Here is a 95,440-nt window from a genome sequence, read left to right as displayed (position 1 = left end):
GTAAGAATCAGTTTTCATTCTAGACGGTGGCGACGAGAAACGTCGCCCGATTGTTTCCTCTGAAAATCTGTGGCATCCGCCGGAAGCTTTAACTTTATTCAGCCGAGGTGTGCCCCCACTGAATGAAGTGCCAATAGGCATTCATCTCACCACATACAGAAGTGGGAAGACTTCTGCTGAATGAAGTTAAATATAGTCACTATATACCCGTTCAAAGTTTTTATACATCATGTGTTCAGCAATTTCGACTGCCATATCCTTATCGATATATCCCTTTTCTATCCAGTTCGTAAGTACCCGTTCAAAGCATTCCTTGAATAGTAGTACCCCAAGCCAGTTCATTTCCGGTACAGTGAAAGCGTCTGATCCGTACATGACTTTATCGAATGGGGCCAATTCATACACTTGTGATATGATTCGTTCCACTCCATGCCCGACAAATGGATTCTGTAATGAAATATCTAGAAACACGTTTGGTAAAATACTAGTTATGAACGCCGCTTCCTCCATCCATGGATATCCTCCATGTACAAGATGTATTTTCGTTTCAGCATATTTTTCCTGCCGCAGTAAATCAATCAAAAACGATGGGCTTGCTTTTGGAAGTACAACTTCCCCGTCACCGAACCCCGTATGTATATGTAAAACCTTATTGAAATTCGTACATTCCTCCATTGCCACATGGAGGCAATAATCTCTCAACTCTTTCACTCTGGCACGGTCGTTTAGACGGAATTCCTCATACTGATCTTTTGCCATTTGTTCATTTTTATCTCCAATTTCCAAACCGCTCCGGTAGGCAATGATTGTTTTTAAACCTACGATATGTTTCTGTTTTAGAGCAGCCTTGAGATCTTCTTGATAGGCCTCGATAAAAGCGCCGAAAGTTTCATGGTTTTCCCTGAGCCTTACCATGACGGGCTCGATTCGATATACTTCCCATATGGGAACTCCCGTCAATTCTTGATAATCATCTTTTGATAGCGGCGGGGTGGGATACCCAAAGTCAACGACCATTCCTTCAAGTTTTACATTTTTGAATAAATTTTGTGTAAAGGCAGTAAAATCTTTTGCCTCTTCGTTTCTGTTGGAAACCACTTCCTCAAGTATAGGTCGACATCCAAAATACCTGGCAAGCCGCTGTATAGTTATTTGCATATACATGTTCATGCCCGGAAAAATTTTTGCGGATGAACCTTCTTCGGCTTTTTTAAACATATTCGGCAATACAGACAACGACAGTTTCCGCAAATACTCTTCGGGTGAATATGGTTCCTCATTCGCAATATAGGGGTGACAATGCACATCAACTGCTTTTATAGAAGTCAAATCAATTTTATTCATCATATTCCTCCATTTTGAGAACTAATTTTACTTTCTATCAACCGGCATATTGACGGACTTTATCCATGTTGACAGTTCCTCTTTCAACAGCTGCCATTGCCTATCAAGAATGGCAACAGTTATGTTTGATAATAAGGAAAGGTGTAATTTCAATAACATTGATAAGTACACCTGCATATTGTTAACTTTTTTCTTTTGTAACCAAGATTGAACCTCCAAACCTCCTCATTTGTCTGTTTGATAGTTAAATAATCCGCTTGTAGCCATAATAAATTCAATGAGCGAATGGTTTATCTCCACCAGTCAAATGATTTTTTCTTGATCGCTGCTTTTATTCTGATCAGCCTTATAGTAGATCTTATAGAAGATAAATAGCGCTATAACCCAAACTAGTCCTCTGACCAATATCATAGGTGTTCCCAGCAATGTTCCGTAGAAAACAATTCCAATACCGATAAGCCCCAAGATCGGGAATAGTGGAAATAAAGGCTGTTTCCAAGCAAGTTTCTCCACTTCGCTCTTGCATTTTTTTCGATAAAGGATTGCAGCAACTACAGCAAGCGCCCAAGACACAATCCAAGCAAATGTCAACTGCAGGGAAAACTCAACATAAATCAAATCAGGGTTAACACTGCCAATCAAAATAAAGACAACCGAACAAATCCAGATGAAAACAATACCGTAGACAGGTGTGCGGGTTTTCGGATGCAAATAACCAAAAAACTTCGGTAAATACCCTCTTCTAGCCTGTGAAAAGAAAATCCGAGATGCCGTGTAGAAAGTTCCCATTAAAATACAGGTTGCTGCAGCAATCCATGCAACTAAATTAATAATAAAAGCACCTGCATATCCAAAGACGATGTTGGCGGCTTCTGTAAAGGGCGAACTGTTTAATGTCACTTGATTCCATGGGATAATTCCTTGAAGGACAATTTGAGCAACTGTATAAATGATAAGAAACGTCACACTCGACCAGATTAAAGCTTTTGGCAAGTCCCTTGGGTTAACAACTTCCGACCCTGCGGTCACTATTGACACTGCTCCTAGATACGCATATGTACCAAGAGGGATCGCACTCAAGAATCCGGAAGTGCCATAAGGCATCCATTCTTTGAAATTATCCACATTAATATCTTTTATCCCGATTAAAGCGAACAATAGCATTCCTGCTGTCAATAGAAGCACAAGGTATAGTTGAGTTTTTGCAGCAATTGAAGTTCCATAGATGTTTAAAATTGCAAATATGCTTACAAAAATTATTGCAAATATGGTTGTCCATACTTTTCCAGTCAATTGAGGAAAGAACCAGGAGGTGATCTTCCCGAGGGCCATACTCACTCCACCGCCCGCAAGAACCCAGCCAGCTGCAAAAGAAAATCCGGATAAAAATCCCCACCACTTTCCTAAAAAGCGTTCAACCCATACAGACATTCCCCCGGCAAATGGCATCCCAATTGCTATTTCTGCTAATGCGATCATTAAAAAGAATTGAAACAGCCCAGCAATAAAATAAGCCAGGATGGCACTCGGTCCAGCCGTAGCAATTCCTTCTCCAATCAAAAGGAAAATCCCATCACCAATTACTGCACCGACACCCAATGCCCAAAGATGCCGGAACTTAAGATTCCTTATTGGTTCAATTTCCAATAATTGTACTTTTGCCATCTCCGCACTCCTCTCTTCTTGGAAACGCTCACAAATATACGATTCGCAGACAATCCCTTTCTAATATTTTTCCCCTCTCCTTTGAATTTTCAAATTTTATATATTGCAAAAATTATGCCAAATATTTTTCTCCTATATTTAGCGGTATTTATATGAATATCTGGACTTTTCGCCGAAAATTTTTTTTCGTAGAAAGATATTTTTCGAAAAATATTTGTCTTTTTCTTCTAATTATTTATAATTAAAAAATAAATAGTGTTATCCGTTATTATAGATGGGAGAGATACGTTGATATGGAACAAGTGGATCTCGAGAATGTGTGGAACGTTTGCTTTGAAAGCATATTGATTATCAATCACGAGGGTCAGATTAAAAAAGCAAACAGATCTGCCCTTCGCTTGTTTGAACTCAGCTCAAAAACCTTGGGAGAAACATCTGTTTTTGAATTAATTCCACTGGAGTATCAAAAGTTTTTGATGACAACTGATGAGATGACTGGAATATCACTGTCATTCGGAACCAAGGAGTTATTGATGAATGTTCTTCCTTTTAATGATCATTTCCTTTTGATCATTAAAGACATTACCCAGCAACAGCTTTTAAAGTATAAACTACAGCAGGCAACTGAACAAAAATTCCTGTATGATTCAATTCTTGATATGCTCGAAGAAGGAGTATGTGCTATTAATATGGAGGGAGAAATCCTTTTCTATAATAAAAAGATGGGAGAGATTGACCTTCGTGAACCAGACTCTGTGAAACAGAAACTGTTCCGGGAGACCTTTCCTGATATAGACGAACACTCCAGCATCCTATTAAAGACCTTAAGACTCTCGAAGTCATTAAACTATCGGGAAACCCATTTCACTAATAGCGGAAAAGCTGTTACCACACTCTCAAAATCAAAAACGCTAAGCATAGGCACAAAACAGGTCGGAGCTGTTGAAATCTTGAAAGATATTACGGAACAGAAACAATTGGAAGAGACTATCCGTAACTTTAAAAGTGATCCTGTCAGGGAAAATACACATACATCCAAAAACAAAAACAACAATACTCGATTTCAATTCAAAGACATCGTTTTTACAAGCAGAGTGATGCGCCAAACAGTAGATCAGGCCAGGAGAGCCGCCCGGACTTCATCATCCACCTTTATTATCGGGGATACCGGAACGGGCAAAGAGTTATTTGCTCAAAGCATACATAACGACAGCCCCAGAAAAAGCTTTCCTTTTATCGCCCAAAATTGCGCTGCACTCCCTGAGCATTTATTGGAGGGGTTGTTATTTGGTACTTCTGTAGGCAGTTTCACTGGAGCGATCGATAGAGAAGGGTTGATAGAGCAGGCTCATGGCGGCACTTTGCTTTTAGATGAAATTAATTCCATGGGAATTAGTCTGCAAGCCAAACTTTTGCGCTTTTTACAAGAGAAGACAATACAACGCCTTGGAGCAAAGAAATCCATTGACGTTGATGTCAGGGTGATTGCCACAATCAATGAAGACCCTTACGCAGCCATAGAAAATGGAAGATTGAGGGAAGATCTGTTCTATCGTTTAAGCGTGGTTAATATTATCATTCAACCTTTGAAAAAAAGAAAAGAGGACATCCCGGTATTAATTGACCATTTCCTTCAAAAACATAGTGAGAGATTACAGATCAGGGTAGATAAAGTGGAATCAGAGGTGATGGATATCTTTCTGAATTACGAATGGCCCGGAAATATAAGGGAATTGGAACATACAATTGAAGGTTGTATCAATATGCTGGATGGAGAAAGTACTATTGCTTATCACCACTTATCAGCAACCTTCCAAGCAAGAACCAATGAACATGCGCAAATAACCCCTGTAGGCCATAAAATTCCAAAACTTTCATTATCTGCAGGATTAAGTTTGGAGGAACAGAAAGATAAATTAGAACGTACTCTTATACAGCTCGCTTTAGAAGAGGAAAATGGAAATGTGACAAGAGCTGGCAAACTTTTAGGAATTTCCAGACAAAATCTAAATTATAAATTGAAAAAATATAGCCTAACGTAGATGTAAAATCAAATAGCCTTTTGGTATTTGTTAAAATAAAAAATCGCACCCGAAATCGGGTGCGCAAAATGAAGGTAGAGGTTATTAACAATTGAGTAAACAAATGACTTAGTTAAAATTATTCAACGAAGCGTCCACGTTGGCGCATCAATTCACGGTTCAAGTCAGGGTTTACTTCGAATGCTGCACGTCCATGCATCCAGAACAAGTTGTTAAGTACAACAAGGTCTCCAACTGGAAGTTTCAATTCAACAACGTTTTCGTCTGATTCAAGAGATGCAGAAAGTTCTTCCAAGTATTTTGCTTGTTCGATTGTTTCAGGGTATACGAACTGGTCGATAAAGCAAATGCATGGCTTGTCGTTAACGTTAAAGAATGTAGGACGATCTACTGTTTGAGTTACGTTTTTGCTTGGTGGAGCAATGTAAGTGAATTTATGTTTTCCAAGCGGGTTGTTAGCAAATTTGTCAAGATCTTTCCAGTCATCTAAGTGAATAAGTCTTGATTCACCGCCAACCGCATTTTCTTCAATCATTTTCATCATGAGTAACCAGTCAGTTGGCTCGTCAACGAAAGTTCCGTCTGTATGCAATGTGAATAGACGGTATGCTTGACGTAGGTAAGAGTCACTGTCGTCAGTATGTTTTACTGTGAAACGTGCATAATATTTTCCTGTCATCGCATCGAAGTTTGGCATACCAACTAAGTGTGTAACAGCAGTTGCGAAGATAACATATTCATCAGTATCCTCTGTCACGCCTTCCAAACCAATTGTGAATCCACCAGACTCACGGTCGTGAATGATGCCTCTTAAAATTTCACCAAAGTCTTCACCAACAATGTCTAGTAGAATAGAAGAGATAACCAAACGTTGGTAAGGTGTGTATTCAAGTGCTTGAACACCGATTCCTTTTTCTTCTACTTTAGCCAAGAATTTAGCAATTTCTTCTTTTCCGATTTGGATATGATACAAGCGATCAGTTTGTGGATGAGATTTTACTTCATAGCCTTTGCCTTTTTTAATAAATTTTAATTCTTTTGTAACGCCCATTAGAGATTCCTCCTGTTTAATGAAAAGTATAATTTTAGTCGTGGAGAAAAGAAAACATAAAAAGCCAGCTGTCGATACACCTATCCTGTTAGGAAAGGTCATATACAACAACTGGCTTATATCCACTTCACCGCTCTATGGTTGTAGAGTCACAGTGAATATTGCAGTCTGCAAAATTTTATTTTTTCCGTCTCCAAAAATCTATACTACTCACGGATTTTGAAAAGGCATTTTTCAAAAGGTGAATATGTTTTATTATTGCTTGATTTAAGAATACCACTCGATATAAAATATGTCAACAAAATTTCATATTTTTTTCTTTCCAATTTTCTGATTCACGAAACAACTTCAATATTTCTTCCAAATTTATTATACAGTGTCAGTTTTTTAATGAGAAATCGTTCGAGAATATATATCTGTTCTACGCGTACAAATTTTACAAGATAGATTCACTTATCTCATTGCAAAACCACATATAAAGTCAGATTATACTCAACTCACAAGTTTTTACAAATGTTTTTAAGATAGAAAAAAGGACCCTTGCAGCGCCCGTACGCCGAAAGGGTCCTTTTGGAATATTATTTTTCAGCTGCCGTAATTTGTTTGTAATGGAGATCAAGGTCCTTCATCGCAGCAATAAGTGCATTCGTGGCCTTTCCACGGTAGTACGTCTGGATGGCTTCCATCTGTTCATCAATTCCATCCTTTAAGCTTGTCCCACGTAAAAGACGTCCGATAAAATCACTGCCATGTTCTGTCGCAAGCGTAGCGGAGGCTTTCAAAATAACCCCGTACTTCACATCTACTTCAGCTGTAATCGTCAAAGTTTCATACACACTTTTTGCAGCCATTCCCTGTGGCAAGCGTGCATGACCGGCTATAAACATTGTCTTGGCATTGAACTCCATGGATTTAATCTCCTCTTTCAATCATTATAATGTTACAGCTGCTTCTTTCAGATGTGATTGTTCAGGGATACGTCTAACCACTTCTTTCCCTATTTCAATGGATGCAGTCGCAGCTGGTGATGGCGCGTTACATACATGGATCGTTCTATCTCCAATGATGATGTTGAAGTCATCGACCATGGAACCGTCGTCCTTGAGTGCTTGGGCACGGACACCGGCTGGTGCTGGAATTAAGTCATCCTCCTGGATTTCAGGAATTAAAGCTTGAAGGCTCTTTGTAAACTGAGCTTTACTGAAGGAGCGAACGTATTCTCCCACTGCTTCTTTTGCGAAGTTTCCAGCAAGTTTCCATAATCCCTTATATGCAAGACTTTCTGCTAAATCTTTTGCACTGAAATCAAGCTTTTTATAGCCTTCACGCTTAAATGCTAGTACCGCGTTTGGACCAGCATCAACTTCACCACTGATCATGCGTGTAAAGTGAACACCCAGGAATGGGAATTTCGGATTTGGAACAGGGTAAATCAAATGTTTTACAAGATGGCGTTTTTCTGGTTTCAATTTAAAGTATTCCCCGCGGAACGGTAGAATTTTCATATCTGTTTTATACCCTGCAGCCGCTGCTACTCTATCACTGTGAAGTCCTGCACAGTTGATAACAAGACCGGCTTTAACCGTTCCATTAGTAGTTTCAACGATAACCGAGTCAGAACCTTCATTGATTTTCTCAACTTTTGTGTTTAAAAGAATATCGCCGCCGCGTTCTTGAATGATTTCTGCGAATTTCTCACTTACTTGCTTATAATTGATGATTCCAGCCATTGGAACACGAATTGCTCCAAGACCAGCAACATGCGGTTCAATTTCGTTTAATTCTTCTTTACTGATTTTTGTAATATCAAGCTCGTTTTGCAAGCCTCTCTCATACAAGTTATCAAGAAGAGGAAGTTCTTCCTGTTTTGTTGCAACAATAACTTTACCGCAAATATCATGAGATATATCATATTTTTCCGCGAATTCTCTCATTGACTGACTGCCTTGTCTAGCAAAACGTGCTTTGAAACTTCCAGGCTTGTAGTAGATTCCAGAGTGAATAACTCCACTGTTATGTCCAGTTTGATGTTCAGCCACTGAACCTTCTTTTTCAATGATGACGACTTTAGCATTTGGGAATCTTTCGTAAATGGCCATCCCTGTTGATAAACCTACAATACCGCCACCTACAATTGCGAAATCATACATAATTTTATGCCTCCATTTTAAGCGTGTTTTTATTGACCTGCTTTAGCACCAGCGACCAGTAAACATTAAACGGACGCTTGCGCTTTTCTTATGCTTTCCATGCAATCTATTAAATTATTTTTTGTACGTAAAATATGATACTCCACTGCACCCCGGATCTCAGCCGGATCACCTCTTAAAGCAGCCTCATAGATGCGTCTGTGCTCCTGCTGTGTCTCCTGGTAATAATCAATCAAGAGATTTGGTGCTATGGGTGAAATACCAAGAGTTTCAACCATTTTACGAAGTCTTGGCCAAGGACAGCCTCTCATAAGAATTTGGTGAAATGCTGCATTCAGACGGATATACTCTCCATTTGTCTCATCTGTCAAATCTAGCGTTTCCATCTGAACCACAATGTCATGCAAATCCTGCTTGTCCTCATCTGTCAAATATGGAAGTGACTTTTCTACTGCGAGACCTTCCAGCATAGATCGAATATAGTATATTTCCTCTATATTCTCCTTTGTAATGGGGGTGACAACTGCTCCCTTGTGAGGGACGATTTCTACGAGCCCTTCCATTTGCAGTTGTGTAAGTGCTTCTCGAATCGGCATTCTACTGACTTCCAGCTTCTCTGCCCACTCTTCTTGAATCAACCGGTCACCCTTTTTCAAAGTACCGTCCAAAATGACTTCTCTCAGGCGTTTCGTGACATTTTTAACCACTGTCGACTTTTCTTGTGCCAATTTCTCCGGCAAAATATCCACCTCGATTCACTTTGGATACAATTTAGAGTTTATCACACAAAAATATGGCTTTCAAGGGATAAAAACAAAAAAATTGAATCCAATCTTTGGATGATTGGATTCAATCTGGAGATGTTTTGGACCTGAAAGTAAGAAAAAATGAGGGATTTACACAACGAACTGTATGATTACAGCTCAGAACAGCTATCGCTTATCTTTTAATAAAATTTTTTCTTTGCAATTCAGGCTTTTGGCGAATCACTTCATGAAAAGGATTCCCTGATTGGTGAGCGTTTGTAGCAAGTCACACAATTTATGGGAATGTTCAACAGTAAAAAATAAAACAGCTTGCAGAGAAAAAAACGTCACTTTCTCTACAAGCTGAAAATCGAATCTAATTTTTACTCTTTATTGTTGTATACCAATTTTTCTTTAGGGAAATTCTTCCTCATCCCTATCATAAGAAGGATTCCTATTATAGCCCATCCCGCAAATATAACCCATTCGTATGGCCAAACGAGTGCCGCAGGCATTCCAGGCAAGTAAAGGATAACAAAGAAAATACTCATAAGGATGGCAATCCATCCGATTATGCTGGATTTTCCAGCTCGGAAAGGACGAACCATGTTCGGTTCATTTTTACGTAATTGGACAAATGCTACAGCAGCCAATAGGTATGCAATAACGATAGCAAGCCCACCTGCATCAACAAGCCAAACAAGCATAGGACGTCCGAGTAATGGAGCTACAGTAGCTAAAGCACCAATGAATAGAACTGCATTTGTAGGTGTTCCGTGTTTCTGATCAACTTTACCAAACCATGCTGGAATCATCTTTTTATCAGCCATCGCATACAGAATTCGGCTTCCACCAATGATAAATGCGTTCCAGCTTGTAATGATTCCGGCAACTCCGCCAAGAATTAAGATAATACCGAATACGTCACTTCCAAACACTGTAGCCATAGCATCAGCAGTTGGTAATGTTGAAGCAGCTAAAGAGTCTTTATCCAATCCGAGACCAACTGCCAAAATAATTGCCACATACCAAATTACCGCTAAGATAACGGATAAAATGAGGATTCTACCGATTGCTTTCGCTGGTACTTTCATTTCTTCCGCCGTTTGTGGGATAACGTCAAATCCGACAAACATGAAAGGTGTCATGATTGCAACTACCATAATTCCACCAAGTCCGCCTTCGAATAGCGGCTGGGCGTTTGCTGCTTCCCCATTGAACACTCCACCAAAAATAAGTAATAAACCGATAAGTGCAATGATAATAGTTAGAACCATTTGCAAAAAGGCCGCAGATTTTACACCCATATAGTTAACAATTGTCACGAAAATAGAAGCACCAACACCAACTAGAACCCACGAAGCGTAAACTTCATAATCATTAATTGTATACATATATCCCACTTTATAGTTAGGGAAGATATATTCAATAACAGTTGGAAGAGCTACTGCTTCGAATGCTACAACTGAAATATATCCAAGCGCTAGCATCCAGGATGCTGTAAAAGCTGATTTGGGTCCGACACCCCTAAAAACATAAATCAAAGCTCCACCTGTCGTAGGCATTGCTGAAGCAAGCTCAGCATATGTCAAACCAACAAAAATGACGAGGATTCCACCTGCGACAAATGCGATCATTGCACCGACTGTCCCAGCTCCTAAAATCCACTCTCCTGACATTACAACCCAGCCCCACCCAATCATGGCGCCAAAGGCTAAAAACAGGACGTCCCAACGTGATAATACCTTTTTAACATCTTGTTCGTTTTGCATTTCTTTACTCCTTTGGTTTATTCTTCCTTCTTATAAAAAGCGCTTTCTTACAAAGCAGACTTGGTGCCAGCAAGTGCTTTGATTGTTGTTCAATATTGAAAAACGCTTACGTTTTTCTCTATAGCTCCGAAAGTCTTAATTTTTCTATTCCCAATATAGTACTGGATATAGACGTGTCATTCTGGGGTGGCGTCTATATGCCACCGACGTACAGGAACTACTCATGCAAGCGAAGCGACAGGTGCCGCGTCTTAAGCCTCCCAAACCCACAGTAGTGTGGGCGTTATTGAGACCAGTGTAACTAACAAGCTTTCCCTCCTAGTTAACTTGATCCATTCATCGCCGTGCTTTCTCCAGATTGCTAGAGATGCTATCAGACAGATGCTTGCGCTTTATTTTGAAGGTTCCTGCCGAAAGACTGTCACTTTCGGCAGGTTATTGTTTTCATTTGTTCGACTTTTGCGATTACTTTGCAAAAGGATTCCAACAAAGTCTGGTTAGATTTGACAGCCTTTCTTAAATAGTTTTTTTATTCAGTCATGAACTATCTAAATCCCTAATACCTACCCATCATTCAAGCGTTTTCCATCCGAATAGCAGAAGCTACAGTAAATATACTTGATTATATGACCTCTTTCGTTTGGTTCTTTTCTACTGCTGATAACGTTCGCTCTTTACGATAAAATAGAAAGTAGGAACCAATAACAAAAATGGTAATTAGTGAAGTAAGATAAAATTGTAAACGCATATCATCAATAAATGCTTGTGCAATAAAAATACCTATTAAAACTAAAATAGTCAAATAGGTTAAATAAGGAAATAACCACATTTTAACTTTCAGTTTCTCAGGGGTTTCTTTTTCAATTCTTCTTCGCAAACGTATATGTGAAATGGCAATAAATATATATACCAGCATACAGACGCCGCCCGCGCTATTTGCTAAGAAAACAAACATTTTATCGGGAGATATGAATTTAAACATAGCACAAATATAAGCAAAAGATGTGCTGGCCAATACCGCCCAGAATGGTACCCCTTTCTTATTTACCTGTAAAAAAATACGTGGTGCTTCTTTTTTTTGTGCAAGGGAATATAACATACGTGAGCTTGTATAAAGTCCTGAATTTAACACGGAAAGTAGTGAAATGAAAATAACAATATTCATAACTTGACCAGCTGCTGGAAGACCTGCCATATCAAATACACTTGCATATGGAGTTTTCAGTAAGTCCTGGGCATCCCATGGCAGTACAGTAACTAGTATAGTAACTGAGCCAATAAAGAAAATGAGAATGCGCAGAACAACACTATTTATCGCTCTAACAACGTTTTTTTCTGGATTATCTGATTCCCCTGCCGCGATAGCCGCGACCTCACTGCCTACTAAAGAAAATGTGATAAAGACTACACTAAGAAAAACAGGGCTAATACCTTGCGGGAAGAAACCTCCGTTTCCAGTAATATTGGAGAGTCCCGGTGCATCTACGCCTGGCATGACACCGAAAATCATCAATACTCCCACGCCCAGAAAAGCAACAATAGCTACTACTTTGATAAGGGCTAGCCAATATTCAAATTCTCCATATGCTTTTACTGAATAAATATTTGTTACTGTCATTAAGAGTGTCAATGATAAACTGCCTACCCATACAGGTATAGCAGGAACCCAATCATGTATATACGACCCCACGAGCGTCGCTTCAATCGCAACAATGATAACCCAATTAAACCAGTATAACCAGCCAATCGTATAACCAGCCCACGGTCCAATCGCTTGATGTGCATATGTGGAAAAAGAACCGCTGTCAGGATTCAACACAGCCATTTCTCCAAGCATACGCATTACTAAGACTACCACTAAACCACCAAGGACATATGATAGTATGGCAGCAGGCCCTGTGGATTGAATAATAGCGCCACTGCCTACAAATAAGCCAGCACCGATTACTCCACCAATAGAAATCATTGTTACATGCCTAGTTGTCAGTGATTTGCTGAGTTTCTGTTCTTGATGAGACAAACATTACACACCTTTCAACTATTATGCTCTTCTAGTTGTCTTTGAAAAAGCTATATTAAAAAGCAATCCAAAAGGACTTGCTTACGTTCTCTTTTGAAATCCTGCCGAGAGTGTCTCACTTTCGGCAGGTTATTGATTTCATTAAAATGATAAATTTCATAATCATTAAGCTACAATGCCGAGTTCCTATAGGCACTAGCACTTATATTATTACTTAGTATATGGATTTATAGTTACAGTTTTATTTGTTGTAAAGAACTCCACTGCAGATTGACCTTGCTCTTTTGGACCTTGTCCAGAAGATTTGATTCCACCAAATGGTGCTTGTGGTTCTGCACCACCAGTTTCACCATTGATCTGAACCATTCCAACTTCACTGTTTTCCATGAAGTGGAAGGCTTTTTCAAGGCTATCTGTGAATACAGCAGCACTTAATCCGTAGATTGTATCATTGGCTTTTTGAAGAGCCTCGTCGTAGTCAGCCACTTTCATTAGTGCTACAACTGGGCCAAAGATTTCTTCATTTACAATTGACATTTCGTGAGTGGCATTTCCAAAAATTGTCGGTTCGATGTAGTATCCTCCGTTGATATCTAAAGTGCTGCCTCCATATAGAAGTTCAGCTCCTTCATCTTTACCTTTTTGAACATAGCCAGTAACTGTGTCAAATTGTTTTTTGGAAGCAACAGGTCCCATTGTGATGCCATCTTGAAGACCATCTCCAATAGTGATTTTGTCTGCATATTCAATAACTTTCTCGACAAACTCATCATAAATGCTTGCTTCTACATAAGCACGGCTTGTTGCAGTACAGCGTTGGCCAGTTTGTTTCATAGCCCCATCCACAACGAGACGTGCAGCAAGATCAAGGTTAGCATCCTCAAGAACTACAGCAGGGTTTTTACCACCAAGTTCGAGTTGGAATTTCTTTCCAGTAGCAGTCGCTAATTTTGCGATATTTTGACCAACTGCATTTGATCCTGTGAAAGTAACTGCAGCAACGTCTTTATGCGTTGTAAGTACATCACCGATTACAGAACCTCTACCCAATACAAGGTTAAGAACTCCTGCAGGTAGTCCTGCATCTTCGAATACTTTCGCTACTTTTGTAGCTGTAATTCCTGTTTCTTGCCCTGGTTTCCAAACAACTGGATTTCCAAAAACAAGAGCAGGAGCCATTTTCCAAATTGGAATAGCTATTGGGAAATTCCAAGGTGTGATCGCCGCCACAACTCCAACTGGTACACGAACCGCTAGCAATGTAGTTCCGTTAGCCGCTGAAGGGAGAACTTCACCTTTTTTGCGCATTCCTTCTTGAGCATAGTATCTTAGGATAGATGCACCTCTAAGTGCCTCACCTTTTGTTTCTATGAAACGTTTACCCATTTCTTGTGTAGCCGTTTTTGCAATATCATCAGCGCGCTCTTCTAAAATATCAGCTGCTTTTCGGAGGATCTCGCCTCGATTGACTGAAGACATCGCTTTCCAACCTGCTGAGGCAGCTTTGGCAGCCTCAATCGCTTTTTCCACATCTCCTACAGTTGAAACCTCAGTAAAACCAATGCTTTCAGATGGATTGGCAGGATTGAAGTGTTCATGTTTTTCTCCAGAAGAAGCACTAACCCATTCTCCGTTAATAAAGTTCAAGTAATTTGTCACAATATTCACTCTCCCTAAATATTCATTCATTCTTTTGATTAAACTTTTATGACTCGTTCTAAGTTAGCTAATCCTTTGTCGATTTTTTTCGTCCGTCGTCAAAGGGGAAGGAAAGCGTAAGCCACTGGAACGAAGACCTAATCTTAATAATTGGGCCTTCTTGTACGCTATTGGGAGTAAGCACCTTTTCAAGCCATTTTTTCCCATACAAGTTCGATGGTACACATCAGCCTAAACCGCATTCAACAGCGTTTGTTTCACATTCGCCCTTTAATCTGTTAAAGCTTGATCCACGTACTACACAACAGATTTCCTCTTCATCTCAAGCAACAGTTCACTTGCTCACTTCAAACTGATGCAGACAGTGTCGATTACTGTAGTAAGACGCTGTAGTGATTCAAAAAGATTTAACTCTTTAATTAAGAACACCCGATTAGTAAAAGGCAGAGTCAAATACTGTGATTTCAGATTTGCTCATTTAATTGCGTTTTCATTTGCCTTTGCACCGTTGTTCACAAGTCATGACGATCCGAGAGATGATAAACGCTGTTTTGGATCCAATGTTTTTCAGAATAATTAACGCACTTCTAGTGACCCTTCGATGTTGAACCGCTTGCAGTGTTAATATCAAACATCTGTCACGTTATTCATCCATTAGCCGTGGCAACTTCAAGGCGCTTTCACAAAGCATTTGTCTACTCCCTACTGATAAACCTCCCCCTCTTTCGATAGAAAAATGCAAAGCACAAAGAAAAGCACAAGACAATTCCTGAACTTTTATTGTCCTTTATTGTTTACACTTTCCCAACCAATAGAAAAAGCCAGTTCTACTCTAAATGTCCTCTTGACGATGAAAGCTGTACAGTACGGTCATTTATTAAGTAAACTGGCTCTAAATCTACGTTATGCTTTGCTTCTTCAACAAAGTCCGGTTAGATTTGACAGTCTGTCTTAAATAGCATTATTCAGTCATGAATTATCTATGACGTTATAACTATAGCAACTATATAAAGTGACTGTCAATCTAATTATCTTCGAGAATTCGACATTTTTTCTTGTTAACCCGTTAAAATGTAATAGCCATCGCTACTTCATCGCATGCTGGAAATTTTGGACAATGGATACAATCTGTCCAAACCTTTTGCGGCATTTCTTCTTTTTGGATAATGTCAAACCCGCATTTCTTAAAAAACGCAACCTGATAGGTTAGGGAAATCAACTTGGAAATTCCCAATTTTTTTGTTTGCTCGACAATTTTTTCCACTAATATCTTTCCGATTCCACGCCCTTGGGCCTTCGCGTCAACAGCAAGAGACCGAATTTCCGCCATGTCCTGGCCAAGTACAGCAAGACAGGCAACACCGAGAACTTCCTCCCCTTCTTCCGCTACAAAAATAGACTGTATATTAATAATAAGAGATTCACGCGTTCTCGGAAGCAGCAGCTCCTCATCAGCATACTGGTTGACAAGCTCGTAGACCCTATCAATGTCCTTGAGAACCGCTTTGCGAACTTCGATCATTTCCATCACCTTTTGATTCAATATATATTGTTAATCTTACCGATTGAAGACGGAAAGTCAATATATTTTTAAATATTTATTCATTTTTTCTAATAAATATTCATTTTTCCCTTTCTTTTTATAAAGGTCGCTGTATAATATTCATTAACAAAAATTAATTATGATAGGAGAATTTTTAATGGAATATACATTGCTTCCGAAGGGCTTTTATTCTTGCGCAAAAAAACTTGGCATAAAAGACAACACACCTGATTTTACCGTCATTTACTCCGAAGCGCGTGCAGCTGCGGCCGCCATGTTCACAAAAAACCAGTTTTGCGGCGCGCCCGTAACAGTCGGAAAGGAACATATTAAAGATGGGTTTCTTCAAGCTTTTGTCATCAACAGCAAAAATGCAAATGTTGCAACTGGAAAACAGGGCATTGAGGATGTTCATACGATCATATCAGCGGTTGCTGACGAATTAAGCATCAGCTCGTCAGATATCCTCCCCTCCTCAACAGGTGTAATTGGAGTTCCTCTTCCGGTCAAAAAGATCACCGAAGGAATTCCAGGATTAAAAAGTGAGCTGAAGAAAGATGGCTTAAAAGATTCCGCTGAAGCTATTATGACGACAGATACTTTTGCCAAATATCGTTCAGAAACTATTGGCGGCGTCACTTTGTGTGCCATCGCCAAAGGGTCTGGGATGATTGAGCCGAACATGGCAACAATGCTCAGCTATATTATGACAGACGCACAAATTGAACCAGAAGCGCTGAAAGCCATATTAAATCGAGCAGTAAATGTTTCCTTTAACATGGTATCCATAGACGGAGATACAAGTACAAGTGATACAGTTGCTGCTATGGCAAACGGTCTTGCGGGCCCGGTCGACCTGCAAAAGTTTGAACAGGTTCTGACAGATATGCTCATCAGCCTTACAAAAGACCTGGCAAGAGATGGAGAAGGTGCGACAAAGCTCGTTGAGGTGCAGATCACCGGAGCTCAAAATGATGAAGAAGCCAAAGTGATGGCAAAATCAATCATCAACTCACCATTGGTTAAAACAGCCATTTTTGGAGCCGATCCTAACTGGGGGAGAATCATCTCTACTATCGGCAATGCTGAGTATTCTATTAATGTGGAAAAGGTATCCGTATCATTCGGTGATATTGCAGTATTCAGTGACGGTGAACCTACCGACTCAAACTTGGAGGAACTCGCAAATTATCTGAAAGGCGATGAAATCACCATTTCAATCTCACTTGGAAATGGTCAAGGTAAAGCGACTGGATGGGGATGCGATCTGTCTTATGATTATGTAAAAATTAACGGGGAATACACGACTTGATGTAACAAGAGACCAAATCAACATTACGTGTTACTATCTGATTATCACGGACATGCAGCATAGCGTTGCAGGTCCGTTTTTTCTTCTATTGATTGTAATCTATATATTACATTTGGTGGTAAGTGGGGGGGAGTAAAGTTAAACTTGCTGGTTTTCTTATGTACTCTGGCTACCTATTCATATATATACTATTTAAGAAAAAAGCAGTCTGCGGATCCAGATGAAGAGTAAAAAGAGCATCTTCAAATGCTCTTTTACCATTCCCCATTTATAATGAATATTCAGGATTCCTCGCCCACTTGTGTGGTCAGGATGCCACCTCTCCCTCAATCCGCCTCTCATAACGTCTCATTCTCTTTTCAGCCATAGCAAACAGCACTTCAAACACCCAAGAGATGATCCAGTATACAAGAGAAGCAACAAGATACATTTCCAAGAATCTATAACCATCGTTAGCAATAATTTTAGCTATCGCCATGATCTCGACCACTTTCACAGCAAAAGCCAACGAAGTTGCTTTGATTAGGCCGATAAAAGTGTTGCCGAGATTCGGAAGAGCCACGACAAAGGCTTGCGGTAATATAATCCTCCAAAGTCCTTGTGCCGTTGTCATTCCAACTGAATGCGCCGCTTCCATCTGTCCAGCGCTGATCGCATTGATAGAAGAACGGAAAATTTCTGCCTGATAGGCAGAAGTGTTTAAGGTATAGGCAATAAAAGCATAGATTAATGGAGATATATTGGAAGCATCGAAATTTGTTCCCATCTGTTCATTCAAAAAGTCCAGAAGAACAGGTACGCCGTAAAAAAATACGTACAACTGTACGAGCAATGGCGTGCCCCTTATAAAGGAAATATATACGATAAACAGTCGGTTCAATACCGGAAGCTTATAGACTCTGCAAAGGGCGATCAACAGGCCGAAAATCAAACCGAAAATCATAGCAACCACCGCAATGGCAAGGGTCGCAGGCACCCCTTTTAATACTTCCGGAATTTGTTCAACTGCAAATTCCAGATTGATAATAGACAAAAGCAATGTCTTGCCTCCCCTCTACTGCCTTGATAGGCTGACGCGGCCTTTTTTAAATATTTTTTCCAAGTAACTAATACTAGCTTCTATCAAAATACAAGTCCCCCAATAAACCAAGGAAATTACGACATAAACCTGGAACATCCCCATTCCGTGGTTATTTCCAAGAATGATCCTCACCTGTCCCATAATGTCGATAATGCCAATTGTAAAAGCCAGGGATGTATCTTTTAACAGTTCAATAATATTGTTGCCGAGATTCGGCAAGGACACAACAAATGCTTGTGGTAATATAATCCTGAACAAGGCCTGCGGATAACTCATTCCAACACTGTATGCGGCCTCCAGCTGGTCCCTGCCTACAGCAAGGTACGCTGACCGGAACACTTCAGATAAATACGCAGCGGTATGGAACGAAAACGCGATTACAAGGAATACAAGCCGATCCCATCCATTAATATCAATTCCCAAAGCTAAAAGCAGCTGCGGCAGCCCAAAATAAACAAGGAACAACTGAACGAGCAGTGGCGTACACCGAGTAAAGGACAAATAAAATGTTGCCACCTGATAGAGTACAGGCTGCTTTTGAATCCGAACGATGGCAACAAATACCCCAAGAATAATAGAAAAGAATAATGATAGCCCCAACATCAAAAGAGTTAACGGAAGCTTTTCAAGTACCTTGACAAATAAATCAACCCAGCCTGCAAGTCCGGAAGTCATACTCATTCACCACCTAATGAAAATCCGTATTGAGCTGCTGAGCAACCCAATACGGAAAGTCGGATTATTTCTCAAAGTTAAAGCCTTCTTCATTGATGTATTCAAGATCTTGGAAGAAGTCTACTCCAAACCATTTTTCAGCAAGCTTTGATAAGGTTCCATCTTCAATCAGTTCGGCAGTGGCCTTATCCATCTCTTTCGCAAGCTCTGTATTATCTTTATTGTAAACTGCCCAAATCGGCTCTTTGGAAACGACTCCTGCTATCTTCAAGTCAAGATCCAATTCCTTTTGAATTTCGTTAAAGGTTGTGACATTGATGAACATAGCATCAGCTTTCCCCTTGTCTACCATTTTCAAGTTCTCCGCATTTGATGGGGATTCCATGCTTTCTAAAGTTAATGGATTATCAGAATGCTGGTCATTATATGCATTTAAAATGGCACGTAAGCCACCACTTGGCGATACTGGCGGAAACTTTTTCCCTACCATGTCATCCAATGTTTTAATATCATCTCTGTCTGTTTTTGTTACCAAAGAAGTCAGAGAATACCCAAACTCACGCTCCGGATATAAAAACTTTTCTTGGCGTTCTGGATTTTTGAAGAACCAGTTGATGGCGAAATCATATTTCCCTGTATCTACACCAACGAGATTGGATTCTTCCTCTCCCCAAATATATTCGAACTTATAATCTGGAAGCTTTTTTTCTATTTCCTTCATATAATCTATATCATAACCAATCGGTTCATTCTTTTCGTCAGCATATAAAAATGGCGGATTGACTTCGTCACTAATCGCCACTTTGATCACTTTTTTTCCATCCGATTCTTTTGACGCACTTTGAGAGCAGCCAGAAATAAATAAGATAAGTCCAAACAATGCCACTGCTCCTACCCATAACTTCTTCATTCACACTTTCCCCCTAAATCATATAATCCGGTTCTTTAACCAGTCTTTTTAAAAATCTTTTTGTCCGTTCATGCTGCGGATGTATCAATACTTCTTCTGGTGGGCCTTGCTCAATAATATGTCCCCCATCCATAAACACGACGCGATTAGCCACTTCCCGCGCAAAATCAATTTCATGAGTGACGACGACCATGGTAATTCCTTCATTGGCAATCTGTTTCATAATAGTCAATACCTCGCCGACCATCTCAGGATCAAGGGCGGAAGTAGGTTCATCGAATAATATGACAGACGGATTCAATGCCAGCGCCCGGGCAATACCTACGCGCTGCTGCTGTCCACCTGAAAGCTGAGAAGGATACTCATTCAATTTTTCTCCCAAACCGACTTTTTCCAATAATGAGACACCAATCTCCTTTGCATCCTTTTTGGGAATTTTTTTAGCCACAACTAGACCTTCTGATACATTTTCCAGTACCGTTTTATTTTTAAAAAGGTTGTAATGCTGAAAAACCATCGCTGTCTTTCTTCTTAAGACCAGCACGTCACGTTTTGAAGGATGCTTCCCTTGAACCGTGAAGCCGTCAATTGTGATAGAGCCCTCATCAGGCCGCTCCAAATAATTGATACATCTGAGCAAAGTGGTCTTTCCTGACCCGCTTGGCCCCACAATGACTAAAACATCCCCCTTTTCTACGTCGAGATCAATTCCTTTTAACACATGGTTTTTTTGAAATTGTTTGTTAATATTTTTCAACTTAATCATATTGATCCCTGCTTTATATTTCTTAAATTTACCCAAAAGAGTATCATAACTATTCTTAGTTGTAAAGTGAGGATTAAGTCTTTTTTCCCACTGAATTGATAGGGCTTGACGCTTAAAATCAAGTTCGATAAGATTAAAACCAATCAAACTAATAGGTTTTGTTAATTTTAAGCATCTTATGCATATACAATATTAGAGGTGAAGAAATGAAAGACTTATTTATAAAGAGTGATATTCAAATGCAATGGCTGGAGCGTTTATATACAAAAGAGGCGGCATTTAAAAGCAGATCTGCCGAAACGGATGAGCAGGCTAAATTTCCGATGGAGAATATTCAAGAGCTTGTTGAGATGGGCTATACAAGTTTGACTTTAACAAAGGAATACGGCGGAGAAGGATTAAGAGCATATGACATGGTACTTTTACAAGAGACCATCGCAAGCTTTGACTCAGCTACGGGGCTTTCCATCGGCTGGCACCTCGGAACAGTCGGCGAGCTTTATGAGAAAAAACTCTGGAGTGAAGACCGATTGAATTTCTTTGCAAAGGAAGTGCTGGACGGAGCACTCGTCAACCGTGCTGTAAGTGAGGCACAGACAGGCAGCCCGACAAGAGGTGGACGTCCAGGAACAACAGCAGCTAAAGTCGATGGGCACTGGGTCATTAATGGAAGGAAAAATTTTACGACGATGTCACCTGCATTGACCTATTTCCTCACCTCCGCTTGGATTGAAGAAAAACAGGCGATTGGCTTCTTCTTGCTGCATAAAGATACGGAAGGCCTTTCTATTGAAGAAACTTGGGATGTCATCTCCATGCGAGGTACGGAAAGCCATGATTTGATTTTGGAAAATGTCAAAGTCGACAATTCCATGCTTGTAGAAATCAATGATGGCCCTCGTGGAAACAAAATCAACGGCTGGGTCATGCACATCCCTGCTTGTTATCTTGGAATTGCACAAGCCGCAAGGGATTATGCCATCCAGTTTGCCAATGAACATTCACCAAACAGTATAAAAGGAACCATAAGTGAATTGCCGAATGTTCAGCGTTTATTGGGTGAAATTGAGCTTGAGCTAATGAGAGCAAGACATTTCCTATATAATGTTGCCGAGGCATATGATGATGAGAAGAGACGGTCGTTAATTGCCAACGAACTCGGGGCGGTGAAGCATACAGTAACCAACTCAGCAATTTCGATCATTGATAAAGCGATGCGCGTAGCCGGTGCCAAAAGCCTACAACGTTCCAACCCGCTACAAAGATACTACCGTGATGCCAGGGCTGGTCTTCACAATCCGCCAATGGATGATATGACAATTCATAAATTGGCCCTCGCTGCCATAGAACAAGGAAAGAGGAAAGCAGAGAACTTCAAATAGATATATCTGAAAACCCGATAACACGGGTTTTTCATTTTTGAAGAAAACCTTGAAACGCAAAGAGAACAAGGGAAATGCCCCCTTGTTCTCTTTGTGTTTGGCCCCTTATTTTTTCTTTTCGTTTTTTGCCGCTTTGGAGCCTTTGCAGTTGCCGCATAGTTTACAACCTGATTTAGCGAGACACATGTTTCTTTTCCTCCTAAGAATCATTTGTCCGTTGAATCAGAAAACCGGCGTAAAAAAACAGTCGCCATCAGCCCATCAAAAAGAAGGGTGGATGTGCGACTGGTTTGTTCTGCGTTTGTCCCGCGGTTAAAGCCGCTGGATGACAGATTCGGCAGTCTTCTTATTTAACGATGTGATAAGGTTGCGCACTATTTTACCTGAACCGAAAAAAGGTAATTAATCCGGAAAGTAAATTTTGTACGTCTTGAATTTATATTACCTATATATTAAACGTATGTCAATATAAATTTGTAAACCGTTTTCTTTTGTTTAAAATTTAAATAATTCCATTGACTCTCCAGTTACTGGAGAGTTTAAACTGATGTCAAAAGATCGGAGGATGATAGTTATGCCAAACAAAAACTTTGATATTGTCCGTTTACACCATGCTGAAGTAACAGTTACTGATTTAGATCGCGCACGTCACTTTTATTGTGATGGGCTGGGTTTCATTGAAACTGAGTCTGATGACACCCATATTTATTTGAGGGCTTTGGAAGATGCAAACCACCATTGTCTCGTTTTGACGAAAGGCGAACAGGCCAGCTTAAAACATATTGCCTATCGTGTAAGCGCTGACAGTGACCTTGATGCACTAGATGAACTATTCACTGAACTTGGAGTAAATAAGCGTTGGGTGGCTGCCGGCGAGGAAAAAGGCCAGGGACGTGCACTACGAATTCAAGATCCAGGCGGTATTCCTGTTGAATTTTTCTACGAAATGGAAAAAGCCGACAGAATGCTGCAGAAATATCATTTGCAAGGAAATGTAAAAATCAAAAGAATCGACCATGCCAACTGTCTCATTACAAACATAGATGATTTATACGCTTGGTACAGCGATCATTTAGGTTTCAGAACCTCTGAGTACACTGTAAAAGTAGAGAGCGAGGAAGAAAATATTTGGGCTGCATGGATGCACAGAAAGCCAAGTGTTCATGACCTTGCGCTAATAAGCGAAACCGGACCTCGCTTTCATCATACTGGTTTTTGGATGGATGACGCGAAATCCATTTTGGATGCATGCGACCATCTTGCTTCACTGGGCTATTACGCTAATATCGAGCGCTCGCCTGGCAGGCATGGAACATCCAATGCTTTCTTCGTTTATTTGAGAGATCCTGATGGAAACCGCATGGAATTATACACTGGAGACTATTTTACAAACGATCCGGACTGGGAACCAATCAAATGGGATCTTGCTGACCCTCAACGCGCAACTTTCTGGGGTGCCATGCCGCCAAAAAGCTGGGTCGAGGAAGCTGTTCCTGTTGAAGATATCCATACAGGAGAACTTCTTCCAATCGTCCCATTTAGAAAAAAAGAAAAAGTTTAAGATCTTAAAGAATGCATCAGAATTTGATGCATTCTTTTCTTTTGAGTAAAAAATATAACGTTATCAAAAATTTTTCTTTTTCTTTGACGGCGTACAGGTAGTGCTAGTGCCAGCGAAGGTGCTCCAGCGTCACCTCCCCTCCAAGGATCAACCGCGTCCCTATAATGGAGGAAATCATCTTGTTTGCTCGTTCTGCCTAAGGCGCTTCCGCTTTTTTCATCGAAAGTGTTTGCCCGAAACAAACATTTGTTCTATAATATATTTAAAATATTCAGGAGTTGATAAGCATGCAACTATCAATTATAACTAACGTTAGAACAAATAATTTTAATGATAAGCATGTGATGGATAAAATAAAAAACATGTGGGAAAGCGCCTCAAGCAGCCTTACAAACTATGAAGGCAATGTATATGGTGTTTATTATGATTACGAAAGCAATTATAAAGGAGATTACTCTTTAGGCGTTGCAACTGAACAAGATGGAGAAACATCTATTGAGCTCCCTACAGAAAAGTATGAGATTTTTACAGTTGATTCGACTGATGATCAAGGGATTTTTAAGGCCTGGAGCAACATTTGGAATTTGGAAGAATCAGGAACACTGAATCGAGCTTATACAGTTGATTTTGAAAAGTACCTCTCTAATGGAGATATTGAGATACATATCGCAGTAAAATAACACTATCCTTCATATCCTAATTGAGGTGGTGAAAAATGAAGAATCAATTTTCAATTGGACAGATGTCAAAGCTCCACAATATACCGGTCAAAACACTAAGATATTACGATGAAATCGACTTGTTCAAGCCAATTGAAGTGAACCCTGAAAATGGCTATCGGTATTATTCCATCGAGCAATTTAAATTGCTCGATATCATCAATTATTTAAAAGTACTTGGCGTTCCACTGGCGGACATTAAAAAGCAGACATCCAACCGAGATATCGACGAGCTGATTGATACGCTTAAGGAACATAAAAGGATCACAGAGCAAAAAATACAAGAGCTGGAAATGGCAAAAAAGAAGTTAGAAGCACGGATTGACGAATTCAAATCAGCAAAATATATTGAAAACATTAATCTCCCTTTCATCAAAACGATACCTGAAAGAAAAATCATCCAGCTTCAGGAAACCATCTCTTCTTTCTATGAGCTTGAGCTTTCGTTACGCAAGTTAAAGCAGCAATATCACCATCTCGCATCCATCTTCATCGGAAAAGTGGGACTGACTATTTCAGAAAATAATTTCCAACGTGAAAGTTTTTTGGAATACAGCTCTATTTTTCTTATTTTAGAAGAAGTGGAAAGAAGTAAATTAATAGAAGAAATTGATTTTGGCGTCCTCCCTCAAGGAACATATGCCTGCATTTTCTTTCGCGGGGGACATAGTGATGCATCGGCCTACTTTCATATCCTGAACGATTTTATCAAAGAGAACCATTACAAGATTAAAGGCGACTTCATTATTCGTACAATCATTGATGAGTTCATTTCGAAGAATCGTGAGGAGTTTCTTGCTGAAATTCAGGTATTGATTGACTAATCAGATTCTCCTTGGCGTATTTGCGCCTGGATTGTATCGAGCTCAATACATTTCCTCTGAAAATCCGTGGCATCCGCCGGAGACGCTAACTTTATGCAGCCAGGGCTTGCATGACGCATTCCTCTTACCACTTACAGAAGTTAAAAGGAGAGGCTCCCGCAGTTAGCCTTCTCCTTTAGCTTTCATTTGTCAAATTGTATTTTTTTAAGCGCCTCATCAGTAAAGATTGAGAGACACCCAGCTCTTCCGCAGTTTTTCTCGTCGTTTTAAATTTGGCATACGCCTTGGAAATGATACTCTCTTCAACTGATTCCAATACCTCTGTCAATGAATCCCCTCTATTAAAGCTTGCAAGATCGAAAGTATTTACTTCCTGCTCCCTCATATGTGCAGGCAGATCCTTCACCTGAATTTCATACTCAGGCGCGATAATTACGAGCCGTTCCATTAAGTTTTCCAGCTCCCGTATATTTCCCGGCCAATCATAATCTTGAAAAATATCCATTACACCTGCCGAAAGACGGCAGCTCCGTTTATGTTTTTTATTATATTTCTCTAAATTGTATTGAACCAGACCAATAATATCCTCTTTCCTTTCCCTTAACGAAGGAATTCGGACTGGCAGTACATTCAATCTGTAAAATAAGTCAGAGCGGAACCTTCCCTTCTTTACTTCTTCCATTAAATCCAAGTTCGTCGCAGCGAGGATTCTTACATCAGATGTTTGGTACTCTGTCGAACCCACAGGAAGGAATTTTCTCTGTTGCAAAAACTGTAATAGCTTTGCTTGCAAATGAATTGGCAATTCGCCGATTTCATCGAGGAACAATGTCCCCCCATCCGCCATTTTGATGAGTCCTGCTTTTCCTCCTTTATTTGCTCCTGTAAAAGCTCCTTTTACATAACCGAATAATTCAGATTCAATCAAGGATTCTGGTATTGCTCCGCAGTTGATCTCAACAAACGGCTCATTTCCCCGCTCGCTTAACCCATGAATCTGCTGAGCGATAACGTTTTTGCCGACCCCAGTCTCACCGCTCAACAGGACAGTCGATTCTGCTGGAGCTATCTTATCAATCGTTTGCAGCAGAGAAAGATAAGACGGGCTTTGGCTGGTGAAATAATAAGATTCTGATTGTTTCTCATAATTGATCCTCATAATTTCCTGGCTATATCTTTTTAATAATAATTGAGTTTCTTCCAGTTCTGTCGTCGTATGAACAATTTCGGTAATATCCTTGGTCTGAGCGATGATGCAATCAATTTTCCCGTTTTCATCCCTGATGGGATATCCAGTGACAATAAACCTGAGATCATTCCCCTCTGAGGTTTGCACAGTGCTTACCAGTGCCTGCTTTTCTATCACTAATTTTGTGACTGATGGTTGAAACACTCCCATTTCTTCCAATAAGTAAACACTTTTTCCGATAAAAAAAGACTTGGGTTTGGTTAAAGTATTTGCACAAGCTGTATTTAACCATAATACCTGCCCCTCTCCATCTGAAATCAAAACTCCGTCAGAAAGGGCATTAAGAATTTTTTTAAAATACGGATGCTCCAAAATTTCTCTAACTTTTCCCAATCAAATCACCCTTTCGATTTATCTATAGTATTAGAATACACGATTTTTGAATCAATTTCGATTCAAAATTGTTTTTTTCTTTATTATTACAGTTATTCCGAATCACTTTTGACTCAAAACTTCATTAGTTGAGTCATTTTTGTCACTAATCCTCTTAAACTGTTCACCAAAAACAGACAAAAATAGCCTTTTGGGGCATAATTAGCAAAAAAACTTGGCACGTAAATTGCTATTATTGTATACAGCAAAGATGCAATAGCAAGAATGCTAACGCTAACATGTACTATCAAGAAAGGAGGGCTCAAAATGCTTGAAGAAACAATGACGATTAATATAAAGCGGCTCATGAACACGATAAATGAAAGCGCCGTTATCGGAAAGCTTGCTCGCGGTGGAATTTGTCGCCTTGCTCTTACTAACGAAGATAAAAAGATGAGAGATTTATTTAGGCAATGGCTATTAGATGCTGAGATGCAAGTACGCGTAGATGATTTCGGTAACATTTATGGCAGAAAAGAAGGTAAGAACCCTCAAGCAGCGCCGGTTCTTATAGGATCGCATCTCGATACTCAACCCGAAGGGGGACGGTATGACGGAATCCTTGGTGTTCTTGCCGGCCTCGAAGTGTTAACCACTTTAAATAATATGGACATTCAGACAGAGAGGCCTATCGAACTCATTAATTTTACAAATGAAGAAGGCTCCAGATTTGAACCGCCCATTTTAGGGGCTGGTGGACTCGCAGGGCATTTTGACCAAGAGTTTGTTTACAGTCGGAAGGACCAGGAAGGAAAGGCCTTCTTAAGTGAATTAAAACGAATTGGCTATCATGGACCAGAAAGAAATCGCATTCAAAACAGTCATTGTTATCTTGAGCTTCATATCGAACAGGGACCAGTCCTTGAACATAAACATCTAGATATCGGCGTTGTAACTGGCATACAAGGCATGGACTGGCTGGAAGTAAATCTAACCGGACAATCAGACCACGCGGGGCCAACACCGATGAACATGCGTAGAGACGCCCTTTATGCCGCTTCAAAAATCATACAAATCATTAGAGAAACAACCGTAAACCTAGACAAAGAAGCAACTGCAACAGTTGGCAGATTGGCTGTAAAGCCAAATTCGATCAACTGCGTGCCTGGGGAAGTTACCTTCTCTGTTGATATCCGACATTCAAATGATGCGATGAAAGAAAGATTGACGCAGTCATTGATAGAAAAAATCAGCGTTTCTGCAGCAGCTGAACAAGTAGCAGTCAAAGTAGATAAAATTTGGGAGAGTTCTGCAACACATTTTTCCGGTAGCTTAGTTGATCTCATAACTGAAAACGCTAAACAACTCGGATACAGCAGTCAAAAAATGATAAGCGGGGCTGGGCATGATGCCAAGTATATGAATCTAATTACTCCTACAGCCATGATATTTGTTCCAAGTGTTGCAGGAAAAAGCCACTGCCAAGAGGAATTCACTGAGGCGGAAGCCATTGAAAAAGGGGCAAACCTGCTTCTGAAGACAGTTTACCAATTAGCAAATAACAACGCTTCTTTTAAATAAGCAAGCGCTACATCAAGAGGAGGTCATAGTAAATGTTTGCTGATGTTATTTTCTATAACGCTGACATTTATACAATGGATGATGCCCACCCTACCGCAAGTAGAGTGGCCGTAAAAAATGGAAAGATTATTGCTTTTGATCAGGATACTGAACCTTTGAAAGGTCCTTCAACAAAAATGGTAGATATAGATAGAAAAACAGTATTGCCGGGTTTTATTGAAAGTCATGCTCACCCGATACATTACGCTGCAAATACACTTCAACTTGACTTGAGGACAGAAATTGCACCAGATATCGACAGTATTCTGAATGCTGTAAGGGAAAAAGCGAAGGTTACACCAAAAGGAGAATGGATTATCGGTATGGGCTGGGACGACAGCAAGCTCAAAGAAAAAAGATTTCCGACAATCAATGAGTTAAACGAGGCTGCACCAGACCACCCTGTCTTCTTAAAAAGAACATGTGTACACAACGCTGTAGCAAATAGTATGGCTTTTAAGGTGAGCGGTCTTCCCGAAATTCCTACAGACCCTGATGGCGGTCATTTTCATATTGACCCCAAAAGTGGTAAGCCTAGCGGTCTCATTCAGGAAAACGCTATGCATGAGTTCTCTGTTCCAGCTTTTTCTATCGAACAATTAAAGGGAGCGATGATGAAAGCACAGGAACAATTTTTCCGATGGGGAATTACCACAGCTCATGAAATGGCAGCAACTAAAAATGAGATGATCGTTTACCAGCAGCTTCAAAAGGAAGAAAAGTTCCAATTAAAAGCACGCCTTTGGCTATGGGCCATTGACTTGATGGGATGGACCGGTGTCCAAGAGGAAACTCTGAAACTTGGTATCGAAAGCCATCTCGGTAATGATCGTTTGAATATTCAAGGCTTAAAGTACATGCTCGACGGAAGTGTCGGCGGAAGAACTGCGGCACTTGCAAAACCTTATGAAGGTGATGGAGATAACGACGGGATTTTATACATGCAGCAAGATCATTTAAACGACCTTGTATCTGAATCTATTAAACATAATTTGCGAGTCTCCATTCACGGAATCGGCGAACGAGCAATCGAAATGGCTCTTCAGGCGATTTCAAATGCGGCCACTCCCGAAGAAATCAAAAATATGCGCAATAGAATTGAACATTGTACCTTGCCTACTGACGAACATTTAAGGAAAATAGCAGAATATGGAATCATCGCCGCATCATCCATAGGATTTATTTACTCTATTGGAGACAGTTATTTAGCGAACTTAGGACAAGAGCGGGCAGAAAAAGTATTCCCTCATGCTTCTTTTAAAAGTCATGGAATCATTGCCCCGGGAAATTCAGATTTACCGGTTTGTGATGGAAATCCATTGTTCGGTATTTATTCGGCTGTCGTCCGCAAAACAATGAGCGGCCAGCAGCTTGGAACAGCTGAAGCGATTTCTGTAGAGGATGCCATTAAAGCTTACACAATTGACGCTGCTTATTCGGGTTTTGATGAAGATATCATCGGTTCGCTATCCATTGGGAAATATGCGGATCTCATCGTACTGGACAATGACCCATTTAAAGTGGATCCAGAATTTATAAAAGACATTCAAGTAATCCAAACTATTGTCGAAGGAAATACCGTCTATAGCAGTACTTAAAAATATCGCCGCAACCAAGGAGGACTTATTATGTATAATTCACAGGAACAAATGATTTTAGGTGGACTTGTCATCATCTATTTCCTATTTCTATTTGGCGTTTCCCTTTATATCAATCAGCGAAGCATTAAAACCTATGATGATTATAATGTAGCTGGAAGATCCGTATCCATTTTCCCATTAATTCTGACATTCGTTGGTACAGCTGTCGGCGGGTCAACTTTGCTTGGATATATGGAAAATGGCTATAGCTTCGGTATGGGCCAGCATTGGCTGAACTTCGGAACACTTTTCGCTGGTATCATTTTAATGTTTTTCTTTGTTAAAAAGATCCGTCAATATGGTGAAAAATATGACATGGTGACCATTGCCGATTTTACTACATTGCGCTTTGGTGAAGGTGCTCGTTTTCCAACAGTCATTAGTATTTTAATCGCCTACAGCGCAATTACAGGAATGCAATTTGTTGCGATCGCAACGATTTTGAATTTGACCATTGGACTAAGTATCACAACAGGAATTATCATCAGCTGGATAATGCTGACACTGAAAACGTATTTTGGCGGAATGAAATCTGTCATTTGGCAGGACGCTTTCCACGGTACAATCCAAACCATTGGTATTTTCACATTGTTTGTTGTTGTCATTATTGCATCTGGTGGATGGGGAAATATTACTGAAAATGCCCTTGCAATGAATGAAGGAGCCAACCTAAGTATTTTCAGTATTTCTTCCACTCAAGTTTTCGTCTATTTATTAACCATTGGTGCCTATCAGTTTGTCAGACAAGATCTTTGGCAACGCTTTTGGGCTGCCAAAGACATCAAAACAGCTTCAAGGGGATACTGGATTTCAATTATATTAGCATTCTTAACTGGATTTTTTGTCATTACAATCGGCGTAGCTGGCAAATATGGTTTACAAATGGGCGAAATAAACCCGACATTAAGCTATTATGAAATTATCGGAAATGTTTTCAATTTCCCAATGGTTGTTGTTATGATTATTGCTTTATTAGCTACAGTTATTTCAACAGCTGACTCATTTTTCATGGCAGGAGCTTCCTCCATTGTAAACGATATCATTAAACCTCGTTTGAAAAACCAAAACGATAAAAAGCTCTTATTATATAGTCGTGTTTCAGTCATGCTCGTCTCAGTCTTTTCCTTACTGCTAGCATTATATATTCCACAGCTTGTCAACTTGTGGGTTACAGGAACAGCCATGTTAGTCTCCTCTTTGCTGGCACCGGTCATTTTTGGACTTTTTTGGAAAGGCACAACAAAAGCTGGCGGTACATGGGCGATGTGGATCGGATTAATTATAGCTGTCGTTTGGCAAATGGCAGGACATCCGTTTGGCATCCATCCTGTCTTTATCGGATTGCCGATATCTACTTTGCTAGTTATTGTTATTTCTCTACTGACAAAATCGAACGAAGTGAGCGTATCTCCCGACAAAGAGGCAATCTAGCTTTTCGTTGACGAATCAGCTTCTATAATTTGGTAAGAAAGGGTACCCCGTGCCCTTTCTTACTTTTTTGCAGTTTACGAGAGTATTTTCTCAGGAGGCGAACTGTTTGAAAGCTATTCCGGCAGTGAACGATCGTTATATCTTTTTAATCGTGTCTTTTATTTTCTGGGTTTCACAATTTATCTACGTTCCTGTTTTAGCCCCTTACATTGAATCTTCCGGAGGGAAATATACCTTTGTTGGTCTGGTATTGGGCAGTTATGGAATTATGCAATTAGTATTCAGAATGCCTATCGGAATCTTTTCAGATCTCATTAAAAAGAGAAAGCCGATAGTGATTGCTGGAATGTTAATCTGCGCATTGAGCTGCTTTGTTTTTGCTATTACCAATCATTTAGCTTGGATTTTAGTCGCGAGATCCTTAGCCGGTCTGGCTGCCGCGACATGGGTTATTTTCACAGTCCTTTATGCTGGTTATTTTTCCGACAAACATATCCATCGTGCAATGGGAATGATTTCATTCATCATCGTTTTAGCGCAATTTGCAGGCATGTTTCTCAGTGGCTATTTAGTGGATCACTGGGGATGGAAAACCCCCTTTTGGGTTGGGGCAATCATATGTACAGTTGGAGTCGTGCTATCCTTTTTCATTCATGATTCTCAAGAAAGTCTTCCTAATCAGCCTTTAAAACTGAAAGATTTATTATCTGTTATCACGGATTCCACTTTATTGAAAGTTTCAATGCTTTCGATTGCCGCTCACGGGATTCTCTTCACCACCATGTTCGGTTTCACACCTGCATATGCTTTAAAAATTGGATTTCAGGCACATGAAATTAGTATGGTTGTCATTGCATTTATGGTTCCACATGCGATCTCAGCCATATTGAGCGGAAAATTATTTGTTCCTGTTTTGGGACAATGGAGAACTTTGCAATTTGCTTTTACTTTCGTCGCTTGTTTTACTTTGCTCACACCATTTGTAACAAACAAACTGTTATTTTATCTTTTGCAAGGTCTCAATGGATTTTCATTAGGTATTTTATTCCCCGTTTTATTGGGATTCGCCATTGAAAAAATCCCTTCGCAAAAAAGAGCAACTGCCATGGGCGTATACCAGTCACTATACGCACTGGGTATGTTTATCGGTCCTTTTCTAGCAGGAATATTGAATTCATATGTAGGTATCAGCGGGACCTTCTATTTATCAGGCATATCTGGGGCCCTCGCAATGATTTTAACCTTCCTGTGGGGGGCCAAAGACCAAAATAAATTTTTTTCAAAAGCGCAGCCCAAGTGATAACCTTAGGTCCGCGCTTTTCATCGTTCACACCTTAACAAATCGATAACTAGATATGGCTAAAACAACTGCATTGGCAAGTGTTTTGGGTAAATCCCATTCAATTTAAGCAAACTCTCGCTTATTCATATTCGCATAAAATTATGCAGTAATAAGCAAAATTGGGTTTTAAAAAAGAGATACTTTCTCTCATAAAAATTGAGAGTTTTCATAGTGTTTCCTCGATATTTCTCCAAACAACAAAACATGGCATATTTTTTGCAATGATAAGTTAAACTGTAAACCTTTACAACGGAGAGGTGTAAAAATGAAAGCAGATATTATCATTCAAAGCGATTCTGTTTTTACGGGGCTAAAAGATCATGCAGAACCATTGGTCATCGCAATCAAAGACAATAAAATCATTGACGTTGATACACATGATGCGTTGGAAAAATATGCTGGAGAGGACACCCGAATCATTAACGCGAAAGACAAACTGGTCATGCCAGGATTTTTCGATTCCCACATTCACATCATGGCTGGCAGTCTTTTTAACCATTACGCCGTTCCTTTAAGTGAGGCCGTTTCAGCAGAAGATGCCGCCGAGAAGGTGAAAGCGTATGCAGATAAACACCCCGATGCAGAGTGGATTATTGGAACTGGCTGGGATTCCACAACATGGGACAACAAGGAGTTTCCTGACCGTTATCTGCTTGATCAATATCTTCCTGATCGTCCAGTATTTCTGATTCAAGCAGAAGGTCATTATGGCTGGGTCAATTCAAAAGCGATTAAACTAGCTGGCATTACAAAGGATACTGCCAATCCGGACTACGGAATCATCTATAAGGATGAAGACGGCGAGCCTACAGGCATCCTTATTGAATCCGCCATGTCCCTTGTCGGAAAATACGCCTATGATTTTTCCAACGAACAAAGAAGAGAAATGCTCCAACTGTTCTTGAATCACGCAACAAGCGTGGGCGTGACATCAGTGAATGACCTTTATATGAGCCGGGCCCATGAACAATTGGAAGGCTACTCTGTTTACAAGGAGTTCGATGAGAAGGATCAATTGACCGTAAGAATCCATTTGTATCCGCCTTTAAATGGTGATTTGGAAAAAGCGAATGAATTAAAAGAGACTTTCTCATCTCCGAAACTAAAAATGTCCGGGCTAAAGCAATTCATTGATGGAGTTGTAACCGGGTACACAGCTTATATGCTAGATCCATATAAAGATAGGCCTGAAACACTTGGTGAAGTTGGTTTTCCAAAAGAACAGCTTCAAGAATGGGTGACGGCAGCCGATAAAGAAGGCTACCAAATTAAGTTCCATACAATTGGCGACGGAGCAGTAAGGCTAGGTCTCGATTTATATGAAAACGCTCAGAAAGAAAACGGCAAGAGGGATTCTCGCCATACGCTTGAGCATATCGAGGTCATTTCTCCCGACGATATTCCAAGATTTAAAGAATTGGGAGTCATGCCTTCTGTCCAGCCTTACCATATGGCGTTGATGCCAAGAGAAAGCCATACAGAACGTGTAACAGAGGAAAAATTCCCTTATCTGTATCCAAATGCAACGTTCTTTAATGAAGGTAATGTTATGCCATACAGCAGCGACTATCCGATTGTTCCATTAAACCCAATGCTTGGGCTCTATCACGCAGTCTCCCGAAAAGACTATTCTTTGGAAGAAACTTGGAATGAACAGGAGAAAGTTTCACTTGCACAGGCACTAAAAGCTTACACATACGGCTCTGCCTACAGTGTCTTCAGAGAAAACGAAATCGGCACACTACAAAAAGGCAAGCTAGCAGATATTGTCGTTCTCGATAGAAACTTATTTAATGTTCCAGAGAAAGAAATTTTAGACGCGAAAGTCGAGTTGACAATTACAGATGGTCAACTCGTTTATGAACATTCGTCTGAAACCATATCCTCGTAAGGACTGGAGTTCCTGTTGAGGACTCCCCTTTTCATCACAGTTTTTTTTAAAAGGAGGATTCGCATGCAACAAGAAAAAATGAACCGCTCGCTTACCCTGATACCGGTTGTTCTTTTCGGTTTTTCCTTTATGGCTCTTGCAACCGTATTCAGCACTTATGGCGTAGCGGCTGAGCTATCCCACGGGATGGTCTCAGGATCTTATTTGCTGGCATTGATTGTCATGCTCTTTACAGCCTACAGCTATGGACAAATGGCTAAAGCTGTACCATCAGCTGGTTCCGCATATGCTTATACACAAAAGTCGATCAGCCCATATGTCGGTTTTATGGTGGGCTGGGCTGTATTGATGGATTATCTCTTTATTCCAATGGTCAACTACTTACTGTTTGGGATCTTTTTCTCAGCAGCCTTCCCAGCTGTACCAAGCTATATCTGGATTTTGGGAATGCTTTTACTCGTTACGATTGTCAATGTCAAAGGAATTAAGCTTGCTACAATGGCAAATGCTTTTATCAGTCTTTTCTCTTTATTGTTTATAGTCATTTTTATCGGATTGTCCGCCAAAGATATAATGGGAGGAGCAGGCACAGGTACCATTTTTAATCTTGCACCATTTTACAACCCTGAAGAATCTTTCTCGTACATTGTTGCAGGCGCGGCTCTCCTCTGTTTTTCTTTTCTTGGCTTTGATTCAGCCACAGCTTTTGCAGAGGAAACAATCAATCCGAAGAAGACGATCCCAAGAGCCGTTATCATCATAACCCTTGTAGGCGGCGCAATCTTCATGTCTGTTTCATATTTTGCGCATAATGTATGGCCAGACTATACAACATTTACAAATGCTGATTCAGCTTCTCATGAAATCATTACATCTGTAGGAGGCAAAACTTTAGCCTCTATGTTCCTAGCTGTGTATTTTGTCACGGTTTTTGGATCAGCCATGTCCTCACAGGCAAGTGCATCACGTGTACTGTTTGCAATGGGACGTGACGGTCAGCTTCCAAGGTTTTTCGGAAAGCTTCATCATAAATATCAAACGCCGATTAATAATATTCTTTTAATCAGCGTGATATCTTTGCTTTCTCTCTTTTTAAGCCTGACGCTTGTAGCTTCATTCATTAACTTTGGAGCTTTCATCGCTTTTATCAGTGTCAACATAGCCGTTATCTCCTATTATTTCATCCGGAAAAAAGAGCGGTCTTTCAAAGGGACCATCTTGTATTTAATCTTGCCGGGTATTGGTGCAATTCTTGATCTATGGCTACTCCTTAACTTGGATATTCATTCAAAGGTTTTAGGTAGCATTTGGTTCTGCCTTGGTCTCATTTATCTTTTCTTCTTGACCAAAGGATTCAAACAACGACCACCAGAGCTTCAATTAGGTGCTGCAGAATCATCGTAGAACCACTCAGCTTCGGAAGTAGAAATTTTGCGATAATGGACGTTTTCGTAAACTATCGGGATTATTCTGCCCCTGTCGTCAGCAAAACACCGATTTTTAAGAAATTTTTAGGGAATTTAGAGGATTTTTAGAAAAAAAGAGTGAACTCCCCTTTCTTTTACCAAAGTAAAGGGCTATAATATATAATTGTGCAGAGCACTTTCATAGTAACAACTTTGAAAAGGAGCGATTCTAATGAGCAACGAAACATTGAGACAAGAATTGGTTGAATTGGACAAGAAGTATTTTATTCACCCAACATCTTCATTACAAGACCAACAGGCAAACGGACCAGCTATTATTTTTGATAGAGCTGAGGGTGTTCATTGCTATGACATTAATGGTAAGAAATACCTTGAAGGTATGTCTTCCTTATGGAACGTAAATATTGGATATGGTAGAAAAGAACTTGCTGAAGTAGCAAAAGAACAGCTTGAAAAATGCGCTTACTCTAACAGCTTTTCTGGTTTCAGTAACGAACCTGCTATTCGTCTCGCTGCTAAAATTGCTGAAATGACACCTGGCGACCTAAATGGCGTATTCTTTACTTCTGGTGGTTCTGAATCAAACGATTCAGCATACAAGCTTGTACGTCACTATTGGAAAGTAAAAGGCCAACCTGAAAAAACTAAAATTGTTGCTCGTAAAAGAGCTTATCACGGAGTAGCTTCCGGATCTACAAGTGCTACAGGAATCGAATCATTCCATGATTTCACAACTTCTTTGGCACCAGGATTCATTCACGTTGACCCTGATTCTCCAGAAGCTTTCAGACAATTAATTAAAGAAGAAGGCGCAGACACAATTGCAGCATTCTTAACTGAGCCAATTCAAGGTGCTGGTGGAGTTAACTTTCCTAAAGAAGGCTACCTCAAAGAAATCCGCCAAATCTGTGACGAAAACGACATCTTATTCATCGCTGACGAAGTAATCAACGGATTTGGACGTACTGGAAAAATGTTCGCTTCTGAACACTTTGACATCGTTCCTGATGTATTGCTTCTTGCAAAAGGTATTTCTAGCGGATACGTTCAATTAGGAGCAGTTGTATTACGCGAAACACTCCATAAAGAATTGATTGAACTTTCTAGCGGCGTATTGATGCACGGATTTACTTACAGCGGACATCCAACTGCGTGTGCAGTAGGCTTGAAGAACATCGAAATCATGGAAAACGAAAATATGGTTGAGAATTCTAAAGTAATGGGTGACCTGCTTGCAGAAAAATTAACTGAGCTTCAAAAAGAAACTGACATCATTGGTGAAGTTCGTCACCTCGGTTTACTTGGTGCAATTGAAATCGTTAAAGACCAAGAAACTGGCGAACGTTTTGCTGAAAAGCTTTCAGGTAAAGTTGTAGCTGAAGCAAGAGAACGTGGTCTAATCCTTCGTAATGTTGTTTATTGGGAAAAAGATACTATCGTTTATGCTCCTCCACTTTGCATGACTGAAGAAGATGTAAACGAATTTGTTAGCATCGTCAAAGAATCAGCATTAGAAGTTCAAAAATCACTTTAATTATATGAAAAAAGCGATCCGACTCGGATCGCTTTTTTATTTACCTCATCAGGATTTTCTTCAGATAGGAAATGTGCATTAGACTGAGCTTAGTACCCATTCTATGTGATTTCATTAAAAGCGGTACCCCACTGTAAAAACACTCACCAATAATGGATCGGATTTATCGTTCCTGGATAGTATTCCTACTTTTTTCGATAGTATCTCTCTTTGCCAAAAAGTCTTTCTCCTAAGTCGGACAGTAACTCGGCCAAACTGAACAGTATTTAATTCAAGCAGGATTCTGCTTTTTCCAATAGTATCTCCTCTTAGCCAGGTATCATTTCTGTTAAATTGAACAGTTCGGCTTTTTTGCAAACGCCCGACCAATTTACTTTAAGGATTGCCCCTTCTTCAACCTATAATCACACTTTTTCAACGGACAAATTGAAGGAGAGCTGCCCACGCAGAGCAGCTCTCCTTTTCTACTTTATGACTTCAGCGTTCAGTCTGTAACGCCGCCAAGTCGATTTATTACTAATCCACTTGTGCTTAACCCTTTTACTTCCAATACTCTAAAGTACGCTTTCTCATCGCTTCTCTATTTTGATCTGTTGTTTTTGGCAGGTATTCACCTGTTTGCTGGTCAATAATGATTCCATAGCGACGGATGAGGTCAAGTAGATCTACTTCCCCTTTACGGAACTTTTCCATCACAGTTTCAGGATTTTCTTCAAGCCATTTTTGACGGTTCAAACGGATTAATTCACGTGCGTTCTCCGTTGCTTCTGCATCAATTTCAAAAAGGTCGATTTCACGGTCGATCTCTTTGATGACGACTCCGTAATCCTTTTCTGCACGTTCAATGGATACATATTCGTCAATGACATCTTCAAGGACGGATTTAGGATCTCTTTCAAGAGGGTCGCCAAGTCCGCCTCCCCCCGCAGATGGACGTGTGAAGTAATCACCTTTGCCAACTTTTACATTGGAGAAGATTGTTCCAAGGAATTCTGACTCTTGTCCGCTTCTTTGAAGTTCAACGCCATGCGGTGTAGAAGGAAGTCCGCCAAAAATTCCCCAAGTAACAGAACGAGATCTGTCGCAGCAGTATGACATAACAGCGTCATGAGCCTCTGTAAGGATTCCGCCCTTCTCGACTCCACAACCACCTCGGAATTGACCAGGACCGCCAGAGTCAGTAACAATCTCATGTTTTGTTGTAATAACTGGAGACAGTCGCTCCTGCCCCTCACAAGGCTGGATGCTGAGCCCTACTCCGAATACTGGAGAAGTCGCATTAGCACCATCTTTTATGCTACGGCCCCCATGTCCGCCCGCCATCCAGTCGTACCACATGAAGTAGTTTTCATAGCCTGCCCGCTTGTCATCTCCCCCAATAAGCAGATATTCTAAGTTGAATGAGCAAGCCAAAGCGCGTTCCGGCATAATGTTTGACCATAATTCAAAGCAAGCATTCATAATTTTTTCATAAGCACCTGAACAGAATCCTGTCACCGCTACTGGCCACGGGGCATTTACTACTGAGTTCTCCGGAAGTTCCACATGTACAGCTCTGTAAAAGCCGGAGTTCAAAGGAATATCAGGGAAGAACGTTTTTGTTCCCGCATATGCTGCAGACAGCGACGAACCGAAAGCAGAGTTCAAGAAGCAGCCAATATATTTATGAGAGCCAGACAGATCATAGAAAATCTCATCGTCTTTAATCGTCATTTTCACTTTAATCGGGATCAGACCGTCTCCTATTTCAGGGTCCATATCAATAAAGTCTGTCGTTTCCCATACACCGTCAGGAAGCTCCTTAACTTTTGCACGCGCGAGACGTTCCACATAGTTTTGTACTTCTTCAAACGCAGTTAATACAGTATCAAGACCATATTTTTCAATAAAAGTAATCAGTTGTCTTTCACCTGTTTTAGTTGCTTCCGCTTGCGAACGAAGATCCCCTAATCGTTCTTCTGGAACACGCATATTGGAAACAAGCACGTTCGCAACGTCTTCCAAGTATTCTCCTTTGCTCCAAATCCGAAGCGGCGGAATTCGCATACCTTCTCCATAATGTGTTTTCGCATTGACATCAAAGGAACCAGGAGTAGATCCCCCCATGTCTGCCCAGTGTCCGTTTACCTGCATAAATGAAATCAATTCTCCATTGTAAAATACAGGACGGATGATCCGCGTGTCGTTAAAGTGTGTACCACCACGGTACGGGTCATTTACAATAAAGACATCTCCAGGATGGATATCATCACCGAAATCTTCAATGACTGCTTTTGCAGTTAAATGAAGTGTTCCTACGTGAACGGAAATATCCTGCGTCCCCTGCATAATCGTATTTCCATTGGCATCACATAGTGCTGAACTGAAATCACGATTATAAATTACGAATGAATAGCATGTACGCAACACTTGCTCAGACATTTGGTCAACAAGATTCACAAATCCGTTTTTTAAGACTTCAAATGTTACCGGATCAAGTTTTGTATCGACATTAAACATCATATCTCCCCTTTTTTCGCAGTTTTATTTTAAATTAGCCTTGCTTTTTTAAATACGGCTCATGATGATATTGCGGTATTCATCAATTTTGACAGAATAATCTGGCGGTACAACAATTGTTGAATCGAGCTGTTCGATTACAGCCGGTCCATTAAATTCTGACAGTACAGGGATTTTCGTACGGTCATAGATTTTTGAATCAACTAGTCCTCCAGCCTCTTCAAAGTACACACGGCGTGTTTCTTTTACAGCTTCTTCCAAGCTACCTTGAGGCTCTTCTTTTGTAAATACCGGCTTATTGACTGCACCAATCGCTTCTACGCGCATCCCATAAATTTCAATTCCTTTATCCCTGTCAGCAAATGCGAACTCACGCTCATGCTCAAGATGGAATCTTTCAATCGCTTCATCCAAGGATGTAATTGGACGGTCAATTGTGACAGATAGCGTTCTCCATTGCCCGACATACCGCATATCAATGTAGCGAATCAAATGCATTTGTTCTTCCTCAATACCTTCTTCAACCAACAGCTCAGTCGCTTCTTTTTCCATTTCAATGAATTCTGTTTCCAGTTCTTCTTTCGTTACTTCGGCGACATTGGCAAAATATGTTTTAGTAATGTCATGACGAACGTCAACAAGCAGACAACCCATTGCTGCAGCTACTCCTGGGTGAGCCGGAACGATCACTGTCGGTATCTCCATTTCCCTTGCGAGATCTGCTCCGTGAAGTGCACCTGCTCCACCAAATGCAACTAGGGCAAAGTCGCGAGGGTCATAGCCGCGTCGTACAGAAATCAAGTTAAGTGCGTCGCACATATTAGCATTAGCTACTTGAATCATGGCATTGGCAGCACCGTAGACGTTGTACCCCAACGGTTGAGCCACTCGCTCTTCAATTGCTTTTTGAGACAAATCCTTATCTAGTTCCATTTGTCCGTCAATCAACTTCGTATTCAAACGTCCAAGCACAAGGTTCGCATCCGTGTTTGTCGGCTCAATTCCACCCTGATCGTAGCATGCTGGTCCAGGAACCGCTCCTGCACTGTGAGGACCATTGCGTAAAGAACCCCCGTCATCAATCCAAGAAATACTTCCTCCACCTGCACCGATTGTTAAAATCTCAATGCTTGGGAAACCGATCGGATAACCGTACTCGATATACCAGTCTTTTGTAATCCGTAGTTCATTGTCATACATAAGGGAGATGTCTGTGCTTGTCCCACCCATGTCAAGGCCGATAGCATTTTTAAACCCGCACATATTGGCGATATGCTTACTTGCGATTGCACCTGCGGCAATCCCAGAGCTTGCAAGGCGAGCTGCGTATTTAGGAACCGTTTGGGAAGTCATAACACCACCGCCTGAATGAAGAACGATAATGTCGCCATCATATCCAAGATCTTTCATGTTTTCTTCCAAAGTATTAATATACTTGCTGATAGTCGGTCCAAGTACAGCGTTTACAATCGTCGTACTCATACGCTCATGCTCAAAAATTTCTGGAAGTGTATCCGAAGAAGTACAAATGTATGCTTCAGGAAGCTCTGCTTGCAAAATTTCTTTTGTCTTTTTCTCATTTTCCGCATTTACATATGCATTCATAAAGCAGATAGCAACCGCTTCCACACCCCGCCTTTTTAAAATTCTGGCAAGCTCGCGGATTTCTTCTTCATTCACTTCTTTCAACATTTCACCATCAAACCCAACTCGCTCATCAAGCTCAAAGCGGTCTCTTCTCTTGATGTACGGCTCTGCAACATCGTTATATGCATCCCATAAATCAAGTTTTGTCCCACGTCGGATTTCTGGTACATCACGGAATCCTTTTGTAGTTACAAGAGCAGCTTTTGGAAGCTTACGCTCAATCAACGCGTTTGTTCCAACTGTTGTTCCATGCGAGAACATTTTTATTTTATCGCCAGTCAATTCGGCTTTTACAATACCGTTTAATATCCCTTTTTCAGGGTTTGATGGCGTAGATGAAGTTTTCGTTACATACATTTCTCCAGTAGTTTCATCAAAAACAAACACATCTGTGAAAGTTCCACCAACATCAACTGCAACATGGTAGCCTGTTTTTGTCATTTTACTCATATTTTCGCCTCCGTTATTAATCAATGATCATTTAAGAAAAATACTTTTCAACAGATTCCTCTCCCCTTTTGAGGGCATCACCACCTTTAAGTTCTTTTATTCTTAGATACTTGCTTGTACTTTTTCTATTAGTTTCTCTTTCTCTCGTCTAATCGAAATAGCCTGATCTACTGTGATAGCCTGAAATTTAACTTTTGACATTGGTCTCATTTGAGACAATTTACTAATATCCGGCCAGATGACTGTTCCAATTGTTACGAAGCCGCCACCACCAGTACCATCATTCAATAAAATGATAATCTCTTCCTCATTCGGCACGATGACAGCGCCGATGGGATAGGGGATATCAACAATATTTCCTGGTGTTCCTCCCGAGCCAAATGGCGATTCAATTTCTGAGTAACTGATGTGGCCGCCTTTTGCCCTGCACGCAGTCCGATCCGATTGTGGTTGGATGTTCCAGTGGCTGTTTAAAAAAGATACAAGCCCCTCATCGCGAATTAAGTCACAGGTGATGCCTAAAACAACATGTACTGTTTCCGTTTTCCCAAACTCCGGAATAGCTTCACGGATTAGTTCTTTTCCTATATGCTGAGCAGCTCCAGGTAGTGGTTCGGAAAGTGGGATTTTATCTCCCGCCAGCAATAGTCTTCCAGTGATTCCAGGAAAAACACTAGCGAGACAAGTCGACTTGCTTCCCAGCACTTCTGGAACATCAAATCCTCCTGACACACACAAATAGCTGAATAATCCTTTTTGGATGTGACCAATTTCAAGTACATCGCCTTTTTGAACTTCAAATACTGTCCACATTGGCTGCTCAGCGCCATTTAAAAGTACTTGTACTGGAGCCCCTGTAATAATTGCAGTTGTTTTTTTATGAAATTCGATCGTCGTCCCCTTGACCATCATTTCTAGAGCCGCAACATGGCGCGGATTGCCTAAAAGCAGGTTCCCGAATATGAAGGAGAATTTATCTGCAGCCCCAGCTGGCGGAACTCCCTGATGAAAGTACCCTATCCTTCCCATATCTTGGATTGTTGTACGAATACCTGGTTGAATCAACTCTATCATCGGTCAAACTCCTCTTTCAGTTGTTCTATATACTCTACTCCAAGCTCATCATATTTCGCAGCGGAAAAGGAGACAGGCTTCATTTTATATTCATATGTTCCGTTGATGACCTCTTCTCGAATGTTTTGATATTCCGCTTTTGAAACAGGCCTATACTTCCATAAGTCTCCAGGCCTGGCGAGTACAAAGCTTTCCTTGAACGCTGCAAGCCTTTGATAGACATCGTATACAGGTACAGCGGATCTGCCAATCAACTGATAGCTTCCCGGAGAGTCAGATGGATAGACAACTGAGAATACTCCTCCCAGCCCAACTGCTCTTTCAGGTGTGAAAGGTCTGGGACTTTTATATTTGGGGACCTCAATCATTTCATCCTTTGAAACTGTCAGCGGAAAAGACCAGGCAAGCCCTGGCTTAAAGCCGATCGCCGTCACCAAATAAAGTGGATCAGAGTGACGTTTGATAACTTCTTCCCTGCTTTTAAATCCGCTCAGCTTCATAACATAATCAAAGTTTGATTCAGCGCCCTCCCCGTGATGGCGAGAATACTGAAGAGAAACCTTTCTTGTTTCCACATCATCATATAAAGTGGGGATTTCAATGATTTTGGCATCTACATTTAAGCTTTCTTGTTCGTTCTTCATCCTATCTACATCCCGCAAATAATCTAGTAAATGATGCGGTGAAATGATATTTGGGTCATATCTTACAAGATAGGAAGTATTATTCGGATAAATTTCAGTGATGCCAGGAATATTGCGTCTGCTTAATTCTTTTGTAATGGAAAGGGCCTTTAAAGTACTTTCAATCTTCATTTCCCGGGAAATTTCGGCAAAAATATACTCATCTCCACAAAAATCGAACTTTGTCTCAGAAAAGAAAATCATGAGCCGCACCTCCCGGTACTTGATCGCCATTAAACCTTTTCATCCGCCTGCTGACAGTCGATATGCTGACTTCAAGTGCTTTCGCCGCATCCGTAGCTGTACCATATTTTTCTACAGCCAGCTCGATTAGCTGCTTTTCTGTCTCCTCGACTGCTTTTTTCAATGGGATAATGCCTTTGATTGTCAAAAAACCCTGTTCATTGGAGTCTGTTTCCCACAGTACGCGGTAAACATCTTTTTCTGAAATTTCTTCCTCCTTGGAAATGACAATCAATCTTTCGATAACGTTTCGAAGTTCTCTAATGTTTCCTGGCCATTGGTAGCTCTCCAGAAGATTTAAAGCATTCGTCGAGATCTTCTTTTCTCGTCCATTTTGCTCATTTAATTCTTCTAAGAAGTTTACAGCCAAAGGAGAGACATCTTCCTTTCGATTCCTTAGCGCAGGTATTTTGATTGGAACGACATGAAGACGATAATACAGATCCTCCCGGAACTCCTTTTTCTGAACCATTTGCCGTAAATTCTTATTTGATGCCGCTAGAACTCTTACATTAATTTTTATGGGCACTGTTGAGCCGACACGTATGACCTCTCTCTCCTGCAATACGCGCAGCAGCTTCACTTGCATAGAATAAGGAAGTTCAGAAACTTCGTCTAAAAAAACAGTCCCTTCATGGCCTTGTTCAAAGAGCCCGATTCTTTTGGATTCGGCGCCAGTAAAGGCTCCCTTCTCATGGCCGAATAATTCGCTTTCAATCAAATGTTCCGGAATCGCTCCACAATTAATGGCCACAAACGAACCAGACGACCGATCGCTCAATTGATGAATTCTTCGTGCAATGACCTCTTTCCCAACTCCTGATTCCCCTGAAATCAAAACAGTAGAATCCAGTGGTGCAACCGATTTCACCTCTTCCATAAGAGCAGTCATCTCAGAGGAGCGGTAAATAACAGGTTCACTATGAAACTCAGCAGCACCTTCCGACTTAATGAAAGATTTTTCCTCCGTAGAAATATCTTTGGATAAAACAATGATTCTTTTAATCTTGCCATCTTCCATCACAGGAGTAGCTGTCGAAAGGACTGTTCCATTTTTCCCCTTCTGCGTCAACATGACCCTGCTGTTTTTTTCAATGCAGGTAGAAATGATATTCGGGGTAAAAATACCTCTTTTTTCTAAATCCGCTGCACTTTCCCCTATCAATTCACTATGTTCAATATCTCCCCAAAAATTACTAAAAAATGCCCCTGCAACTTTAGTGATAATTCCATTAGAATTCGCTACTATAATTTGCTCATTGGACAGCGAATAAATTGTTTGGAGATCCTCATTCATTTCCCGGACAAAATCAATTTCATGCACCGCTTCTTCCAGTTGATCCTTCAGATAGAAGTTGTGAATGATGCCGATAATTTTACCGCTTTCATAGATAGGAGAAAATTGTCCGGAAATGGCTTTGAAATTAAACGTATTTTCTACCCCAAACCATTTTTGGCCTTCCAGCACCTCATCAAAAGATGTATCCATTCGAATCAGCTTTCGATAATCGCGCCCTTGGATGACCGACCTCTTCATACCTAAGATCTGTTCCGCTTTTTCATTCATGAAAATGACATGGAAAGATGCATCCATTGTGACGATGCCCATTTCGGCATTGTTCAGTGCGTCGTTGAAGTTTTTCAATTGAACTTCGCTTAAGTACCGATTTAAATGATCCATAATCATATAACCGGTTGGCCGATTGACTAGATCAGCACCTATGACCAAATAGCAATTATGAATATGCTTAGCAGCTGCCTCTTCCCGGACGAACAAAAAGTCCTTTTCCGGTTTGATTTTGCTAGCAGGGCCCCCTTTTTCTTTCATCATCTGGTTTAATAGCGACAAAGGAGTCACATAACCAATGATCTCTTCATCCTCTAAAACAAAACCAACTTCTGCCTCTTCTTCTTTCAGAAGTGCAAAAACATGTTGAACCGTCATATCAGAATTAACGAAAAGTCTGATAGGTTGCAGTACACCTTTCCAATCCCAGTGCATGTATGTTCCTCCGATTCTTCGCATTCTTTTAAAAGTGACGGCATGCTTTATACCTTTTCAATATTGCAAGATGCATGCCAATTCATCAGAATCATCTTTTTTTCGACAAAGACAACGTTTTCAATAGTTTCAAAGATGATTGATACATTATTAATTTTGCACTATTGCAAAATGATTTGCAATAGTGCAAACCAAAAAGACATCTGGAAATCTTCATTTAGGTTTATCTAGTCATTTAAGTATCGTGTTTGATTACAAAAAGGAAAGGGGTATACAAATCAAAGAATCCCCTATTACACATAAAGCGAATAGAGGATTCTTAATAAAAATCACATTGAAATTTGTGGTTTGATTTGCCCGCTGTCATCCTTACGCTGTTTTTGGATAAACCAAATACCCAATAGGATAGCTGCGCCAACGAAGTCGCTGATGGTTTCTGGGAAGATCATCATGAGTCCACCAGCAAAAAGGGCCAGTCTCTCCCACATTAATGAATTCCGAGCGTAAAACCCAACGACCGCACTGCTGATACCAGCCATCCCGATTAATGAGGTGGCGATGGCAAATATAAGCGCTAAAGGCGTTACATCCACCAAAACTAAAATTGGATTATAAATAAAAATGTATGGAACGATAAAAGCTGCAATAGCAAGCTTTACCGCAATGACTCCTGTTTTAAATGGGTTGCCCCTGGCAATGCCCGCTCCAGCATAAGCAGCCAAGCAGACCGGTGGAGTGATGTCCGCCACAATCCCAAAATAGAATACAAACATATGAACTGCAATAGGCGCCAAGCCGAACTCATTGATAAGAGCCGGTGCTGCGACCGTTGCTGTAACTACATAATTTGCGGTTGTTGGAAGACCCATTCCAAGAATGATACAAGCAATCATTGTAAAGAAAAGAGCCAAAATTAAATGTCCGCTCGATAAAGCGATAATTCCTGAAGCAAATTTGGCACCAAGTCCCGTCATGCTGACAACCCCAGCAATAATCCCAGCAGTTGCTACAGCTGCAATAACCGGCAGTGCTACCCTGGCACCCTGTTCAAGCACTTCAAAGATTTTCCGAATAGAAAGCCTTGTGTCTTTCCTAACCAAGCTTACGATGAATACAGCTCCAATTCCCAGCAGCGCCGCCCTTTGCGGAGTAAATCCCGAGAGAATCGTGCCGATCATGACTACAACCGGCAAAAGCATAAATCCATTTTTCAGCATTAAATCTTTGAATACTGGCAGTTGCGATTTCGGCAAGCCAAAAATCTTCAACCTTTTCGCTTCGAAATGAGTCCCGATAAAAATGCCTGTAAAATATAGAACAGCTGGAATCATAGCTGCAAGCATGATAGTGGAATAGGGAACACCAAGGTATTCCATCATGATAAAGGCTGCTGCTCCCATAATCGGTGGCATAATCTGTCCGCCTGTTGATGCTGAAGCCTCTGTTGCCCCTGCAAACTCAGGAGTAAACCCTGATTTTTTCATCATAGGGATTGTAAAAGAACCAGAGGCAACCGTATTTCCGACAGAGCTCCCGGAAACCATACCTTGCAGGGCACTGGCAACAACAGCTGTCTTTGCAGTCCCTCCCGTAAAACGTCCAGTCAGCGAAAAGGCTAGATCATTAAAAAACTGACCGATTTTTGTGTGGACAAGCATGACACCAAAAAATAGAAAGAGAAAAATAAATTTGGCCGAGATTTGGACAGGTGTTCCAAAAACACCACTCTCCTGATACCAAAGATTTGGAGCAATCCTATCTACAGAGAATCCCGGATGCGACAAGATCGTTGTCGGAATGTGCTTGCCGAAAATAGCGTATAAAATAGTGATGCTCGCCACAATAACAATAGGTACCCCTACCGTTCTGCGGGTCGCTTCCAAAACGAGGAGAATCCCTATAATGGATATAATAATATCAATCGTAGTATATCCAGTGATCCTGCTTTTTAAAATTGAGTCAAAGAAGAAGATTTTGTGGTAAGTGACATACATGGCAGTGAATGCCAACACGACATCATACCAAGGAACTTTCTTTTGTACCTTGTGCATTCCTTTCTTAGCAGGGAAAAGCAAATAGATAATTCCAAGAGCTGTACCCAAATGGATCGCACCCTGCTTTTGGGAAGGCAAGGTTCCAAAATAACCAGTGTATAAATGGAACACTGTCAAAGAAACTCCTAGAAGTGTAACAATCCATGCCCATTTCCCAATTGAAGTCCTAAACTGATTCTCTCTATCATACTTCTCTAGTATTTCCTGGGCATCCAGATGTTCCTTCTCTTTCATAAAGACACCTCACTCCAAGTTAATTGCGAAAAGCGCTAACAGCCCTTTCAAAGTGAAAAAAGGGATGACGGTATGTACAATCATCCCTTTTCCACCCCTTTTATAAAATCAAATGCGCCTTGGCGTATTTGATTTTATCAAGCTCCACTCGATAAATTTCCTCTGAAAAATCTGTGGAATCCGCCAAAGGCTTTAACTTTTTTCAGTTAGGCTTCATCTCACCACTTACAGAAGTGGGAGACTTCTGCTAAATGAAGGTTAAAACACTTCGTGATAAGGTATGTCAGTTTCTACCATTGATTCAATGATAAAGGCCGAGTGCTACTGTAATATAAGAACTTCTACCTCATCTTGCACCAGCTTTTTTTATTTCAGATCATCCAAACTCTTAATTCCTGTTTTTTCACGTGTGACAATTTGGACGACTTCAGGATAAATATGACCGATGAAAGCGGCATTCTCCACTTGCGCCCCTTCAAAGTCACCTTTTCCTTCAATCGCTGAAAGTGCAGGCACATGGACAGTCATCCCCAGATCCATGTTTCCATCACGAATACTTGCAAGGTTTTCAATGGAAGCACCTGTTTCAGTGTTCGTTACGTTAACGCCATCGATATGTTTATTCCAAATATTAGCCATCTCTCCCCCGAGTGGATAATAAGTTCCTCCCTGGCTTCCAGTGCCGAGAATCAACTCATTCTTTCTATCTTTTTTATTAGCCTTAAGTTCAGCCACAGGGTTATCAACTTTCAATCCTTGTTCTTCATAATATTTCTTGGCACCTGGATGAATAGGTAGCCCTTCCGCCCCATTCAACGCATTTTCCAGTGTCATTTGCTTAGCCTGATCATGCGTGTTTTCACTCGCATTCTCAACCATGATTTTGGCAAGTTCATATCCAAGTTCTTCATCGATCGTATCTGCGTTCCCCATTAAAACAGCATAAGCAGTTACTGTTTCGACATCTGCATCAAGAAAATCATACGTGTCTTTCGGAATGGTGTGTCGCTTGTATCCGCTATTCTCCTCAATATACTTGATTGCCTCATCAGAAAGACCAAGCATTTTAACATCGCCGGCCGAGGCTTGCAGGCTCTCAATGCTTCCAGCTGGTAAACCAAGGATTCCTATTGATACTTCAATATTCCCATCTTGGACTCCATCAGCCGCATCTCCAAAAGCTTCCTGAAAGGCCTCATAATCTCCTTCTTCAATACTGTAAGCTTCCATAATCAGTTTTGAAACAGAGTTTGTTTCACTGGCAGGCGGCCCGATCGCTATTTTCTTCTTGCCACCTCCGCCTCCACCACCACTTGAGCCACTGCTGCATGCTGCAAGCAATGCGGCGATCATGAATAGTACTGCAATGAACGAAATTCTTTTTTTAGTAAACATCCATTTTCCCCCTTCATACAATTTTATATATTTCTTCTAACATTGACACCGCTTTCATAAACTTATAAAAAAATAAAAACTAGTACTGACGTCTATTAGTATATCAAAATTATATTCACACTTCAATAAAATATTCAGACATCTTAATTTTTCAAAGTTTGAATATCCGATATTTTATTAAGAAGCAGGCGGTCAAAGATTCAACCGCCTGTTAACCAAACTATGACGCTACTGCCATATCTTTATGCTTTTTCACCTTAAATAGCTGGATAACAAAAATGATCACTATAATAGAAACACCGATCACATCCTGCATCATATTTGGAGTGATCAATAAAACAGAACCAACAAGTGATAGTATTCTAAACAGCCAATTCATCTCAGTGAATAAAAAGCCCTCTGCTGCAACTCCCAACATAATTACCCCTACTATGGAAGTGACAGTGACGATCGCACCTTCGAAAAATGTTGTATCAATCATCAACAAAGAATGATTATATACAAAAGTGAATGGCACGATAAACCCGGCGATCGCCAGTTTCATAGAGACAAATCCCGTTCGCATTGGACTACCTCCCGAAATACCGGCAGCTGCAAACGCAGCAAGAGCAACCGGAGGAGTAAGATTCGCAAACAGACCAAAATAAAAGACGAACATATGCGCAACAAACGGTGGAACGCCTTGCTGTACAAGTGCAGGTGCTGCCATTGTTGCAGTGATGATATATGTCGGGATACTAGGCAGCCCCATGCCTAAAATAATACAAGCGATCATTGTAAACACTAAGGTCAAGAACAAGCTGTCTCCACCAACAGCAACGATTCCGCTTGCAAGCTTCAAACCGAAACCTGTAAGTGTAGCCACACCAACAATAATTCCAACCGCAGCACATGCTACAGCAACAGACAACGCTGAACGCGCACCGTCTTCCAACGCTCCCATGATGTCTTTGAAAGACATTCTAGTTGTTTTTCTTAGTTGCGCGGCAAGAACCGTGACAACAATAGTCCAGAACGCGGCAAATATAATTGTTTTACCACTAAAGAAAAGCATATAAATCAAGAACAGAAGCGGTAGGAACAAATGTCCTCGCTCTTTCATAACATCTGAAACCTTCGGAAGTTCTGATTTCTTAATACCTTGCAGACCATCTTTTGATGCTCTTAAATGAATCTGCGTGATGATACCCAAATAATATAGTCCCGCGGGTAAAATGGCGGCAACAGCCACTTGAGAATATGGCATATTAAGCATCTCTGCCATGATAAAAGCGGCAGCACCCATGACCGGAGGAAGAATTTGTCCACCTACCGAAGCTGTCGCTTCAACAGCCCCAGCAAAATCCTTTTTATAACCGATTTTTTTCATTAGAGGAATGGTAAATGCACCCGTTGTAACAACGTTGGCTATCGCAGATCCGTTGATACTTCCCAACAGCCCGCTTGCCATAACGGCCACTTTTGCAGGTCCTCCTTTTGTATGACCTGCAACCGCAAGGGCGAAGTCGTTAAAAAACTGTCCCATTCCTGACCTTCCCAAAACAGCTCCAAAAAGAATGAATAGAAAAATGTATGTCGCAGATACACCAACTGCTGTTCCAAATATTCCTTCCGTCGTCACATAAAGCTGATTGACGACCATATCCCATTCATAGCCCCTGTGCCGGAATATGCCAGAAAAACTGCGACCATATAAAGCATAAAGGAAAAATAAAATAGCAAGCAATGGAAGTGCCCAGCCAGTCACCCTGCGTGCAGCTTCCAAAACAAGGATTACAAGTAGGACACCGAAAGCAACATCCATGCCGTTCGGGATCCCGCCCCTTTGAATAATTCCCAAATAATCCGCAAAAATATAGACAGCCGTGGATATAGATAAAATAGCTAAAATAGCATCAAACCAGTTCAGCTTGCTTCTGCTCATCTTTTTGCTTGCCGGATATAATAAAAAGATCAAAACGAGGACAAGTGCTACGTGAATAGCCCGGTGTTTGATGGTAGCAGGAGCTCCGAAAACAGATGTGTATAAATGATATAATGAAAAACCGACTGCGATGATAGAAATTAACAATGTCATGTACTTATTTTTAAATATACGGAAGCGTGATTCCGCATCGTACTTCTCTAAAATTTCCACATGACCTTGTTCCATGTCGGCTTCCTGTCCAATTGTTTCTTTTTTCATTATTGTCACCCCTTCTCTATGATCATCTCCACTTTATGATGATGAGGAATATCATCAGGCAGCAGAAGTTTTGTTCCATTTCTATATACTGTCAATTCAGCCAGCTGGGAATGAATCCAATAATAAGCTGACTTCTTCTCATTCAAATCTTCCATGACCACAAAGCCGTCTTTGATTGAAACTTTCCCACCCTTATCATTCGGAACTCCAGCTCCAAATGATTGGAAACGCGTTTCAGTCAACGTGAACGTTCTATCTTTTTCAATTTTTAATTTTTCTTCCCAAATGGTTCTCTCAACTGAATGTCTCCAATGTATAACGATTTCATCGCCTGGGTTGACTTCTTTTCTTATATATTCAGTTCCATCTTCTTGATCCTTCAAGACAAGTTCAAGGGTTCGATGCTTGTCATACAAAAAAACGAATAAAAGAATAAAACAAATAATAGCGACAATCAATAAGCTCTTTTTATGAAGAAGGAGCTGGAGCCAGCTCCTTCTTGTCTTTGTTTGACTGTTTATTTTATAACGCCTTCTTCTTTATAATACTTCTCTGCGCCCGGATGCAATGGAATGCCAAGTCCCTCTGGAGCATTCTTCACATCAATATCTTCTGCTGCACTGTGGGCATTTTTCAAAGTATCGAGATTTTCATAAATCGCTTTCGTAATATGGTACACTTCTTCTTCTGATAAGTCCTTGCTTACAATCAACGCATTTGTGATAGATATTGCTGGAATATCTTCCTTATTGCTGTATGATCCCGCTGGGATTTTCGCTTCTTTCAGATAAGAGTACTTCTCAGTCAAATATTTCATAGCATCATCTTCAATTGGAAGAAAGTTAACGCCGTGCGTTGTTTCCAGGTCCATAATGGCAGAGTTCGGAATACCACTGCTTAGAATTGCAGCATCAATAATACCATTTTTCATTTGTTCCGCCGCCTCTGCAAAAGACAAGTAGTCTGGAGTAATATCGTCATAACTCATTCCATGACCTTCCAACAGAACCCGTGCAGCAAGCTCAGTACCGGAGTTTGGTGCACCAACAGCAATCTTTTTCCCTTTTAGATCTTTGAAAGATTTAATACCAGAGTCTTCTGTAGCAATGATTTGCAGAAAGTTTGGATAAAAAGAAGCAAGCGCTCTTAAATCCTTTTTCGCTCCTTCTTTTTCAAATGCACCCGATCCTTCATACGCCTGGAATCCTGTATCCCCAGTGATAAAAGCTAGTTCAGCACGATCACTTAGAATCAAATTGACATTTTCAACCGAAGCTTGCGTTGCCTGGACTGAAGCATCAATTCCAAGGTTATCTTCCAAAATCGTTGCAAGCGCTCCCCCTAATGGGTAGTAAACTCCGGAAGTTCCACCAGTCGCAATCGTAACGAACAAGTCATCAAAGGAAGCTTCTCCGTCTTTTTCCTTGCTGCCAGAGGCACCCTTATCTTTGCCTCCACATGCCGCTAAAACAAGTATTAGAGCAAATAATAAAACCGATAATCTTTTCATCTCTCTTGACCCTCCATAGTAAATTGACTTCTTGAAACATAATTGCAAAATCCATGCCAATTCAGGAATCCCGTCATTTCAAGCGCTTCCATTTTTAGAAACCGCAAAAAGCGGCAAAAAATTCCGCTTACAGGAATGTTTTGCCGCTTTCTTTGTAATTTTTCAATTTTTCTCGCAGTCCGCGCTCACTAATTCCCAGCATTTCAGCCGTTTTCTTTCGGTGGTTTCCATTCTTCTTCAGTGTTGCCAGTATCACTTTTTCTTCAATTTCTTTCAACGGAATTCCCGCCAATCTTTCAGCTGCCGCTTCAATGGAATCAGCCGCTTCTTCCTGATGTACCGGCTTTTGGGTATAACGTCTCGGCAAATCCATCAAACCATGACTGTCTAGCTTTTCCACAATCATGGCCGACTCTACGATATTGGCCAATTCGCGTATATTCCCGGGATAATCATAGTTTAAGAGCCATTTTAATGCTTCTTCAGAAAAGCCCTTCACCCTTTTGCTCAATTCTTTATTGAACTCTTCAATAAAATACTGAATCAAGAGCGGCAAATCTTGCCGCCTTTCTCTCAGAGGTGGCAAATTAATCTCCAAGACATTGAGGCGGTAATACAAATCTTCTCTAAAGATGCCCTCTCCTACTGCTTTCTTTAAATCCCTGTTCGTTGCTGCAATGATTCTTACATTGAGCTTAACCGGCTTATTGGCCCCGAGCGGAGTCACTTCCCGCTGTTGGATGACCCGAAGAAGCTTAGCTTGAAGCGCTAACGGCATTTCCCCAATTTCATCGAGAAAAATAGTTCCGCCTTCGGCAAGCTGAAATTTTCCCTCCCGTTTAAACATAGCGCCGGTAAAAGCGCCCTTCTCATGGCCGAACAGTTCGCTTTCAAGCAAATTTTCTGGGATAGCGGAGCAGTTAACCACCTCAAAATGCTCCCTCTTTCTTTTTCCAGAATAATGAATAGCTCTTACAACCAGTTCCTTACCTGTACCGCTTTCCCCTGTAACTAGTATATTGGAATCGATATCTTTCACCTTATCGATCAATTCGAAAACGCTTTTCATCGCGGGGCTGTTTCCGATAATTCCTTCATATGCGTATTTCTTTTCAAGTTCCTGACTTAAATATTCAACCTTTTTATTAAGCTCCTGAAATTTTACAGCCTGCCGCATTGTAGAAAACAGCTCTTCCATATGAAGTGGCTTTGTTAGATAGGAATATGCGCCCTTTTTAATCGCTTCCACCGAAGAAGAAATCGAACCGTACGCGGTCATCATGACCACAACGGTGGAAGGCTGGACAACCTTGATTTCCTCCAATATCTCAAGCCCGTTTACAGCTCCGATTTTCAAATCCAACAGGCAAAGATCAAATTCTTGTTCTTTTAACATCGCAAGCCCTTTATAAGGATCCACAGTTGCCTGCACATCAAATTCGTCTTCCAAGGCGAATTTCAATGAAGAGCAGATGGCCTGTTCGTCATCAATGATTAAAACTTTCATTCTATTAATTCTCCTTTACGGGGAACCTCAGCTCAAATGCACTTCCTGAGCCGGGTTCGCTTTCAACTGACAGTGATCCATTATTTTCTATTATATACTGTTTGGAAAGAGAGAGCCCAAGCCCTGTACCAGATGTCTTCGACGTATAGAAAGGCTCAAAGATCTTTCTTGTCTCCTCTTCCGTCATTCCTTCTCCTTGATCAGAAATCGTCACAATTACCTCTTCCTCCGAGCGACATGCATGTATAGAGAGGGTTAATTTGCCCTGAGCTTTTTTGTTTTTTCTTTTGCTATCCATTGATTCGATGGCATTGAGAAACAGATTGATCAAAACTTGGTTCATCTGGCTTTCATCCGCCTCAATCCATAAATCCGGCTCCACTCTCCATTCAATTTCAATATTTTTATTATCCGTTTCTTGTTTGAATAAAATAATGGTAGATTGGATGAGTCTTTCCAAATTAAGAGAGTTTGCCTTGCCACTGCCTGGCTTGGCGTAATTAATCAGACCTTCTACCAGCTGGTTCAAACGCTCAATTTCCTTGGGTACAAGGGTAGATATTTCACTTCGGAACTTTTCATTGTTCATCTTCATCGGAATAAGCTGGACAAAGGTTTTGATCGATGTAAGTGGATTCCGGATCTCATGTGCCAATCCTGCTACTAGCTGAATAAGCGCGCGGCTCTTTTCCTGCTCCTGTAATTGATCCTTAATTCTTTTCTCTGCTGTTATGTCCTCAAAAAAAAGCAGGATACCCGTTGTTTTATTTTGGAAATTGTACAACGGCTGGATATCATAGCGGATATAAGAATCTTCTCCATTTGGAAGGGTCGCCTTCCGTTCTTTCCCAATCATCTTCTTGCCCGATTTAATCGTTTCGTCCACATCTCCCTTCAGCATATTCCAAAGAAAAGGAAAGTCACTGGCCTTCTTCCCTCCCGGCTTTCGCTTTTCCCCCATCATTTCAAGGGCTACATTATTGATGGATGTAATTATACCGTTTTGATCACAAGTGACCACACCTCTGGCACTGGATTCCAAAATCTGTTCTTTGAACTGATCGCTATTCTTTGTTTTCTGAACTTGCTCTGTCAAAGATAGATTCATGGCTTGCAAATCCTTCGTCTTGCGATTGACTTCTCTTTGAAGAAGTCTGTTCCAGCGAAATCCCAGCAGGAAGATGATAAGCGCTAGAACGATGATAAAAATGAGCATTTCACGGATTTTCTTTAGTTTTTCACTCAAGGGAGACTCAAAGTCTTCAAACCATTTATTATAGACTTCAGAATAGCTATCCGTCAGCTTCAATTGCCTGATTCCGATATTCAGATGGTGCATCAATTGATAATTCCCTTTTTGGACAGCAAAGGAATATTCAAGCGGCAATAGATGGCTATCTAAAAAACGATATTCATCTTCCAAGCCTCTTGCCTTCAATAAATATTTTGCAGTAATTTGGTTTCCAACATAAGCATCCGCTCGATCCTTATATAAAACTTCAAGACCTGTTTTTGCATTATGAGCTGAATGATAATGGATATTCCGGATATTTCTCAGGAAATCATATTCCATTGTGTTATACAGAATAGCGACCCTTTTTCCCTGCAGATCCGTGAGTTCCTCGATTGAGCTGTCTGCTGGAACAAGAACTCCCACCGAAGAAGTTAAATATCGATCCGTAAAATCGACTACTTCACTAAATTCTGCTGTAAACGGAACACCGAGGATGATATCAATCTCTCCATCCCGAAGAGCTTCGATGCTTTGATTAAGCGTTAATGGCACATATTGCACTTGAAACTGCTGGTTATCAGCAATCTTTTTTATCAAGTCGATATTAAAACCGACATATTGATCATTACGCAGAAATTGATAAGGCGGGGACTTAGGATCAAAGCCAACTTTTAATACCTTGTTTTCAAGGGAAGATAAACCAGTGCTATGTACAGGGTTTTCCTCATCATCCCCATGTGCTGATACAGGAAAAAATATAGAAATGAGTAAAATAAAAATAAAAACAAATTTTTTCAACAGAAAACTACACCTCCCAGTCATCCACCAAGGCTGTGTTACTAGATTAGCCCAGCATGCTGGAAGGTGCAATATGAAAAATGATGATTCAATATAGGACAATACCTGCTAAACTAGCAATGAGAATAATCAATGCAGGGTGCCATTTAAATTTTATCAGAGCAAATAAACAGAATAAAAATAGGAGTCCTCCAGTCAACGCCTCCTTCGATATAGAAAAAAGGCCATTTGACAAAGCGAAGGAATAAGCCGCAAATATTATCAGTGCAGTAACAATGGGACGCAGTCCATAAAAGGCAGATTGAACCATAGTCATTTCATTTAACTTGTAAAAGAAAGCAGCTATGAGGAGTACGATTAAAACTGAGGGAATCGTAATGGCAACAGCAGCTGTAATCGCTCCAGGCAATCCGGCTGTATGGAAGCCGATAAAGACAGCTGTGTTCGTGGCAATCGGACCGGGAGACATTCCGGCAACCGCAATGACGTCTATTAATTCCTGTGATGTCATCCATCCATGACGGGTAACATCCAACTCAATCATCGGGATGATGGCGTAACCACCGCCGAATGACACAAAGCCAATCAATAAAAACGTGAGAAATATATCTAATAGCATGTTTTTACCTTCCTTCTTCAACCTCTCTTGCGGGTATGCTTTTTCCCTTCTTTGATGACTTCACTTTCCTATTGGCGATGCCACTCAAAATTCCTGCAATAATTAAGAGGACTGGGTGCAGATGAAAGAAAATGAGCAGTATGACTGCTATGAGCATTAAAGCCAAAGTAAATTTATCCGATATGGAAGATCGTACAGTCGAAATGGCGGCGTATACGATGAGAGCAACAACCGCGGGTCTAATCCCCTTAAATGCAGCTTCAACATAATCATTATTTCTGACAGTAAGGAATAAAAGACTTAAAATAATGACGATGAAGAAGGTCGGAATCATCATACCGATTGTTGCTGTGAGTGCTCCCTTCACTCCCGCAATTCGATAACCGACAATAGCTGCCGAATTCACTGCCACTGATCCCGGGGCTGATTGTGCAAGTGCAAAGGAATCAATGATCTCCTTATCTTGAATCCATCTCTTCTTATCGACCACTTCTTTTTTCATTAAGGGCATCATGACAAATCCTCCGCCAAACGTGACAGGACTGATTTTCATAAAGGCCCAAAACAATTGCAGGAGCAGATACTTGCTGTTTTCTTGCATCTCCATTGCTCCTTTCTACTTTCTTCCTTTTTTGAATAAAGAGTCGAAACTATTGTGCATTAAAATAAGATTGAAACACTTGCATTGCAGCTCCGAGCGCAACCGCTTCTTCTTTCAGCGAGCCTTTTTTAAAGACTGGAGTAAACATCTCCGGCATATAAATGTGCGATTTGGCAGCGGCAATCGCCTCATTATAAAAAATGGATATTTCATACACAAGACTGCCATGGAGAACAACAAGCTCCGGCCGAAGAGAATTGATCATATTCGCTAGGCCTACCCCAAAATAAAATGCAGCTTTTGTCACAATCCGAACAGCTTTTGGGTCATCTTCTTCCAACAATAGCAGGAATTTCTCAAAGGACACCTCTTCACCACTTGCCCTCTTATATTCTTCAACCATTGCTGGAAAAGAAGCATAAGCTGTTAGACAGCCTTCCCTTCCGCATATGCAGATCTTTCCGTTTGCCTGGACGATGATATGTCCGAGAGCACTTGTATCTCCCTGTCCAGCATAAAATATCCTTCCGTCATTCATCACTCCGCCCCTGATTCCATATCCATGGACACAATAAAGAATATTGCGGAATACCTCGTCATGATGGATAAATTCTGCCACTGCCGCGCTATTTGCCCCGTTATCAATTAAAATACGGACAGGAAAGCTTTCAAGTCCCTTGCGAATGTCGACATCCTCCCAACCTGCCGCAAGGAAAGATTCAGGATTGATCATTTTTCCCTCTTCTCGATGGATAGGTCCTACCGCACCCACTCCGATTCCAAGAAGGGAGTTGAAGGAAATATGATATCGGGTCAGCCATGAATCAATTACTCGGTTGATTTCAGTAAAAACCACATCAGGTGTCTTCATATTTGTCATGGTAATGACATTCCGGTCTATGACGGAAAAATCAACTGTTGTCAAGAGGGTTCTTACGGCAGTCCGGGAAATATCAATACCGATGATCCATGCCGATTCCTTGATTGTTTCATAAAGTATAGGCGGCCGCCCTCCGCTTGAAGGACCGACTCCTCCTTCCTTAATCCAGCGATTTTCCAAGAGTTCTTCTATCGTACGTGTCATCGTAGTTGGTCTTGCTTCTAATATCTCAATCAATTCCGCTTTTGAAATAGAGCTACGTTTATGAATTTGTCTATAGGTTTCTTTAATAAGAGAGTTTTTTCTCGAATCGTCAGACAGGCATTTTTTCAGCAATGTTTGTCCTCCTGATTTCATCTAACTTTATTCCTTTTTGGTATTAAGTCTCCTCTTTATTGTAAATAAATGAAGACAGCTGTTCAAGGATTTTATTTAACTATACTAATAAAAAAGTAAAAGGCGCCCAATTGGCGACAAGCACAAAATGAATTTTGAATGAGAGTTTCACCCTTCTCCTCAATTTGGCTTAATTCTTCACCGATGGCGCCTAAAGCTTAGTAACCTTTACTATTATACGAGTACCTCTTCCTTATTTTCCTGCCCTTCAGATAGGTCAACCGGCCCGCAAACTGCTTTTTCCAGCATTTCAACAACGTCATACGTTTTGATACTATCTTCCACTTCGATTGCCTTCGTGCCATCTGTGATCATGGTCAAACAATATGGACACCCAGCACTGATAATAGAAGGATTGACTTCCAATGCCTGCTCCGTGCGCGCAACATTTATTCGCTGGCCTGTTTCTTCTTCCATCCACATCAGTCCGCCACCGGCTCCGCAGCACATGCCCTCTTCCCGCTTTCTGGCCATTTCAACGAGTTTCACGCCTGGTATAGCTTTTAATATTTCCCTAGGGGGATCATATATTTCATTGTATCTTCCCAAATAACATGAATCATGAAATGTAACCCTTTCATTTACCGGGAAACGAGGGACAAGGCGGCCTGCCTGGATAAGTTGAAATAAGAGTTCAGTGTGATGGTACACTTCTGCTTCAAATCCAAAATCAGGATACTCATTTTTGAAAATATTGTAGGCATGGGGATCAATTGTAACGATTTTGGTCACGTTATTCTTTTCAAATTCCGCGATGTTCGCTGCGGCAAGTTCCTGGAATAAAAATTCATTGCCAAGTCTTCGCGGTGTATCTCCAGAATTTTTCTCTTTATTGCCAAGTATGGCAAACGACACACCGGCTTCATTTAACAATTTGGCAAAAGATAAAGCAATCTTTTGGCTGCGATTGTCAAAAGCACCCATTGATCCCACCCAGAACAGATAGTCCGGATCTTCACCAGCCTTCTTGCATTCTTTCACAGTAGGAACATGGACATCGTTACGAAGCTTCCGCCACTTCTCTTTTTCCTTCCGATTTAATCCCCACGGATTTCCTTGTCTCTCAATGTTTTGCATGGCACGCTGTGCGTCCGCATCCATTTTCCCTTCCATCAAAACAAGATGACGCCTCATGTCGATTATCTTATCTACATGCTCGTTCATCACCGGACATTGGTCTTCACAATTGCGGCATGTTGTACATGCCCAAATTTCTTCCTCTGTAATAACATCACCGATTAAAGAAGGGCTGTACAGCTCCTCGATGCTGATGTTTTCCGCACCGGCCGCCAGGGCCAGTCGGTTTCCTGTCGTATTGGCAAAAGCTGCTGCCGGCACCCAAGGCTGTTTTCTTGTGACGGCTGCACCTGTATTCGTCAAATGGTCGCGCAGTTTCAGAATAAGGTCCATTGGCGACAGCATTTTGCCGGTCCCGGTTGCCGGGCACATATTTGTACACCGTCCGCATTCCACACAGGCGTATAAATCAATCAGCTGGGCATGCGAGAATTCCTCTATTTTCCCAGCTCCATAGGATTCCTGGGTTTCATCTTCAAAATCAATCGCACGCAGCTTTCCAACTTTATCTATCCGATAAAAAAATGTATTTAACGGACCGAAAATGAGGTGAGCGTGCTTCGACTGCGGCACATAGACGAGGAATGTTAAAAGAGCAAGAAGATGCACCCACCACATGAAGTAAAATATTCCTGCAGCAGCTGTTTTTGGAAGAAGCTTTAGCAGAACTGCTATAGTTGAAGCAACAGGCTCCGTGCTAATAAACCGAACGTTTTCTTCCATCCATATTTGGTACGTACCGTTGCCGATCAGTACAGACAGCATGAGTGTACCAATAAATATCAGAACAAGACCGCTTTTCCAGTCACGCTTTAGACGAACAAGCTTTTCAATATATCGGCGATAAAACGCCCAGATAACAGCGGCAAGAATCATTAATGTAATAAATTCCTGGAATAGCTTAAAGGCACCATAAAGTGGCCCCAGGGGCAAGTGAGCCCCAGGAATAATTCCTTTAATCATAAAATCAATGGCACCAAACTGCACAAGTATAAAACCATAAAAGAACATGACATGGATCATACCACTTTTTTTATCTTTTAAGAGCTTTTTTTGACCAAGTACGTTTATCCAAACATTCCGAAGCCTTGCTTTAAGCTTCTTGTCATACTCTTCTTTCTTCCCAAGAAGAATATAATCAAATCTAGTTTTTAGAACGTATAAAAATAAATAAACCGCATAACTGATAACGGCAATCGTTGCTAGCAAATTAATCCATAACAAGCCGCTCATCCATGTCACTTCCTATTTTAAAAATTCTCAAGTAAAATCATCTGATTCTGGCCTTACCATTTCCCTAAGCTAAGAAAAGCGAAAGGCGAATTTTGCTGAGGCAACTCCTCAGCCATCAAAGCTGCTTATTTCAATTACATCGTGAAAAGCTTCCTTGAATATGATGAACCGCAGAGCGAGCACATTCTCCCTAAATACACTTTCCGCGTGACTTGATCCTTGTGCTGATGGCGCCTGGCCCGCGACGTCCTGTCGATTCGCCTGCATTAGTACCTCCTGTACTTCATAACTAGACCTATTAAATCTTAATGCGAACAAAATATTTCAGTTAATTTTATACCTTTTTACTCTTGAAGAAAGGCAGCATTGCTACTGCCTTTCTTCGTAGAATGATGACTAGCTTACTGCATTGGCCAGCCTCTGTTTTTATTAAATGTGCCCTGACGTATTTGCACCCAGATTTTATTGAGTTCCGCTCGATAAACTTCCTCTGAAAATCTATGGTATCCGCCGGGGGACTTTAATTTTATTCAGCCGTGTTTTGAGACTTCACTGAAATGGAATACTCATATGCTTTCATCACCACTTACAGAAGTGGGAGACTTTTGCTGAATGAAGTTAACTCTTCAGTTAAAATAGGGATAATTTCATTCAGATCCCGTACAATCCCATAATCTGCAATTTCAAAGATTGGTGCTTCTGGATCCTTATTGATAGCAACAATCACTTTAGAATTGGACATTCCGGCCAAATGTTGGATCGCCCCAGAAATACCTGCTGCAATATACAAATCTGGAGTTACTACTTTTCCTGTTTGCCCGATTTGCAAAGAGTAATCACAGTATTCCGCATCACACGCCCCTCTAGATGCACCAACCGCACCGCCCATTACATCAGCAAGCTTTTGTAAAAGTTCAAATCCTTCCGGACCCTTGACTCCCCTGCCTCCAGCCACAACAACTTTTGCTTCGGATAAATCAACACCCTCTGCTGTCTTGCGAACAACTTCTTTAAGTATTGTTCGAATGTCTTTTATTTCGGCTGTAAAGTTCTTCACTTCTCCTGTTCTTGATTCATCTATTTCTAATGGAGTAATATTGTTCGGACGAATGGTAATCAACAAAGGACCGTTCTTCAGCATTCGTTTTTCAAAGGCTTTTCCAGAGTAAATCGGTCTAGTAAATATAGAGTTCCCTCTCTCTTCCTCAATAGAAACAACATCCGAAATTAACCCCGCACTCAATTTTACAGCGATACGCGGTGACAAATCTTTTCCCAAAGATGTATGTCCCATAATGATTCCTTCTGGATTTTCATCATCAATGATCTGAAGCAAAGCTTGTTGGAAAGCATCCGTTGTATAATTATTCAACTCTGGATGATTCACCAGGATCACGCGGTCAGCACCATAATGCAGCATGGTTTCCGCGAAGTGACTCACATCTTCTCCGAACAGCACCCCGACAACTTCACCTTCGCTGGCAATGACTTTTCCGGCAGCGATTACTTCAAAAGAAACCTTCCTTAATTCACCATTTTTCACTTCTCCGACTACCATAATTTTCTTTGTCATGTACACGCCCCTCCAATTGTTAAATCACTTTCTTTGTTGTATGTAAATAGGAGATTAATTGGTTGACCTGCTCTGTCGGCTCACCTTCAATCATCACACCTGACTCTTTTGGAGAAGGAAGGAATACTTCTAAGACAGATGATTTCGCTTCAAGCTCTTCCTCATCCAGTTCAAGGTCATCCACATCGATCGTTTCAATCGTTTTTTTCTTCGCCTTCATGATGCCTGGGAGAGATGGATACCGAGGTTCATTCAACCCCTGCTGAGCAGTAACAAGAAGTGGCAGTGAAACTTCTATTATCTCTTCGTCCCCATCTGCATCTCGGGTAACAACCGCTTGACGATCGGTAACTTCAATTTTTGTAATCGTTGTCACTTGAGGGATTCCAAGATGTTCAGCGATTCGAGGTCCAACTTGTCCTGATCCATTATCGATAGAGAAGTTGCCTCCAATGATGAGATCATATTCCTGACTTTTCAAATAGGAGGCAATCAATAAAGCCGTCGTATGCGAGTCACATTCCTCGATCTCTCCGTTCTCAATCAACACAGCTTGATCTGCCCCCATCGCAAGTGCTGTCCTGATTTCTTTCTCAGCTTCTTCATCACCTACGGTTACAACCGTGATTTCTCCCCCATGCTTTTCTCGTAAAACAATTGCCTCTTCGACCGCATATTCATCATATGGATTCATGATAAATTCCGCACTGCTATCATCAATTTCATTCCCCGACACTATCATCTTTTCTTCTGTATCAAAAGTTCGTTTTAAGAGAACAAATATTTTCATAAGTACCTCCACGCTATTCATAAATAGATTGACTTTTTCCGCTAGCCCAGTTGCTTATTGTATAATGGAAGCTGCTGCTCATCCTCAGCCGTATATTGATAAGAGTATTTCTCTTGAACAAGTAAAATAGCAATGGCTCCAACGATACATGCTAGACTGATCACCGTAAAGTTTGCTTGAACACTTAGATTTTGTGACATTAGTATTCCCACGAGAGTTGGTGACATAATTCCACCCAATCTTCCAAAAGCCATCATGATTCCAAGAGCCGTCGAGCGAACCTCCGGTGGATAATATTGCGATACGACTGGGTTAAGCAAATTATGAATTCCAATGGAAGCTGCTCCAATAATACCGACAAGAATATAAGCGATGACAATATGCGGAGCTACAGAAATAAATATGAGTGAAAGGGCTCCTGCAAAGAACAGAGGAACAAGTACTTTTTTTGCTCCATATTTATCTAGCAACGGACCGATGACAATCGTTCCTACCGTAGCACCTACATTTAGGAGCGCCAAGAAAAGCAAGCTTGAGCTAAGGTCGTATCCGGCTTGAAGCATTAGCTTTGTCAGCCAGGTGTTCATCGCATAAATCAACAGAAAACAACTGAACGAAATGCACCAAAACATTACCGAACTCAATGCTCTTTTCTCGCTCATCAGTTTTCCAATCGAGGCTTTCTTCGTTCCTTTACCAGCAGAGACAAATTTAGTCGTTTCACTGAATTTTTCATTCGGAACAGCCTTTTTCATAATAGCCAATATTTCTCTGTCTCTTTCCTGATTTGCCAATACACGCAACGATTCCGGCAAAGCCTTTAACATAAACGGAACAAGTAAAAGTGGAATGGCCGCCAACCAAAAAAGAGGCTTCCAACCATATGTTTCAATGACAAATTTACTCAACAATGCAATAATCATTGACCCGACGGAATAACCGCAAAATATCAGTGCAACCATTGTGCTTCGAATTTTTTTCGGTGCAAATTCTGTTGAAAGGGCAACAATATTCGGCATCACCCCACCTAGACCCACACCTGCGAGAACACGCAAAACAGCAAATAAGAGCGGACTGTTTGCAAAGCCTGATAAACACGTAAAAAAACTGAAAATAACTACACTGCTTATCACAATCTTTTTCGGACCAATCCGATCCGCGGCCATACTCATTCCAACCGCCCCCACGACCGTTCCAATCACTGTATAACTTCCAATGGCTCCTGTCTGCACTGGAGAAAGTGCCCATTCCTCCATTAAAACAGGAACAACCGCACCGTAAATGGCTGTGTCATATCCATCAAACAAAATAATAAGAAAACACCAGAACAACAGTTTAAAATGAAAGCGATTAAACTTACTTTTATCATAAATTTGATTAGCATCAATTGTGTTCATGTGAATTTAACCTCTTTTTTCATTTCTTCAGCCAATTTTAATTTACTTATTTTTCCTGAAGCTGTGACTGGTAAATTGTCCATGATGATAAACTTATCAGGAACTTTATATTTCACAAATCTTTCTTGTATATATTTCTGGAGCGATTCCTGTTCTAAATCCGCTCCCTCTTTCGCTACAACGCAAGCGCACGCCACTTCACCATAAACGTCATCGGGCAGGCCAATAACTGCTGCATCCACAATGTCAGGATGCTTATGGAGACTTTCTTCTATTTCACGCGGATAAATATTATATCCGCCCTTAATAATCATTTCTTTTTTTCTGCCTACAATCCGAACGTATCCTTTCTCATCCATTACCGCCAAATCTCCGGAGTAAAACCAGCCTTCATGATCAATAGCCATTGCTGTTTCTTCCGGCATATTATCATATCCCTTTGTCACTCCTGGCCCTCGACATGCAAGTTCCCCGACCTTTCCCACCGGACATTCAGCTCTGTTTTCATCAACTATTTTTAATTCCACACCCGGTATCGCACGTCCAACCGTTTCGGCACGTAATTGATCGGTATCTTCAAATGACGTTATGGTAAGAGTTGCAGATGTTTCTGTCATGCCATATGCAACGAGAACATTACAATTCATTTCTCTCCGGATTCTCTCCACCACCTCTACTGGACAAGGTGCAGCGGCCATTTCTCCTGTGCGTAGAGAGCTTAAATCATATTTCTTAAAATCTGGGGAATTCAATTCCAAAATAAACATAGTCGGAACACCAGGATGCACAGTCACTTTCTCTGATTCGATCAACTCCAAAGCTTTCGTTACCGAATATTTCTCCATCACTACAAGTTTTCCTCCGCAAAAAGTGGATCGAAGAATAAACGTTACACCAAAGATATGAAAAAGCGGATTAGGAATTAAAAATATATCTTCTTCTGTACACTCCATCACTTGAGCAGCTGACACGGTGCTGAATAATACATTTTCATGCGTCAGCATGGCCCCTTTGGGACGGCCGGTTGTTCCAGATGTAAATAAAATCGCAAATAAGTCTTCCTTGGGTTCCACTTGGAAAGCTGATTCCAAACTCTGTCCAGCTAACAGTTCATCATATTGAACAAACCCTTCCTCTTGAAACCCGACAGATATTATTTCATTCAACGTTGTTATTTCTTTCTGAAGCTCATCAAAATAGCCTTTTTCACCACAGAACAACACTTTGGCTCCAGTTTGTTGAACGATGTAAGAACATTCTTCCTTACTGAAGGAAGGATTAAAGGGAATAAGCACAGCCCCCGCCCGGGCAATCGCAAAAAATGCAATGATAAATTCGGCTGAATTTTTTAATGCGACCCCTACACGATCACCGCTTTTGACGCCTAGCCTGATCAATCCTTTCGCTAGTCTGGTTACTTCCTGATCAAGTGCACCATAGGTAATCCTTTTAGTTCCATCCACTATGGCCTCTTTGTCAAAAAATCGTTTAGCAGTCAATTCCAATGTGTTACTGACATTCAATGTACTTTGCAGTTGATTCATTTTCTTCACCCTTTTTGTTAACGCTCTCATTGTCAAAAGTGAATCATGGCATCTTCATTCCTTTTTATACCTGTAAAACTTTTATCGTTATTAGACTGATAACTTTAATCTGAATAATACAAAAATAAATTAAATTATAAAGCTTCCCAAATGGCTGCGATTCCTTGTCCTCCGCCAATACAAACAGCAGATGCCCCGTATTTATTGTTGCGTCTTTTCAATTCTTTCACAAGCGAGTGAGAAATCCTTGTGCCGCTTGCCGCCAGCGGATGACCTAAAGCGACTGCACCACCGTTTACATTTCCTATCTCAGGATCAAATCCTAGTTCTTTTTGGCAAGCTAAATACTGAGCTGAAAAAGCTTCATTAATTTCAATTAAATCCAAATCTTTAAGCTGTAAATCCGCTTTCTTTAAAGCACCTTGAATAGCTGGTACTGGTCCAATCCCCATATATTTAGGCTCTACTCCTACAGCATCCCAAGATACGAGGCGCGCGATTGGCTGTAAACCGTTCTTTTCTGCATAATCACTTGAAGTAATGATAACTGCCGCGGCTCCATCCACCATCCCACTTGCATTTCCAGGAGTCACAACTCCATTTTTGACAAAGCGAGCTTCTAGCTTACTTAATTGTTCCATGTTCGTATTACGGATGTGCTGATCTTGATCCACAACCTCATCGCCTTTTCTACCTTTTACAGTGACAGGAACAATCTCTTCTTTGAAATAGCCTTTTTCTCTAGCTGAGATGGCTCGCATATGACTTGCCAATGCATGTGTATCAATTTCTTTTCGAGAAATATGATACTTTTCTGCAACATTTTCCGCTGTTTCCGCCATTGAGTATCCACAATTTGTATCTAACAGACCATCGAATACCCAGTCCTCCACTAATGGTGCACCAAGCGGGCTCCCCCATCTCATTCCGCGGATTACATGAGGCACCTGGCTCATATTTTCTGTTCCTCCAGCTAATACAACATTAGCCTCTCCTGTTAAAATATATCTGGCCCCAGCTAGGATTGCTTCAATGCCTGTGCCGCAAACACGGTTGACCGTAACAGCCGGCACTTCAAGCCGAGTACCTGATTGCAAGCCGACATGTCGAGCAAGCATATGGGCATCCTTGCTCGACTGCTGAACATTGCCGAATACAACATGATCAATATCTTCAGGCGAAATTCCCGATTTTTTAATGGCGGCTTTTGAAGCCGTCACTCCCAATTTTGTTGCAGTAATATCTCGAAAAGACCCTGAAATTTTTGCAAAAGGTGTACGGGCTCCCTCTACTAATACAATGTGACTCATACTTAACACCTCTTTCATATAATTAGAGCGTATATCGTTCCGCTGTAATGACTCGTTCTGCAATTCGCCGCTTGATTTCAACCATATTATCCGGGCTGCTGCTGATCAGACGTCCGATGGTCTGGGAAAACGAATCATGATTGTTTAAGTGGTTGAGAATATTCAAACCTTTGATTGCACACCATTGAGCTGTTTCATGAACATATACTTTTGTGCAATCTAGGATTTGCGCGCTGCGATCATCCCCATATTTCGTGAGCAACTTATCTGCACGAAGAACAGCACTTTCGCTCACATAAATGGCGATAGCAAGATCAGCCAAAAAAGCAGCTACTTCCTGTTCCTCATTCAAATCGTCAAAGCCTGCCTGGTGAATAGCCTGAACAGTTGAATCCAAGTATTCTTTCATAAGCTGAAGCGTTTGTTTTTCCCGTTGTAAAGGTCCATCGCTTACCTGGTTATTTTCCAGTTGTTGCTTTCCATTCTTTAATATTGTGGATGCAATAATCATTCGATTAATTTCATTTGTCCCTTCAAATATCCGGTTTATCCGAGAATCGCGATAGATGGCCTCTATTTCATATTCAGCCATATAGCCATATCCGCCATGAATTTGAACGGCTTCATCAACTACAAAGTCTAGTGCTTCTGTAGACATCACCTTATTAATGGAGCATTCGACGGCAAAGCGGGCAATCGTTTTTCCATATTCCTTACCTGATTCTTTCATTTCCTCGAATCCATCTTGCATCGCCCCTGCTGTTCTGTATACAGCACTTTCATTGGCGTACGTTTTGATGGTCATATCAGCCAGCTTTTGTTTGATTAAATTAAAACTTGAGATTGGCCGCCCGAATTGCTTTCGTTCATTTGCATATTTAACCGCGAGCTCCAATGATCTTTTCGACGAACCAAGCGCTGAAGCGGAAATTTTATAACGGCCAATATTTAATACGTTAAATGCAATGATATGCCCTCTTCCAATTTCACCAATGACATTTTCTACCGGTACTTTTACCTGATCTAAAATAAGCGAACGTGTAGAGGACCCTTTTAAACCCATTTTGTTCTCCTCGAGGCTTGTTGACAGTCCTTCAGATTTTTTTTCAACAATAAAGGCGGTTATTTGTTTGCTGTCTACTTTCGCATAGACAATAAACACGTCGGCGAAAGCCGAATTGGTAATCCATTGCTTCTCTCCATTTAATATGTAATGCTTTCTATCATCCGCTAGGATAGCCGTTGTTTTTAAGCCCAATGCATCCGTACCTGCTGACGGTTCTGTCAGTGCATAGGCAGCAATTTTATTTCCTGAAAGCAAGTCAGGCAAATATTTTTCTTTTTGAGCTTGGCTTCCAAAATAAGCAATCGGCAACGCACCTATCCCGGTTTGTCCTCCAAACGTAATTGAAAAGGAACGTCCTAGTGCCATTTTCTCTCCAATAATAGCCCCGCTGACTTTTCCCAGATCTAATCCGCCATCTTCTTCAGGGATATCAGCGCCTATCAAGCCAAGTGCCCCCGTTTCTTTGATCAAACGAATTGTTTCATCAAATTCCTGGTTTTCTATTTTTGAAAGGGCCGGCATGACCTCGTTCATCACGAACTTCTCTGTCATATCCGCAATCATTTGATGTTCATCCGAAAAATCTTCCGGGGTAAAAATATCATTAGAATGGATCGTTTCAGTCAAAAAATTCTTCGCCCTCACATTTTTTGTTGCCATTCCCTCAACTCCTCAAAATCTATTAAGAAAAGCGAAAGGCGCCCGTCTATCGGCGACAAGCACAAGGCGAATTGCGAGGAGGCAGTTCCTCAGTCACCACAGCAATTTGACTTGTGACCTCGAGCCGATGGTGCCTGTAGCTAGACATATAAAATCTTAATCCGAACAAAATATTTCATCTAATTTTATACTTTCTTTATCTGTTAAAAAAGAAGTATCTCTGAGATCCCGATACTTCTTTTGTTACATAGCCTATCTTCCTGAATACACAGGCTTTCTTTTTTCTACAAATGCCGTCAAGCCTTCTTTACGGTCTTCTGTTGAAAAAGCATTGCCAAAACAAGAGTTTTCGATTGTTAATCCTGTTTCGATATCCGTGTTGCTTCCTGCATTCACAGCAATTTTCATCATTTGCAATGCGATTGGAGGCTTCTGTGTAAGCTTGGATGCCCATTCCTTCGCAGCGGATAATACTTCATTAACAGGTACAACTTTGTTTACAATGTGCAATTCCTGAGCACGAAAAGCATCAAACATCTCTCCAAAATATAGAAGCTCTTTCGCTATTCCTTGGCCTACTATTTTTTGAAGTCGTTGAGTTCCTCCCCCTCCAGGAATGATCCCCAATCCGACCTCTGGAAAAGCAAATTTTGCTTTTTCTGAGCAAATACGTAAGTCACAAGCCAGAGTCAGTTCAAAACCGCCGCCAAGAGCCAAACCGTTAATTGCAGCAATAACAGGCTTGGTAGAGTTCTCAATTTGCGTATAAACATTTCTGGACACCTTGTTCATTTTATTAATACTTACAAGGTCCAATCCAGCCATTTCATTAATATCTGCTCCCGCAACGAATGCTTTTTCCCCGCTTCCTGTCAAAATGATTGCCTTTACTCGATCATCTTCATCAAGTTCCCGAAATACATCTGAAAGCTCTTTGAATACCTGTGAGTTGAGCGGATTAACCGGTGGGCGGTTAATCGTAATAATAGCTGTATTGTCTTCTATCTCACTGATTAAAAATTCATAATTCATCGTTTTTCCTCCAATCAAATGCACCTAGGCGTATTTGCACCCAGATTTTATCGAGCATTGCTCAATGAATTTCCTCTGAAAATCTGTGGCATCCGCCAAAGGCTTTAACTTTATTCGGCCAGGGTTTGAACCCTCACTGAATGGAATATCAATATTCATTCATCTCACCACTTACAGAAGTAGGAAACCTCTGCTGCATGAAGTTAATTATCGTAGTTATAGAACCCTGCTCCCGTTTTCTTACCATGTCTTCCTGCCCTCATCATTTGTTTCATTAAAAGTGGTGGTGCAAATCGGGCATCATTGAATTCCTTCTCGAAATATTCCATTACATAAAAACCGATATCAACTCCCGCATAATCCTGGAGCTCAAACGGTCCCATCGGATAGTTCAGTCCAAATTTCACAGCCTTATCAATGTCTTCTGCGGTAGCCACACCTTCTTCCAACAGACGAATCGCTTCTATAAACTGCGGGATCATAATTCGGTTAACGATAAATCCAGGTGAGTCTTTTTTGACCTCTACTACTTCCTTATTTAAACGGCCAGACAACGCTTTCAATTTCTCGACCGTTTCATCGCTTGTGCCATATCCCCGAACCACCTCCACAAGCTTCATAAGCTGTGCTGGATTAAAAAAGTGCATGCCTGCCACTCGTTCCGGGCGTTTTGTTGCGGAAGCAATTTCGGTAATTGACATCGACGAAGTATTTGTTGCCAAAATAACTTCTTCTCCCACAATTTCATCCAACTGTGAGAAAACTTCTTTTTTCAATTCCATATCTTCAATAACAGCCTCAATCACAACATCAGCTTCTTTTAAATCTTCCAGGCTTTTCGTCGTTTTAATATGAGAAAGTGCCGCTTGTTTTTGTTCTTCCGTTAACTTCCCGCGCTCAACACTTTTTGACATAAATCTGTCAATCCGAGATAAAGCTCCATCTAAGAAACGATCTTCAATATCTCGCAAAATTACGTCAAAACCATTCATAGCGGCCAAGTTCGCAATCCCCGCTCCCATAGAGCCAGCCCCTACCACTCCAATTGTTTGAATACTCATATGCACATCTCCTCTATAAATCCTTTAATTATATTATAAGAGGAGAAATCATCAGATTGCACCTACATAGTGTAGGAAAATAAATCGAGATTCCCGTCAAAACCATCTAAAAAAGACAGCCCGTTCACAGCTGTCCTCGCATATCATACAATTTGAATGCCATCATTAAGTTAAACCTTACTTCAGGATCATTTAAATCAACATCTAATATAGATTCAATTTTTTCCAGCCGATATAATAAGGAACTTCTATGAATATACAAGTCTTCAGCTGTTCCTTTCGCATTTCCGTTATTGACCAAATACACTCTAAGAGTATGTATAAGGTCCATATTCTTTCCTTCAGAATATTTTTCTAGCGGCCCAAGCTGATTCTCCATAAATAAATGAATAGCCTTTGTATGTTCAAGGTGATGCAAAATCGTGTATGAACCCAGTTCTTCAAAAAAAGCATATCCCTTATCTCTAAATCTACTTTGAACAATATTTAATGCCTGCCTTGCATGCTCGCTGCTGACATAATAAACCGGGATATTGTCTGCTTTTCCACCGATTCCGATGCATACATGAGAGTTAATGCCGCTCCTTTTGACCGCTTTTTTTATATTCGTGTAAAATCTTGGCCAGAAATCCTGCATCCCTTTATTAGCTGGTACAATGAGAACATATTGATCTTTAAATGTAGCAGCTAAAATTTCTTTATTTTTTTCGACTGCTAATACTCTAATGTAATTCCATACGACTGATTTTTTTGCTTGCTGTTCCAACAAATTGCACCCTTCAATCTCATCATCTTTCAGTGTAATGGATAACAACGCTACCCTGTGGGGTTTAAATAAATCCCACATGAACAAATTGGCGTACTGGAGAATACTCTCTTTATTCTCGACCGTTTCAACAAGCAGCTTATTAATAAAGTTTTCTTTAGCCTGTTCTGTTGCGTCCAGCACCAATTTTTGTTTTATGAATTGAATGGAACAAATATTTCGGGCCATTTCTATCATGATTTGGTCATAATCATCCAATTCATCCCCTGACATCCGTACAGCTAAATACCCCAAAACATCGTCGCCTCCGCTAATTGGCCAAATGGAATATGCCTGTCCATACTCCTTCAAGACGATATATGGATTTTTTCTTCTTTTCATTTTTTCAGCTTCAGCACGCAATTGGAGAATGAGACTTTCCTTATTCTCCTCGATCGAAAACGATAAAGGATGCATAAAACGGTCAAAGAGAACGATTGCTTCTTTAAATAATTCACCAAGCATCGAGGTAATCCCGTCAAAACCTTCATGCTTTACTGTTTCTTTAACTAATGCTTGCTGGTATTCAAGTAAAAAATGCAAGCGGTTACGATTTTCCTTTTCCTTATTGTAAAGCCGAGCATTTTCCAAAATAGTGGCTATATGATTACTGATCAGTCGAAGTACGTGCAAATCTTCTTCGCTGAATACCCCGGACTTTTTCTTTTCAACGTGAAGAACTCCGATCGTTTTTAAATCCATAGATATCGGGATTGTTAATTGCATTCCGCCTATTTTTTCCAGGTAGGGGAAATGTTCTTTTAAAAAATAGTTATGTTGGACTTTCATTTGTTTTATATTTTTCATTTGTCCGTATGCAGGCGGCTGGAAAATAAAGCAATTATCCAGATCATTATATAGGTAGATACAAGCAAATTCGGCATCTGTCCCTTTGCCAGCACGCGTTGTGATCTCTTCGACCCTTTCCTCAAATGGCGAATCGATGGATAAATTTTTTGTAATCCATTCTATTCCTTCTATTTCTTTCAACTGCATTTTCCGATTTCTTGTCATCGTAATAGCTAAAGCGACATCTTGACCAAACTCATCAAAATGCTTCCTCATTTCCAAAAGAGGAACATAGCTCAAAAATCCAATCATGCAAAAACCAAACGTATGAAGTTCATCCTTAATCGGTACCGTAAACCATGTTTTCACACCTGTTTTTTTCAACAAAGAGAAAAGATGACATTCACTGGCCATTGAGCGAGCCTCTTTATCAGTCAAACTATGTTCAAGCAATTGATTGGAGCATTGATCTATAGGCATGGGAAATGCATCTCTCACTTCAGAAACATTACCGCTCCATGTTTTTGGAACATACATCTCTTCTTCAAGAAACACCACACCAACGAAGTCGCAATATAGTTTATTCCGAAAAGAATCACTCAAATACTGAAGTGCCTGTCCCTCTGTATCGATTTTAATCAACTGGCGCGACATCTTACGCAAATGTTGTTCAACTTTTCTGACAACCGTTTCCCTTTGGGCATTTGCCATTGTTCCAACTCTCCTCTCCTGCTTTCTATTATCATAACAACATGCGCACCACATAAAAAGAAGATTCACTAATAGAGGGTTTGACCGATTATGTCTGTCCCCTTAAAATGAATATAAGATTCCTATTATTTCAAATAAATCTAAAGTATTTTAAACAGGTGAGAAAATGGTGCACGAACAAAAAAGAACCTCGCTGGAAAATGCTCTCTATGTGTTAAAACTTTTTTCCTTGGATCAACCAGAGATGAGTGTAACCGAAATATCACGGAAGCTCGACATTGCTAAAAGCACAAGCTACCGCCTTCTATCTTCCCTTGCTTCGGAAGGATTTGTATATAAGGACCCTCATTCAAATCTGTACAGTCTAGGCTCTTCCATCCTGTCTTTGGCAAATATAGTACACTCGCAAATTCCTATTTCCAATGAGGCCCTCCCGATTTTAAACATGCTTGTTGAAACAACTGGAGAGAATGCTCATTTGTCGATCTTAGAAGGAACAGAAGTTGTATATTTAAAAACGTTGGATGGAATTTATTCATCTGTTGACTACATTCATCACGGCAGCCGAAAACCCGCTTTTTGTACAAGTGCCGGACAAGCAATCCTAGCGTTTCATCCTGATGCTGCAAAGCTCGCTTCTCATGAATTACAAGTACATGCGAAAAATACAATTATATCACCTTTAGCTTTTTTAAAGAGATTAGACAAAGTACGGAAAGATGGATTCGCTATTTGTGACCAGCAATATAGAAATAACATTACTGGTATCGGTGTTCCTGTTTATGGAAAATCAGGACAGACCATTGCCGCTCTTAGCATTACAGCCTTCTCCAAGAGAGTTTCTTCACCAAGAGTACAAGCTAAATACATCGAACTGCTCAAGAAATCATCGGAAAAGCTGACGGACATGATTAAACTTAGAAAAAGAAGGGATATGAAATGAAGGGTTCCACATTATCATCCGTAACCAATGCTTTGCGGATTCTTCGTTTGTTTTCTCAAAAACAAAAAGAGCTAAGTTTTACAGACATTGTCCGTCTATCCAATGTTCCAAAGAGCAGCACCCATCGCACCATCGCCACTTTAGTAGAAGAAGGCTTCCTCAGCAGAAATCCGCGGACGACACATTATCGTTTAGGACTGGCTATCTTAAGTCTTGGTGGGGTTATTTTTAGCCACCATGAATTATATAAAGAGGCTCTTCCTATTGTTAAAAGGCTCTCAGAAGCTCTAGATGAATCTGCTCATATTTGCTTAATGGAAAATTTGGAGGTTGTTTATTTATTTCGTGTTGAAAGCCGACACCCTGATCGTCTGCTGACACAAATAGGGAGGAAAAATCCAATTCATTGTACTAGCGAAGGCCTTTGTATTTTGGCTTTTCAAGATGAAAGCACAATCACACAACTCTTACAAGCGGAATTATATCCTTTTACTCCATATACCTTAACCGAGCGAAGCGATCTGCTTTCTTTAATGGCTGATATTCGAAAAAACGATTACTGCCTTTTGGAAAATACTTACTACGAAAACTACACAAGCATAGCGGCTCCTATCCGAGACTATACAGGGAAGGTCGTATCTTCTCTATCAGTGATTGGACATACCGGCAGAATAGCAGGCAGCAAACAAGGCATGTTGATAGAAGAGATAAAAAAAGCAGCAAGTAAAATATCTGAATATCTTGGGCATTATTCATCATAATAGCCTATGTCCGAAAAATGGGTAATAAGAAAGCACGAGCGGTGAAGATGGCGTAGTTCGCCTTCTGTAGCTTGGCTTATGGCCTCGAACCGCTGGCACGACAGGCTTAGGACGCGACGTCCTGTCTCTTCGGTGACTGTGATGTTGACTGAACGAAGTCCGCTAGTCGATAGGCGCTAGATCTGGACAAAGAAAAACCTTCTTTTGGATTAAATTTCCCATAACAAGTTACGCTTTCTCTACTCATGATAAAAACCTATTCTAAAGCCGTTCATCTTTAGAATAGGTTTCAAGTGAAACAACCACACCATTGTCAATGTAACTTCGCTCTTCACTTCCTGATGATCTAACTACCGTAACTGGAACTTTTTTCTATAATAAGTAGACTGTATTTTTTTCTGGCCCAAGCGGGACATGTCCAGATTCAAGAAGTTCTAGCAATGGGGCAAGCAGCTCTTTTTCACCAGCCATTTCAGCTGTTGCGGCTAATACAGCGATATACATGGCATGGCCAACTAAAAAGCTGACTACCTTTTCCTCATGAAATATTTGAATAGCTTTCTCAAAAGCTAGATGAAATACAAATTCAGGAATAGTGTCAACAGCTTTTTCCAATAGTTGATTCTGATCCAATTCATCCACTTTCTTCTTTAACATGTCAGGGAGCACACTTAGCGATTCCCAAAGCTCGCTGTCTTCAAAGTTCAGCTTACAGATTGTATCTGCCGCTTCTTCTTTTGATATCCATTTGAGCTCATAATTGCCTACGTTTAATTTTTGCATGAAGCTCCTAAATGTTTGTTCTGCCTCGGCATCTTTCTTACCTGCCTTTTCATACCAATTGATCTTTGAGAGTCTATCTGCCAAGTCGTCGATCGACTGATTCTTCAATCCAAGCTGATCTTGATTCATCGTAACAGCCATTTTTTCAACCTCCTTTTGCTAAGCAAGAGATTTAGTATTTTGTTGTTAACTCAGGAGGACCAAATTTTGGTCCGTATGGGCCTTCATCGAGCCATCGACCTAGTCTTGGGACAATTGAGACGAGCGAGGCCGCAAGTTCACGCTTCATATTCATCTCCCGAGAATCCCCCTGCAAGTGATGCAAAGCTGTCGTTGAAGCGTCACGATTCCATTTTGCCGCTATTTTCCTTTCAGTTGCCGCTGATGATATCGCCTCTTTTCTTGCTTCCTCATTTACAGACTTAAGTGCTTTTTCAATTCCCCGGACAGCAATCACAGCATCAGGAACGCCGGAATTTAATCCACGGGCACCAAATGGAGCAAATAAATGCGCTGCTTCACCAGCTAGGAGCACACGACAATGTTCATCAGTAAATGAGTTGGCCACCACTTGGTGAAAACGATAACTGGAAACCCAAGTAATCCTTTCCGCATATTTCGGATCCATCACTTTCGGAATCCAACTTTTCACACCTTCCAAACTCGTAAACTCTTCTACATCGTCATCTTTTAACAGCTGCAAGTCTACTCTCCACCCGCCTTTGAACGGAACGTGCATGACATTGCGAAAGCCCATGGCAGGATGCTGATAGTGGAATACCCTCTCATTTGGAAGTGGGTCGTTTTCATCTTCTTCCAAGTCGACAACAAGGAAAGTATCATGCGTCCGCGGTCCTTCTAACTTTAAACCAGCTTGCTCTCTCACCACCGAACGGGCTCCATCACACCCGATTACATAGCCTGCCTCCCACTTGTTTCCAGCAGATGTTGTCACGGTCATACCGTCTTCTTGAATATCTACTTTTTCTACAGGCTCCCCCCAAACAAACTTAACTCCTGCATCGATACAAGCTTGATAGAGATATTTTTCAATTTTATGTTGGTGCAGTGAAGTAAAATGAGGCAATTTATTCGAATTCTGATTATCTGTAATCCCATAGTTTCGAACGTATACTTCTTTTCCCCGATAAAGCGTTCGTTTAATTGGCCAAATAACTCCATTTCTTGCCAATTCAAAACCAAGTCCTTTAGATGTCTCCTCAAGCAACTTCAAGGTTGCACTATGAAGGTAAATTGCCCGGCTCCCTGCCCTTGGATGATCTTTCGGGTTAGCTTCAATCACGACGCAAGATATTCCTTTTTTTTGGAGAGCCAGCCCTGCGGTTAGTCCAACTGGTCCGGATCCCACAACGATTACATCATATTTTTTTGTGGTACTCATAATAAGCAGCACTCCTTTTATTTAAAAATGAAAGCGTTTGATAGCTCTATTATAAGTTGATGTATATAAAGAAAAAACTCGATCGTTCTTCTATGTGGAACTCATGTATTTAAATTCATTTTAAAATGAAGAAAGGAGAAAGTCTGTTCTATGAAGCAATCATGAACTTTTTAAAACTCTACTGAACCATGAAGCGATTAGAAAATAAAAAAAGCGATTATCCCTCATTAGGAGAATTCTCGCATGAAGTACTCAAAACACTTTTGACAATGTACTTTTATCCAATATACCTTGGCGTATTTGCACCCGGAATTTATCAAGTTCTATACATTTCCTCTGAAAACCATTAGCCTCCACTAGAGGCTTCTGCTGAATGTAGTTAAACTTCACAAAACTCACTTCGGTTAAAATCGTATAAACTATATAATTTATACGCCATCATTAATTCAAACCGGATATCCGCATTACTCAAGTTAATATTTAAAAGGTCTTCTATTCGTTCAATCCGATATTCAAGTGTACTCCGATGGATGAATAATTCGTCTGAGGCTTCCCGGTAATTACCGTTATGCTGCAAATATACCTGAAGGGTCAGAAATAGATCGACATTGTTTTTGGAATATTGTATGAGCGGAGCCAGGTGTTTTTTGATAAAGAGTTCTGCCGCCAATGGATCACTAGAATTATTTAAAATCGTATACGAGCCCAAATCATCATAAAAAGCATAGCCCTCTTTTGCCGGATGATGGCTCACGATATTCTTTGCTTTCGCAGCCTTTATGTAACTATAATAATAGTCTTTTATTGTCCTTGTGAAATCACCAATACCCAAGTATATTTGAACTCTTTCATTTTCTTTTTGGACAGTTCGTTTCATTTGTATGTATACGTCTCTCCAATAATGGACAGGTGACTTCCTTTCCTCTGTTTCTTTTACGATTAAAATAAATTCATCGCCTTTACGCGTATAAATCATGTAAGGATAATTCTGTGCCAGCTCTGTCTTAATCTGATCCCAAAGCCATGTCTTATATCCCTCAACCGCGATCAAATCTTCTTGCACTTCATTGATTTCCATAGAAAGCACCGCCACTCGGTGGCTTTCGGATATATTCCAATTAATCAGCGTGGCATAAGTAATAACCTTTTCTTGGTCATCGATTGGATCAGCAAATAGCTGGTTAACAAAACTTTCTTTCTCCTGTTCCCTTGCATCGATAATGAGCTTTTGTTTAATAAACTCAATGGCATAAACATTTATCGTATAGTCAATCGTAAAGTGGAGAACCCGGTCCATTTCCTCTTTCTCCAAGAAAAGGACTAAATAACCGAGCACATCTCTTCCACTTTTAATCGGCCAAATTGAAAATGTTATTTGATCCTCTTCTATCCATAATTCTTTTGAAAGTAACTGTGTAATCTGTGGTTTTCTTGAGAGAATCTTGTTATCGTATAACTTGGATAGGTGCTTTTTGTCTTCTTGGACATATGATGTGATCGGTTTTAAAAATCGATCATATAACAGGATGGACATCCCGAGTGTCGAACCGGCAACTGAAGTAATAAGCTCAAGATCCTGTCCTTCAACAGTTTTTTTCACCAGTTCTTGATGATAGTTTAATATTTTTTCGAGCCTTCGTTTGCTTTCATATTCAAATTGATATAGTCTGGCATTCTCAATCTGAATGGAGACAAATGTGGAAACAAATTTCAAAAACTTTAAATCCTCATTTGTAAAAAAGTGTCCCTCTTTATGACAGACATATAGCATCCCCACCGTTTTTAAATTAGCCAGCAACGGGACCGTCAATTCATGCTCCCCGGAACTTTCCACGGAAGGAAAGTAATGGTCAAAGATCCCAACAGAATGGATAAATATCTTTTCCTCTAGCTTAATCGTTCCATGAATGGGAGGAGTAAGTGTAAAACATCTATTTGTTTCATCATATAGATAGATACAAGCACCCTGCGCTTTGGTTCCCTTAATGGCACGTTCCACTACCTTGCCAATAACCGATTCAATGGAAGAACCAGTAAAAGTGTTTTCTTTAATCCACTCAATTCCTTTAATCTTCCTCTTCTGTTCTTCTTTTTCCTGGGCTAATTCAATTGCAACAGCCACATCATGACCAAATTCTGTAAAATTTTGTTCAGCTTCAATAATCAACGGAACAAGATCGTAAAAACCGATCACGCACAAGCCATAACCTGTTTTTTCGCTTTGCTTCAGTGGAACCGTAAACCAAGTAGCAATATTTTCGCTCTTTAATCCGTCAGCAAAAGCACATGTTTCGAGTCCTTCTTCTTTTGCTGATCCCCACAGTGCATACTCAAGCAAATCAGGAGAACAAACTTTTAGCGAGAGATTCATAATTTGATCGATATTAAAATTCCCGCCCTTCCAAACTTTAGGCACAAGCTGGCCATCCTCTTTTAAAAGAATGGCTACAACGTCACATGTATATTCATTGTAAAAAGATTCGAGCAAATAATTTAACGTTTCTTGAACTGTATCAAATGTAATCAGCTTTCTTGTCGCACTCCGAAGATGCATTTCAATCTTTTCTTTTAGCTTTTTTTTACTTCCACCGACTTTCATTTCAAAACGACTCCTTATTTTTTCAGATCACCCAGTGCCTGAAAAAATTTCATGTTTATTCGTCTTTGATTCACCTGAAGGGAACATATCCTTCTTGAAAATGGAGCATAAATAGTTCTTCTGTTTAATGAACAATTCATCCTCCCTTTCCTTGCTTCTTATCAGCCAGGTATAGTGTGGGAATGGTTTTACTTCAAGCTATGTGGGTTTTGATATACATCTATATGCCATGATTTTATCGCACCCAACACGATAAATTTTCTCTGATCATTTGTGGCATCCGCCAGCTTTGAATCCCCACTGAGTGGAATACCGCTATGCTTCCTTCTCATGCGGTAGACTTCTGCTGAATGACGTGAAATGGAGCAACTTCGACTCTGATTTTGACTGCAAATGATTATAAGCACTTCTCTTTCATAACACATATGGACTTATACTTATAGTCACCTAAGTTCTTCCTGTAAGCTTTCAGTTAGCTGTTCTTGCAATGAATTTTTCCTAATCTTTCCGCTGGCTGTCATTGGAAACTCATCTACTATAATAATTTTATCTGGTATTTTATAATCTGAGATTTCATTTTTGATAAACTGAAGCAATTCTTGTTCACTCACTTTTGAATTCGCTTTCAATTTAATGCATACGCAAGTTATTTCACCGAGCACAGTGTCTGGCAGACCAACAACAGCTACTTCCTGGACATCAGGATGTTTATAAAATACTTCTTCCACTTCCCTTGGATAAATATTGTAACCACCCCGGATAATCATTTCTTTTTTTCTGCCGACTATACGGAGATTGCCTTCTGGGTCGATTGTTCCTAAATCACCAGTGTAAAACCAGCCGGATTCATCCAGCGCTTCTTCCGTTTGTTCAAGCATATGACAGTACCCTTTCATGACTCCGAAGCTCCGGCAGGCAATTTCACCTACTTCTCCGTTCATCACTTCATTTCGATTATCATCGACTATCTTTATTTCTGCTCCCGGAAGTGCTTTTCCAACTGTTTCCGCACGTACAAGATCACTATCTTCAAAGCTCGTCATCGTAAGCGTTGGCGATGTTTCGCTCAATCCATAGGCGACCATTATTTCACAGCCCATTGTATGCCGGATTCGTTTTACTATTTCAACGGGACACGGGGCAGCAGCTATAATCCCAGTTCTAAGAGAGGATAAATCATAATTTGAAAAATCTTCATGATTTAATTCAAGAATAAACATCGTTGGTACGCCATGTTTTACTGTTATTTTTTCAGACTCAATTAATTCCAGCGATTTTTTAGCTTTATAATGATCCAGCAGTACCATGCGGGCACCAACAGATATTGCACTGAGAATACTTGGTACCATCCCGAATACATGGAAAACAGGAACTGCTACAAAAAATACATCTTCGGCAGTACATTCCATTTGTTCAGCAGTAATAATGGCAGTATCCACTACATTTGCATGGGTGAGCATAGCCCCCTTTGGCGGGCCTGTTGAACCCGAAGTATACAGGATAGAAAAAACATCTTCTTTCGGATCGATGATAGAAGATGCGAAGCGGGTTTCTCTCTTTTGCACAAGTTGTTCATAGCTTACAAATGCGTCCGTCGAGTGCCTAACGGTTATTAATTCTTTAAGTGTATCCACGCTTTGGTAAGCATTTGTAAACTGTTCAAGATGGTTGACCCCATCAAACTCATTCGTTAAGAATGCAGCTTTTGCTTCAGAGTTTCTTAAGATATATTCCACCTCATTTATACGATAACGGATATTAAAAGGAACGATCACCGCCCCCATATGGGCAACTGCAAAATAGATGACAACGAACTCGTTCCAGTTTGGTAAGCAAACAGCAATTTTATCACCTTTTTTAATTCCCATTTCTTGGAGAGAAGCCGCCAGAGAATAAGATTGTTCTCTGAGATCTGTGTAAGACATTCTGCTATAGCCATCAAATAATACTTCATGCCCCGGGGCTGTCTGATAAGCTCTTTCAAGTAATTCAGAAACGGATAAGTGACCCGATTTTTCATTCATGTTTAAGAATCTCCTTTCCATTAGATGATTAGAGTGACTCCCAAATGGCCGCAATCCCTTGGCCTCCTCCAATACATAATGCGGAAGCTCCGAATCTTTTATTTCTTTTTTTCAGCTCAGATAGCAAAGAGAGACTGATTCTGGCTCCACTTGCGCCAAGCGGGTGTCCAAGAGCGATTGCACCGCCATTCACATTTCCGATTGCTGGGTCAAAGCCCAATTCTTTTTGACAGGCTAAATATTGTGCACCAAATGCTTCATTAATTTCTATTAAGTCTAGATCCCCTATGTTCATATTTGCTTTTTCTAGTGCTTGAAGAATTGCTGGAACTGGACCGATCCCCATATATTTTGGCTCCACCCCAACGATGCCCCATGAGACAAGTCGGGCCAGTGGCTTTAAATGCTGACGTTCGGCATATTTGGATGAAGCAACAACCAAGGATGCCGCCCCATCATTAATCCCACTTGCATTTCCAGCAGTTACCACACCGCCTTCTTTAAATCGGGCGGGAAGCTCAGATAAATCCTTCTTTGTTGTTTCGCGCGGATGCTCATCTTGATTGACGATCTGCTCTCCCTTTCGGGTTTTTACTTTGATTGGAACGATTTCTTCTGCAAATCTACCACTATCTTTCGCCTTCAATGCCAGGTTATGGCTTCTTAAGGCAAATTCATCAATTTCATCGCGGGTAATTTCATATTTTTCGGCTAAGTTTTCTGCCGTCATCGCCATGGAGCATTTTCCAAAAGGGTCGTACAATGCCTCCCAAAGATAGTCTTCCATAGTTGTTTGCCCTAATCTCAGTCCCCAGCGTGCTCCACGAATAACATGGGGCACCTGGCTCATATTTTCAGCTCCGCCAGCAATTCCAATATTCACCTCACCCAACTGGATTGATTGTGCTACATTTACAATAGCCTGCAGCCCAGAACCACAAAGCCGATTGACTGTAAGACCTGGTACATGTTCAGGGATACCTGCTTTCAACCCAACATGTCTCCCCATATAAATGGCATCAGAACTGGATTGAATTACATTCCCCATCACAATCTGGTCAACTTCTTCAGCCTTCACTCCTGATCGCTTCATTGCTTCTCGCGCTGTTTCTGCTGCTAGATCAATCGCTGTAATCTCACGGAAGGGTCCGCAAAACTCTGCAAATGCAGTTCGTGCTCCATCAAGTACAACAACTTCCTTACTTATCATTAGCTCCACCTATTCTCTAATTGATTGTTACATTAATTATTCATCGCCCAAAACTATTAGTCTTTTTAATTTCCTTAAATTCCGACTATTCAAAAATATGTTATCACTATTTTTCCGGAATTTGTACCTTGAATTTAAGTAATTAAGCGGTTACATTTCCACGAAATTGAGGATAGGTAAGGAGCACAGCTAAAAATGGAGGCTACTGTTTTAAGGGACGATCTATTGACGCATAAAAATATCCGGAGGATTTTCCTGAAATCCCCGGATATTTTATACAATCTGATTCTTCATTCATTAAACCCTAACGCTGCCCTCGCATCTTGCGGAATGGAAACAGCTTTTGGAGCACCCTCTGCTTGGGAAGCCCATGCTCTTATTTCATAGCCCGAAGCCACAATGTTGTCTCCTTTTTTAAACACATGCTCCACTTTTATCACCTTGTTTTTCATTTCTACAACTTGTGAGTGAACTTCAACTTGGTCTTCAAAAAACAAAGGACTCTTAAACTGGCAAAATGTTTCTACCAATGGAAGAATAATATCCTTTTCTTTTTGTAACTGCGAAACTGACATATACGCTTTATTTACTAGCTCATGTGTAGCTTGATCCATCCATCGATAAAAATTTGGATAAAAAACGATTCCTGCTGCATCAGTGTCTCCGAAAACTACTTTTATTGAATATACATTCTTCAATCTACATGTCACCCTTCCCAATACGATATCTCTTCCTTATTTCACCAATATACTCATACTACTAAAAAGTTCTATTTTTCACAATTATTTAATTCTACGTTTAATTGACGACAGACAAATAAATGTGCAACGGTCTATATATTGACCAAAGGGGCTGAGAAAATCAGTTATTTAACAAAATAGAGACGAGGACCTTTTCAGGAATACAGGAAAAACACAAGTTGAATTTTGATAAAGGGAGACGCTAGTCTTTGAGCTCGGAACTTGTTCTAAAGGTGTGCTTTCTAATAGTTTCCATACGTCCTTCGCTTATAGGATAACTTTCACGATTTGCTGCTCTCATTTTAAGGCTTTCTGTTCGTTACTTCGGTTTTACTTTCCACTTTCAGTATTACAAGATCTAGCCAAAACAAAATCCGCTGCCGAAGTAAAATTCGGCAGCGGATTTTATCTTATAAACCTTTCTTTACTTCAGCTACGGAGTCATCAATTATAGAAATCATCGTTCCAACTTCTTGTTTAGTAATGCAGAACGGAGGAGCGAATGCCAATGTATCCTGGCCGCCATAAATGATACTTCTACCTAGGAGCCCACGGTCAAGCGCCTTTGCCACCACTTTTGCAGAAACTGGCTCTGCATACCTTTCTCCCGCTTCTAATTCTTTAAAGAATTCAATGGCTCCCAGCAACCCCACTCCCCTGCGGTTCCCCATGTTTCCGTGTTTCTCTTCAAGATATTTAAGCCCTTTTTGCAGTTCTTCTCCCATATTACGGACATTGTCGACCATGTTCTCATTTTCAATGATCTCCAGGTTCTTTAATGCAACCGCACAGCACATTGGATGCCCGCTGTATGTGTAGCCATGCCAGAAGTTACCATCGTAGTTTTCCATCAACTCGTTTTTGATTTTGTCGGAAATAACCATTCCGCCAATCGGCGCATAGCCGCTGGATATTCCTTTTGCCATGCAGATGATGTCCGGAACGACTCCAAACAAACCCATTCCGAATTTCTCGCCTGTTCTTCCAAATCCACAAATAACTTCATCCGCAATGAACAAAATATCGTTTTCGTCACAGATTTGACGGACTTCTTTAAAATAGCCTTCTGGCGGAAAGTTGACGCCTCCTGATCCTTGAATCGGCTCAGAAATGAACGCAGCGATATTTTCTGCACCTTCTTTTTCAATCAAAGCTTTCAACGATCCGGTGGATGAGTCGACATATAAAAATCCCTGTGCCAAAGAGGTGGTGAACTCTCGGAACGGTTCAATTCCTGTCGCGCTCGTCGCTCCCATCGCAACTCCGTGATAAGAAAGGCTGCGAGAAATAATTTTCGTTTTATTCGGCTGTCCCTTCACTTTCCAGTAATGACGGACCGCTTTAAAGGCGGTATCGTTTGATTCTGACCCGCCGGATGTAAAGAAGGTCGTATTCAGATCTCCGGGCGTCCATTCCGACACTTTCTTCGCCAGTTCGATGACAGGTTCGTGGCTGTTCCCTGCGAATGTTGAGCTGAAAGCAAGTTTAGTTATTTGATCGGCCGCCGCTTGGCCCAGCTCCGATCTTCCATGACCAATATTCACATTCCAAAGGGAAGATAAACTATCAATCAACTTTCGTCCCCTGACATCTTTTAAATAAATTCCTTCTCCTTCAGTAAAAATAAACCCTGGTCCATTAGCCATATGCTGTTTAATAGAAGTGGACGGATGTAAAAAGTGCTTTTTATCTAGTTCAGCAAGTTCCTCGAATTTCATTTGTGCATCATTCTCAATTCGCATAGCCATGTAGTATTCCTCCTATAAAATTTATTGAGCCTTTCTTTTTCTCACAAACTCAGGCACTGATGTGATTCTTGGGTTGTGGTCTTCCTTGATTGTTTTGATCAAGGAGTAGGTAATAAGTAGCAATATTACAGTAAATGGAAGTGCCGTAACGAGTGATGCTGTCTGCAACCCTTGAAGACCACTACTGATGATTAAAACGGCTACAATCGCAGACATGAGCACACCCCAGATCACTTTTACTAAAGTCGATGGATTCAAATCACCGTTTGAAGTCATCATTCCTAAAATAAAGGTGGCCGAATCCGCCGAGGTTACCAAAAATGTGACAATGAGCAAAATAAAGATAATGGAAAGAACCGTACTCATCGGGAAGTTTCCAAATGTGGCAAACAAAGCACTTGTCACGTCAGCTTGAACGGCATCCGCAATATTGCCGCCTTGGAAAAGATCCATATGAATTGCAGTGCCTCCAAAAACTCCGATCCACATCGTCGCTATCAACGGAGGAACAATCAATACGCCGAAAATAAATTCCCTGATGGTTCTTCCCTGCGAAATCCTTGCGATGAATGCACCAACAAATGGAGACCAGGCAATGACCCATGCCCAGTAGGCAATCGTCCATTCTTTCGTCCAAATGCTTCCTTGGTAGGGCGACAATGCCAAGCTCATGCCGAAAAAGTTCTGGATATAGTCGCCGATTCCTAATGTAAAACTTTCAAGTATAAATCTAGTCGGCCCTAATAGCAGGACGATAACAACCAATCCCAGTGCCATGCTTAGGTTTAATATGCTTAGAATTTTGATTCCTCTATCCAGTCCAGTGACCGCTGAAGTAAGATACATTACCAGTAAAATAGCGGTGGTAATCAAGAGATTCGGGGTATTTTGCGGGATTGAAAATAAATAGTTCAGCCCGCCGTTGATTTGCAAAATCCCCATGCCCAGTGAAGTAGCAACCCCCATCACCGTTGCAATGACAGCCAGTATATTGATCGTTTTCCGAATTCCGTTTTTGCCTTTTTTCCCGATCAACGGGTTCAATGTGGTACTAATTTCCGCTTTCTCGCCTTTCCTGAACTGGAAATAGGCCAACACTAAACCGACAATGGTGAACACGGACCATTGATGTACACCCCAGTTAAAAAACGAATACTGCATAGCAATCCTAGCTGCCTCCGGTGTCTTGGATTCAACACTTAACGGACTATTAACAAAATGGCTCATTGGCTCGGCAACTCCCCAAAAAACAAGTCCTGCACCAAATCCAGTGCTGAACAGCATGCCAATCCATGTGTAGAAGGAGTACTTCGGTTTTTCATCATCTTTTCCAAGCTGCAAGCTGCCATATTTACTAAGAGCCAATCCAACCAGAAATACGACAATAAACAATACGGCTAACAGGTAAAACCATCCAAAAGTATTCGTTGTGAATTCATATGCAGCATTTGCCGCCTTCGACAGGCCTACCGGGTCTACCGCCCCCCAAAGGACCGCTAAAAAAACGATGATGGCTGAAATCCAAAAGGTACTATTCATAAAACTTGGCTTTGTTCTTTTCTTCATAGGATGCTCCCTGCTCGGTTAATATCGAATACGCCTTGGCGCCCAGAATTTATCGAGCTCGCTCGATAAATTCCCTCTGAAAATCTGTGGCATCTGCCGGAGGCTTTAACTTTATTTTGCCGGGGCTAGAAACCTCACTGAATGGAATAGCAATATGCTTCTCACCACTTATAGCAGTGGGAGACTTCTGCTGAATGGAGTTAAATATCTATATCTGGGTTCCGACATGCTGAAGTTTAAAGCTGACAACTTTCGGTTCAGTCATATCCTGTATGGCGAATTTGATGCCTTCTCGGCCTAATCCGGAACCTTTAACGCCGCCAAACGGCATGCCGTCAATCCGGTAATCACCGCTGTCATTGATCATAATGCCTCCGACATTGAGCTGATGAATAGCGGAAAATGCTTTTTCAATATCCTTCGTAAAAATACCAGCGTGAAGTCCAAAGTTAACATCGTTTGATCTTTCAATAGCCGATTGTAAATCCATGACTGAATATAACAATACAACAGGTCCAAAAATCTCCTCACGGGCGATTGTGCAGGCATCCGGAACATCTTCCAACACAGTCGGAGAATAGAACGCCCCCTCTCTTTTTCCCCCCACTAAAAGCTCTGCGCCCATGTCAACCGCTTCATTCACCCATGCCTCAATCCTGATAGCTTCTTTCTCATTGATCAAAGGACCCATGTCCGTTGTCTCGAGGCTTTTGTCCCCAAATTTGTATAGCGCCGTCTTTTGAAGAAAGGAAGATTTGAAATCGTCATAGACTTCTTCTTCAATGAGAATTCTTTGGACGCCAATACAGTTTTGCCCCGCTGCAGAATACGCTCCAGATACGCATGCATCAACCGCTTCTCTAATATTGGCATCTTTTAAAACTATGGCGGGAGAATTGGACCCGAGTTCCATGCTTAGTTTTTTCAATCCGGCTTTGTGTGCAATGCTTTCGCCCACTTCCAAGCCACCTGTAAAAGATATCATCCGGACATTCGGATGAGTGACAAGCACATCACCTATATCTCTACCTCTCCCTGTTACAACAGATAGAATTTTTTCAGGAAGTCCTGCATAATCGAAAGCTTTTGCCAGCAAAAGAGCACTTAGCGGTGTCATTGTTGCTGGCTTGACGATAATCGCATTTCCCGAAGCAATGGCTGGACCGATTTTATGGGCGACAAGGTTCAATGGATCGTTGAACGGAGTGATGGCCCCGATGATTCCGATTGGGAAACGGTAAAAATATCCAACCCGGTTTTCGCCGTTTTCAGATTGATCGAATGGAATTGTTTCACCGCTGATCCGTCTCGCTTCTTCCGCGCTGAGTCTTAGCGTCTGAATACAACGTTTCACCTCATTTCTTGCTTCTTTTATCGTCTTGCTTCCTTCTTGAGAGATAGTCACCGCGTATGTTTCACTTCTCTCTTCAATATAGTCTGCCGCCTTATTGATAATGCTCATTCTGAGATGAACAGGCGTGTTTGCGGCTATTTTCGCTCCTTTTTTCGCTTCCTCTATCGCAAACAGCATATCTTCTTCCGTAGCAGCAGGAACTGTTGTAATAAGCGAATTATCCTGAGGGTTAAGAACCTCCGTCGTTCGATTGCTCCCGACCCACTTACCTGCAAGGTACATTTCTCTGCCCTTCACTTTTGTAGACAAGGTCATCACGCCTTTCAAGATGTTTTTATGAACTATCTTTTTCAGCCAGAAAACGCATTGCTGTTTCAGCTAAAATAGAAACCCCCATTTCCAGGCAGCGTTCATCAATATCAAAGATATTGGTATGAAGATCCCGTTTTTTTCCGTCTCCAAGCGAACAGCCTAAGAAAAACATGGCCCCTGGAACTTTTTGCGTCATATAACCAAAGTCTTCTCCACCCATTCCAAAAGGTTCTCTTACCACCTTTAATTCCGGATACAAATCCTTTGCTGCTTGAACTAATACCGTATTAACAGCAGGGTCGTTTTTTAATGCTGGTTCACCCGTTTCAACCTTAAAAGTGGAGCTTCCGCCAAATGATTCAGTTATTTTAAAGATGTTTTCTACTTCCTTGATCAATTGCTCCCTCGCTTCAGGAGAATACGTCCGAAGTGTGCCAGTGATGGATACTTCTTCAGGAATGATGTTACTTGCCGTTCCAGTACTTATTTTCCCAATGCTGGCTGCTACTGTATCAAGCGGAGACATTCTCCTTGAAACTAGGCCATAAAATGCCTGTAAAACAAAACCGAGCATCCAAATCGGATCTTTTGTCATGTACGGATAACCGCCATGTCCCCCTTCCCCGATGATTTTCGCATGGAATACATCAACATTTGCCATGCTGTATCCGTCATTGACCTGAATTACACCGACAGGCTGCCAGGGACAGACATGAAGAGCGATCACTTTTTCCACCTCATCCAGGGCCCCTTCCTGGATCATCCTAGGAGCACCTGACAAGCCTTCCTCATCCGTATCTTCTTCTGCAGGCTGGAATAAAAATTTCACAGTGCCCGATAATGTTCCTTCTCTGAATCTATCGGAAAAAATCTTGGCGATGCCGAGCAAAATCGTCGTATGGGCGTCATGTCCGCAAGCATGCATCACACCCTCTCTTTTCGATCGAAAGTTATGTTCGCTCTGCTCGACAATAGGTAATGCGTCCATGTCAGCACGGATAGCGATGGTCGGTCCGTCTCCCGAAGAAAGCATGCCAACAACACCGGTTTTAGCAACGTTTGTCTGAACAGCGATATTCCCAAACTCTTTCAATTTACTGATAACGAATTTCCCCGTCTCATATTCTTTAAAACTCAATTCAGGGTATTGATGAAGATGACGACGCCATTCACTTAATTGATTTGCAATCGCCTGAGCTTCTTCAATGATTGTCTTTTTATCCGTAATCATGTTTTAACCCCCGTCCCCTGCTGCTCAAGTAAAATGAAAAGACTTCTTGTTATCTATCTGTAAACCGATTCCCTCTTTTTCTGTTAAAAGTTTAAATGCCTGCAGAGCAATCGCTGTATCTTGGACTCCAGTTCCCGTCAAATCACAAACGGTGATTTCCTGCTCACATACTCTGCCTGCTTTTTTACCAGAAGTCACTTCTCCTAATTCTATGATGGATGCATCTTCTGAAATAAAACCTTGTTCAATAGAATGGTGCAGTTCACCAAGTCTTGCACATTGTGCTCTCGTGTCGCAGACAAAGCGATCTGCCTTTTTTAGCACATCCGCTTCAAGTTCCTGCTTTTCTTCCGCGTCGGAACCCATGGCCGTAATATGAAGGCCTGGATGGAGCCAATCTGCTTTGATCAAGGGTTCAGTGGCAGGTGTAGTTGTCACTACAATATCACTATTGCGAACAACGGTTTCCGCCTCTTCGGCAATTTGAATGTGGGCATCCAGTTTGTCTTTCACATCCGCCAACAGTTTTTTGGCATTGTCAGGTGTACGTCCGTAAACCAATACTTTTTCGAAGTTACGGACCAATTTCAGCGCTTTCAATTGATATCTAGCCTGTGCACCTGTTCCAATGATGCCAACCGTTTGAACTTTTTCCTTCGCCATATGTTTTGCTGCAATAGCACCAGCGGCTGCCGTTCGAATCTCGGTCAAATAGCCATTATCCAAGAACAGCGCTTTCGGCTCACCAGTGACAGTGCTGATTAGCATCATCAACCCGTTCGCACTGGGGAGACTCAACTTGTAATTATTAAAAAAACCAGTAGAAACCTTTAGGGCAAACATGTCTTTACCAGGAATATAAGCCGTTTTGACATCGACCTCCCCATTGCTTTCTTTTACATCAACCCTCATGATCGGGGGCATGATAACATCCTTTACAGCCAACTGAGTAAACGCATCCTCAATAATAGGAATAATATGCTTATCAAGTGCAATCATTTGTTTAATCTCTGATTCTGTAAAAATATACACTTCCCCACCTCCTAGCTAATAATAGTTAAATCCAAATCTTCCTTAATTATTAATTCTCTTCTATAATCCGCTAATACTTCGCAGCCGGTTTCCGTTACACGGAATGATTCGCTAATTTCTATTCCATAATCATCAAACCAAAGGCCCGGGATCATATGAAAAGTCATGTTAGGCTCAAGTACTGTCAAGTCTCCGCGCCTGATGCTTGCTGTATGCTCACCCCAATCCGGAGGATAGTTTAAGCCCATCGAATATCCGAGACGAGATTCTTTTTCGATTCCATATTTTTTAATAACATTATTCCAAGCACTCTCGATTTCTTCACAGGTAACTCCCGGTTTAGCCGCTTCAAGTGCTGTATTTAAACCTTCAACAACAATTTGTGAAATATGATAAGACTCTTCACTCGGCTGGCCGATAGAAACCGTTCGTGCCAAAGGAGAATGATAACGCTGATGGCAGCCAGCCAATTCAATAATGACCATTTCTCCGTATTTGTACTGTCTGTCCGTCCATGTTAAATGCGGCGTTGAAGTGTTTTCCCCTGATGGAAGCATCGGAACAATCGATGGATAATCACCGCCGAATTCCGGCGTTCCAGAAACAAGATTTTTGTAGATTTCTGCAACCACATCACACTCACGGACACCTGCCGCTATGTTTTGAATTGCTGCATCCATGCCAATTTCAACAATTTTTGCAGCTCGTTTAATATATTCAATCTCTTGGTCCGACTTGATCAGCCGAACATAGTTCACCAGTAAACTGGCATCTATGAATACCGTATTTGGAAGATTTTGTTTCAACTTTTCATAAGCAAGAGCCGAGAAATAGTAAGACTCCATTTCAAGCCCTATCCTGCGGCTTGATTGTCCAACTTCATGTAAAATATCCGCTACGAATTCCATAGGGTGCTTTTCCGAATGCACATAGGATTCAGGATAAGGGATGATGCGTTCATCAAACAGCCAAGTTGTAGCTCTTGCGCCGTTGGCATCCATATGCCTGCCAATCCAGATCGGCTGTTCTTCATCAATGATGACAACAAGCAGTTGATCAACATAAAAGGACCAGCCGTTGTACCCTGTTAAGTAGTTCATATTCGCTGGGTTCGTGATGAGCAATACCTCGATACCTTTCTCCAACATTTTCTTCTTCGTCTGTTCCAGCCTGTATTGGTATTCTTCATAGCTGAATGGCAACATATAGAAGCCTCCTTTGCAAATGCTCATAATTTTAAATACATTATATTAAATGAATATTATTAAAACATCTTCAAATTTGTATGAAATTTAAATGGACCATTTTATACAAATTGAAAATAAAAGGTAGAAGGCGACTAGGACTGACAAATTTAAAACGCCAGATTCCGTGGTCGCGACCACACCAGGGCTTCCTGTCTGTCGGCTGCGACTTCGCCTGCATTAGCACATCCTGTGCGTCAAAGGGCACGATGGTGAAGTTGACTTTATCACCTTGACCAAAGCAAACTCAGGCACCTGCAATCAGATAATAAAAAAGCGGAGACGCTTTGATTAGTGACATACAAACTTTCCCAAGATACGAAAAAACAAGCGTTCCATGTATCCATGTGAACACTTGCTCTTCATTTTTTGTACCTTACCATGCCCTATGCAAGTCTTATGTTTGGCTGGATCAACAGTTCTCTTGGAAAGTCAGCCAGTACCTCACATCCGTTTTCTGTCACCCTGAAGGATTCACTGATTTCTATCCCAACATGATCCAACCAAATTCCAGGAATCAGGTGAAATGTCATATTTGGTTTTAAAATGGTGTAATCGCTCGGCCTGAGGCTGGCTGTATGCTCTCCCCAATCTGGTGGATAATTGAGCCCAATGGAGTAACCGAGCCGTGATTCCTTTTTAATTCCGCTTTTCTCTATAGATTTGCGCCAAAACAGCTCCACTTCCTCACACGTTATACCTGGTTTTACCGCATCCAATGCAGCGTTTAGCCCTTCTACGACAACAGCTGCAATATACTGCAACTGGTCGGTTGGTTTGCCGACTACAACAGTCCTGGCAAGTGGAGAATGATATCGTTTATAGCATCCGGCCAGTTCAACGATGACCGGATCGCCATCTTTAAAAGCTTCATCCGTCCACGTCAAATGGCAGGCAGATGTTTTCTCACCAGTCGGCAAAAGCGGAACAATCGACGGGTAATCTCCTCCAAAATCTTCAGTACCACTGATCTGGGCATGTGATATGGAGGCAACAACATCGCATTGGCGCACCCCATCATTAATAGAGTCCACAGCTGCGCCCATTGCTTTTTCAGCAATTTTAGCTGCTCGTTTAATATATTCAATTTCCTGATCAGATTTGATGATGCGGACCCAGTTAACCAAATTCGTTGTATCTTTTAGAACCGCGTCCGGCAAACCTCTTGTCAATTGAACATAATTTCTTGCCGTAAAATAATAGGCATCCATTTCCACACCGATTGTACGTTTATCCTGCTTTTTTTCCTTTAAAAAATCCCTGACAAAATCCATCGGATGCTTGCTTGTTGATTGCACATAATCATCGTCATAAGGAATTATGTGTGTATCGTCAAGCCATGAAGTGTGTTTTGCTGCACTGGCGTCCTGTCCTCGCCCAATCCAAAAAGGCTGTTCTTCCTCAAGAATAACTGCAAGCAGTTGATGAACATAAAAGGACCATGCGTTATAGCCCGTCAAGTAACTCATGTTTGCTGGGTCTGTCACAAGCAGAACATCAATACCTTCCGCGACCATGCGCTGCTTTGTTTTTTCAAGCCTTTCCCTATACTCCATAATATTAAACGATAACAAATCAATCCCTTCTTTCGTAACTTATTTTAATTTAATATCCGTTCCTAAATCGCTTTAAAAATGTATTCAGTCTCTCCGTCTTCGGATTTTCCAATATCTGCTCTGGTGGCCCCTGCTCCACGATCTTCCCCTTGTCGATGAAGACGACACGATCAGAGATTTCTCGGGCAAAGTCCATTTCATGTGTTAC

The 95,440-nt window shown here is 40.9% G+C and carries 71 protein-coding genes and 1 pseudogene; 16 read left to right on the top strand and 56 right to left on the bottom strand.

All coding sequences use genetic code 11. The annotated features are described in order from the left end of the window. Window positions 1–186: 186 nt before the first annotated feature. The 3 genes from H9631_RS10770 to H9631_RS10765 all read right to left on the bottom strand — a co-directional run bounded on the left by H9631_RS10770 (window position 187) and on the right by H9631_RS10765 (window position 3,009). A complete protein-coding gene (locus H9631_RS10770; protein WP_191812647.1) occupies window positions 187–1,344 on the bottom strand; it encodes an amidohydrolase family protein in 1,158 nt (385 codons plus the stop codon). A 27-nt stretch (window positions 1,345–1,371) separates the two neighbouring features. Next, entirely contained in the window at window positions 1,372–1,503 is a 132-nt protein-coding gene (locus tag H9631_RS22595) for a hypothetical protein (protein WP_263600712.1), read from the bottom strand. Window positions 1,504–1,647: 144 nt separating this feature from the next. Then, window positions 1,648–3,009 (bottom strand): APC family permease, encoded by a 1,362-nt coding sequence (locus tag H9631_RS10765; protein WP_191812645.1) that lies wholly within the window; start codon window positions 3,007–3,009, stop codon window positions 1,648–1,650. Window positions 3,010–3,302: 293 nt separating this feature from the next. Between H9631_RS10765 and H9631_RS10760 the strand changes: the two genes are divergently transcribed. Beyond that, a complete protein-coding gene (locus tag H9631_RS10760) occupies window positions 3,303–5,051 on the top strand; it encodes a sigma 54-interacting transcriptional regulator (RefSeq protein ID WP_191812643.1) in 1,749 nt (582 codons plus the stop codon). Window positions 5,052–5,169: 118 nt separating this feature from the next. Here H9631_RS10760 and glaH read toward each other — a convergent pair whose 3' ends face one another. The 8 genes from glaH to H9631_RS10720 all read right to left on the bottom strand — a co-directional run bounded on the left by glaH (window position 5,170) and on the right by H9631_RS10720 (window position 15,971). Next, window positions 5,170–6,102 (bottom strand): glutarate dioxygenase GlaH, encoded by a 933-nt coding sequence (gene glaH, locus H9631_RS10755; protein WP_191812641.1) that lies wholly within the window; start codon window positions 6,100–6,102, stop codon window positions 5,170–5,172. A gap of 578 nt (window positions 6,103–6,680) precedes the next feature. Continuing rightward, complete coding sequence (locus H9631_RS10750) at window positions 6,681–7,010, bottom strand: DUF3870 domain-containing protein (protein ID WP_120117524.1); 330 nt, start codon at window positions 7,008–7,010, stop codon at window positions 6,681–6,683. A gap of 24 nt (window positions 7,011–7,034) precedes the next feature. Beyond that, a complete protein-coding gene (gene lhgO / locus H9631_RS10745; protein WP_191812639.1) occupies window positions 7,035–8,252 on the bottom strand; it encodes an L-2-hydroxyglutarate oxidase in 1,218 nt (405 codons plus the stop codon). Between the two features lie 65 nt (window positions 8,253–8,317). After that, window positions 8,318–8,992, bottom strand: coding sequence for a GntR family transcriptional regulator (locus H9631_RS10740; RefSeq protein ID WP_191812637.1), 675 nt, complete (start codon window positions 8,990–8,992; stop codon window positions 8,318–8,320). A 389-nt stretch (window positions 8,993–9,381) separates the two neighbouring features. Beyond that, window positions 9,382–10,770, bottom strand: a complete 1,389-nt coding sequence (locus tag H9631_RS10735; RefSeq protein WP_191812635.1) for an APC family permease — start codon at window positions 10,768–10,770, stop codon at window positions 9,382–9,384. Window positions 10,771–11,392: 622 nt separating this feature from the next. Beyond that, window positions 11,393–12,790: an amino acid permease gene (locus H9631_RS10730; RefSeq protein WP_191812633.1), complete on the bottom strand. Its 1,398-nt coding sequence runs from the start codon at window positions 12,788–12,790 to the stop codon at window positions 11,393–11,395. Between the two features lie 210 nt (window positions 12,791–13,000). Then, window positions 13,001–14,479: an aldehyde dehydrogenase family protein gene (locus tag H9631_RS10725; RefSeq protein WP_191812631.1), complete on the bottom strand. Its 1,479-nt coding sequence runs from the start codon at window positions 14,477–14,479 to the stop codon at window positions 13,001–13,003. A 1,036-nt stretch (window positions 14,480–15,515) separates the two neighbouring features. Next, entirely contained in the window at window positions 15,516–15,971 is a 456-nt protein-coding gene (locus H9631_RS10720; protein WP_191812629.1) for an N-acetyltransferase, read from the bottom strand. A 178-nt stretch (window positions 15,972–16,149) separates the two neighbouring features. Here H9631_RS10720 and argJ point away from each other — a divergent pair, with 178 nt between their 5' ends. Then, window positions 16,150–17,304, top strand: coding sequence for a bifunctional glutamate N-acetyltransferase/amino-acid acetyltransferase ArgJ (gene argJ / locus H9631_RS10715; RefSeq protein WP_191812627.1), 1,155 nt, complete (start codon window positions 16,150–16,152; stop codon window positions 17,302–17,304). Window positions 17,305–17,611: 307 nt separating this feature from the next. Here the strand turns inward: argJ and H9631_RS10710 are convergent, their stop codons facing one another. The 4 genes from H9631_RS10710 to H9631_RS10695 all read right to left on the bottom strand — a co-directional run bounded on the left by H9631_RS10710 (window position 17,612) and on the right by H9631_RS10695 (window position 20,736). Continuing rightward, a complete protein-coding gene (locus H9631_RS10710) occupies window positions 17,612–18,343 on the bottom strand; it encodes an amino acid ABC transporter permease (RefSeq protein WP_225220977.1) in 732 nt (243 codons plus the stop codon). A gap of 15 nt (window positions 18,344–18,358) precedes the next feature. Next, the gene (locus tag H9631_RS10705) at window positions 18,359–19,060 is read right to left on the bottom strand and encodes an amino acid ABC transporter permease (protein WP_404801733.1); all 702 of its coding nucleotides are present in this window, start codon (window positions 19,058–19,060) and stop codon (window positions 18,359–18,361) included. 64 nt (window positions 19,061–19,124) lie between these two features. After that, a complete protein-coding gene (locus H9631_RS10700) occupies window positions 19,125–19,970 on the bottom strand; it encodes a transporter substrate-binding domain-containing protein (protein WP_191812623.1) in 846 nt (281 codons plus the stop codon). A 13-nt stretch (window positions 19,971–19,983) separates the two neighbouring features. Then, window positions 19,984–20,736 (bottom strand): amino acid ABC transporter ATP-binding protein, encoded by a 753-nt coding sequence (locus tag H9631_RS10695; RefSeq protein WP_191812621.1) that lies wholly within the window; start codon window positions 20,734–20,736, stop codon window positions 19,984–19,986. A gap of 206 nt (window positions 20,737–20,942) precedes the next feature. On the opposite strand from H9631_RS10695, the gene H9631_RS10690 reads away from it, so the two are divergent. The 5 genes from H9631_RS10690 to H9631_RS10670 all read left to right on the top strand — a co-directional run bounded on the left by H9631_RS10690 (window position 20,943) and on the right by H9631_RS10670 (window position 25,222). Further along, window positions 20,943–22,118, top strand: a complete 1,176-nt coding sequence (locus H9631_RS10690) for an acyl-CoA dehydrogenase family protein (protein ID WP_191812619.1) — start codon at window positions 20,943–20,945, stop codon at window positions 22,116–22,118. Window positions 22,119–22,155: 37 nt separating this feature from the next. After that, window positions 22,156–22,434: a hypothetical protein gene (locus H9631_RS10685; protein WP_191812617.1), complete on the top strand. Its 279-nt coding sequence runs from the start codon at window positions 22,156–22,158 to the stop codon at window positions 22,432–22,434. Between the two features lie 258 nt (window positions 22,435–22,692). Further along, on the top strand, window positions 22,693–23,679 hold the full coding sequence (gene hpaD, locus H9631_RS10680; protein ID WP_191812615.1) for a 3,4-dihydroxyphenylacetate 2,3-dioxygenase: 987 nt from the start codon (window positions 22,693–22,695) through the stop codon (window positions 23,677–23,679). A gap of 287 nt (window positions 23,680–23,966) precedes the next feature. Next, window positions 23,967–24,359 carry a GyrI-like domain-containing protein gene (locus H9631_RS10675; RefSeq protein WP_191812613.1) on the top strand — a complete coding sequence of 131 codons (393 nt, stop codon included), beginning with the start codon at window positions 23,967–23,969 and terminating at the stop codon, window positions 24,357–24,359. A gap of 35 nt (window positions 24,360–24,394) precedes the next feature. Then, window positions 24,395–25,222 carry a MerR family transcriptional regulator gene (locus H9631_RS10670; RefSeq protein ID WP_191812610.1) on the top strand — a complete coding sequence of 276 codons (828 nt, stop codon included), beginning with the start codon at window positions 24,395–24,397 and terminating at the stop codon, window positions 25,220–25,222. Between the two features lie 175 nt (window positions 25,223–25,397). On the opposite strand, the gene H9631_RS10665 is transcribed toward H9631_RS10670, so the two are convergent. After that, window positions 25,398–26,804: a sigma-54 interaction domain-containing protein gene (locus H9631_RS10665; protein WP_191812608.1), complete on the bottom strand. Its 1,407-nt coding sequence runs from the start codon at window positions 26,802–26,804 to the stop codon at window positions 25,398–25,400. 306 nt (window positions 26,805–27,110) lie between these two features. Here H9631_RS10665 and H9631_RS10660 point away from each other — a divergent pair, with 306 nt between their 5' ends. The 7 genes from H9631_RS10660 (at window position 27,111) to H9631_RS10630 (ending at window position 37,668) form a co-directional block, all read left to right on the top strand. Then, window positions 27,111–28,364 carry a Zn-dependent hydrolase gene (locus H9631_RS10660; RefSeq protein WP_191812606.1) on the top strand — a complete coding sequence of 418 codons (1,254 nt, stop codon included), beginning with the start codon at window positions 27,111–27,113 and terminating at the stop codon, window positions 28,362–28,364. Window positions 28,365–28,396: 32 nt separating this feature from the next. Beyond that, on the top strand, window positions 28,397–30,001 hold the full coding sequence (locus tag H9631_RS10655) for an amidohydrolase (RefSeq protein WP_191812604.1): 1,605 nt from the start codon (window positions 28,397–28,399) through the stop codon (window positions 29,999–30,001). A 30-nt stretch (window positions 30,002–30,031) separates the two neighbouring features. Continuing rightward, complete coding sequence (locus tag H9631_RS10650) at window positions 30,032–31,474, top strand: sodium:solute symporter family protein (RefSeq protein ID WP_191812603.1); 1,443 nt, start codon at window positions 30,032–30,034, stop codon at window positions 31,472–31,474. Between the two features lie 106 nt (window positions 31,475–31,580). Further along, entirely contained in the window at window positions 31,581–32,774 is a 1,194-nt protein-coding gene (locus H9631_RS10645; RefSeq protein ID WP_225220976.1) for an MFS transporter, read from the top strand. A 307-nt stretch (window positions 32,775–33,081) separates the two neighbouring features. Beyond that, window positions 33,082–34,707 (top strand): amidohydrolase, encoded by a 1,626-nt coding sequence (locus H9631_RS10640; protein WP_191812601.1) that lies wholly within the window; start codon window positions 33,082–33,084, stop codon window positions 34,705–34,707. 63 nt (window positions 34,708–34,770) lie between these two features. Next, the gene (locus H9631_RS10635) at window positions 34,771–36,111 is read left to right on the top strand and encodes an APC family permease (RefSeq protein WP_191812599.1); all 1,341 of its coding nucleotides are present in this window, start codon (window positions 34,771–34,773) and stop codon (window positions 36,109–36,111) included. A gap of 234 nt (window positions 36,112–36,345) precedes the next feature. Then, on the top strand, window positions 36,346–37,668 hold the full coding sequence (locus tag H9631_RS10630; protein ID WP_191812598.1) for an aminotransferase family protein: 1,323 nt from the start codon (window positions 36,346–36,348) through the stop codon (window positions 37,666–37,668). A gap of 540 nt (window positions 37,669–38,208) precedes the next feature. On the opposite strand, the gene H9631_RS10625 is transcribed toward H9631_RS10630, so the two are convergent. The 25 genes from H9631_RS10625 to H9631_RS10505 form a co-directional block, all read right to left on the bottom strand. Continuing rightward, entirely contained in the window at window positions 38,209–40,167 is a 1,959-nt protein-coding gene (locus tag H9631_RS10625) for a hydantoinase B/oxoprolinase family protein (protein WP_191812596.1), read from the bottom strand. 48 nt (window positions 40,168–40,215) lie between these two features. Further along, entirely contained in the window at window positions 40,216–42,264 is a 2,049-nt protein-coding gene (locus tag H9631_RS10620) for a hydantoinase/oxoprolinase family protein (RefSeq protein ID WP_191812594.1), read from the bottom strand. Window positions 42,265–42,366: 102 nt separating this feature from the next. Continuing rightward, the gene (locus tag H9631_RS10615; protein WP_191812592.1) at window positions 42,367–43,338 is read right to left on the bottom strand and encodes a 5-oxoprolinase subunit C family protein; all 972 of its coding nucleotides are present in this window, start codon (window positions 43,336–43,338) and stop codon (window positions 42,367–42,369) included. Then, a complete protein-coding gene (locus H9631_RS10610; protein ID WP_191812589.1) occupies window positions 43,335–44,225 on the bottom strand; it encodes a 5-oxoprolinase subunit B family protein in 891 nt (296 codons plus the stop codon). The genes H9631_RS10615 and H9631_RS10610 overlap by 4 nt, the downstream gene beginning before the upstream one ends. Beyond that, on the bottom strand, window positions 44,209–46,266 hold the full coding sequence (locus tag H9631_RS10605) for a sigma 54-interacting transcriptional regulator (RefSeq protein ID WP_191812587.1): 2,058 nt from the start codon (window positions 46,264–46,266) through the stop codon (window positions 44,209–44,211). Before H9631_RS10605 ends, H9631_RS10610 begins: the two co-directional genes overlap by 17 nt. A gap of 329 nt (window positions 46,267–46,595) precedes the next feature. Next, a complete protein-coding gene (locus H9631_RS10600) occupies window positions 46,596–48,554 on the bottom strand; it encodes a TRAP transporter permease (RefSeq protein ID WP_191812585.1) in 1,959 nt (652 codons plus the stop codon). A gap of 366 nt (window positions 48,555–48,920) precedes the next feature. Continuing rightward, window positions 48,921–49,949 carry a TAXI family TRAP transporter solute-binding subunit gene (locus H9631_RS10595; protein ID WP_191812584.1) on the bottom strand — a complete coding sequence of 343 codons (1,029 nt, stop codon included), beginning with the start codon at window positions 49,947–49,949 and terminating at the stop codon, window positions 48,921–48,923. A gap of 220 nt (window positions 49,950–50,169) precedes the next feature. Next, window positions 50,170–52,134, bottom strand: coding sequence for a TRAP transporter permease (locus H9631_RS10590; RefSeq protein WP_191812582.1), 1,965 nt, complete (start codon window positions 52,132–52,134; stop codon window positions 50,170–50,172). A 5-nt stretch (window positions 52,135–52,139) separates the two neighbouring features. Next, a complete protein-coding gene (locus H9631_RS10585; protein WP_191812579.1) occupies window positions 52,140–52,592 on the bottom strand; it encodes a DUF1850 domain-containing protein in 453 nt (150 codons plus the stop codon). Window positions 52,593–52,651: 59 nt separating this feature from the next. Further along, a complete protein-coding gene (locus H9631_RS10580; protein WP_191812577.1) occupies window positions 52,652–53,644 on the bottom strand; it encodes a TAXI family TRAP transporter solute-binding subunit in 993 nt (330 codons plus the stop codon). Window positions 53,645–53,771: 127 nt separating this feature from the next. Beyond that, window positions 53,772–55,151: a sigma-54-dependent transcriptional regulator gene (locus H9631_RS10575; RefSeq protein ID WP_191812575.1), complete on the bottom strand. Its 1,380-nt coding sequence runs from the start codon at window positions 55,149–55,151 to the stop codon at window positions 53,772–53,774. Window positions 55,152–55,155: 4 nt separating this feature from the next. Continuing rightward, window positions 55,156–57,183 (bottom strand): transporter substrate-binding domain-containing protein, encoded by a 2,028-nt coding sequence (locus H9631_RS10570; RefSeq protein ID WP_191812573.1) that lies wholly within the window; start codon window positions 57,181–57,183, stop codon window positions 55,156–55,158. A gap of 88 nt (window positions 57,184–57,271) precedes the next feature. After that, window positions 57,272–57,802: a chromate transporter gene (locus tag H9631_RS10565; RefSeq protein WP_191812571.1), complete on the bottom strand. Its 531-nt coding sequence runs from the start codon at window positions 57,800–57,802 to the stop codon at window positions 57,272–57,274. 4 nt (window positions 57,803–57,806) lie between these two features. Beyond that, window positions 57,807–58,403, bottom strand: coding sequence for a chromate transporter (locus tag H9631_RS10560; RefSeq protein WP_191812569.1), 597 nt, complete (start codon window positions 58,401–58,403; stop codon window positions 57,807–57,809). Between the two features lie 49 nt (window positions 58,404–58,452). After that, entirely contained in the window at window positions 58,453–59,619 is a 1,167-nt protein-coding gene (locus H9631_RS10555) for an ROK family protein (protein WP_191812568.1), read from the bottom strand. Window positions 59,620–59,853: 234 nt separating this feature from the next. Continuing rightward, a complete protein-coding gene (locus H9631_RS10550) occupies window positions 59,854–61,989 on the bottom strand; it encodes a (Fe-S)-binding protein (protein ID WP_191812566.1) in 2,136 nt (711 codons plus the stop codon). A 586-nt stretch (window positions 61,990–62,575) separates the two neighbouring features. After that, window positions 62,576–63,562, bottom strand: coding sequence for an electron transfer flavoprotein subunit alpha/FixB family protein (locus tag H9631_RS10545; protein WP_191812564.1), 987 nt, complete (start codon window positions 63,560–63,562; stop codon window positions 62,576–62,578). Window positions 63,563–63,581: 19 nt separating this feature from the next. After that, complete coding sequence (locus H9631_RS10540) at window positions 63,582–64,352, bottom strand: electron transfer flavoprotein subunit beta/FixA family protein (RefSeq protein ID WP_191812562.1); 771 nt, start codon at window positions 64,350–64,352, stop codon at window positions 63,582–63,584. A 41-nt stretch (window positions 64,353–64,393) separates the two neighbouring features. Beyond that, the gene (locus H9631_RS10535; protein ID WP_191812559.1) at window positions 64,394–65,749 is read right to left on the bottom strand and encodes an MFS transporter; all 1,356 of its coding nucleotides are present in this window, start codon (window positions 65,747–65,749) and stop codon (window positions 64,394–64,396) included. Further along, entirely contained in the window at window positions 65,746–67,293 is a 1,548-nt protein-coding gene (locus H9631_RS10530; protein ID WP_191812558.1) for a class I adenylate-forming enzyme family protein, read from the bottom strand. Before H9631_RS10530 ends, H9631_RS10535 begins: the two co-directional genes overlap by 4 nt. Window positions 67,294–67,427: 134 nt before the next feature. Next, window positions 67,428–68,603, bottom strand: a complete 1,176-nt coding sequence (locus H9631_RS10525; protein WP_191812556.1) for an acetyl-CoA C-acetyltransferase — start codon at window positions 68,601–68,603, stop codon at window positions 67,428–67,430. A 22-nt stretch (window positions 68,604–68,625) separates the two neighbouring features. Further along, window positions 68,626–70,329: an acyl-CoA dehydrogenase family protein gene (locus H9631_RS10520; RefSeq protein ID WP_191812554.1), complete on the bottom strand. Its 1,704-nt coding sequence runs from the start codon at window positions 70,327–70,329 to the stop codon at window positions 68,626–68,628. A 252-nt stretch (window positions 70,330–70,581) separates the two neighbouring features. Next, window positions 70,582–71,361 carry an enoyl-CoA hydratase/isomerase family protein gene (locus H9631_RS10515; protein ID WP_191812552.1) on the bottom strand — a complete coding sequence of 260 codons (780 nt, stop codon included), beginning with the start codon at window positions 71,359–71,361 and terminating at the stop codon, window positions 70,582–70,584. 203 nt (window positions 71,362–71,564) lie between these two features. After that, a complete protein-coding gene (locus tag H9631_RS10510) occupies window positions 71,565–72,422 on the bottom strand; it encodes a 3-hydroxyacyl-CoA dehydrogenase family protein (RefSeq protein WP_191812550.1) in 858 nt (285 codons plus the stop codon). Between the two features lie 124 nt (window positions 72,423–72,546). Next, window positions 72,547–74,727, bottom strand: a complete 2,181-nt coding sequence (locus tag H9631_RS10505) for a helix-turn-helix domain-containing protein (protein WP_191812548.1) — start codon at window positions 74,725–74,727, stop codon at window positions 72,547–72,549. 169 nt (window positions 74,728–74,896) lie between these two features. On the opposite strand from H9631_RS10505, the gene H9631_RS10500 reads away from it, so the two are divergent. After that, window positions 74,897–75,670, top strand: coding sequence for an IclR family transcriptional regulator (locus H9631_RS10500; RefSeq protein ID WP_191812546.1), 774 nt, complete (start codon window positions 74,897–74,899; stop codon window positions 75,668–75,670). Beyond that, the gene (locus H9631_RS10495; RefSeq protein WP_191812544.1) at window positions 75,667–76,431 is read left to right on the top strand and encodes an IclR family transcriptional regulator; all 765 of its coding nucleotides are present in this window, start codon (window positions 75,667–75,669) and stop codon (window positions 76,429–76,431) included. The genes H9631_RS10500 and H9631_RS10495 overlap by 4 nt, the downstream gene beginning before the upstream one ends. 372 nt (window positions 76,432–76,803) lie before the next feature. Here the strand turns inward: H9631_RS10495 and H9631_RS10490 are convergent, their stop codons facing one another. The 15 genes and pseudogenes from H9631_RS10490 to H9631_RS10420 all read right to left on the bottom strand — a co-directional run. Further along, window positions 76,804–77,355 (bottom strand): hypothetical protein, encoded by a 552-nt coding sequence (locus H9631_RS10490; RefSeq protein WP_191812542.1) that lies wholly within the window; start codon window positions 77,353–77,355, stop codon window positions 76,804–76,806. Window positions 77,356–77,386: 31 nt separating this feature from the next. Further along, window positions 77,387–78,616, bottom strand: a complete 1,230-nt coding sequence (locus H9631_RS10485; RefSeq protein ID WP_191812540.1) for an FAD-dependent oxidoreductase — start codon at window positions 78,614–78,616, stop codon at window positions 77,387–77,389. Window positions 78,617–78,995: 379 nt separating this feature from the next. Continuing rightward, window positions 78,996–81,215: a helix-turn-helix domain-containing protein gene (locus H9631_RS10480; protein ID WP_191812538.1), complete on the bottom strand. Its 2,220-nt coding sequence runs from the start codon at window positions 81,213–81,215 to the stop codon at window positions 78,996–78,998. 188 nt (window positions 81,216–81,403) lie between these two features. Then, the gene (locus tag H9631_RS10475; RefSeq protein ID WP_191812536.1) at window positions 81,404–81,547 is read right to left on the bottom strand and encodes a hypothetical protein; all 144 of its coding nucleotides are present in this window, start codon (window positions 81,545–81,547) and stop codon (window positions 81,404–81,406) included. A 111-nt stretch (window positions 81,548–81,658) separates the two neighbouring features. Further along, complete coding sequence (locus H9631_RS10470; RefSeq protein ID WP_191812535.1) at window positions 81,659–83,239, bottom strand: class I adenylate-forming enzyme family protein; 1,581 nt, start codon at window positions 83,237–83,239, stop codon at window positions 81,659–81,661. A gap of 28 nt (window positions 83,240–83,267) precedes the next feature. After that, the gene (locus H9631_RS10465; RefSeq protein ID WP_191812533.1) at window positions 83,268–84,449 is read right to left on the bottom strand and encodes an acetyl-CoA C-acetyltransferase; all 1,182 of its coding nucleotides are present in this window, start codon (window positions 84,447–84,449) and stop codon (window positions 83,268–83,270) included. 290 nt (window positions 84,450–84,739) lie between these two features. Next, window positions 84,740–85,147: an acyl-CoA thioesterase gene (locus H9631_RS10460; RefSeq protein ID WP_191812531.1), complete on the bottom strand. Its 408-nt coding sequence runs from the start codon at window positions 85,145–85,147 to the stop codon at window positions 84,740–84,742. Between the two features lie 452 nt (window positions 85,148–85,599). Next, entirely contained in the window at window positions 85,600–86,937 is a 1,338-nt protein-coding gene (locus H9631_RS10455) for an aminotransferase family protein (protein WP_191812529.1), read from the bottom strand. Between the two features lie 21 nt (window positions 86,938–86,958). Further along, window positions 86,959–88,503 (bottom strand): BCCT family transporter, encoded by a 1,545-nt coding sequence (locus H9631_RS10450; protein WP_191812528.1) that lies wholly within the window; start codon window positions 88,501–88,503, stop codon window positions 86,959–86,961. Window positions 88,504–88,711: 208 nt separating this feature from the next. Further along, complete coding sequence (locus H9631_RS10445) at window positions 88,712–90,172, bottom strand: aldehyde dehydrogenase family protein (RefSeq protein ID WP_404801732.1); 1,461 nt, start codon at window positions 90,170–90,172, stop codon at window positions 88,712–88,714. 19 nt (window positions 90,173–90,191) lie between these two features. After that, window positions 90,192–91,400 (bottom strand): M20 metallopeptidase family protein, encoded by a 1,209-nt coding sequence (locus H9631_RS10440; protein ID WP_191812526.1) that lies wholly within the window; start codon window positions 91,398–91,400, stop codon window positions 90,192–90,194. A 24-nt stretch (window positions 91,401–91,424) separates the two neighbouring features. Beyond that, the gene (locus H9631_RS10435; protein WP_191812524.1) at window positions 91,425–92,432 is read right to left on the bottom strand and encodes a cyclodeaminase; all 1,008 of its coding nucleotides are present in this window, start codon (window positions 92,430–92,432) and stop codon (window positions 91,425–91,427) included. An 11-nt stretch (window positions 92,433–92,443) separates the two neighbouring features. Beyond that, window positions 92,444–93,637, bottom strand: coding sequence for a M24 family metallopeptidase (locus H9631_RS10430; RefSeq protein WP_191812522.1), 1,194 nt, complete (start codon window positions 93,635–93,637; stop codon window positions 92,444–92,446). Window positions 93,638–94,062: 425 nt separating this feature from the next. Continuing rightward, on the bottom strand, window positions 94,063–95,250 hold the full coding sequence (locus H9631_RS10425) for a M24 family metallopeptidase (RefSeq protein WP_191812520.1): 1,188 nt from the start codon (window positions 95,248–95,250) through the stop codon (window positions 94,063–94,065). 31 nt (window positions 95,251–95,281) lie between these two features. Next, window positions 95,282–95,440 (bottom strand): annotated as a pseudogene (locus H9631_RS10420) (amino acid ABC transporter ATP-binding protein); the annotation flags it as partial.

The organism is Bacillus norwichensis (assembly GCF_014836955.1).
Classification (GTDB): Bacteria; Bacillota; Bacilli; order Bacillales; family Bacillaceae_C; genus Siminovitchia; species Siminovitchia norwichensis.
This window is presented reverse-complemented; position numbering and strand designations above follow the sequence as displayed.

Bases quoted from the DNA above. Each gene is read 5' to 3' on its own strand.
- H9631_RS10770 (WP_191812647.1), bottom strand. From the start codon at position 1,344: ATGAATAAAATTGATTTGACTTCTATAAAAGCAGTTGATGTGCATTGT.
- H9631_RS22595 (WP_263600712.1), bottom strand. From the start codon at position 1,503: ATGTTATTGAAATTACACCTTTCCTTATTATCAAACATAACTGTTGCC.
- H9631_RS10765 (WP_191812645.1), bottom strand. From the start codon at position 3,009: ATGGCAAAAGTACAATTATTGGAAATTGAACCAATAAGGAATCTTAAG.
- H9631_RS10760 (WP_191812643.1), top strand. From the start codon at position 3,303: ATGGAACAAGTGGATCTCGAGAATGTGTGGAACGTTTGCTTTGAAAGC.
- glaH (WP_191812641.1), bottom strand. From the start codon at position 6,102: ATGGGCGTTACAAAAGAATTAAAATTTATTAAAAAAGGCAAAGGCTAT.
- H9631_RS10750 (WP_120117524.1), bottom strand. From the start codon at position 7,010: ATGGAGTTCAATGCCAAGACAATGTTTATAGCCGGTCATGCACGCTTG.
- lhgO (WP_191812639.1), bottom strand. From the start codon at position 8,252: ATGTATGATTTCGCAATTGTAGGTGGCGGTATTGTAGGTTTATCAACA.
- H9631_RS10735 (WP_191812635.1), bottom strand. From the start codon at position 10,770: ATGCAAAACGAACAAGATGTTAAAAAGGTATTATCACGTTGGGACGTC.
- H9631_RS10725 (WP_191812631.1), bottom strand. From the start codon at position 14,479: ATGAATGAATATTTAGGGAGAGTGAATATTGTGACAAATTACTTGAAC.
- H9631_RS10720 (WP_191812629.1), bottom strand. From the start codon at position 15,971: ATGATCGAAGTTCGCAAAGCGGTTCTCAAGGACATTGATAGGGTCTAC.
- argJ (WP_191812627.1), top strand. From the start codon at position 16,150: ATGGAATATACATTGCTTCCGAAGGGCTTTTATTCTTGCGCAAAAAAA.
- H9631_RS10705 (WP_404801733.1), bottom strand. From the start codon at position 19,060: ATGACTTCCGGACTTGCAGGCTGGGTTGATTTATTTGTCAAGGTACTT.
- H9631_RS10700 (WP_191812623.1), bottom strand. From the start codon at position 19,970: ATGAAGAAGTTATGGGTAGGAGCAGTGGCATTGTTTGGACTTATCTTA.
- H9631_RS10695 (WP_191812621.1), bottom strand. From the start codon at position 20,736: ATGATTAAGTTGAAAAATATTAACAAACAATTTCAAAAAAACCATGTG.
- H9631_RS10690 (WP_191812619.1), top strand. From the start codon at position 20,943: ATGAAAGACTTATTTATAAAGAGTGATATTCAAATGCAATGGCTGGAG.
- hpaD (WP_191812615.1), top strand. From the start codon at position 22,693: ATGCCAAACAAAAACTTTGATATTGTCCGTTTACACCATGCTGAAGTA.
- H9631_RS10675 (WP_191812613.1), top strand. From the start codon at position 23,967: ATGCAACTATCAATTATAACTAACGTTAGAACAAATAATTTTAATGAT.
- H9631_RS10670 (WP_191812610.1), top strand. From the start codon at position 24,395: ATGAAGAATCAATTTTCAATTGGACAGATGTCAAAGCTCCACAATATA.
- H9631_RS10660 (WP_191812606.1), top strand. From the start codon at position 27,111: ATGCTTGAAGAAACAATGACGATTAATATAAAGCGGCTCATGAACACG.
- H9631_RS10655 (WP_191812604.1), top strand. From the start codon at position 28,397: ATGTTTGCTGATGTTATTTTCTATAACGCTGACATTTATACAATGGAT.
- H9631_RS10650 (WP_191812603.1), top strand. From the start codon at position 30,032: ATGTATAATTCACAGGAACAAATGATTTTAGGTGGACTTGTCATCATC.
- H9631_RS10640 (WP_191812601.1), top strand. From the start codon at position 33,082: ATGAAAGCAGATATTATCATTCAAAGCGATTCTGTTTTTACGGGGCTA.
- H9631_RS10635 (WP_191812599.1), top strand. From the start codon at position 34,771: ATGCAACAAGAAAAAATGAACCGCTCGCTTACCCTGATACCGGTTGTT.
- H9631_RS10630 (WP_191812598.1), top strand. From the start codon at position 36,346: ATGAGCAACGAAACATTGAGACAAGAATTGGTTGAATTGGACAAGAAG.
- H9631_RS10625 (WP_191812596.1), bottom strand. From the start codon at position 40,167: ATGTTTAATGTCGATACAAAACTTGATCCGGTAACATTTGAAGTCTTA.
- H9631_RS10620 (WP_191812594.1), bottom strand. From the start codon at position 42,264: ATGAGTAAAATGACAAAAACAGGCTACCATGTTGCAGTTGATGTTGGT.
- H9631_RS10615 (WP_191812592.1), bottom strand. From the start codon at position 43,338: ATGATAGAGTTGATTCAACCAGGTATTCGTACAACAATCCAAGATATG.
- H9631_RS10610 (WP_191812589.1), bottom strand. From the start codon at position 44,225: ATGATTTTCTTTTCTGAGACAAAGTTCGATTTTTGTGGAGATGAGTAT.
- H9631_RS10605 (WP_191812587.1), bottom strand. From the start codon at position 46,266: ATGCACTGGGATTGGAAAGGTGTACTGCAACCTATCAGACTTTTCGTT.
- H9631_RS10600 (WP_191812585.1), bottom strand. From the start codon at position 48,554: ATGAAAGAGAAGGAACATCTGGATGCCCAGGAAATACTAGAGAAGTAT.
- H9631_RS10595 (WP_191812584.1), bottom strand. From the start codon at position 49,949: ATGTTTACTAAAAAAAGAATTTCGTTCATTGCAGTACTATTCATGATC.
- H9631_RS10590 (WP_191812582.1), bottom strand. From the start codon at position 52,134: ATGAAAAAAGAAACAATTGGACAGGAAGCCGACATGGAACAAGGTCAT.
- H9631_RS10580 (WP_191812577.1), bottom strand. From the start codon at position 53,644: ATGAAAAGATTATCGGTTTTATTATTTGCTCTAATACTTGTTTTAGCG.
- H9631_RS10575 (WP_191812575.1), bottom strand. From the start codon at position 55,151: ATGAAAGTTTTAATCATTGATGACGAACAGGCCATCTGCTCTTCATTG.
- H9631_RS10565 (WP_191812571.1), bottom strand. From the start codon at position 57,802: ATGCTATTAGATATATTTCTCACGTTTTTATTGATTGGCTTTGTGTCA.
- H9631_RS10560 (WP_191812569.1), bottom strand. From the start codon at position 58,403: ATGCAAGAAAACAGCAAGTATCTGCTCCTGCAATTGTTTTGGGCCTTT.
- H9631_RS10550 (WP_191812566.1), bottom strand. From the start codon at position 61,989: ATGAGCGGCTTGTTATGGATTAATTTGCTAGCAACGATTGCCGTTATC.
- H9631_RS10545 (WP_191812564.1), bottom strand. From the start codon at position 63,562: ATGACAAAGAAAATTATGGTAGTCGGAGAAGTGAAAAATGGTGAATTA.
- H9631_RS10540 (WP_191812562.1), bottom strand. From the start codon at position 64,352: ATGAAAATATTTGTTCTCTTAAAACGAACTTTTGATACAGAAGAAAAG.
- H9631_RS10535 (WP_191812559.1), bottom strand. From the start codon at position 65,749: ATGAACACAATTGATGCTAATCAAATTTATGATAAAAGTAAGTTTAAT.
- H9631_RS10530 (WP_191812558.1), bottom strand. From the start codon at position 67,293: ATGAATCAACTGCAAAGTACATTGAATGTCAGTAACACATTGGAATTG.
- H9631_RS10525 (WP_191812556.1), bottom strand. From the start codon at position 68,603: ATGAGTCACATTGTATTAGTAGAGGGAGCCCGTACACCTTTTGCAAAA.
- H9631_RS10520 (WP_191812554.1), bottom strand. From the start codon at position 70,329: ATGGCAACAAAAAATGTGAGGGCGAAGAATTTTTTGACTGAAACGATC.
- H9631_RS10515 (WP_191812552.1), bottom strand. From the start codon at position 71,361: ATGAATTATGAATTTTTAATCAGTGAGATAGAAGACAATACAGCTATT.
- H9631_RS10510 (WP_191812550.1), bottom strand. From the start codon at position 72,422: ATGAGTATTCAAACAATTGGAGTGGTAGGGGCTGGCTCTATGGGAGCG.
- H9631_RS10505 (WP_191812548.1), bottom strand. From the start codon at position 74,727: ATGGCAAATGCCCAAAGGGAAACGGTTGTCAGAAAAGTTGAACAACAT.
- H9631_RS10495 (WP_191812544.1), top strand. From the start codon at position 75,667: ATGAAGGGTTCCACATTATCATCCGTAACCAATGCTTTGCGGATTCTT.
- H9631_RS10490 (WP_191812542.1), bottom strand. From the start codon at position 77,355: ATGGCTGTTACGATGAATCAAGATCAGCTTGGATTGAAGAATCAGTCG.
- H9631_RS10485 (WP_191812540.1), bottom strand. From the start codon at position 78,616: ATGAGTACCACAAAAAAATATGATGTAATCGTTGTGGGATCCGGACCA.
- H9631_RS10480 (WP_191812538.1), bottom strand. From the start codon at position 81,215: ATGAAAGTCGGTGGAAGTAAAAAAAAGCTAAAAGAAAAGATTGAAATG.
- H9631_RS10475 (WP_191812536.1), bottom strand. From the start codon at position 81,547: ATGAGAAGGAAGCATAGCGGTATTCCACTCAGTGGGGATTCAAAGCTG.
- H9631_RS10470 (WP_191812535.1), bottom strand. From the start codon at position 83,239: ATGAATGAAAAATCGGGTCACTTATCCGTTTCTGAATTACTTGAAAGA.
- H9631_RS10465 (WP_191812533.1), bottom strand. From the start codon at position 84,449: ATGATAAGTAAGGAAGTTGTTGTACTTGATGGAGCACGAACTGCATTT.
- H9631_RS10455 (WP_191812529.1), bottom strand. From the start codon at position 86,937: ATGGCTATGCGAATTGAGAATGATGCACAAATGAAATTCGAGGAACTT.
- H9631_RS10450 (WP_191812528.1), bottom strand. From the start codon at position 88,503: ATGAAGAAAAGAACAAAGCCAAGTTTTATGAATAGTACCTTTTGGATT.
- H9631_RS10445 (WP_404801732.1), bottom strand. From the start codon at position 90,172: ATGACCTTGTCTACAAAAGTGAAGGGCAGAGAAATGTACCTTGCAGGT.
- H9631_RS10440 (WP_191812526.1), bottom strand. From the start codon at position 91,400: ATGATTACGGATAAAAAGACAATCATTGAAGAAGCTCAGGCGATTGCA.
- H9631_RS10430 (WP_191812522.1), bottom strand. From the start codon at position 93,637: ATGTTGCCATTCAGCTATGAAGAATACCAATACAGGCTGGAACAGACG.